This is a genomic window from Duganella sacchari (genome assembly GCF_900143065.1).
Lineage (GTDB): Bacteria > Pseudomonadota > Gammaproteobacteria > Burkholderiales > Burkholderiaceae_D > Rugamonas > Rugamonas sacchari.
On record NZ_FRCX01000003.1, the window covers coordinates 115344 to 230686 of the forward strand.

At 60.6% G+C, this 115343-nt stretch carries 103 protein-coding genes, 1 tRNA gene and 1 pseudogene (2 of these 105 cut by a window edge); 46 read left to right on the forward strand and 59 right to left on the reverse strand.

Annotated elements, in window-relative coordinates; translation table 11 throughout:
- Positions 1 to 905, forward strand: partial view of a LysR family transcriptional regulator gene (locus BUA36_RS06945; RefSeq protein WP_072782869.1) — the 3' portion only. The gene continues 4 nt to the left of window position 1, outside the view; only the last 905 of its 909 coding nucleotides appear in the window; its start codon lies off the left edge, out of view; it ends in the stop codon at positions 903 to 905.
- Here the strand turns inward: BUA36_RS06945 and BUA36_RS06950 are convergent.
- Complete coding sequence (locus BUA36_RS06950) at positions 877 to 2067, reverse strand: tetratricopeptide repeat protein (protein WP_084560042.1); 1191 nt, start codon at positions 2065 to 2067, stop codon at positions 877 to 879. The genes BUA36_RS06945 and BUA36_RS06950 overlap by 29 nt on opposite strands.
- A gap of 84 nt (positions 2068 to 2151) precedes the next feature.
- On the opposite strand from BUA36_RS06950, the gene BUA36_RS06955 reads away from it, so the two are divergent.
- Together BUA36_RS06955 and BUA36_RS06960 are read left to right on the forward strand one after the other, a co-directional pair.
- Entirely contained in the window at positions 2152 to 3243 is a 1092-nt protein-coding gene (locus BUA36_RS06955; protein WP_072782875.1) for a helix-turn-helix domain-containing protein, read from the forward strand.
- Positions 3244 to 3320: 77 nt separating this feature from the next.
- Entirely contained in the window at positions 3321 to 4790 is a 1470-nt protein-coding gene (locus BUA36_RS06960) for an amidohydrolase family protein (RefSeq protein WP_072782878.1), read from the forward strand.
- 1 nt (position 4791) lies between these two features.
- Here BUA36_RS06960 and BUA36_RS06965 read toward each other — a convergent pair whose 3' ends face one another.
- From BUA36_RS06965 to BUA36_RS06975, 3 genes are all read right to left on the reverse strand, one after another.
- Positions 4792 to 5745, reverse strand: coding sequence for an NAD(P)H-dependent flavin oxidoreductase (locus BUA36_RS06965; protein ID WP_072782883.1), 954 nt, complete (start codon positions 5743 to 5745; stop codon positions 4792 to 4794).
- A gap of 90 nt (positions 5746 to 5835) precedes the next feature.
- Positions 5836 to 6744: an MBL fold metallo-hydrolase gene (locus BUA36_RS06970; protein WP_072782886.1), complete on the reverse strand. Its 909-nt coding sequence runs from the start codon at positions 6742 to 6744 to the stop codon at positions 5836 to 5838.
- Complete coding sequence (locus tag BUA36_RS06975; RefSeq protein ID WP_072782889.1) at positions 6741 to 6953, reverse strand: DUF1289 domain-containing protein; 213 nt, start codon at positions 6951 to 6953, stop codon at positions 6741 to 6743. Before BUA36_RS06975 ends, BUA36_RS06970 begins: the two co-directional genes overlap by 4 nt.
- A gap of 90 nt (positions 6954 to 7043) precedes the next feature.
- Between BUA36_RS06975 and BUA36_RS06980 the strand changes: the two genes are divergently transcribed.
- Entirely contained in the window at positions 7044 to 7457 is a 414-nt protein-coding gene (locus BUA36_RS06980) for a ribbon-helix-helix domain-containing protein (protein ID WP_072782892.1), read from the forward strand.
- 8 nt (positions 7458 to 7465) lie between these two features.
- A complete protein-coding gene (locus tag BUA36_RS06985; protein WP_229255633.1) occupies positions 7466 to 8617 on the forward strand; it encodes an extracellular catalytic domain type 1 short-chain-length polyhydroxyalkanoate depolymerase in 1152 nt (383 codons plus the stop codon).
- Here BUA36_RS06985 and BUA36_RS06990 read toward each other — a convergent pair whose 3' ends face one another.
- On the reverse strand, positions 8618 to 8971 hold the full coding sequence (locus BUA36_RS06990) for a hypothetical protein (protein ID WP_139260400.1): 354 nt from the start codon (positions 8969 to 8971) through the stop codon (positions 8618 to 8620).
- 20 nt (positions 8972 to 8991) lie between these two features.
- The gene (locus BUA36_RS06995; RefSeq protein WP_072782898.1) at positions 8992 to 9210 is read right to left on the reverse strand and encodes a cysteine-rich CWC family protein; all 219 of its coding nucleotides are present in this window, start codon (positions 9208 to 9210) and stop codon (positions 8992 to 8994) included.
- 166 nt (positions 9211 to 9376) lie between these two features.
- Between BUA36_RS06995 and argB the strand changes: the two genes are divergently transcribed.
- Positions 9377 to 10270, forward strand: coding sequence for an acetylglutamate kinase (argB, locus tag BUA36_RS07000; protein ID WP_139260436.1), 894 nt, complete (start codon positions 9377 to 9379; stop codon positions 10268 to 10270).
- Positions 10271 to 10317: 47 nt separating this feature from the next.
- Positions 10318 to 10392: transfer RNA gene (locus BUA36_RS07005), tRNA-Thr, on the forward strand.
- 24 nt (positions 10393 to 10416) lie between these two features.
- On the opposite strand, the gene BUA36_RS07010 is transcribed toward BUA36_RS07005, so the two are convergent.
- Positions 10417 to 11232, reverse strand: coding sequence for a TraB/GumN family protein (locus tag BUA36_RS07010; protein WP_229255634.1), 816 nt, complete (start codon positions 11230 to 11232; stop codon positions 10417 to 10419).
- Between the two features lie 79 nt (positions 11233 to 11311).
- On the opposite strand from BUA36_RS07010, the gene BUA36_RS07015 reads away from it, so the two are divergent.
- The 3 genes from BUA36_RS07015 to pabB are packed head-to-tail and all read left to right on the forward strand — an operon-like array spanning position 11312 to position 14517.
- On the forward strand, positions 11312 to 12064 hold the full coding sequence (locus BUA36_RS07015; RefSeq protein WP_072782908.1) for an HAD-IA family hydrolase: 753 nt from the start codon (positions 11312 to 11314) through the stop codon (positions 12062 to 12064).
- Between the two features lie 27 nt (positions 12065 to 12091).
- Positions 12092 to 12667 (forward strand): nucleoid occlusion factor SlmA, encoded by a 576-nt coding sequence (slmA, locus tag BUA36_RS07020; RefSeq protein WP_072782911.1) that lies wholly within the window; start codon positions 12092 to 12094, stop codon positions 12665 to 12667.
- The gene (gene pabB / locus BUA36_RS07025; protein ID WP_072782913.1) at positions 12667 to 14517 is read left to right on the forward strand and encodes an aminodeoxychorismate synthase component I; all 1851 of its coding nucleotides are present in this window, start codon (positions 12667 to 12669) and stop codon (positions 14515 to 14517) included. Before slmA ends, pabB begins: the two co-directional genes overlap by 1 nt.
- On the opposite strand, the gene BUA36_RS07030 is transcribed toward pabB, so the two are convergent.
- The 9 genes from BUA36_RS07030 to ftrA form a co-directional block, all read right to left on the reverse strand.
- Positions 14508 to 16220: a ShlB/FhaC/HecB family hemolysin secretion/activation protein gene (locus BUA36_RS07030; RefSeq protein WP_072782915.1), complete on the reverse strand. Its 1713-nt coding sequence runs from the start codon at positions 16218 to 16220 to the stop codon at positions 14508 to 14510. The two genes, pabB and BUA36_RS07030, sit on opposite strands and share 10 nt — an antisense overlap.
- A 19-nt stretch (positions 16221 to 16239) precedes the next feature.
- Positions 16240 to 24708: a YDG domain-containing protein gene (locus BUA36_RS07035; protein ID WP_072782917.1), complete on the reverse strand. Its 8469-nt coding sequence runs from the start codon at positions 24706 to 24708 to the stop codon at positions 16240 to 16242.
- A 9-nt stretch (positions 24709 to 24717) separates the two neighbouring features.
- Complete coding sequence (locus tag BUA36_RS07040; RefSeq protein WP_072782919.1) at positions 24718 to 25221, reverse strand: DUF6916 family protein; 504 nt, start codon at positions 25219 to 25221, stop codon at positions 24718 to 24720.
- A complete protein-coding gene (locus BUA36_RS07045) occupies positions 25218 to 25703 on the reverse strand; it encodes a GNAT family N-acetyltransferase (protein ID WP_072782921.1) in 486 nt (161 codons plus the stop codon). Before BUA36_RS07045 ends, BUA36_RS07040 begins: the two co-directional genes overlap by 4 nt.
- A 1-nt stretch (position 25704) precedes the next feature.
- Positions 25705 to 26223: a phage tail protein gene (locus BUA36_RS07050; protein WP_072782923.1), complete on the reverse strand. Its 519-nt coding sequence runs from the start codon at positions 26221 to 26223 to the stop codon at positions 25705 to 25707.
- Positions 26224 to 26235: 12 nt separating this feature from the next.
- Positions 26236 to 26751: a phage tail protein gene (locus BUA36_RS07055; RefSeq protein WP_072782925.1), complete on the reverse strand. Its 516-nt coding sequence runs from the start codon at positions 26749 to 26751 to the stop codon at positions 26236 to 26238.
- A 20-nt stretch (positions 26752 to 26771) separates the two neighbouring features.
- Complete coding sequence (locus BUA36_RS07060) at positions 26772 to 27290, reverse strand: phage tail protein (RefSeq protein WP_072782928.1); 519 nt, start codon at positions 27288 to 27290, stop codon at positions 26772 to 26774.
- Positions 27291 to 27308: 18 nt separating this feature from the next.
- The gene (locus BUA36_RS07065; protein WP_139260402.1) at positions 27309 to 27578 is read right to left on the reverse strand and encodes a DUF6916 family protein; all 270 of its coding nucleotides are present in this window, start codon (positions 27576 to 27578) and stop codon (positions 27309 to 27311) included.
- Between the two features lie 135 nt (positions 27579 to 27713).
- The gene (gene ftrA, locus BUA36_RS07070; protein WP_072782933.1) at positions 27714 to 28670 is read right to left on the reverse strand and encodes a transcriptional regulator FtrA; all 957 of its coding nucleotides are present in this window, start codon (positions 28668 to 28670) and stop codon (positions 27714 to 27716) included.
- Positions 28671 to 28765: 95 nt separating this feature from the next.
- Between ftrA and BUA36_RS07075 the strand changes: the two genes are divergently transcribed.
- Complete coding sequence (locus BUA36_RS07075; protein WP_072783637.1) at positions 28766 to 29158, forward strand: rhodanese-like domain-containing protein; 393 nt, start codon at positions 28766 to 28768, stop codon at positions 29156 to 29158.
- Here the strand turns inward: BUA36_RS07075 and BUA36_RS07080 are convergent.
- Entirely contained in the window at positions 29155 to 29763 is a 609-nt protein-coding gene (locus BUA36_RS07080; RefSeq protein WP_072782935.1) for a glutathione peroxidase, read from the reverse strand. The genes BUA36_RS07075 and BUA36_RS07080 overlap by 4 nt on opposite strands.
- Positions 29764 to 29892: 129 nt before the next feature.
- Here BUA36_RS07080 and BUA36_RS07085 point away from each other — a divergent pair, with 129 nt between their 5' ends.
- Positions 29893 to 30921: an extracellular catalytic domain type 2 short-chain-length polyhydroxyalkanoate depolymerase gene (locus tag BUA36_RS07085; RefSeq protein ID WP_229255635.1), complete on the forward strand. Its 1029-nt coding sequence runs from the start codon at positions 29893 to 29895 to the stop codon at positions 30919 to 30921.
- Here BUA36_RS07085 and BUA36_RS07090 read toward each other — a convergent pair.
- From BUA36_RS07090 to BUA36_RS07105, 4 genes are read right to left on the reverse strand one after another with little or no spacing between them, the layout of a single operon-like run.
- Entirely contained in the window at positions 30893 to 32347 is a 1455-nt protein-coding gene (locus BUA36_RS07090) for an NAD-dependent succinate-semialdehyde dehydrogenase (RefSeq protein ID WP_072782941.1), read from the reverse strand. The genes BUA36_RS07085 and BUA36_RS07090 overlap by 29 nt on opposite strands.
- Before the next feature lie 10 nt (positions 32348 to 32357).
- Entirely contained in the window at positions 32358 to 33200 is an 843-nt protein-coding gene (locus BUA36_RS07095; protein WP_072782944.1) for a PPK2 family polyphosphate kinase, read from the reverse strand.
- Between the two features lie 12 nt (positions 33201 to 33212).
- Positions 33213 to 34835, reverse strand: coding sequence for an NAD(P)-binding protein (locus tag BUA36_RS07100; protein WP_072782946.1), 1623 nt, complete (start codon positions 34833 to 34835; stop codon positions 33213 to 33215).
- On the reverse strand, positions 34835 to 36346 hold the full coding sequence (locus BUA36_RS07105) for a polyamine aminopropyltransferase (RefSeq protein WP_072782948.1): 1512 nt from the start codon (positions 36344 to 36346) through the stop codon (positions 34835 to 34837). The genes BUA36_RS07100 and BUA36_RS07105 overlap by 1 nt, the downstream gene beginning before the upstream one ends.
- Before the next feature lie 52 nt (positions 36347 to 36398).
- On the opposite strand from BUA36_RS07105, the gene BUA36_RS07110 reads away from it, so the two are divergent.
- From BUA36_RS07110 to speD, 5 genes are read left to right on the forward strand one after another with little or no spacing between them, the layout of a single operon-like run.
- Positions 36399 to 36785 carry a DUF350 domain-containing protein gene (locus tag BUA36_RS07110; RefSeq protein WP_072782950.1) on the forward strand — a complete coding sequence of 129 codons (387 nt, stop codon included), beginning with the start codon at positions 36399 to 36401 and terminating at the stop codon, positions 36783 to 36785.
- A gap of 26 nt (positions 36786 to 36811) precedes the next feature.
- Positions 36812 to 37849, forward strand: coding sequence for an SPFH domain-containing protein (locus BUA36_RS07115; RefSeq protein ID WP_072782952.1), 1038 nt, complete (start codon positions 36812 to 36814; stop codon positions 37847 to 37849).
- A gap of 6 nt (positions 37850 to 37855) precedes the next feature.
- Positions 37856 to 39325 (forward strand): DUF4178 domain-containing protein, encoded by a 1470-nt coding sequence (locus BUA36_RS07120; RefSeq protein WP_072782954.1) that lies wholly within the window; start codon positions 37856 to 37858, stop codon positions 39323 to 39325.
- Positions 39322 to 39495 (forward strand): hypothetical protein, encoded by a 174-nt coding sequence (locus tag BUA36_RS30660; protein ID WP_167544266.1) that lies wholly within the window; start codon positions 39322 to 39324, stop codon positions 39493 to 39495. The genes BUA36_RS07120 and BUA36_RS30660 overlap by 4 nt, the downstream gene beginning before the upstream one ends.
- Positions 39492 to 39884, forward strand: coding sequence for an adenosylmethionine decarboxylase (gene speD, locus BUA36_RS07125; RefSeq protein WP_072782956.1), 393 nt, complete (start codon positions 39492 to 39494; stop codon positions 39882 to 39884). Before BUA36_RS30660 ends, speD begins: the two co-directional genes overlap by 4 nt.
- Here speD and BUA36_RS07130 read toward each other — a convergent pair.
- The gene (locus tag BUA36_RS07130) at positions 39877 to 40260 is read right to left on the reverse strand and encodes a hypothetical protein (protein WP_202413647.1); all 384 of its coding nucleotides are present in this window, start codon (positions 40258 to 40260) and stop codon (positions 39877 to 39879) included. The genes speD and BUA36_RS07130 overlap by 8 nt on opposite strands.
- Before the next feature lie 192 nt (positions 40261 to 40452).
- Between BUA36_RS07130 and BUA36_RS07135 the strand changes: the two genes are divergently transcribed.
- Positions 40453 to 40818 (forward strand): VOC family protein, encoded by a 366-nt coding sequence (locus tag BUA36_RS07135; protein WP_072782958.1) that lies wholly within the window; start codon positions 40453 to 40455, stop codon positions 40816 to 40818.
- 4 nt (positions 40819 to 40822) lie between these two features.
- Here the strand turns inward: BUA36_RS07135 and BUA36_RS07140 are convergent, their stop codons facing one another.
- Positions 40823 to 41449 (reverse strand): glutathione S-transferase family protein, encoded by a 627-nt coding sequence (locus tag BUA36_RS07140; RefSeq protein ID WP_072782960.1) that lies wholly within the window; start codon positions 41447 to 41449, stop codon positions 40823 to 40825.
- 76 nt (positions 41450 to 41525) lie between these two features.
- Between BUA36_RS07140 and BUA36_RS07145 the strand changes: the two genes are divergently transcribed.
- Complete coding sequence (locus tag BUA36_RS07145; protein ID WP_084560044.1) at positions 41526 to 42335, forward strand: AraC family transcriptional regulator; 810 nt, start codon at positions 41526 to 41528, stop codon at positions 42333 to 42335.
- A 261-nt stretch (positions 42336 to 42596) separates the two neighbouring features.
- Positions 42597 to 43634 (forward strand): ribosome small subunit-dependent GTPase A, encoded by a 1038-nt coding sequence (gene rsgA, locus BUA36_RS07150; RefSeq protein WP_072782962.1) that lies wholly within the window; start codon positions 42597 to 42599, stop codon positions 43632 to 43634.
- Here the strand turns inward: rsgA and tet are convergent.
- The 15 genes from tet to BUA36_RS07225 form a co-directional block, all read right to left on the reverse strand.
- Complete coding sequence (tet, locus tag BUA36_RS07155) at positions 43631 to 44815, reverse strand: Tet(A)/Tet(B)/Tet(C) family tetracycline efflux MFS transporter (RefSeq protein WP_072782964.1); 1185 nt, start codon at positions 44813 to 44815, stop codon at positions 43631 to 43633. The two genes, rsgA and tet, sit on opposite strands and share 4 nt — an antisense overlap.
- 138 nt (positions 44816 to 44953) lie before the next feature.
- Complete coding sequence (locus tag BUA36_RS07160; RefSeq protein WP_072782966.1) at positions 44954 to 45382, reverse strand: F0F1 ATP synthase subunit epsilon; 429 nt, start codon at positions 45380 to 45382, stop codon at positions 44954 to 44956.
- A 58-nt stretch (positions 45383 to 45440) separates the two neighbouring features.
- A complete protein-coding gene (gene atpD, locus BUA36_RS07165) occupies positions 45441 to 46841 on the reverse strand; it encodes a F0F1 ATP synthase subunit beta (RefSeq protein WP_072782968.1) in 1401 nt (466 codons plus the stop codon).
- A gap of 30 nt (positions 46842 to 46871) precedes the next feature.
- On the reverse strand, positions 46872 to 47747 hold the full coding sequence (gene atpG / locus BUA36_RS07170) for a F0F1 ATP synthase subunit gamma (RefSeq protein WP_072782970.1): 876 nt from the start codon (positions 47745 to 47747) through the stop codon (positions 46872 to 46874).
- Positions 47748 to 47808: 61 nt separating this feature from the next.
- Complete coding sequence (gene atpA / locus BUA36_RS07175) at positions 47809 to 49350, reverse strand: F0F1 ATP synthase subunit alpha (protein WP_072782972.1); 1542 nt, start codon at positions 49348 to 49350, stop codon at positions 47809 to 47811.
- A 75-nt stretch (positions 49351 to 49425) separates the two neighbouring features.
- Complete coding sequence (locus BUA36_RS07180) at positions 49426 to 49971, reverse strand: F0F1 ATP synthase subunit delta (protein ID WP_072782974.1); 546 nt, start codon at positions 49969 to 49971, stop codon at positions 49426 to 49428.
- Between the two features lie 2 nt (positions 49972 to 49973).
- Complete coding sequence (locus tag BUA36_RS07185; RefSeq protein WP_072782976.1) at positions 49974 to 50444, reverse strand: F0F1 ATP synthase subunit B; 471 nt, start codon at positions 50442 to 50444, stop codon at positions 49974 to 49976.
- 42 nt (positions 50445 to 50486) lie between these two features.
- Positions 50487 to 50765 (reverse strand): F0F1 ATP synthase subunit C, encoded by a 279-nt coding sequence (atpE, locus tag BUA36_RS07190; protein ID WP_072782978.1) that lies wholly within the window; start codon positions 50763 to 50765, stop codon positions 50487 to 50489.
- 61 nt (positions 50766 to 50826) lie between these two features.
- Positions 50827 to 51621: a F0F1 ATP synthase subunit A gene (gene atpB, locus BUA36_RS07195; protein WP_072782980.1), complete on the reverse strand. Its 795-nt coding sequence runs from the start codon at positions 51619 to 51621 to the stop codon at positions 50827 to 50829.
- Positions 51622 to 51642: 21 nt separating this feature from the next.
- Positions 51643 to 52008, reverse strand: coding sequence for an ATP synthase subunit I (locus tag BUA36_RS07200; protein ID WP_229255636.1), 366 nt, complete (start codon positions 52006 to 52008; stop codon positions 51643 to 51645).
- A gap of 278 nt (positions 52009 to 52286) precedes the next feature.
- Positions 52287 to 53156: a ParB/RepB/Spo0J family partition protein gene (locus tag BUA36_RS07205; RefSeq protein ID WP_072782982.1), complete on the reverse strand. Its 870-nt coding sequence runs from the start codon at positions 53154 to 53156 to the stop codon at positions 52287 to 52289.
- Between the two features lie 9 nt (positions 53157 to 53165).
- Positions 53166 to 53936: a ParA family protein gene (locus BUA36_RS07210; RefSeq protein ID WP_072782984.1), complete on the reverse strand. Its 771-nt coding sequence runs from the start codon at positions 53934 to 53936 to the stop codon at positions 53166 to 53168.
- A gap of 102 nt (positions 53937 to 54038) precedes the next feature.
- The gene (gene rsmG / locus BUA36_RS07215; protein WP_072782986.1) at positions 54039 to 54689 is read right to left on the reverse strand and encodes a 16S rRNA (guanine(527)-N(7))-methyltransferase RsmG; all 651 of its coding nucleotides are present in this window, start codon (positions 54687 to 54689) and stop codon (positions 54039 to 54041) included.
- A complete protein-coding gene (gene mnmG / locus BUA36_RS07220; protein WP_072782988.1) occupies positions 54686 to 56611 on the reverse strand; it encodes a tRNA uridine-5-carboxymethylaminomethyl(34) synthesis enzyme MnmG in 1926 nt (641 codons plus the stop codon). Before mnmG ends, rsmG begins: the two co-directional genes overlap by 4 nt.
- Before the next feature lie 176 nt (positions 56612 to 56787).
- Positions 56788 to 57552, reverse strand: coding sequence for a sulfite exporter TauE/SafE family protein (locus tag BUA36_RS07225; protein ID WP_072782990.1), 765 nt, complete (start codon positions 57550 to 57552; stop codon positions 56788 to 56790).
- Between the two features lie 123 nt (positions 57553 to 57675).
- On the opposite strand from BUA36_RS07225, the gene BUA36_RS07230 reads away from it, so the two are divergent.
- A complete protein-coding gene (locus BUA36_RS07230) occupies positions 57676 to 58842 on the forward strand; it encodes an iron-containing alcohol dehydrogenase (RefSeq protein WP_072782992.1) in 1167 nt (388 codons plus the stop codon).
- On the opposite strand, the gene BUA36_RS07235 is transcribed toward BUA36_RS07230, so the two are convergent.
- The 8 genes from BUA36_RS07235 to BUA36_RS07270 all read right to left on the reverse strand — a co-directional run bounded on the left by BUA36_RS07235 (position 58839) and on the right by BUA36_RS07270 (position 68312).
- A complete protein-coding gene (locus BUA36_RS07235) occupies positions 58839 to 60902 on the reverse strand; it encodes a 3-hydroxybutyrate oligomer hydrolase family protein (RefSeq protein ID WP_072782994.1) in 2064 nt (687 codons plus the stop codon). The genes BUA36_RS07230 and BUA36_RS07235 overlap by 4 nt on opposite strands.
- Before the next feature lie 7 nt (positions 60903 to 60909).
- Positions 60910 to 61884 carry a branched-chain amino acid ABC transporter permease gene (locus tag BUA36_RS07240; protein WP_072782996.1) on the reverse strand — a complete coding sequence of 325 codons (975 nt, stop codon included), beginning with the start codon at positions 61882 to 61884 and terminating at the stop codon, positions 60910 to 60912.
- Positions 61884 to 62768, reverse strand: coding sequence for a branched-chain amino acid ABC transporter permease (locus BUA36_RS07245; protein WP_072782998.1), 885 nt, complete (start codon positions 62766 to 62768; stop codon positions 61884 to 61886). The genes BUA36_RS07240 and BUA36_RS07245 overlap by 1 nt, the downstream gene beginning before the upstream one ends.
- A 67-nt stretch (positions 62769 to 62835) precedes the next feature.
- Positions 62836 to 64032, reverse strand: a complete 1197-nt coding sequence (locus BUA36_RS07250) for an ABC transporter substrate-binding protein (protein ID WP_072783000.1) — start codon at positions 64030 to 64032, stop codon at positions 62836 to 62838.
- Positions 64033 to 64061: 29 nt separating this feature from the next.
- Complete coding sequence (locus BUA36_RS07255; protein WP_072783002.1) at positions 64062 to 64769, reverse strand: ABC transporter ATP-binding protein; 708 nt, start codon at positions 64767 to 64769, stop codon at positions 64062 to 64064.
- Positions 64769 to 65539, reverse strand: a complete 771-nt coding sequence (locus tag BUA36_RS07260) for an ABC transporter ATP-binding protein (protein ID WP_072783004.1) — start codon at positions 65537 to 65539, stop codon at positions 64769 to 64771. Before BUA36_RS07260 ends, BUA36_RS07255 begins: the two co-directional genes overlap by 1 nt.
- A 106-nt stretch (positions 65540 to 65645) precedes the next feature.
- Positions 65646 to 67256, reverse strand: coding sequence for a GMC family oxidoreductase (locus BUA36_RS07265; protein WP_072783006.1), 1611 nt, complete (start codon positions 67254 to 67256; stop codon positions 65646 to 65648).
- 18 nt (positions 67257 to 67274) lie between these two features.
- Complete coding sequence (locus tag BUA36_RS07270; protein WP_072783008.1) at positions 67275 to 68312, reverse strand: NAD(P)H-dependent flavin oxidoreductase; 1038 nt, start codon at positions 68310 to 68312, stop codon at positions 67275 to 67277.
- A 347-nt stretch (positions 68313 to 68659) separates the two neighbouring features.
- On the opposite strand from BUA36_RS07270, the gene BUA36_RS07280 reads away from it, so the two are divergent.
- Positions 68660 to 71410: a bifunctional diguanylate cyclase/phosphodiesterase gene (locus tag BUA36_RS07280; protein WP_229255637.1), complete on the forward strand. Its 2751-nt coding sequence runs from the start codon at positions 68660 to 68662 to the stop codon at positions 71408 to 71410.
- A gap of 385 nt (positions 71411 to 71795) precedes the next feature.
- Entirely contained in the window at positions 71796 to 72482 is a 687-nt protein-coding gene (locus BUA36_RS07285; protein ID WP_072783013.1) for a 5'-methylthioadenosine/adenosylhomocysteine nucleosidase, read from the forward strand.
- 45 nt (positions 72483 to 72527) lie between these two features.
- Here the strand turns inward: BUA36_RS07285 and putA are convergent, their stop codons facing one another.
- On the reverse strand, positions 72528 to 76178 hold the full coding sequence (putA, locus tag BUA36_RS07290; RefSeq protein WP_072783015.1) for a trifunctional transcriptional regulator/proline dehydrogenase/L-glutamate gamma-semialdehyde dehydrogenase: 3651 nt from the start codon (positions 76176 to 76178) through the stop codon (positions 72528 to 72530).
- 213 nt (positions 76179 to 76391) lie between these two features.
- On the opposite strand from putA, the gene BUA36_RS07295 reads away from it, so the two are divergent.
- Together BUA36_RS07295 and BUA36_RS07300 are read left to right on the forward strand one after the other, a co-directional pair.
- Positions 76392 to 76847 carry an Lrp/AsnC ligand binding domain-containing protein gene (locus BUA36_RS07295; protein WP_008443393.1) on the forward strand — a complete coding sequence of 152 codons (456 nt, stop codon included), beginning with the start codon at positions 76392 to 76394 and terminating at the stop codon, positions 76845 to 76847.
- A gap of 58 nt (positions 76848 to 76905) precedes the next feature.
- Positions 76906 to 78465, forward strand: a complete 1560-nt coding sequence (locus tag BUA36_RS07300) for a methyl-accepting chemotaxis protein (RefSeq protein WP_072783017.1) — start codon at positions 76906 to 76908, stop codon at positions 78463 to 78465.
- On the opposite strand, the gene BUA36_RS07305 is transcribed toward BUA36_RS07300, so the two are convergent.
- On the reverse strand, positions 78466 to 79437 hold the full coding sequence (locus tag BUA36_RS07305; RefSeq protein ID WP_072783019.1) for a LysR family transcriptional regulator: 972 nt from the start codon (positions 79435 to 79437) through the stop codon (positions 78466 to 78468).
- Positions 79438 to 79578: 141 nt separating this feature from the next.
- Here BUA36_RS07305 and BUA36_RS07310 point away from each other — a divergent pair, with 141 nt between their 5' ends.
- Positions 79579 to 79860: a hypothetical protein gene (locus BUA36_RS07310; RefSeq protein ID WP_072783021.1), complete on the forward strand. Its 282-nt coding sequence runs from the start codon at positions 79579 to 79581 to the stop codon at positions 79858 to 79860.
- A 35-nt stretch (positions 79861 to 79895) separates the two neighbouring features.
- Here BUA36_RS07310 and BUA36_RS07315 read toward each other — a convergent pair whose 3' ends face one another.
- The 5 genes from BUA36_RS07315 to BUA36_RS07335 form a co-directional block, all read right to left on the reverse strand.
- Positions 79896 to 80480, reverse strand: a complete 585-nt coding sequence (locus BUA36_RS07315) for a chalcone isomerase family protein (protein WP_072783023.1) — start codon at positions 80478 to 80480, stop codon at positions 79896 to 79898.
- Between the two features lie 89 nt (positions 80481 to 80569).
- On the reverse strand, positions 80570 to 80824 hold the full coding sequence (locus tag BUA36_RS07320) for a YfhL family 4Fe-4S dicluster ferredoxin (RefSeq protein ID WP_072783025.1): 255 nt from the start codon (positions 80822 to 80824) through the stop codon (positions 80570 to 80572).
- Between the two features lie 12 nt (positions 80825 to 80836).
- A complete protein-coding gene (gene coaD / locus BUA36_RS07325; protein ID WP_072783027.1) occupies positions 80837 to 81328 on the reverse strand; it encodes a pantetheine-phosphate adenylyltransferase in 492 nt (163 codons plus the stop codon).
- 98 nt (positions 81329 to 81426) lie between these two features.
- A complete protein-coding gene (gene rsmD, locus BUA36_RS07330) occupies positions 81427 to 82074 on the reverse strand; it encodes a 16S rRNA (guanine(966)-N(2))-methyltransferase RsmD (RefSeq protein ID WP_072783029.1) in 648 nt (215 codons plus the stop codon).
- A gap of 52 nt (positions 82075 to 82126) precedes the next feature.
- Positions 82127 to 83023: a DUF6279 family lipoprotein gene (locus tag BUA36_RS07335; RefSeq protein ID WP_229255638.1), complete on the reverse strand. Its 897-nt coding sequence runs from the start codon at positions 83021 to 83023 to the stop codon at positions 82127 to 82129.
- A gap of 27 nt (positions 83024 to 83050) precedes the next feature.
- On the opposite strand from BUA36_RS07335, the gene glmU reads away from it, so the two are divergent.
- From glmU to BUA36_RS07350, 3 genes are all read left to right on the forward strand, one after another.
- Positions 83051 to 84415 (forward strand): bifunctional UDP-N-acetylglucosamine diphosphorylase/glucosamine-1-phosphate N-acetyltransferase GlmU, encoded by a 1365-nt coding sequence (glmU, locus tag BUA36_RS07340; RefSeq protein WP_072783031.1) that lies wholly within the window; start codon positions 83051 to 83053, stop codon positions 84413 to 84415.
- A gap of 394 nt (positions 84416 to 84809) precedes the next feature.
- Entirely contained in the window at positions 84810 to 85298 is a 489-nt protein-coding gene (locus BUA36_RS07345) for a sigma-70 family RNA polymerase sigma factor (RefSeq protein WP_072783649.1), read from the forward strand.
- A 67-nt stretch (positions 85299 to 85365) separates the two neighbouring features.
- The gene (locus tag BUA36_RS07350) at positions 85366 to 87531 is read left to right on the forward strand and encodes a TonB-dependent siderophore receptor (protein WP_072783032.1); all 2166 of its coding nucleotides are present in this window, start codon (positions 85366 to 85368) and stop codon (positions 87529 to 87531) included.
- 158 nt (positions 87532 to 87689) lie between these two features.
- Here the strand turns inward: BUA36_RS07350 and BUA36_RS07355 are convergent, their stop codons facing one another.
- A complete protein-coding gene (locus tag BUA36_RS07355; RefSeq protein ID WP_072783033.1) occupies positions 87690 to 88142 on the reverse strand; it encodes an Lrp/AsnC family transcriptional regulator in 453 nt (150 codons plus the stop codon).
- Positions 88143 to 88278: 136 nt separating this feature from the next.
- Between BUA36_RS07355 and glmS the strand changes: the two genes are divergently transcribed.
- The 10 genes from glmS (at position 88279) to BUA36_RS30665 (ending at position 101441) form a co-directional block, all read left to right on the forward strand.
- On the forward strand, positions 88279 to 90108 hold the full coding sequence (gene glmS / locus BUA36_RS07360) for a glutamine--fructose-6-phosphate transaminase (isomerizing) (RefSeq protein ID WP_072783034.1): 1830 nt from the start codon (positions 88279 to 88281) through the stop codon (positions 90106 to 90108).
- A 539-nt stretch (positions 90109 to 90647) separates the two neighbouring features.
- Positions 90648 to 93110: a hypothetical protein gene (locus BUA36_RS07365; protein ID WP_072783035.1), complete on the forward strand. Its 2463-nt coding sequence runs from the start codon at positions 90648 to 90650 to the stop codon at positions 93108 to 93110.
- A gap of 355 nt (positions 93111 to 93465) precedes the next feature.
- A complete protein-coding gene (locus BUA36_RS07370) occupies positions 93466 to 93699 on the forward strand; it encodes a hypothetical protein (protein ID WP_072783036.1) in 234 nt (77 codons plus the stop codon).
- Between the two features lie 66 nt (positions 93700 to 93765).
- Positions 93766 to 94896 carry a hypothetical protein gene (locus BUA36_RS07375; RefSeq protein WP_072783037.1) on the forward strand — a complete coding sequence of 377 codons (1131 nt, stop codon included), beginning with the start codon at positions 93766 to 93768 and terminating at the stop codon, positions 94894 to 94896.
- Positions 94897 to 95051: 155 nt separating this feature from the next.
- Complete coding sequence (locus BUA36_RS07380) at positions 95052 to 95858, forward strand: hypothetical protein (protein ID WP_072783038.1); 807 nt, start codon at positions 95052 to 95054, stop codon at positions 95856 to 95858.
- 349 nt (positions 95859 to 96207) lie between these two features.
- Positions 96208 to 96690 carry a hypothetical protein gene (locus tag BUA36_RS07385; protein ID WP_139260404.1) on the forward strand — a complete coding sequence of 161 codons (483 nt, stop codon included), beginning with the start codon at positions 96208 to 96210 and terminating at the stop codon, positions 96688 to 96690.
- 28 nt (positions 96691 to 96718) lie between these two features.
- Complete coding sequence (locus tag BUA36_RS07390; RefSeq protein WP_229255639.1) at positions 96719 to 97804, forward strand: AAA family ATPase; 1086 nt, start codon at positions 96719 to 96721, stop codon at positions 97802 to 97804.
- Positions 97788 to 100259, forward strand: coding sequence for a S8 family serine peptidase (locus BUA36_RS07395; protein WP_072783040.1), 2472 nt, complete (start codon positions 97788 to 97790; stop codon positions 100257 to 100259). Before BUA36_RS07390 ends, BUA36_RS07395 begins: the two co-directional genes overlap by 17 nt.
- Positions 100256 to 101155 (forward strand): hypothetical protein, encoded by a 900-nt coding sequence (locus BUA36_RS07400; RefSeq protein ID WP_072783042.1) that lies wholly within the window; start codon positions 100256 to 100258, stop codon positions 101153 to 101155. The genes BUA36_RS07395 and BUA36_RS07400 overlap by 4 nt, the downstream gene beginning before the upstream one ends.
- 13 nt (positions 101156 to 101168) lie before the next feature.
- A complete protein-coding gene (locus BUA36_RS30665; RefSeq protein ID WP_167544265.1) occupies positions 101169 to 101441 on the forward strand; it encodes a hypothetical protein in 273 nt (90 codons plus the stop codon).
- Positions 101442 to 101446: 5 nt separating this feature from the next.
- Here BUA36_RS30665 and BUA36_RS07405 read toward each other — a convergent pair.
- A pseudogene (locus BUA36_RS07405) lies at positions 101447 to 101773 on the reverse strand (helix-turn-helix domain-containing protein); the annotation flags it as partial.
- A gap of 237 nt (positions 101774 to 102010) precedes the next feature.
- On the opposite strand from BUA36_RS07405, the gene BUA36_RS07410 reads away from it, so the two are divergent.
- From BUA36_RS07410 to BUA36_RS07420, 3 genes are read left to right on the forward strand one after another with little or no spacing between them, the layout of a single operon-like run.
- Positions 102011 to 102397: a BlaI/MecI/CopY family transcriptional regulator gene (locus BUA36_RS07410; RefSeq protein WP_072783044.1), complete on the forward strand. Its 387-nt coding sequence runs from the start codon at positions 102011 to 102013 to the stop codon at positions 102395 to 102397.
- A complete protein-coding gene (blaOXA, locus tag BUA36_RS07415; protein ID WP_072783046.1) occupies positions 102394 to 104187 on the forward strand; it encodes a class D beta-lactamase in 1794 nt (597 codons plus the stop codon). The genes BUA36_RS07410 and blaOXA overlap by 4 nt, the downstream gene beginning before the upstream one ends.
- Positions 104187 to 106256, forward strand: a complete 2070-nt coding sequence (locus BUA36_RS07420; RefSeq protein WP_072783048.1) for a TonB-dependent receptor — start codon at positions 104187 to 104189, stop codon at positions 106254 to 106256. Before blaOXA ends, BUA36_RS07420 begins: the two co-directional genes overlap by 1 nt.
- Positions 106257 to 106267: 11 nt before the next feature.
- Here BUA36_RS07420 and BUA36_RS07425 read toward each other — a convergent pair whose 3' ends face one another.
- Positions 106268 to 107251 carry a hypothetical protein gene (locus BUA36_RS07425; protein ID WP_139260406.1) on the reverse strand — a complete coding sequence of 328 codons (984 nt, stop codon included), beginning with the start codon at positions 107249 to 107251 and terminating at the stop codon, positions 106268 to 106270.
- A gap of 223 nt (positions 107252 to 107474) precedes the next feature.
- Between BUA36_RS07425 and BUA36_RS07430 the strand changes: the two genes are divergently transcribed.
- The 4 genes from BUA36_RS07430 to BUA36_RS07445 are packed head-to-tail and all read left to right on the forward strand — an operon-like array spanning position 107475 to position 111304.
- Positions 107475 to 107891 carry a DUF2141 domain-containing protein gene (locus BUA36_RS07430; protein ID WP_072783052.1) on the forward strand — a complete coding sequence of 139 codons (417 nt, stop codon included), beginning with the start codon at positions 107475 to 107477 and terminating at the stop codon, positions 107889 to 107891.
- A gap of 6 nt (positions 107892 to 107897) precedes the next feature.
- Complete coding sequence (locus BUA36_RS07435; RefSeq protein WP_072783054.1) at positions 107898 to 109364, forward strand: carotenoid oxygenase family protein; 1467 nt, start codon at positions 107898 to 107900, stop codon at positions 109362 to 109364.
- A gap of 30 nt (positions 109365 to 109394) precedes the next feature.
- Entirely contained in the window at positions 109395 to 110546 is a 1152-nt protein-coding gene (locus BUA36_RS07440; protein ID WP_139260408.1) for a sensor histidine kinase, read from the forward strand.
- Entirely contained in the window at positions 110531 to 111304 is a 774-nt protein-coding gene (locus tag BUA36_RS07445; protein WP_072783058.1) for a LytR/AlgR family response regulator transcription factor, read from the forward strand. Before BUA36_RS07440 ends, BUA36_RS07445 begins: the two co-directional genes overlap by 16 nt.
- Before the next feature lie 44 nt (positions 111305 to 111348).
- Here BUA36_RS07445 and BUA36_RS07450 read toward each other — a convergent pair whose 3' ends face one another.
- From BUA36_RS07450 to BUA36_RS07460, 3 genes are all read right to left on the reverse strand, one after another.
- Positions 111349 to 114354, reverse strand: coding sequence for a chemotaxis protein CheB (locus BUA36_RS07450; protein WP_072783060.1), 3006 nt, complete (start codon positions 114352 to 114354; stop codon positions 111349 to 111351).
- A 90-nt stretch (positions 114355 to 114444) separates the two neighbouring features.
- The gene (locus tag BUA36_RS07455) at positions 114445 to 115191 is read right to left on the reverse strand and encodes a LytR/AlgR family response regulator transcription factor (RefSeq protein ID WP_072783062.1); all 747 of its coding nucleotides are present in this window, start codon (positions 115189 to 115191) and stop codon (positions 114445 to 114447) included.
- Positions 115188 to 115343 carry the 3' end of a sensor histidine kinase gene (locus BUA36_RS07460; RefSeq protein ID WP_072783064.1) on the reverse strand. Its footprint extends 897 nt past the window's final position, so the window shows 156 of its 1053 coding nt (coding positions 898-1053); its start codon lies off the right edge, out of view; its stop codon occupies positions 115188 to 115190. The genes BUA36_RS07455 and BUA36_RS07460 overlap by 4 nt, the downstream gene beginning before the upstream one ends.

Consider the following 115343-nt stretch of genomic DNA (forward strand, 5'->3'; position numbering starts at 1 on the left):
CAGTGGACATGCTGAAGGAAATGGCGATCTTTGCGCAGGTGGTGGACAGCGGCGGCTTTTCGGCGGCGGCCCGGCATTTGGACATCACCACCTCTGCGGTGAGCCGCCATGTGGCGCGGCTGGAGGCGCATCTCGGCGGACGCCTGCTGTTGCGCACCACGCGTGCCTTGTCATTGACGGAACTGGGTCAGCAGGTCCATGCGGCGTGCACGCGCATGCTGAGCACCGCACGCGAAGTGCACGCCATGGCCGGCAGCTACAGCGCGCGGCCAAATGGCGTGATCCGCGTCAGCGCGCCGATCGTGTTTGGCCAGACCTGGCTGGCGCCGCGCCTGCCCGGCTTTCTCGACCTGCATCCCGAAGTGGATGTGCGCCTTACCCTCATCGACCGTACCGTGGACCTGGCCGAAGACGGCGTCGATCTCGCCATCCGCATCGCACGTGAGCTGGCGCCCGGCCTCGCGGCGCGGCCTTTGTGTGCGATGCGTTATGTGCTGGTGGCGTCGCCTGCCTATATCCGGCAGCACGGCGAGCCTGCAATGCCAGGCGATCTGCCAGCGCATCGCTGCTGCTACCTCGGCTACGGCCGTTTTGGTCCTGACTGGACGCTGCGGCGTGGCCAGGAACGCGCTGCGGTGACGGTGGCGTCACGGCTCACCATCAACAACAGCGCTGCCATCGTGGCGCTGGCGGAAACTGGCGGCGCGATAGGCCTGGTGCCGGATTTTGCGGCCGCCACTGCGCTGGCGGCAGGCCGCTTGCAGCAGGTGCTGCCCGACTGGGAATTCGATGAACCCTACACCGGCAGCGTCCATGCGGTGTACACGCCGGGCCGCCATGTCGCCCTCAAGGTGCGGGCCTTGATCGACTATCTGCTTACGGCCGCACCTGATACGTATCGATGAAGCGGCGAATACCATCCGGATGCTCGGTCTTCCACGTCTCAAACTCGGTGCGCCACGATTCCTTGTACTGCAACAGCAGCAGCGCTGCTTCCAGCTGATCGGCCCTGGCCAGCATCTGCATGGTCTTGAGCGCCGGGTCTTGCAGCTCGCCGCCGCCCTTTGCCGACGCTTCCCCTGACGCCGCCAGCGCCGTGCGCCACGCAGCCGCCTCGGTGGCAAACGGTGTGGCGCTGGCCTTGCCTTCGCGTCCGGCCTTGTCTTCGATCGCCTGCTGGGTCGCCAGCGCCAGCCACAGTACGGCGTCCGGTTGCGTGTGCGGGTCCAGCGACTTGAGCGACGGATCGATCGAGAGGTTCAGCGTTTTCGTGTTCGTATCCAGTTCACCCTTCGCCTTGCGCACCAGGTTCAACGGCGCCAGCGGAAAACCGCTGCCCGTGCGCAGCTGGTTGAGCTTGACCCAGTTCGGCAACTGGCTCGGTTGCGCGGCAATGCCGCTCATCAGCGCGCCTTCCGCCGGGCCGATTTTTTCCTGCGCCACCAGCGCATCGGCCAGGAAGCGCCAGCCCTGGGAATTCAGCGGTTCCACTTCCACGCCTTTACGGAAACGGTTTTCCGCCTCGGCGTAGTTTTTCTGGAAGTAGAAGCAGTCGCCGGCATAAATCCATGCGGTGGAGTATCTGGGGTCCAGCGCAGCCGCGCGCTCGTACTGCACCCGCGCCTCGTCCAGTTTGCGCTGATTGAACAGCAGCTCTCCTTCGTGCAAGGCAGCGGCGGCTTCGGCATTCGGCTGGTGCAAAGGCAGGGGCTTGCCGTCCGTCAGGCCGCGCAGGACCTCCAGCGCGATCGGATCGTTGGGATGTTTTTGCAAGGCCTGCTGTGCCGCCGCCTCTGCCTGCTCGCGCACCTTGGCCACATCACCGCCCTTCATGAGCTCGGACATGCCCATCAACAGGGAGGCAAGGCTGGACAGTGGCAGCGATGACGATGGATCAGCCTTGGCGGCATCGGAAAATTTGTCGAACGCTTCTTTGTATTTGCCTTGCGTCTGAAACAGATGCCCTTGATCGATCAACGCTTTCGCTTCCGCAGTGATCGGGATATATCCTTGCGCGCTGCACACCGTGCATGCCAGCGCCAACATCAGCGCAACCATCTTTTTCATTTCTGCCCGTCCCGTGTTTTCAGATACCACATATTATCTGAAAGGCAATTGCCTTGGACAGGGGATGGTGGCAGGATTTGCACCATGCTGACTTCCATTCTCTCCTGGCTGTTTTTGGCCGCCATTGCCCAGGCACTCTGCCTCAGTGCAGCGCTGCTGACCCCGCGCCAGCCGGAAATGCGCAAGGCCAATCGGCTGCTGTCCGCGCTGCTGCTGATTTTTTCAGCAATCATCGGCCATGCGTGGCTGGGACTGAACCATCTGTACCGCGACTATCCGCATAGCGCGCTGGCGATTGTCACGCTGGGGCTGGCGGTGGGGCCGCTGCTGTATCTTTATCTGCATGCGATGCTGTCCGACCAGCCGCTGGGACGCCGCGCACTGCTGCATTTTGTTCCGTTTGGGGTCGCCACGCTGGCAATGGTGCCCTTCTATCTGCGTAGCGCGGAAGAAAAACTGGCCTGGATGCGCGCCTGGGATGGCTGGCCCTGGTATCTGGCGCTCGCTGCCGTGGCCAAGCTGCTGATACTGATGGTGTATTTACGCGCGAGTTACCAGCTGATCCAGCGTGTGCCGGCCGGCTCGGAACTGGTACACGACCTGCGCCGCCTGATGCGCGTCTGGCTGTTCAGCGCGGCGCTCAGCGTGGTTGCGGTGGCCATGGCAGCCATCAATGTCGAACGACCGGGCGCCATTGAAGCGGTCGATGGCGGCGCGCTGATCCTGTTCGTGTTTGCTACCGCCTATACCGCCATGCGGCTACCGCTGGGCTACCGTCCGCAAACGCTGCCGCCGCCAAAGCCTCGCTACGCTGACAAGCAGCTGCCCACGGCGGAGCGTGACGCCTTCCTCGCGCGCCTGACGACTTGCATGGAACAGGATCAGCCCTACCGTAATGGCGAACTGAAGCTCGAAGACCTGGCAGCTCAGGTGGCCATGACGCCGCACGAGCTGTCGCAGCTTATCAACCAGCACTGCGGTGCCAATTTCGCGGATTTCCTGAATCGCTACCGGATTGAAGCGCTCAAAACCGCCCTGCACGATCCTCAGCAAGCCAGCACCAGCATTCTAGACCTGGCGATGCTTGCAGGATTTAACAGCAAAAGCGCGATGAACCGGGCATTTAAAAAATCCACTGGCCTGACACCCGGAGAATTTCGCAACCAGGCCGCGTAGCGCGTGCCAGATCATCATTTGCGGCGCAAACCCGCAGCCGCGCCATCACACTGGGCCATCACAACAAGGAGCCCAGTATGAAATATGCAACGATCTTCACCAGCTTGTCCCTGTTCGCCATCCAGGCTGTCGCCGCGCCGCAAACCTGGCTCACCAACGTCCAGCTGGTCTCGCCGGAAAAGCTGGACCGCATTGAAACCGGCAGCGTGCTGATTGACGGCGAGCGCATCGTCCGCGTGGAACGCGGCGCCAACCGCAAGACGCCGTCCGGGGCGCGCCGCGTCGATGGCCATGGCTATTACCTCACACCCGGCCTGATCGACTCCCACGTTCATCTGATTTCCGTGCCCGGCATGAGCTTCCAGCAGTCAGACCGCATGCAAGCCATGGCTGATGCCTACTTCGCGCAAATGCCGCGGTCGTATCTCTACTACGGCTATACCACTGTGATCGACCTGGCCGCTGGCAGCCGGGAGTTCATTAACCGCGTCAAAGCCATGCCGCAGCACCCGGACATACAGGACTGCGGCGCCCCGCTGGTCTATGCCAACGGCTATCCGATGTCATTTGCGCCGCCGGCAATCCGCTTCAAGATGTTTGCCAACTTCATCTACGACCCGGCGCAGAAAGATCTCATTCCGGCCGAATACAAACCGGAGGACTACACGCCGGCCAAGGGCGTCGCACGCGCCAAGGCCGACGGCGCCATCTGCCTCAAAACCCACTTCGAGCGAGGCTTCGGCGGCCAGCGCAACCTGCCGGTCATGAGCGCCGCTACCTATGCCGAAGTGCGCGAACAGGCCAGCAAGGACCAGCTGGTGCTGGTCACCCACGGCAATTCACTGGAAGCGCAAACCTTTGCCGTCAACGGTGGCGTGGATGTCCTGGCGCACGGCATGTGGCACTGGGGCGAACTGGACCAGTCGGCCGAGTTGCCGGAACAGGTCAAACAGCTGCTGGACACAATTGTGGCGCGCAAAATCGGCTACCAGGCAACCATGCAGGTCCTGTACGGCCTACGTGCCTATGTCGATCCGGGGTATCTGAACACGCCGGCACTGGCCAAACTTTTGCCGCCTCCCATGCTGGCCTGGCTGAAGACGCCCGAAGGCAACTGGTTCAAAGAGGAAATCGCCGAGCCGGAAGAAAGCGATGAGGCCGTGCGCAAGGGACTGGAAGCGCCGCTGCGCCGCCAGCGCCAGGTGGTTGCCTATTTGGCGAGCAAAGACGCGAACTTCCTGTTCGGCACGGACACGCCATCCTCGCCGACCTACGGCAATGTACCGGGGCTGAACGGCTATCTGGAGATGCAAAACCTGCACAACGCCGGTCTGACGCTGGCGCAACTGTTCAAGGCGGCCACCATCAACAACGCCCGCGCCTTCCATCTGGAGGCCGACGTCGGCAGCATCGAGCCGGGCAAGCTGGCCAATCTGGTGCTGATGAAAAATTCACCGTTGCAGGACATCCGTGCCTACGACAGCGTCGACACGGTGTGGGTGCGGGGAAAACCGGCAGCGCGCGACAGCCTGGCCGCCGGCGATTGAATTACAGTGCCAGACGGGCGCGGGCAGCGTCGTACTCGCGCTTGAGGCGTTCGACCATTTCGCCAGCCGATGGAATGTCGTCCATCAGGCCAACGCCCTGGCCGGCGCCCCAGATGTCGCGCCACGCTTTGGCGCTGCTGGAACCGAAGTTCATCGCGGTCTTGTCTGCGGTTGGCAATGCATCCGGGTCCAGGCCAGCGGCAACAATCGACTTCTTCAGGTAATTTCCATGAACGCCGGTGAACAGGTTGGAGTAAATGATGTCCGCAGCGGTCGATTCGACAATTGCCTCGCGGTAGCCATCGCTCACATTGGATTCCTTGGTCGCCAGCCAGCGCGAGCCGATGTACGCAAAGTCCGCGCCCATGGCCTGGGCCGCCAGAATCGCATCACCGGTGGCGATGGAGCCGGACAGCGCAATCGGGCCTTTGAAGAACTTGCGTACCTCGCCGACCAGCGCAAATGGCGACAGCGTACCGGCGTGGCCGCCAGCACCGCTGGCCACCAAAATCAGGCCATCGACGCCCGCTTCCAGCGCTTTTTCAGCGTGACGAATCGAGACGATGTCATGCAGCACGATGCCGCCGTAGCTGTGGATCGCATCCAGCATCTCTTTCGGCGGCGCGCGCAGCGAGGAGATGATGATAGGAATTTGATGCTTCACGCACACTTCCACGTCATGGGCCAGGCGGTCATTGGACTGGTGCACGATCTGGTTGACGGCGATCGGGCCGACGCGCTTGTCCGGGTTCGCGGCCTGGAATTCGGCCAACTCTTTTTGCAGATCCGTCAGCCACACATCCAGCAACTCGGCCGGGCGCGCATTCAACGCCGGGAAAGAGCCGACGATGCCGGCCTTGCACTGTGCCGCCACCAGCGCAGGTCCGCTGGCAATGAACATCGGCGAAGCGATGACAGGAAGGGTGAGGTTTTGCAAGACTGCAGGCAGGGTCATGACGGGCTCGCTGACGTGAGTTAATCGGTGCGAACGATTATAGATCGAAAATAGTACGATCGTTCCTAAAACTGGAGAATATCCTCTAGTTTAGACGTTAAGTAAGTACTCACCCTCAACCTGTGCCGCACCAGCACGCACCAGTTGCCCAGCAGCCCACCTGCCCAAGTCATCTGGCGATTGCTTGAGGTAGTTGGCATTGGCGGCGGCAAACACCGGCATGGAGGTCAGCAGCACCGGCACCTCGGCCAGCGGAATACGCTGGCGTTCCAGCAGCAGGAATTTAAGCAGCACTTTCAAAGCGTTCTGCGCATTGCGTACCGGATTGGCCGCGAGGTAATCCACCCGCGAGCGGGCTCGCGCCAGCGCGCCGGCCACATCGGCGAACGGTGCGCCATGGCCGGGAATGACGATACGCACGTCCAGGCTCTCGATCAGGTCCAGCGTGGCGCGCTCCTCGGCAAAGCCGGACTTGCCGTCCAACTCGGGGAAGATGATGCCAAAGCCGTTTTCCCACAGCGCATCGGCCGACACCAGCACTTTTTCCTGTGGACAGTAGAAAATCAGGGAATGGGGATCATGGCCCGGCGCGGCCAGCGCCTGCCATTCCATATCCGCCAAGGTCAGCACGTCGCCCGGCGAGATGGTGGCATCAAACGTAAAACGGTCGCAGCGCTGGCCCGTGGCCTTGAAACTCAGGGCTTCCACGTCCCAGTGCCGCACTTTGTCGGCTTCCGCCACCGGAATCGAGGTCTTGCAGCCGTAATGGGCCTGCAAAATGGCATTGCCGCCGCAATGGTCGGAATGCAGATGGGTGTTGATGATCTGGTCCAGGTGGCGGCCATGCAGCGCATGGCGCACCAGCTCCAGCGTTTGTTGCGCATGGGTCAAATAACCGGTATCGATAATTGCGGTGTCGTGCTTGCCCAGAAGTAGGATGTTGTTGGATGACAGCCAACCCCGTTCAAACACCTGTATCGAATCCGGTAATGTACTCATTGATCCTCGTCGAAATGGACAGTGTCGCGCCGCTGTGCGATTTCCGCCCACACGGCGCGTTTGTAGTCGTCATCTGCCTTGCTCCACGCCACGATTTCGGGAATGGTGCGCAGGCAGCCCATGCAGTAGCGTCGCTCGGCGTCCATCTTGCACAGGCTGACGCAAGGGGACGGTACTGGCGACGGCAATATGTTGGTTACTTCACTCATAGCGTCATTATGCCGTGAAGCCGCTTGACTTGGGGGCTTTCCGGCGTAGACTACCATCCATATAGATGGCAAATAGATGGTAGGAGACCCATGGCCAAGCAAGAAATCAAGCTGAAGACCGCCGACTCAGAAAAAATCACCATCAATCTCGGCCCCGTCGATTTGGGGCAGATTGATCTGCTGGTGCAGGAAGGGTTTTATTCCAACCGCACCGATCTGATACGCACGGCGATCCGCAATCAGCTGAACCAGCACGCCGAGGTGGTCAAGCAGACCGTGGCGCGCAAAAGCCTGGTACTGGGCATGCAGCATTACTCGCGCGCCGATCTGGAAGCAATCCAGGCGGCGGGACAGCGGCTGCAAATTCAGGTACTGGGACTTGCCAGTATTGCCAGCGACGTTTCGGTCGAACTGGCATTGGCAACCATCGAATCCATTTTTGTACTCGGTTCGCTGCACGCCAGCGCTGTCCTCAAGACGGCACTGGCGCCACGCATCCATTAGGGAGTGCCATGAAGCTCAATTTTCTGACCCATATGCGTGAAACTGCGCAACAGTTACTCGGCAAGGGCGCCCCGCTGCAGCGCTGGAACCAACGGCCGCAGCCCGCCATGCGTGATATTAACCCGCCACCGGCGGACGCCGCGCCCCCCACGCCGCCGCAATCGCCGGCGTCCACACCGAACCCGGCCACGCATCCGGCCGAGTTCGCGCAGGACATGCTGGACCGCATGGGCATCAAGATCGACCTGCAGGCCAATCTGGACCGCGCCATCGACGTGGGGTCGCTACTGCACCCGACGCCCGCACAGCCGCTGCCGGAAGGCGCGCAGTTCATTAGCGGCAGTTACACCAATCACGCCGGCAGCCGCAACTACAAGCTGTACATCCCGGCCAGCTACCACGGCCAGGCGATGCCGCTGCTGGTCATGCTGCACGGCTGTACCCAGAATCCAGACGACTTTGCCGCAGGCACGCAAATGAATCAGCTGGCGGAAGAAATCGGCTGCTTTGTGGTGTATCCGGAACAAACCGCCGGCGCCAATCATTCCAAGTGCTGGAACTGGTTCAACGCCATCGACCAGCAGCGCGGACAAGGCGAGCCGTCCATCATTGCCGGCATTGCGCAGCAGATCATCGAGGAGTATCCGGTCAATGAGCGGCAAGTGTATGTCGCCGGCCTGTCGGCCGGCGGCGCGATGGCGGTGATTGCCGGTACCTTGTATCCGGAACTGTTTGCTGCGGTAGGCGTGCATTCCGGCCTGCCGTTTGCTTCGGCGCAGGATTTGCCGTCCGCGCTCACGGCAATGAAGCGCGGCGTCAATAAAGCGGACAAGGCCGGCAATGGCGCGCAGCGCATTATCGTCTTCCATGGCGACAGCGATACCACGGTCAATCCGCGCAATGGCGAGCAGGTGATGGCGCAGCGTCTGCATCATCACCGCGGCGCGCGGCCCAAGGTACGGTCAGGGGCGGTGCCGAATGGCTATCGCTACACGCAAACCACCCACGTCAAACCGGATGGCTCGCCTTGGGGAGAACACTGGGTAGTCCACGGGGCCGGCCACGCCTGGTCGGGCGGCAGCGCCTCGGGCAGCTACACGGATGCCAAGGGCCCGGACGCCAGCCGCGAAATGCTGCGCTTCTTCCGCACGGTGAATTGATCAGGTAACAGCCAGGCGGACGACAATACCAAGCACAGCGATCAGATTGCTCACAGTGAATCCGATCATCCAGAATGTCAGCTTGTCGATCCGTTCGGTGGTGCGGGCATCGAGCCGATCCAGCCGGTCCATCGTGTACTGCTGAACGGCATCGATCCTGTCCCTCAGCGCGACAAACTGCGCCATCATGGCTTGCTGGTTTTGCTCCTGCGTACGCTGCAGGGCTTGCTGTCCATGCTGCAAGGAAGAAAGAACGCTGGTGACATTTTCCATTTGCGTCTCCAGCCGCACGATGCGGGCGATGTGGCCATCGTCCGCCGCGCCACTTTGCTTGTCAAGCGAGGTCGGGTTCATCTGCGCACTCCCAATGAGGGTCATGCGCCATTGTCAGACGGAGTAATGGTGGACGTTTGAGACTGCTCAATGATGTGCTGCCTGAGGCATGCCGGGCACCAGCAGCTCGAGCCTGGCGCGGACGGCACCGGCACTGCGGGCGGCAGGTAGGTACACCAGCAAGGCTGCGCCGGCGCTGCGGGATCGGCGTCCTTCATGGCGCAGGAAAACTGCGCGCCGCAGCGGGAACAGGTACTCATGTTATTTCCAAAACAGTCATCAAAAACCAGCGTACAGGAGCTTCCAGGAAAATACCACCAGATGGCCCTATAATGCGTACTTGATTGCGCCAACTGGCTGTAAAATTGCGCCCAAAATCTTTCTACCGGACTTGCCATGACCCAACTGACCAACCTGAACCTAGGCATGAATGACGATTTGACTGCGGTCTCTCCGCAGATCAAGGCGCAGATTTTGGCCGAGGCTCTCCCTTACATCCGTAATTATCACGGCAAAACCATCGTCATCAAATACGGCGGCAACGCCATGACGGACGAGCGCCTGAAACATGGCTTCGCCCGTGATGTCATTTTGCTCAAACTGGTCGGCATGAACCCGGTGGTGGTGCACGGCGGCGGTCCGCAAATCGACAACGCCCTGAAAAAAATCGGCAAGCAAGGCACCTTCGTGCAGGGCATGCGTATCACCGACGAAGAAACCATGGAAGTGGTGGAGTGGGTGCTGGGCGGCGAAGTGCAGCAGGACATCGTGATGTTGATTAATCACTACGGTGGCCAGGCAGTCGGCCTGACCGGCAAGGACGGCGGCCTGATCCGCGCCCGTAAAATGGCCATGCCGGACAAGGAAAATCCAGGCCAGACCCTGGACATCGGCTTCGTCGGCGAAATCGAAGCGATCAACCCGGCCGTGGTCAAAGCGCTGCAGGATGACGCCTTCATTCCGATCATCTCGCCAATCGGCTTCGGCCAGGATGGCCAGGCATACAACATCAACGCTGACGTTGTCGCCGGCAAGATCGCTGAAATCCTGAAAGCCGAAAAGCTCATCATGATGACCAACATCGCCGGCGTGCAGGACAAGCAGGGCAATCTGGTGACCGACCTGTCGGCGCGCGAGATCGACGAGATGTTCGCTGACGGCACGATTTCGGGCGGCATGCTGCCTAAAATTTCATCAGCCCTGGACGCTGCCAAGTCCGGCGTGAACACGGTTCACATCATCGACGGACGAATTGAGCATTCTTTGTTGCTCGAAGTCTTGACCGAACAGGCTTTTGGCACTATGATCCGGTCTCACTGAAAAAAAGGCGGTCTCGCCTGACATCGGTGAAACCGCCACATTTGTATGCCCTTTTAGCTCAGTGGTAGAGCACTCCCTTGGTAAGGGAGAGGCCACGTGTTCAATCCACGTAAAGGGCACCACTCTTCTGCAGTACCCTCCCCCGCTTAATAAATTCGTTCTACGGTCAGCCCGCGTTTGCGCAGCAGCTCCGGCACGCTCATTTTGCCGAACAGGTGCAGGATGCCAATAGCCGCCACACTGTTGTTTTCGCGCGCCATCAGCTTGACCATACCATCGGCCAGCGCCGGATTGCGGCCCTCCAGCAGCACGTTCTGCACGAAGCGGCCGGAATAGGTATCGTCCATCTCCGCTTTCAGCGCCAGCGCCTCCAGCGCTTTGGTATCGGCATGACGCCACGCATCGGCGATCTCGCGCGCCTGGTTGGCCTGTTCCTTGTCCTCGATGCCCGCGATCGCCTCCTGCAGGAACAGCAGCTGCTCGGCCGCCGTCATCGTGTCGAATAGCGCCATCTGGCTTTCCGCCGATTCCAGCTCAACGATTTTTTTGCCACTGGCGTGCGCCTGTTTCGACAAATGCGCGTCCACCGCCAGCGACGCTTCATAACCCTGTGCGGCAAACTCGCTCACCGTCAGCAGGCTGGCCAGCAGCCAGGGCTTCATGGTGGCCACGGTTTCAGGTTCAATCCGGTACTGCTGCAGCAGACGGTCCAGCCGCTGGCGCCAGTCCGGCGTCAGCGTGATGCCCTTGGGGTTGAGGCCATGCTGCTGCACGGCGCGCGCCAGTTTTTGCGGATCACCGAGCGGATCGATTTCCAGCGCCAGCACCGGCGCCTTCTTGAGCAGACCGCTCAGGCGCGGCTCCAGCGGATAGAAATTCCGGGCGCCCACGTGAATGGTGCCAAACAGGTAAAGCGTATGCCCGCCCTGCTGTACCTTGAACAGCGCGCCGCGATTCGGCATCGCGTCCTGCTCTGCCGCCCCGCTGGAACCAAGGGCAAAAAAGAACAAACTGCAGAACAACACTATAATCTGGCGGCGCATGGTTTCCTTTATTGATAGAGCTGATGTGAATATTACCCGCTCCTCGCCTGTATGGCTGTTTGATCTCGATAACACGCTGCACAATGCCTCGCACGCCATCTTCCCCGCGATCATGGCCGGCATGAACAGCTACCTCGCCCATCTGCTGGGAGACGGCGTCACGCCCGCCAGCGATGCCGTGGTGAACGCCACCCGCACCCTGTACTGGCAGCGCTATGGCGCCACCACGCTCGGCGTGGTCAAGCACCACGGCGTCAAGGCCGAGCACTTTCTCGATGCAACCCATCACTTCGATGACCTGCAGACGATGATCCGTCACGAGCGCGGCTTGCGCCACCTGCTGCGCCGCCTGCCCGGCCGCAAAATTTTGCTGACCAATGCACCGCACCGTTATTCAGCGCAGGTGCTGCGCCATCTGGGTCTGCACCGCCAGTTCAGCCAGCACATCGCGGTGGAAGCCATGACGGTGCACCGGCAGATGCGGCCCAAGCCCTCCAAGCTCCTGCTGCGCAAGCTGATGCGCCATCACAAACTGACACCGCGCCGCTGCATCCTGGTGGAAGACACGCTGGCCAATCTGCGCAGTGCGCGCGAGCTGGGCATGCGTACCGCCTGGGTCACGCAGTACCTGACCATCAACGACTCGGCCGGTCTGGCGCATCCGCAGAAAAGGTTAATTCGCCCCGCTTATGTCGATGTCAAAGTAAAATCTGTCAGGAACCTGCCGGCGCGTCTGCATCGCCTGCGCTGAACAACCTTCACCAACCCACGAGACCATATGGCAAGCACACCGCCAGGCCAGCGCCGTTTGCAAATCCTGCAGGCGCTGGCGGAGATGCTGGAACAGCCCAAGGGCGACAAGATCACCACCGCTGCGCTGGCGCGCAAGCTGGCGTTTTCTGAAGCCGCGCTGTACCGGCACTTCGCAAGCAAGGCCCAGATGTTCGAGGGACTGATCGAGTTCATCGAGCAGACCGTGTTTGGCCTCATCAACCAGATCGCCGAGCGCCAGAGCGACGGCCTGGCGCAGGCGCGCGATATCGTCGCCATGCTGCTCAATTTCGCCGCGCAGAATCCCGGCATGACACGCGTGCTGATCGGCGATGCGCTGCTCAACGAAGACGAACGCCTGCAGGCGCGCATGAACCAGTTTTACGACCGCGTGGAGCTGGCGCTGAAACAGGCGCTGCGCCTTGCCGCCAGCGAAGGCCAGGCGCACGAAGCCGATGTGCCGGCGCGCGCCGGCATGCTGGCCAGTTTTGTCATCGGCCGCTGGCACCGTTATGCCAAGAGCGGCTTCAAACATAATCCGTCGCAGGACGCGGCGGTACAAATCACCCTGCTTTTATCCTGATGAACTCTGAAGTATTCGCCCTGCTGGACGACGCCAGCCCGGAAGGCAGTCAGGCCGGCAGCCGTTCGCGCCTCTACACCGGCCACACCGGCACGCTGCGCTGCGACGATATCGCGCAATGGCCGCAACTGCTGGAACAGATGCAGGCAGCGCTCGCGCGCGGCGCCTACGCCGTCACCGTGTGCGCCTATGAGCTGGGCGAAGCCCTACTGGCGCTGGACGGCGCCGACGCCGGCGCCAATGCCGATAAGGCGCCGCTGGCGCAGATCCTGCTGTTCCGCGACTGCACGCTGCTGTCCGCGTCCGAAGTCGGCGAATGGCTGGCCGCCCGCTCCTTCCCCATCGAGTGTCCGGCCGGCATCGCCAACATCCGCCCGAACATCGGCCAGGACGCGTTTAGCGGGGCGCTGGCGCGCATACACGACTACATCGCTGCCGGCGACACCTACCAGGTCAATTACACCTACAGGCTGCGTTTTGACGCGTTTGGCGGCATCCATGCCTTGTACGCCCGCCTGCGCGGCCGCCAGCCCGTCCCGTATGGCGCGCTGATCGCGCTGGACGATGGCACGGCGGTGCTGTCGCTGTCGCCGGAACTGTTTGTGCGCCACACTGGCGGCACGCTCACCGCGCGCCCCATGAAAGGCACGGCGCCAGCCGCACCGCCACAGCAGCAAGCCGAAAACACCCTGCGCGCCACCAACCTCGCCGCCGACCCTAAAAACCGCGCCGAAAACCTGATGATCGTCGACCTGCTGCGCAACGACATCGCCCGCGTCGCCACCACCGGCAGCGTGGAAGTCCCGGCACTGTTCGAGGTGCACCGCTACGCCAGCGTGCTGCAAATGACCTCGACCATCACCGCCCAGCTGCGCGATGACGTCACACTGGCCGACATCTTCGACGCGCTCTACCCCTGCGGCTCCATCACCGGCGCACCGAAACGCCGCACCATGGAAATCATCCGCGAGCTGGAACCGGATGCACGTGGCATCTACACCGGCGCCATCGGCTGGTTCGATCCGCGCGACGATGGCAAGGTCGGTGACTTCTGCATGTCGGTTCCCATCCGCACGCTGACCTTGCAGCCGCAAGGCGCGGATGGCGTGCGTCATGGTGAAATGGGCGTCGGCGCCGGCATTGTGTTTGACAGCAACGCGCAGGAGGAATACGCCGAGTGCAAGCTCAAGGCGCGCTTCCTCACCGGCCTGCAAAATGACTTCGATATTTTCGAGACCATGTACGCCACACCAGCGCAAGGCATACGCCACCGTGAACGCCATCTGGCGCGGCTGCAGGCATCAGCGCTCTATTTCGGCTTCCCGTGGGATGTGAACGCAGCCAATGCCTACCTGGACACGGCCAGCAAAATGCTGGAACCGGAACACGCTGCCTATCGCCTGCGGCTGGCGATCAACGCTGCCGGCGCCTTCGCCGTGCAGCACGCGCCATTGGCGCCGTTGACTGAACCGGTGCGCGTGCTGCTGGCCGCAGACAGCACCAGCACCAGCGACCTGTTCCTGCGTCACAAAACCAGCATCCGCTCACGTTACGACGCGGCCTGGCGCGACGCCGAAGCGCAAGGCGCTTTCGATACGCTGTTCTTCAATGAGCGCGGCGAGTTGACGGAAGGTGGACGCAGCAGCGTGTTTGTGCGCGTCGATGGCCGCTGGCTTACGCCGCCGCTCAGCAGCGGCCTGCTGCCCGGCGTGATGCGCGGCGTACTACTGGACGACCCGCAATGGAACGCCAGCGAGGCCGTCATCACGCGCGCCATGCTGGAGGCTGCGGACGACATCGTCATCTGCAACGCCCTGCGCGGCGCGCTCAGGGCCGTGCTTCAGAAGTAGGTCGACACGTTAAACCAGGCACGCTTGCGTGCCGAACTGCCATCTGCATCATTGCCCTTGAGGTTGCGGCCCGGGTTGTCGCCCAGCTTGGCCGCCACCTGCAACTGCACCACAGTGCGCTCCAGCGCGCGCCAGCTCCAGCCGATGCCCACGCCTTTCAGGCTATAGCTGTTGCCCGGACCAGCGGCCGTCAGCGCGCCCGGATAGACAGTGTGATTCAGCGTGATGTGACCATAGTCGAAGAACACCGACACGTCCGACTTCATTGCCCGCAGGTCGTAATGGCTTTCCAGCGTCAGCACGTAACCTTCATCGCCACTGGCTTCACCAGCAGGATAGGCACGCACACGTCCCGGACCGCCAAGCGACATCTTTTCACCCGATTCCAGATTCGCCGTGGCCAGCTGACCGCTCAGGCTCACCAGGCCAGTCACACTGGCGCCGAGACGCTGATAACGATTCAGCTGATAATTCGTGTGGGCGAAATGGCCCTGCGTGCCCGCGACATCGGCCGCCAGCGAAGCGGCGTTGGCCGACAAGTCCACCTTGCCCGGCGTGACATCCAGCGAGGCGCTGGTAAAGCCGCCGCCCAGCCACTGGTCCTGACGGGTGTAGCTGATCCCCACCGGCACCGTCTCCACGCGCTTGTCGCTGGTGCGGATGCCGTTGGCGTCATTGGTGTAATGCTTGTTGTCGTAACCGGCGCGCAGCTGGATATTGACATCGCCGGAGCGCAGCAACGGGTGCGTCACCAGCAGCTGCGCCACCTGCGCGCCGCCAAAGCCGTTCAACGATTCAAACTCCGCGCCCAGGTGATAGCGCAGCGCCGAATACGCCGCGCCGACACGGGTGCCATGGCTCCCCACCGGCATCACATAGCCTGCGCGGGCGTAGTTGAAATCGGACCCCGTGGTCGATCCCAGCAGCGAGGCTTGCCCACCCATGCCGGCGATATCATTGAAATTCAGGCCGCCTTGCACCCGCACACGTCCCGTGTAGCGGTTGGAGGAATTGTCGATACCCAGTGTGCCGTTCACCAGCGGCGCTTCGCTCAGGCCGATATCCAGTTCCGTTTCGCCCTGTCTGGCGCCAGGCGCCAGCTCGGCACGCGCCGTCACGCCAGGGAAGTCATCGGTCAACAGCAGCGCGCGCTCCAGCGCTGTATCGCGCAGCGGCTGGCCTGCCGGCGTCAGTGCGTCGAAATAGCGGCGCGCCTGCTCCGGCTTGAGCCGCACGCTGGCATCCGGCACCAGTTTGATCTCGCCCACGCGGCCTTCCAGCACCGTGATGCGTACCTCGCCCTGCCCCAGCTCCTGCGGCTGCAAGGTCGCATATGCCACCAGGTAGCCTTGCTGACGGTAGTAAGCGGTGACGGCGTTGGTCGCCGCGCTCAGTTCTTCGAAGCTCAGTTCACGGCCCGCGTAAGGCTTGAGCAGATCCTGCAACGCCGCTTCCGGCACCACGCTGACGCCGTCGAACACAAAGCGGCGCACCATCACGCGCTGTGCGCCCGACAGCTGCACACCTTTGACGGCACGGGTATCCGGCAGCACCGGTCCATTGGCTTTCGGCGTCTGGATCAGCGCCGGTGCGCGATTGGTTTCCAGCAGACGGCCAGCGTCCGGCGTGGCTTGCGCATAGACCAGCGCGGGAGTGAGCAGGATAACGAGCGCCAGTGCGCCTGCGGTTCGGGTTTGATGCACAAAATTCCTTCGTATCAGGTTATTCCGCAGTGCGGATGCCGCCGTTACGCGATGCGATCTGCGTACCGCCGGGCAGCGAGGTAGTCGTCACCTCGTCCTGCTGCCCACCGTTGGCGCCAGCGCTACCGCCATTGTTGTTTGCACTGAAGGCCGGACCGCCATTGCGGCTAGCGGTGTTATTCGTGTTACCGCCAGCTGTGCTGCCATTGCCACTGCCACCGCCACTGCCGGTGCTACCGGCGCCGGCAAAGGTCTGCTGCAGCGGCGTATCCGGTGCGGATGGCACGCCGAGACTGCCGCCCTGCGCCACCGGCAGTACCGGCTTGACGATCGAGCCGATCGTATCGTTGACCGGAGCGGCTGGCGCCAGCACCGTCAGCGAACCGTTGACGTAGTTGACTTTGTAGTTCGGCAGATCCGTGCCCGCCAGCGTGATGGCGTAATCGCCGGCCGCCGATTGCGCATTCGCGCTGGTGGCCACCGTCATCTGGCCCACAGTGTCGCCAGCCACCAGGCCACTGGTGCGATAGCTCAGCGCCGGATTAACTGCACCAAATGCGCGCGTCTGGTTATCCGCAGTGACGACCAGATCTTTCTGCGCGATGTTGGCGGTGGTAGTAGCAGCGGACGAAGCCAGCGTGTAGTTGCGCGCATCAGCGCCTCCCAGCGAGATGCCGCTGACCGTCACCGTCTTGCCGCTGCCCGCATTCTTGTCGCTGAATGCGGCACTGCCGCCAATCTCCAGCGCATCGCCAGCCAGACGGTTGTCGGCCACAGTGAACTGCACCGCCGTCGTACCGTCGTAGACTTTGTCGCTGGCCGTCACGCTGGCGGTCAGGCTGCGGGGCGTAATGGAAGCGTGTGCCTGCAGACTGCCGGTATTCATGGTGTAGTTACGCGCATCCGCGCCGGTCAGCTGGACGCCGCTGACATTCACGACCTTGCCGCTGCCGGCATTTTTGTCAGCAAAGACGCCGCTGCCGCTGATCTGCACAGCGTCGCCGCTCAACGCATTGATGCTGAGCGCAATACTGGCGGCGGTGCTGCCATCGTAAACCTTGTCTGCCGCCGTGGCATTGGCCGTCAGTGCGCGCGGCGTAATGGTGGCCGTACCGGAGCTGCTGACCGACAGCGTGTAGTTGCCGGCATCACCGCCAGACAGGCTCACATCGCTGAGGATCAGCTTTTGCACGCCAGCGTTTTTGCTGGCGAAGCTGCCGCCGCCGCTGATCTCCAGTGCATCGCCGCCGATGCGGTCATCGCTCAGATTGACGACAGCAGCAGTCGTACCATCATAAACCTTGTCCGCACCAGTCACCGTGACGTTCAGCGCACGTGGCGAAATCGATCCCGTGGTGGTCGCGCTGTTCGACGTCAAATGGTAGTTGCCCGCATCCTCGCCGCTCAACGTCACGCCGCTGACGCTGACCGCCTTGCCGCTACCGGCGTTTTTATCCGAATAATTGGCCGCTGCGGACAGGCTGAAGCGGTCACCGGCCACGCGGTTGTCACTGAAGCTGACGCTCGCACTGGCGCTACCGTCATAGGTCTTGTCCTGGCCGGTGGCCGTAAAGGACAGGTCGCGCGGCGTGATATCCGCGCTGCCAGCCGCACTACCCGATGCCAGCATGTAGTTGCCCGCATCCGCGCCAGCCAGACGAATATCGCTCACCGTCAGCGCCTTCTGGCTGCCTGCATTTTTATTGACGAAGGCCGCAGCGCCCCCTGTCACCGTCAGCACATCGCCCTGGATGCGGTCATCGCCCAGCGTTGCAACGGCGTTGACGCTGCCATCGTAGACTTTGTTGCTACCGGCAGCTGTCACCACCAGTGCACGCGGCGTAATGCTGGCCTGCGTGGTGGCGCTATTGGCGAACAACACGTAGTTGCCGCCATCCGCGCCGCCCAGTGTCACCCCGCTCACGCTGACGCTCTTGTTGGCGGCGGCATTCTTGTCGCCGAAGACAGCGTTGGCCGTGTAGCTCAGCACATCGCCGGCCACACGGTTGTCGCTGTAGTTGATGCCGGCATTGACCGTGCCGTCATAGACCTTATCGATACCCGTGACGCTGACGTTCAGCATGCGCGCCGTGATGGCGCCGGTACCGCTGTTACTGCTCAGGTCCAGCGTATAGTTGGCGGCATCGGCGCCGGACAAGCTGGCGTTGCTGAAGACCAGTGCCTTGTTGGCGCCGACATTCTTGTCCGCATAGCTGGCACTGCCGACACCCACCGTCAGCGCATCGCCATTCACGCGGTTATCGGTAAACGTGACCTGGGCACTGGTAGTGCCGTCATACACTTTGCTGACGCCAGTACCCGTGACCACCAGCGCGCGCTGCGCGATGGTGGCGGTGGTCGTCGCACTGCTATTGGACAGCACATAGTTGCGGGCATCCGGGCCGCTTAGCGTAATGCCGCTGACGCTGACGGTCTTGCCGACACCAGCATTCTTGTCCGCATAGCTTGCGGCATTGCTGTTGTAGTTCAGCATATCGCCGCTGACGCGGTCATCGCCAAAAGTCACCACCGCGCCGGTATTGCCGTCATAGACCTTGCCCGCACTGGCGATGGTGGCCGTCAGCGCGCGTTGCGCAATGCTGGCCGTGGTGCTGGCGGAAGTCGATGCCACGGCATAATTGCCCGCATCGGCACCGCCCAGCGCGATGTCGCGCACAGTGATGCTCTTGCCAGTGCCGGCGTTCTTGTCGGCGAAACTGGCGTTGCCGCTGATGGTCAGCACGTCACCTGCAATGTGATCGTTCTCGCTATAGCTGACCGTTGCTGCCGTGCTGCCGTCGTACACCTTGTCACCACCGGCGACGCTGACATTCAGCGTCTTCTGCGTGATCGTACCGGTGCCGTGCGCTGTCGTGGAAGCCAGCACATAATTACGCGCATCCGCGCCGCTCAACGCGACGCCATCCACCGAGATAGCCTTGCCGGCGCCCGCGTTCCTGTCGGCGTAGACGGCGCTGCCGGTCGCGCTCAGCGTCAGCTGGTCGCCGTGGATACGGTCATCACCGAGCGTGGCGCTGCCATTGGCCGAACCGTCATAGACCTTGCTGAGGCCATTCGCGGTGGCAGTCAGCGTGCGCTGGCCGATATTGGCGCTGGCGGTCACGCGGGCGCTATCCAGGATGTAGTTGCCTGCATCCGCGCCATTCAGCACCACATTGCCGATGTCGATGCCCTTGTTGCTGCCGGCATCCTTGCTGCCGAAAGCGGCGCTGGCGCTAAAGCCCACGCTATCGCCGCTCAAATGGTTGTCGGTATAGTTGACGGTAGCGGCAGTGGTGCCGTCATAGACTTTGTCCACACCGGTGGCGCTGATCACCAGCGAGCGTGGCGTGATGTTGCCGCTGCCGGTCGCGACAGCGGACGCCAGCGTATAGTTGCCCGCATCCGCGCCCGACAGGGACAGGCCTCCCACCGTAATCGTCTTGCCGTTGCCGACGTTCTTGTCGCCATAGCTGGCGCCGGCCGATGCCAAAGCCAGGTGGTCGCCCGCGACCCGATTGTCGGCCAGCGTCACGCTGGCCGTCGCCAGGCCGTCATACACCTTGCTGCCACCGGAAACGCTGACATCCAGCGTACGCACCGTGATGTTGCCACTGGTGTGCGCAGCCGTCGATGCCAGCACGTAGTTGCCGGCCGATGCGCCACTCAGGCTGATGCCGCTGATGGCGATGTCCTTGCCCACACCGACATTCTTGTCTGCGTAAACGGCGTTGCCGGCATAGGACAGCATATCGCCGGCGATGCGGTCATCCTGCCAGCTGACCACCGCGTTGCTGCTGCCGTCATACACCTTGCCATTGCTGCTGGCAGTCGCGGTCAGCAGACGTGGCGTGATGGCGCCGGTCGTGGTTGCAGCCACCGGCTGCAACGCATAGTTCGCCGCGTCGGCGCCGCTCAGCGTCACGCCGCCGATGGTGATGGTCTTGTTGCTGCCAACATTCCTGTCCGCGTAGTAGGCGCTGCCAGCCGCCACCACCAGGTTGTCGCCGCTGACGCGGTTGTCACTCCAGGTCACACTGGCATCCGTCTGGCCGTCGTACACCTTGCTGGCGCCGGTCGCGCTGGCCGTCAGGGTACGCGTGTTGATGCTGCCGGTAGTCATCGCGGTCGCCGATGTCAGCTTGTAGTTGCCGGCATCCGCGCCGGACAGGGACAAGCCGCTCACCGTGATATTTTTGCCGGTACCGGCATTCTTGTCGGCATAGCTGGCGCCGCTGCTGCTCAAGGTCACCGCGTCGCCACTCAGGTGATCGTCACTCAGGGTCACTGCAGCAGTGGTGCGGCCATCGTAGGTCTTGTCGCTGCCCGCCGCGCTCACAGCCAGCGTGCGCTGCGTGATGTTGGCCGTGGTGCTGACCGTGTTGGACGACAACGTGTAGTTGGACGCATCGGCACCGGTCAACGTCATGCCGGTCACGCTGATCTGCTTGCCGCTGCCGACGTTCTTGTCCGCATAGCTGGCGGTGCCGCTCAGGTTCAATGCATCGCCGGCGACCGCGTTGCTGAGGTAGTTGACCACCGCGCTCGCATTGCCGTCGTAAACCTTGCCGCTGCTGCTGACACTCACGGTCAGCGCGGCCGGGGTCACGGTCTGCTTGGCATTGTTGGCATTGAAGACCAGGTTATAGCCCATGCCGTCAGCCAGCGTGCCCTGGTTGATGTTGTACACCCCGACGTTCTTTGAACCGTTGACCAGGCCCAGTGCCCCAGTCAGGGCATTGCCCGCCGTGTCGCCATCGATGTAGCCTGTGGCATTGTAGTTGATGCCGCCGATCACACCGTCATACACCTTGCTCGAGCTGCTGGCAGTGACCGTCAAGGTTGGTGCGGCCGAATACAGGAACCAGTTGCCGCTGGCCGCATATTGCGGCGTGGCGCCGGTGTAGGACTGTGCATAGTGCTTGCTGTAGCCAAGCAGGTTTTCCGTGGTCTGGCCGGGCGTACTGGAATACACCAGATAGCGGCCGCTACCCGCCAGCACCAGCCCCTGCAAGGAGTTATTGGTGAAGGTGCCATTGCCTTTGGTGACAGCCACAATCGCATCGCCGCTGCCGCCCGCAATGAGCTGGCCAGCGGCGCCGATCACCACATCATTGCCGCTGTTTCCACCCAGGTTTTGTACCTTGATCGCATCGGCGCGCACCACGCTGTTGACGGTCAGCGCACCGGATGCGCTATTGGTTTTGTAAGCGCCTGCGGCATCGAGTTTCAGGTTCAGCGTTCTGGCGTTGATGCCACCGTTAATCGTCAACACCGCGCTGCCCGGATCGCGGTCCTTGTCGACCGGACCGGTACTGGCGTCAGGTTTGGCGGCGTTCGCCGTGATCGTCACCGTGCCGAGAGGAAGTCCGATATCGCCGTTAATCACGATGCTGCGGCCAGCGGACAGTGTCAGCGAGCCCAGGCCGGAAAGGCTGCTACCGGCATCCATCGTGATGTCATTACTGGCCTGCAGCGTGACCGTGGTCTGCGCATCGATGAGCAGATTATTCAGCGCGGCGGTGGAGAACATGGTGGTGCCGCCGCTGGCGCCAGTCGCGCTGTAGCCGAGGTCTTTCACCGCGTTGCTGCCGTTTTGAATCGAGAATGCATACACGCCGCCACTGGCTGGCGCATTGCCTGCCTGATCGGCGTAGGGCGCGCCGACCACCAGGCGATCACCGCTACCATTCATCGCCACCGCGAAGCCAAAGTTGTCATACTCGTTGGAGCTGACCTTGCCGTCCGGTGCGTAGGTATAGCCGTTGCCTACCGTGCTGACCAGCTTGGGCGCACCATAGCTGCTGTCGGCAAAATCATAGATGCGTACGGATCCCGAACCCAGCGTGGTGCCGCCGTATTTGGGCGCATTGGGCGCGCCCACCGCCAGACGGGTACCCGACGCATTGAAGGCGAGCGCGGAACCAAAGTATTCTCCATCCAGCAAGCTCACCTGGGTATTGCTGCCACCGGTGACGGCGCTGCTCAGCGTAGCAGCCTGGCTGGCGGTGCTGTAGCCGGCCGTGTACAGATACACCTTGCCGCGTCCATTGTCAGCATTGATGGCGCCCACCGCCAGGCGGTCGCCCGTGCCGTTCAGGGCAACCGCTGTGCCAAACAGGCTGTCAGCAGCGCCGCCGATGCGATAGGCAAAGGCGGGCACAAAGGACTGCGCACCCTGGGTATCGTTGTTGAACATGTACACCGCACCGGCGCTACCGCCTTCGTACAATGCCCCGATGGCCAGGCGGCTACCACTGCTGTTCAGTGCCAGCGATGAACCGAAGCCAATCGCACCGCCGTTCACGCCCTGCGTGGCGTAGCTGCTGCCCAGGTTCACCGTATCATTGGCGAGCAGATTCTGGAAGCCGCTCGTGGCAAAGCGGAATGCGTGAACCGCGCCGGCGCCGCCAGCCTGTCCCGGCGCGCCAATCGCCAGCGTCCTGCCGTCGCCGCTGAGCGCCACGGCGGAGCCGAACAGCGCGTCCGCGTTCAGGCTGAGATTGACGTTGCCGTTGCCGGTATAACCAGAGCCGATGGTGCCCTTGAGCGCCGCGCCGGCAAAGGTATTGTTGACAAAGGTGTACAGGCGGACCGCGCCCGCATTCTGCGTCGCATTGGTGGCGCCACGGTCAAATGGCGCGCCGACGGCCAGCTGCGTGCTGTCCGCGCTGAGCGCCACGCCAAAGCCCGAGCCGTCGCCGGCTTCCAGCGCGCTGTCGCCCTTGAGTATTTCGGAATACGTCCACTGGCTCGCGCTATTGCTGATGATGATGTTCTTCGGGTCCAGCAGCAGGCTGCCGCCGTGGCCCAGTGTCAGCTTGTCCAGGTTCACATAGCGCAGTGCGTCGGCCGAAGAGACTTCCACCGCGCCGCCGCGCGCGGCGCCATCGGCCTTGATCCCGCCCAGCAGCGTGGTCTGCTGCTGCGACCAGACGACGGCCGTGCCGCCCTGGCCCGTCTGGCCGCGTGCCGAGACGTCGATATTGCTGCTGTCATTGAGGAACACGCTGTCGGCATTGCCAATCGCGGCGGTCTGTCCCCAGCGCGCAAGGAAGCGCTCCGTGTCGGGCGGACTGCCATGCGGCGTACCGCCCTGGAAGGCGCCGCCTACGCGCACCAGGCCACCTTGGGTGGCGCCGCTGGCGTCCAGCGTGCCGCTGAACAGCGACACTTGCTGGCCGCTCACGTCGATGCGTCCGCCCACGCCGCTGCCGCCCCGCGCGCTGTGCGTGCCGGACGAGGTCAGGCCGGCGCCCGCGCCCAGCGTGGTGCTGCCGCCATCGGTGGCGCCATCGGCGCTGCTGACGGAAGACGTATTTTCAACCAGCGCATTGCCCGCTACATAGCTGACCGCACCACCGGCAGCGCTGCGGCCATTGGCGCTGACCACCGCGGCGGCAGACAGGTTGCCGCTGGCGTGGATGGCAATGCTGCCGCCGCTGGCGCCATCGGCATGCAGCGCGCCATCCACCGCCACGATCTGGCCCTCAACGACTATGGCGCCGCCCTTGCCGGCGCTGCTGGAGACATCCAGCGCGCCCGTGTGCACCTCGTCCGCCACCAGGCGGATGCTGCCGCCATCGCTGACGATGCCGCGCGCCTGCACGATGCCGGTGTTGTTGACGGTGGCCCGGGTCAGCGCATCCGCCGCCGCGGCGCTGAGCAGCACCTGGCCGCCGTCGGCGCTGATCGCGCCACTGTTGTGTGCCAGCGCCTGCAAGGCGCCGCGCGTGGTCCGCACGCCGATCAAGCCGTCGCCGCGCAAATCGACGCTGACCTGTTCACCCGCCGCCAACGCCACGCTGCCTTGCGGCGCGCTGATGCTGCCGCTATTGCTGACCGATGGCGCAACCAGCGCCACATAACCGCCGCTGGCGGTGCGGATACGGCCGGCATTGCTGACGGCGCCCGCGCTGCTGCTGCCGGTAAAGTCGTACTGCGCGTTGAGGAAGGCACGGTCGGAAATATTCAGCGACGACGCGGTCAGCGCACCCACATCCACCTGCGCGCTGGCGCCAAACAGCACGCCTTGCGGATTAATCAGGAACACGCTGCCGTTGGACGACAGCTTGCCGTAGATCTGCGAAGCATCGCTGCCGATTACGCGGTTCAGCGCCACCGCCGATGCCGATGGCTGGTCGAAGCGCACCGCCGCATCCGCGCCGATGTCGAAACGCTGCCAGTTGACGATGGCCTGGCTGGAACTCTGGGTGACCGTCATCTGGTTGCCGCTGGTGGCAATGCTGGCCTGGCCTGCGGCCAGTTGCGCGCCGCTCGGCAACGCATTGACGGCAGGCGGTGGCGCCGCCAGCGCGCTACCCGCCAGCGCGGCCCCGGCCAGCACCGCGCCAAGGCGGCGTGCTGCACGTACCGTGGAGTTGCTCTTGCCACGGCCGCGCGCAGTTTCAGCGACGACGATCCAGCAGGCATGGACATGACTCCAGACGAGACGATAAAAGCGGTTGGCAGAGGCGTGTTTGTGCATGGTAGTTCCTTAAACCAGCAGGCTGAATTCAGCGCGATAAGTCGTGGCACCGTTGCGCTTGGCGTCCGGCGCGAGATACAGGGCGAAATGGCCGATCACCTCGTTATCCATTTCGTAGGTGCCGGCCGCAACGCTGGCGCCGGCCGGGCCGGTGAACCGCAGCGTGAACTGCTCCAGCTTGGGCGTGTGTGCGGCAGCGGCGGCCAGCTTCAATGCGGCAGCACTGGTGGCATCCGCAGCACTGGCGGCCGGCGCAGCAGACGGCTCGGCCGTGACCGCGTCCAGCGTCAGGCCTATTGCGCCCTGCTCCGGGTGATTCAGCCAGAACTGCTGCCCCTGCAGCCCGCGTGCGCCCTCCAGCGACCAGCGATAGGCGTTGCCAGACGCCGCTTCCACTCCGGCCTGCGCGTCCGCTGCGCGCGCCGGTGTACCCAGCCCCAAGCCCAGACCCAGGCCCACTCCGGCCAGGGAGCCGCCGCCCATTTTTTTCAAAAGATCGCGCCGATTCATCATGCTGGTTCTCCGTAGTGTTGAGCGGTGGCGCTGGCGCGCCATTCCATCAGCCGGTACAGGCCGGACGTGCTGATTTCTTTAAAGCCCAGGCGCTGGTACAGGGACTGGGCCGGGTTGTTGACTTCGACATGGATGCTCACAGCAGGCCCCTGCTGCTGCAAGGCTTGCAGCAGCAGCGTGCCTAGCCCGCGGCCGCGCCACGCCGGCAGAAGCGCGATGTCGATGACGTGGATACGCTGCGCACCGCGCTGCACATACAGGCGCCCCACCGGTTCGCCATCGACCTCGATCACGTCGAAGTCGGCCTCCGGGTTGTGCTGGTGATAGTGCTGGTGCTGGGCGTCGAACTGCATGCGCAGAAAAGCGTCGGCCTGTTCCGCACTCCATGCGATCATCGCCATTTCCTCCGCGCGCACGGCGGCATACACGCGCCGTAAAAAGGCCTCGTCCTGCGGCTGGCAAGCACGTAGCGTGTAATGCATATCAGCTGCGTGCCGGATACACGCCTTGCAGCGCGATGCAGAAATTGAGCGTCAGGTAAGGCGGCATATTGTTGTGCGGCTGGTTGTTGCCAGACGGCGCAAGCTGCGCGCGCGCCACCGGCGTACCGGCCGTGTTGCTGTAGACCGGCACGCTGCCGCTATTCCCTTGCAGCACGCTGACGCCCGGCGTGCTGGCCGTCGCCGCGGCGTTGCTGGCCGACAGCTTGTGGGTGTGACCCGGTATCTGGGCCGGCGTCAGCGTCACGCTGGCTTCGCCGCCCTGGTCGCCAAGGTAATGCATGCTCAGGCCCGGTCCTTGGCCAGGATGCATGGGCGCGCGCGAACTCAGGTCGGGCAAGGCGAAGGTGGATCGGCCATCACCGCCATAGTTCGTGCCCAGCAGCGAGAACAGCGCCGTATTCTGCGATATCGGCATCAATCTGCCATTGCACATCGCCCAGCCTTTGGGCGCGAAGTTCCACGGCAACATGCGGATTTCCGCGACAAATGGATCGCTCATCGATGGGACTCCTTAGGTTTGCGACGGATAGACGCCGAACAGGCTGATGATGAAATTGACGCACAGATACGGCGCCATATTGTTGTGGGGCTGGTTCTGGCCGTTGCTGTAAGCAATCGCCTCCGACGCCATATCGACCGTGCCGCCGCCGCTCAGCGTATAGACCGCGGTGCCGCCGGTATTGGCCAGCGCGCCACTGCCGCTGACACCGGAAGCCGGGTCGCCGCGCTGGGCGGTCGCCTGCACGCCGTGGGTGTGGGCCGGGATTTGCTGCACGGTCAGGGTTACCTGCTCCACCCCGCCGGATTGGGCCAGTGTATAACTGCTGCCCATGTGCACTGGCACGCGGCCGCGCAGGTCAGGCAGGCAGAAGGTCGTCACGCCATCGCCACCGTAGCTGGTGCCCAGCAGCGTGAACAGCGTTTCGTTTTCAGAAATCGGCAACAACTGGCCCTCGCAAAACATCCAGCCCGCAGGCGCGAAGTTACCGGCAAATAGGCGTATCTCGCCTACATAGGGATTACTCATGGTTCATCCTGCGAAGTGAGTTAGTTTTGGCTAGGGAAAATGCCGGCCAGGGCAATGACGAAATTCAGCGCCAGGAAGGGTTGGCGGTTTTCATGCGACTGTGAACCGCCGACGGTGCTCACCGAATTCGGCGCCAGTGTCTTGCCGTCCGCCACGCCCAGCATGTCGCGGCCAAAGCGGCCTTTGGCGCCCAGCAGGGCGCCGGTCGGATCGCCGGTGTTGGCAAGCGACGCGCGGCCATACAGCGTGTGGCTGTGCTGCGGCATCTCATTGGCAGACACAGTGTGCGCCGCCTCGCCGCCCACCTGCCCCAGTACCAGGCTACCGGCACTGCCGTTGCCCATGCTGAACGGCACGCGGTCGCGCAGGTCCGGCAGCGCAAACGTGGTGCGGCCATCGCCGCCATAGGTGGTGCCCAGCAGCGCGAACAGCGCCTGGTTTTGATTGATCGGCAGCAGCCGGCCATTGCAGAACGCCCAGTTCTTGGGTGCAAAGTTAAACGCAAAAATGCGGATTTCACCTAAAAAAGGATCGCTCATGTCCGTGGCCTGTGGGTATCAGTTGAAGATTGCCTGGTAGTGGATGGCATCGCCTTCGCGGGCAACCGGAACCAGAAACAGGTCCAGCTCGCCATGGGCGGGGGCGTCGAGGGTGTAGATGTCTTGTGGCAATGCCGGCAGCGGGCCACTGAACAGCAGCGTGAATGCCTGGTGTCCGGGCAGGCTGGCGGCGACTTGCTCAGCTTCCAGCAGTTGCAGCTCGACACCGGCATGGGCCGTCACGCGGAAACGCTGCTGTATGCGGTCAGCAAAAAAGGAATAGGACAATGGCGACGCCATAATATTTTGATAACAAAAAAATTATGACGTATTATATATTAGATATTCTTGTTAAGAAATATCACTTTGTAGCACGAATATGCTACAAGCCGCACCAATACTGGTTTCAGCGCAGGCTTACATTTAGTCTGCGCGCGCAAAACGCCGCCGGTAAGCTCCCGGCGTGGTCGCCGCGAGACGGCGGAAATGGTGGCGCAGCGATTCCTCGGAGCCAAAGCCGGCGCGCTCGGCAATCTGCGTCAGCGGCACATCGGGCTCTTCCAGCATCTCCTTGACGATGGCCACGCGTTCGCGGATCAGCCACTCCACCGGTCCAAAGCCGGTGGCCTGTTGAAACTGGCGCTGCAAGGTGCGGGGACTCATGGCCGCGCGCTCGGCCATGCTGTTGACCGTCTGCGGCTGCGCCGGATGGCTGCGCAGCCAGTCCATCAGCCTGGACAACCTGCCCTGCTCGCCGTGCGCCATGGGACGCGGCAGGAACTGGGCCTGCCCGCCCTCGCGGTGCGGCGCCACCACCAGCCGCTGCGCCACCAGATTGCCGACCTTGGCGCCATGGTCGCGCCGCACCACGTGCAGCAGCATGTCCAGCCCCGCAGCCGAACCAGCGGCGGTGATCACCTGGCCATTATCCACATACAGATCGTCGGGCTGCACCGCGATTTGCGGGTAGCGCCGCGCCAGCCTTTCCGCATAACGCCAGTGCGTGGTGGCGCGCTGCCCATCCAGCACGCCGGCCGCTGCCAGCACAAACACGCCCGAGCAGATCGAGCACAGCCGCGCGCCGCGTGCGTGGGCGGCGCGTATCCAGGCCAGCAACTGCGGCGGCGGCGATTCATCGGCATCGCGCCAGCCGGGAATGATGATGGTGTCGGCGCGCTCCAGCAGCTCGGGCGCATAAGGCGCCTGCACGGTGATGCCGCCGGCGGCGCGGATCGGCCCCTGCTCCACTGCGCACACGGCAAAGTCGTACCAGTCCACGCCCAGTTCCGGACGCTCCAGTGCAAACAGTTCGACCGTGCAGCCGAACTCGAAAGTACACAGCCGGTCGTACGCCAGCGCCACCACGAGATGTTTTTTCATGGCGCAATCTTACCGTAGATTGGCCTGCGCGCCACTTCTGACCGTAACGAAGGCAACGCACAATGACGTCACTGCCAACCCATCAGGAGAAAACCATGTCCTACGTTACCGAAGTAACCGCCGCCGACAGCGCCGCCGCCCTGGCGCACTTTGAAGCCAGCTTCCGCTACGAGACCGATTGCTGGGACGTGCATAACGCCATCAGCACTGGCCAGCAGGATTTTGTATTGCTGGACGTGCGCGGCAGCGAGAAATACCAGGCCGGCCACGTGCCAGGCGCGCTGGATCTGGCGCACCGCAAGATCATCGGCTCCAAACTGGCCGAGTTCCCGGCCGATACGCTGTTTGTGGTGTATTGCGCCGGACCGCACTGCAATGGCGCGGCCCGTGCCGCGATCCGGCTGGCCAAACTGGGCCGCCCGGTCAAGGTGATGCCGGGCGGAATAACGGGCTGGGTAGATGAAGGGTTTGAACTGGCGAGGTCTTAAGAACCCAGCGCCTTTTCAACCGCGCTCACCAGCTGCTTGTCGCTCGGCGTGATCTTGCTGCCGAAGTTGTTGACCACGTTGCCGTGGCGGTCGATCAGGTATTTGTGGAAGTTCCAGGCCGGCGCCTTGCCGGTCGCCTTGATCAGATTGGCGAACAGCGGATTCGGTTCTTTGCCCGAGACCACCGACTTGGCAAACATCGGGAACTTCACGCCATAGGTGTTGTAGCAGAAATCGGCGATTTCCTTGCTGCTGCCTGGCTCTTGCTGGCCGAAGTCGTTCGACGGGAAGCCCAGCACCACCAGGCCTTTGCTGCCATATTTGGCATACAGGCCTTCCAGCCCCTCGTACTGGTTGGTGAAGCCGCAGTAGCTGGCGGTGTTCACCACCAGGATCACCTTGCCGGCGTACTGGCACAGGTCCTGCGGCGAATCGTCCTGCAGGCGCTTGAAGGTCTGCTTGAGGATGACCGGGCAGCTGCCCACCGGCACCGTTGCCGCAGCGGGAGCGGCCGGCGCTGCGGCCGGGGCTTGCGCCAACGCGGCGGCGCTGGCCGCCACGGTCAGCGAGGAAACAAGGCATAGCTGGGCGAGTGTCTTGGACATAATGGTCGGCAGGAGAGAATGAGGAACGGATCATTCTAGTCCAAATTAGTGCCCCTCGCACGATTGACCCAGATTAAGCAATGACTGCTTTCATGACGTTAATGTCATTCCATATGACACGGAGGCGGTATGCGTATTTTGCTCCTCATGCTGCTATGGATCAGTACTGCGCACGCGCAGCTGGTGTCCTTGCCTGCCATGCGCGCCGGCCAGGTCAGCGTCTCCGGCCTGTCGTCCGGCGCCTATATGGCGGTGCAGTTCGAGGTAGCGTTCTCGCGCAGTGTGATCGGCGCCGGCATCATCGCAGGCGGTCCGTATTTCTGCGCGCAAGGCAGCGTGCTCACCGCCACCACCAGCTGCAGCTGCAGCAACGACCTGCTCCCCTGCCGCGTGCGCGCGGGCGGCACGCGCGTGCCGGACCTGATCGCCATGACCGACTGGTTCGCTGCCGCGCAAACCATCGATCCCACCAGCGCCATGGCCAGCCACCGCGTCTGGCTGTTTTCCGGCAGCGCCGATTCCATCGTGCCGCCGACGGTGATGAACGACCTGCACACCTACTACCGCCATTACATCAGTGCCGGCCACATCAGCTACAAGCGCAACCTCAACGCAGAACACGCGATGCCCACCAATAGCTACGGCAATAGTTGCCTGACGCTGGGCACGCCCTACATCAACAACTGCAACTACGATGCTGCGGGCGAGCTGCTGAGCTGGATCTACGGGCCGCTCAACGCGCGCAATGAGGGCGCGCTCAGCGGCCAGTTCATCGCCTTCGACCAATCGGAATTCATCGCCGTGCCCAGCTGGCACGGCATGGCGGATTTCGGCTACCTGTATGTGCCCGCCGCCTGCAACAGCGACAGCGCAGGCTGCAAATTGCACATCGTCTTCCACGGCTGCCTGCAAGACCCGGACACCATCGGCGCCACCTTTGTACGCTATGCCGGCTACAACGCCTGGGCGGACAGCAACCGCATGCTGGTGCTGTATCCCCAGGCCACCGCCACCTATGCCAATCCCAACGCATGCTGGGACTGGTTCGCCTACGACGACACGCGCTACGCGCAGAAAAGCGGCCGCCAGATGGCCGCCGTCAAACGCATGGTGGACCGTCTGACCGGACTTATATGCCGCCCAGGCAGATGTACTTAATCACCAGGAATTCATCGATGCCGAGGTGCGAACCTTCGCGTCCCAGGCCGGATTGCTTGACGCCGCCAAACGGCGCCACCTCGTTTGAAATCAGGCCCGTATTCACGCCGACCATGCCGCTTTCCAGCCCTTCCGCCACGCGCCAGATACGGCCGACGTCGCGCGAATAAAAATAGCTGGCCAGGCCAAACTCGGTATTGTTCGCCAGCGCCAGCGCTTCCTGATCGGTGGAGAAACTGAACAGCGGCGCCAGTGGCCCGAAGGTTTCTTCTTTGGCGACCAGCATCTCGGCGTTGACATCGGCAATCACGGTCGGCTGGAAGAAGCTGTGCCCCAGCGCGTGACGCTGGCCGCCCAGCAGCAGACGGCCGCCCTTGGCCAGGGCGTCAGCCACGTGCTGTTCGATCTTCTGCACGGCCTTCTCATCGATGAGCGGGCCTTGCGTCACACCTTCCTCCACACCGTTGCCAACCTTGAGCTTATTCACAGCCGCCACCAGCTTCTGCGCAAACGCTTCGTACACGCCATCCTGCACATAGATGCGGTTGGCGCACACGCAGGTCTGGCCCGAGTTGCGGTACTTGGAGGCGATGGCGCCCTCCACTGCCGCATCCAGGTCGGCATCGTCAAACACGATGAACGGCGCATTGCCGCCCAGTTCCAGCGACAGCTTCTTGATGCTGGCGGCGCTCTGTTCCATGAGCAGCTTGCCGATCGCCGTCGAGCCGGTGAAGGTCAGCTTGCGCACAATAGGATTGGCGGTCATCTCGCCGCCGATTTCCTTGGCCGCACCCGTCACCACGCTGAATACGCCAGCCGGCACGCCGGCACGCTCCGCCAATACCGCCAGCGCCAGCGCGCAGTACGGCGTGGCTTCGGCCGGCTTGAGCACCATGGGGCAGCCCGCCGCCAGCGCGGGGCCGGCCTTGCGGGTAATCATCGCAATCGGGAAGTTCCACGGCGTGATGGCGGCGCACACGCCGATCGGCTCCCGGGTCACCAGGATGCGGCGGTCCGGCCATGGCGACGCCAGCGTCTCGCCCGCCACACGCTTGGCTTCCTCGCCAAACCACTCGATGAACGAGGCGCCATACGCCACTTCGCCGCGCGACTCGGCCAAGGGCTTGCCCTGCTCGGCGGTCATGAGCAGTGCCAGGTCGTCGGTGTTTTCCAGGATCAGGTCATTCCACTTGCGCAGGATGGCGGCGCGTTCCTTGGCCGTCATTTTGCGCCACGCCGGCCAGGCAGCGTTGGCGGCATCGATCGCGCGTCTGGTTTCGGCAGCGCCCATCAAGGGAACGGTGCCGATCTGTGCGCCGGTGGCGGGGTTGGTGACGGCCAGCGTGGCGCCGTTGTCGGCATCCACCCACTCGCCATTCAGGTAAGCCTGCTGACGCAGCAGGCCGGGGTCTTTCAGTTGCAGCATAAGGAGCTCCTTATTCCACGGTGAAGGACGACAGGTCGGGATGCGGTGGCGGATACTGCAGGTCCATGCCTTCCAGCGTCTCCAGCAGCAGACTGGCAATCACCAGATTGCGGTGGGTCTTGGAGTTGGCCGGCACGATGTACCACGGCGCATGCGGCGCATCCGTTTCGCGGATCGCCTTTTCATAAGCGCGCTGGTAGTCGTCCCATTTGGCGCGCTGCTTGATGTCTTCCGGATTGAACTTCCACTGCTTGTCCGGATCGTCGAGACGCTCTTGCAGGCGCTCGCGCTGCTCTTCCTTCGAGATGTGCAGGAATACCTTGACGATCACCGTACCCGTCTCCGCCAGCATGCGTTCGAAATCGCGGATCTGCGCGTAACGGCGCTTGCACTCCTCGTCATCGATCATGCCCTGCACCCTGGTGATGAGCACATCCTCGTAATGACTGCGGTTGAAAATCGCAATCTCGCCCTGGACCGGCACATGCTGATGCACGCGCCACAGGTAGTCGTGCGCCAGTTCGCTGTCGGTCGGCGCCTTGAACGCCACGGCACGCAAGCCCATGGGACTGATGCGGCTAAACAAGGCGCGCACCGTGCCATCCTTGCCTGCGGTGTCGGTCCCCTGCAGCACCAGCAGCACCTTCTGCCCGCGCTGGGCGTACAGCTTGTCCTGCAGGGCGGCGATGCGGTCGATCAGCGCGGCGGTGCGTTCGAGGTCCAGCGCCTTGGCGCGCGACTTGCCAAGTTTGGGATTGGCGGCGCGCGTCGAGAACGTGCGGTCGTCCGCGTCCTTGTCACGCAGCTTGAATTTGGGTGGCGCGCGGAAGCGCTGGCGGGCATTGTGTGTCATCGGATGAGCATATCACTTCGCTGCCAGCTCTGCCGCGCGGTATCCCCACCATGCGGCTTCCTCGAATACCGAAAAGCCCGACAGGTCGGCGTGGGCAAACAGGATCGGCCCGTCCACCTCGCGCAACGCCTTCATGCCGGCATTGCTGCGGAAGTGAGGCCACGGCACGGCCATCGCATGGCCGCGCAAGGTGATGTCAACGCGTTCGACGCAGGATGCAAACTGCGCGCCATACGCGGTCTTCAGGTCGGCGCTGGCCAGCGCCAGCAGTTCTTCCGGCCTGGCCGACGCCATCCAGTGCCGCGCCGTGGAGGCCTTGCGATCCGATAGCGCCACGTAAGCACTGAACACGGTTTTCTGCGGCGGCTGCTGGCGAATATCCTGATGCGTGGAGACCACAAAGCCCAGTCCCGGCTCGCTGTACACCACGTTGTCCCAGCACAGCGGCGGCGGATTGGCGCCACCTTGCAGCTCTTCCGGAAAACGCTTGAGCAGGAAATTCGCCACCATCCACGGTGCATATTCCGGCGCATGCTTGCTGGCGTCAAAACCGTAATCGCCGATGTTTTCCACCACGCGCGCCGCCACATAGGTCGGCATGGCGCAGATGGCTTTGCGCGCACGCACCAGATAGCTGGTGGCTTTGCCGTTTTCCAGCTTGAAGCACAGCGCTTCCACGCCATCGGCGGTTTTTTTAAGCGACACCACCGTCCCGGCCATGCGCTGGATCGCCGCCGCACGCTCCATGCCGGCCACCAGCGGCTGCAAGCCGCCCGGCCATGTCAGCCAGGCGCCGTTGCCGGCATTGGCGGCCTGGCCCCAGCGGCTGCAGTAGTAATGGAGCCCGGCCCATGCCGATACCTGGTCATAGCGCGTGCCGTAATCGTCACGGCAGCAGTAGTTGAGATACCAGTGCAGCGTCGGCGACTTGTAGCCATTCCGCTCCATCCACTGCTTGAGCGAGATGTCGTCCAGCGCCTGCCACTGCGGGTCTTCCGACGACATCACGGTCGGGAACACAAACACGCGGCGCCCATCCGCACCGCGCAGCTGGCGCAGGCGCTGGACTTCGTCGAAGAAACGCTTGTGCTCATCCAGTTCCCATTGCGGCACGCCCTCGGTGGGAATGAAGCCGTCCTGCCAGTGGCCGTTGAACAGCAGCCGCTCTTCCGGCGCGTGCAGGATGAAGCGTTCGTCGTAATAAGGCTTCTCGGCAAAGGCATCTTTCTGGATGATGCCCAGGTCCGCCAGGATTTCGCGCACATGCACGGACTCCGGCGACGGCAGCGGCAAGTAATGCGCGCCGGTCGGATATGCATATTCGCCAAACGCACCGCCTGCCGCATTACCGTAAGGCTGCGGGCCATCGATCATCAGCACATCCCTCTTGCCCAGCTTTTTCAGCTTCCATGCGGCGGTGAGGCCGGCAACGCCGGAGCCGAGAATCGCAATATCGGTGTGGATAACTTGCGATGGCGGCGGCAGCGCATGGCGGTCGCGCAGGAAGTGGCCTTCGTCGCGGCCGACGTAATGCACGGTCGGCGTAATCTCCTGCCAGCGCTGGAAGGCCAGGCCGCTGCCAGCGGCGGTCAGCCCGGAGGCGCCCGCCCAGACCAGAAAGGAACGGCGCAGCATCAGCGTATCACCCGGCGCCAGTCCTGCTCGAATTCATGCACGAGCGACTGGGTGTTGAGTCGGTTGGGCTCCATCGCCATCGGCTTCATGTCCGGCGGGAAGTTGAACATTTCGCGCGTGGTGTCGGCGTTCAGGTAGCGCATCGGCAAGCGATAGCTGGTTGGCGGCGTGTAGCTGGCCTGCGGCGTCGCCAGGATAAAGCCCCACTCGCCAAACGACGGCACATAGGCGTGATATGGATAGGTCTTCATGCCCACCTCGCGCAGCGTGGCGTCGATGGTCCAGTAAGCATGCGGCGCAAAGAACGGCGACGTGGACTGCACCACCATCAGGCCATTGGCCGCCAGGTGCTTGCGCACCATGCCGTAGAACGGCACCGAATACAGCTTGCCCAGCGCGAAACTGGACGGATCGGGAAAGTCCACAATCGCGGCGTCAAACATATCGTCATTGTGCTGCAGCCAGATCGCCGCATCGGCATTCACCACGCGCACGCGCTTGTCGCTGAAAGAGTTGTGATTCAGCCTGGTCAGCTCCTCGCGCCGGGTAAAAGCGCCCGTCATTGCCGGGTCCAGGTCCACCAGCGTGACGTGTTCGATATTTGGATAACGCAGGATTTCACGCAGCGCCAGGCCATCGCCGCCGCCCAGCACCAGCACGCGCCTGGCCCAGGGCATGGGCTGCAGCACCGGATGCACCAGCGCTTCGTGATAGCGGTACTCGTCGCGCGAGGAGAACTGCAGATTGCCATTGATGTACAGGCGCAGATCGTCCTTCCACTTGGTAATCACCAGGCGCTGGTAGGGCGTGGTGGTGGCAAACACGATCTCGTCGCCGAACAGGCCATGCTCGCCCCAGTAGGTCAGCTTGTCGGCAAACGCAAAACCGAACACCAGCGCGCACAGCACCGTGCAGGCGCGCAGCAAACGGCCCGTGACATTTTTGAGCTCTGTGGAAAAAGCCTTGATTGTCCACAGGGCCACGCCGACATTGAGCATCCCGAACAGGAAGCCGGTGCGCACCAGCCCCAGATGCGGCGCCAGCACCAGCGGGAACAGCAGCGACACGGCCAGCGCACCCAGATAATCAAACGTCAGCACCTTGCTGACCAGTTCATTGAACGCCGTCTGCCGCGCATTCAGCGCGCGCATCACGAGCGGCACCTCCATGCCGACAAAGGCGCCGATCAGGAACACCATCACATACAGCAGGGTGCGGAATGGCGCCGCCATCCACGAGAAGGTCAGGAACAGCACCGCCGCCGACACGCCGCCCACCAGGCCGACCGCCAGTTCGATATCCACAAAGCGCGCCAGCACATCCTCGTCCTTCACGTACTTGGAGAAGTGCGCGCCAACCCCCATCGCAAACAAGTAGCATCCAATAATCGTGGAGAACTGCAGCACCGAGTCGCCCAGCAGATAGCTGGACAGCGCCCCGGCGATCAGCTCATACGCCAGCCCGCAGGAGGCGACGACGAAGACGGACAGTATGAGAATCTTTTTGGTCATTTACACTCGTTTGCATTATTATCAAGTTAACTACTTTACCTGAAGGTACACCGTGCCTGCCATCCTAAATTATCTGATTCACCTCGCGCTAGCGGCTTTGCTGCTGGCCGCGTTCTTCAAAGCCTACACCTGGATGACGCCGTTCGACGAGGTGCTGCTGATCCGCCAGGGCAACCAGGCCGCAGCGCTATCGCTGGGCGGGGCGTTGATAGGTTTTTCCATCACCATCGGTTCAGCGCTCATGCATACTGCCGATTACCGCGAATTTTTCGCCTGGGCCTTCGGCGCCATGGTGGTGCAGATGCTGGCCTATGCGATCGCCACCAGTGCGCTGAAGATGTCCAAGGACCAGATTGAAGCCAACAACACGGCATTTGGCGGCCTGCTGGGCGCGATCTCCATTTCCATCGGCGTCATCAACGGCGCCTGCATTTCCTAACGAATTAACGCAAAGCGAGGACCATCATGGGTATCGGCAGCTTTATCAAGAAGCAGTTTATCGACGTACTGCAGTGGAACGAGGATACCGACGGCGTACTGGCCTGGCGCTATCCGATGGCGGACCAGGAGATCCAGAACGGCGGCGTGCTGGTAGTGCGCGAATCGCAGGTCGCGGTGTTCGTCAACGAAGGCCAGGTGGCCGACGTGTTCGGCCCCGGCACCCACAAGCTCACCACGCAAACCCTGCCGGTGCTGACCAACCTGAAAAACTGGGACAAGCTGTTCGCATCGCCGTTCAAATCGGATGTGTACTTCTTCAGCACCCGCGTGCAGACCGGCCGCAAATGGGGCACGCCGCAGCCCATCACCATCCGCGACAAGGACTTCGACATGGTGCGCGTGCGCGCCTTCGGCATGTACTCGTACCGTGTGACCAATGCCCAGGCGTTCTTCACGGAGATCAGCGGCACCCGCGAGATGTACACCCGCGACGAGGTGGAAGAACAGCTGCGCGGCATCCTGCTGGCCACCATGGCCAACTCGCTGGGTGCGTCGCAGGTGCCGTTCCTCGACATGGCGGCCAACCAGGCGCTGATGGCGCAGCAGGTCAAGGGCGACCTGACCACCGCGTTCGCGCGCTACGGCATCGCGCTGGATGAATTCAACGTGGCCAGCGTGAGCCTGCCGGAAGAACTGCAGGCGGCGCTGGACGAACGTATCTCGGCCGGCATGAAAGGCGGCATGAGCGCCGACAAGCTGGCCGGCTTCACCAAATACCAGGTGGCCAGCGCGATTCCGCTGGCAGCGCAGAATGAAGGCGGCATGGCCGGCATCGGCGCCGGACTGGGTGCCGGACTGACGGTAGGCCAGACTATCGGCCAGACCCTGGGCGCGACGCTGGCGCCGCAAGCCGCACCCGCTGCGGCAGCACCGGCCGCACCGGCGGAAGACGCCATCGAAGCGCGCCTGGAAAAACTCAAGGGCCTGCTGGACAAGGGTCTGATCTCGGCCACCGACTACGACAGCAGCAAGGCTGAACTACTGAAAAAACTGATCGGCTAACACTGCATGCAAATCGTTTCCTGTCCCAGCTGCGGTGCGGAAGTCACCTTCCGCTCGCATGCCTCGGTCATGGCTGTCTGTGAATATTGCAGCACGCGTGTGCTCAAGGATGCAGACTCGGTCAAGGACCTGGGCAAGATGTCGTCCGTGCTGGAGGACTATTCGCCGATCCAGATAGGCACCGCCGGTGTGCTTGGCGGGCGGCCATTTACGGTGGTCGGCCGCATCCAGCTGCGCTATGCGGCCGGCATGTGGAACGAGTGGTATTTGCTGTTCGATGACGGCAAAACCTCGTGGCTGGGCGACTCGTCCGGCCTGTACACCATCACTGCCGAATACCAGGGCAATGTGCAGCTGCCCGCGTTCGAAGCGCTGGTGCCGGGCCAGAGCTACCCGATCAACGGCTCTCCTTACATCGCCGCAGAAATCCGCACCGCCGATTGCATCGGTGGCCAGGGCGAGCTGCCGTTCAAGGTCGGCGATGGCTACCAGGCGCGCGTGGCGGACTTCCGCCGTGGTACGGAATTCATTACGCTCGATTATTCGGATGGCCCGCAGCCGGTGATCTATACCGGCCTGTCGGTCACGCTGGACAGCCTGCAATGCCAGCTGCTGCGCGACGATGACACCATCCAGCGCGCCGCCGGCCGTTATCGCGGCAAACTCTCCGCGCTGGACTGCCCTGCGTGCGGCAGCCCGATCAAGTACCTGCCCGGCGTGACGGCCAACCTGGTGTGCCCGTCCTGCGCCACCCAGATCGACGCCGCCAGCCCGAAAGCGGAAGTGATCGCCGCCGGCGAGCGCGTGGCCGCCGTGCCGCTGGCGCTGGAACTGGGCGCCACCGCCAAAATCAACAATCAGGAATTCACCATCATGGGCATGATGCGCCGCTCCGACGAGGAAGGCACAGAGTGGAACGAATACCTGATGTACGGCCCGCGCTCCGGCTTCTCGTGGCTGGTGGAGACGGATGACGGCTGGTCCGGCGCCAATGTGCTGTCGGCGTGGCCCATGCAGTACCAGCCGGGCGCGCCCACAGTGACGGTGGATAAGGTGCAGTTTTCCCGCCTCTACGACTACGAGGCGGCAGTGACGTACGCGGTTGGCGCCTTCAACTGGCGCGTGTCCGTGGGCGATGTCACGCAGGTGGAGGAGTTCCAGGCCGGCCAGCTGCGGCTGGCGTCCGAAGCGACGCAACAGGAGCTGACCTGGTCGCGCTCCTCGCCGGTATCGGCCGACCAGCTCAAGGCATGGTTTGGCGACGCCTTCAAAGGCCGGGCAAAGGGGCCGTCCAACAGCCAGCCATTTGCCCACAACAGCCACCGCAAAACCGCCAAGTACATCATCTGGTTCATGCTGGCCGTGAACGCGGTTCCGCTGCTGGCCAACTTCTCCGGCACCTGGTACCTGAGCGCGATTGGCGCACTGGCGATCTACCTGCCGGCGATCTTCCTGGATAACAACGATCAGACATGAGTAAATTTTTTATCTACGCGATCATCGTCGTGCTGTTCAGCTCCGGCAGCAGCTGGCTGCGCCTGGGTGGCGGCAGCACCAGTAGCGGTCGCGGCAGTGGCTGGAGTTCGCACACGGGCGGTGGCGGCGGCAGCTGGGGCGGCGGCTCGGGCGGCGGAGGCCATAAATGAAGCGCGAAGCACTACCCGCGCATGCGGCGCCGGCCATACATGCGCCGACCGGCACCCATGTGCTGGCCGACCTGAGCGGCATCGCTGCTGAAAAATTGTGCGACTGCGCGGCGCTGGAAAACCTGCTGCGCAACGCCGCCGACGCCGCGCAGGCCCGCGTGCTGTTCAGTCACTTCCACGCATTCGGCGAAGGCCAGGGCGTGACCGGCGTGGTACTGCTGGCCGAATCCCACATCACCATCCACACCTGGCCAGAATACGGCTTTGCCGCCGCCGACATCTTCATGTGCGGCAGCGCTCAGCCGAAGTTAGCGCTCGCTCTCATCGAACAGGCCTTGCGCCCTGGTGGTACCAGGATCACCAGGACACAACGGGCGCCTGTCAGTTAGCTTTCGGGACGCTGTCCCCGGCTGCCGGTTTCAACGGCGCATTGGCAGGAATGCCGGCGGTATCGACCTGGCGCAGGGCCACCACAATCGTCGGCGGGTAGTCGAAACCCGCACCGGTATTACGGTCAACGATATAGCCGATACCGCCGCCCAGCAGGATATTGCCCCACACCGCGCCATTCGATTTCGACTCGGCAGTGGCGTTGCCGGCATACGCGTCCCGCTTGCAGTCGATCGCCAGATTACCCGTGCTCTTATGCACCGTCACGCTGCCCGGGCTGGTCAGGAACCAGCTGCCAGCGTCGTTCGTCAACGTGCAGCCCAGGCCGGCAACTTCCTTGTTATCGAAAACCGTGGTGACCGAGATCGGCTGCATCTTCTCACCTGCGATCGATGCGCAGCCGGTTAACGCTACCGCCCCCAATAAAGCGAGTATTCTTTTCATATCCATCCCTGTATTTTTGTTTTTAAAATGCCTATACAAAAAGGCGCGGGCACAATACCCGGTTACTGCCTCAACAAAACTATCAGATAGTTTCACTCAAGAAAATAAATCGCGAGGATCTGCATGACGCTCTCCATCCTGGGCCAAATCGCTCTACCCGTGACCAGCACCGACCGTGCCGAGCAGTTTTACGGCGACACGCTGGGCCTGCCCAAACTGTTCCGCTACGGCGACCTGGCCTTCTTCAACTGCGGCGGTGTGCGGCTGATGCTGGACGGCGGCCGGGACAAGGTCGATGCCGGCACGGGCGTCTGCCACTACTTCAAGGTGGAACACATCGACACCGTGGCGGCCACACTGCAAGCCCGGGGCGTGGCTTTCGAGCGTGAACCGCACCTGGTCGCGAAAATGCCCGACCACGCATTGTGGATGGCCTTCTTCCGCGACCCGGACGGCCATCTGCTGGCGCTGATGGAAGAAAAACGCTGATCGATCAGGCGGCCTGCTGCGCGGCAATCGCCGCATCTTTTTCGCGGGCAGCGACGGCAGACGGACGGCCGTTGACGCGCGCGACGTAGCGTTCGATGACGGACAGCTTGGGCAGCAGCTCGAAATACCCCATCCACTCGAACGCGGTTGCCCACAGCACGTCAAGCGCCGTGAACTGCTCGCCCAGCAGGTAGGGGCCTGGCGAGAGCTGCGCGATCAGCGTGTTGAACATGGTGTCGAAATCGCCGTAGTGGCAGGCGGTTTTATCGGCCGGCTTGTTCTGCATCCACTGGTCGACAACCGCCGGCTCGAAACAGCTGCCATAGAACGCCATCCAGCGCAGGTAAGGACCACGCAAGGGATCGCCGAGCGGCGGCGCCAGTTTCGCGTTCGGGAACAGGTCAGCCAGGTAGAGGTAGATCGCCACCTGCTCGGTCACCACCGCGTCGCCATGGCGGATGGCCGGCACTTTGCCCATCGGGTTGACGGCCAGGTAGGCGGCTTCACGGTTCTCGCCCTGCTTCATGTTCATCACCTGCAGCTCGTAGGGCGCGTGCAGCTCTTCCAGCAGCGTCAATACGCCGGTCGAGCGGGAATGCGGGCAGTGGTACAAGGTCAGTTGCTGGTTCATGTGTTTCTCCGGTCAGGTGGTGAAACGCACGATAACTCTTGCTAACATGATGGTCTTGTAAAAACGCGAATACATCATGGCGATGCTGCAAAGTGTACCTCGTCCGACACGCGGGGTAGTCAATCCCGGTGCTGCGGAGAAGATCTTCCGGCTGGAGCGCTATCTGCCGGAGGCGGACCTGGCGCCGTTTGTCGAACACTTCTGGCTGGTGGCGTGGTCGCTGCCGGAGGGTGTGACGCACACCCAGCGCACTCTGCCCCGCCCGTCCGTCCACGTGGTGTTTGAAACCGGCCACACGGCAGTGTTCGGCGTGATGACAGGCTCGTTTGAATACACGCAGCGCGGCAGCGGCCGGGTGCTGGGCGTGAGCTTCCGGCCCGGTGCGTTCCGCGCCTTCCTGAAGGCCGAGGTGCAGTCGATTACCGACCGCGAACTGCCGCTGTCCGCGGTGTTTGACTGCGATGACGCAGAAGCCGAGCGCAGCGTGCTGGATGCGCCGGACGATGCCGGCATGGTGGCCGCCGCCAGCGCCCTGCTGCGCCGTGCGCTGCCCACGCCGGATCCCATGGTGGAGCGCATCGCCGACATCCTGCACACGATCGCCAGCAATGCCGACATCACGCAAGTGGCGCAACTGGCCGACCGTGCCGGCCTCGGCGTGCGCAAGCTGCAGATGCTGTTCAAGGACTATATCGGCGCCAGCCCCAAATGGGTGATCCGCCGCAACCGCCTGCTGGACGCCGCCGATGTGCTGGCCAAGGGCAGCGACATCGACCTGGCCGAACTGGCGCAGCAACTGGGCTATTACGACCAGTCCCATTTCACCACCGACTTCGAAAAACTCATCGGCAAACCACCAGCTGACTATCGCCGCAACTGCAGGTAAGGAATTGGTTCGCCGCGATTCGTCACTATCACCGCCATGGTTGACGGCCGTCCCGTACAGTGACACACTGCGCACTCCACTCAACCACAGGAGACCAAAAAATGCGCCACGTAGATATTGCCCTCCTGTCGGCTGCCTGATTACGCCAGGACTTTCCTGCTCTCGTTGTTGATCCGCGCGTTCTCGCGCAGCTGACTTCCCGTATTCGTCGCCCATCGCTTTACTGCGGAGGGTATCGCTCGTCTTACCGGAATCCATATCATGATCGACATCGATTTTGCATCGCTGCGCCTTATCGGCTTGAACCAGACCATCATCAGCCAGCTGGACCAACCACCACCAGGCGCCCGCCTGGTCCGCATTACTGAAATTCACCGCGCGTGGCTGACCGTGCACGACGGTCACTGCGAATTGCGCGCCCGCGTTTTGCCAGCACTGCACAGCCAGGACCTGGCCGTCGGCGACTGGGTGCTCAGCACCACGCTTGCTCACGATGAGCACTGGCTGTGCGCTTTGCTGCCACCAGTCACGCACATCGGCCGGCGTGGCCATCATGGCCAACATCACAGCCTGGTCAGCAACGTCGATACGGCGCTGCTGGTGATGGGCCTGGACCATGACTTCAATCCGCGCCGCCTGGAACGCTATCTCACCATCGTCAAGACAGCGCAGGTCGATCCAGTGGTGGTCCTGAGCAAGGCTGACGTCGCTCAGGATGTGGCGCAGCGCATGGCATTGCTGCGGCAACGCCTGCCAGCCGGCATTCCTGTGCTGGCCGTCAATACTCTCAGTGCAGACGCTACTCTGCAGCTGGCGCCGTGGCTGGGCGCAGGGCAGACACTGGTGCTGCTGGGTTCTTCCGGCGCCGGAAAATCATCGCTGACCAATACGCTGACGCAAGCGCATCAGCCCACTGGCGGCGTACGCCATGGGGACCACCGTGGCCGGCATACGACCACCTCACGCTCGCTGCACCAGTGTGCAAGCGGCGCCTGCATCATCGACACGCCCGGACTGCGTAGCTGGCAAGCCGATGCGGACGAGAGCAGCATTGCCGCGAGTTTCGAAGACATTGATGCGCTGGCAGCACAGTGCCAGTTCCGCGATTGCCGCCATGCCAGCGAACCCGGCTGCGCAGTGCGCGGCGTGATCGATGGCGACCGTCTGCAGAACTACCACAAGCTGCTGCGCGATGCGCGCCGCAGCGGGCAAAGCCCGCTGGAACGCATCGCTGAGGTGGCCAAGTGGAAGGTCTTGCAGCGGGCCGCCAGCGCCCGCAACAAACAGAAGATGCGTTAAACCGCAGCCGGTGCTGGCTTGCGTACCAGCACCGGCAGGCACAGCAGATAGAGGCTGGCGCCGATCAGCCACACCAGGCCAGGGAAGGTGCCGCGCGAGGCAAAGTAGATGGTGCTGATGCCCACCGGCCCAATCACAGATGCCAGGCTGGCCGAGCTGGCCAGCACGCCTTGCAGTTTGCCTTGCTGGTCCGGACCGACACTGCCGGATACCAGCGACTGCAACGCCGGTGCGCCAATACCGCCCAGGCAGAACAGCGGCATCAACGCGAATGCTATCCAGCCGTGGCTGGCCAGTGCCAGCACCACATAGGCCGTGCCGTCAGACACCATGCCAATCAGCAGCGCGGCACGCTCGCCCCAGCGTTCAGCAATCGGGCCGGCAATGAAGGCTTGCGCCACCGCGTGGAAGGCGCCAAAGCCGGCCAGCGACAAGCCGATGGTCCACGAGTCCCAGGCGAACTTGTCTTCACCGTACAGCACCCAGATGGTGCCGCCAATTTCGCCCACCAACACCAGCACCACATACGCGCCGATCAGCGGCAGCAGGGCCTTGAAGCTGGCGGCCCAGCGTAAATTGCTCAGCGGATTAAAGCTGATGCGCTCGGCAGGTGCCGTGTTGTCCTGGCGGGTGTGCGACTCCTTCACCAGCCACAGGGTCAGCAGCAGGTTGAGCGCATTCATGGCCGCTGCAGCCAGGAACGGCGCGCGCACCCAGTAGGCGCCGAGCAAGCCGCCAATGATGGGGCCGATGATGAAGCCGATACCGAAGCACGCGCCCAGCTGGCCATAGCGGCGCGAGCGCTGGTCTTCCGGCGTCACGTCAGCAATGTAGGCCGACGTCACCGCCATGCTGGCGCCCGTGATACCGGCAATCGCCCGGCCCACAAACAGCAGCGACAGCGACGGCGCAATCGCCATGAACAGGTAGTCGACTACCGCGCCGGCCAGCGACAGCAGCAGGATGGGCCGGCGGCCATAGCGGTCGCTCAGTACGCCGAGGATCGGCGAGAAAATGAACTGCATCAGCGCGTACAGGCCGGTAAACGCGCCAAAGCGCCAACCCAGCTCCGAGGTGTGGCCGACATCACGCATCAGCTGCGGAATGATCGGCATGGTCAGGCCGATGCCGATGGCACTCAGGACAACCGTGGAAAAAATAGTGGCAAGTGCGCGATTCATTGTTGTTATTTTTTGGAGGAGAGGACGGCGATTATAAAAATGCCAGCATCGCGCGGATGTGCTTGCCGTCACAAGCGGCAGCAGAAATAAAAAAAGACAGCCGAAGCTGTCTTTTTGGGGATGCTGCTTGTGCGTTGCTTAGTGCTTGGCGACCGAGCGCAGTTTGGCGATCGCGGCCAGTTGGCCGATTGCCGCTGCCAGCTCGGCTTGCGCTTTCGCGTAGTCGATGCCGGAGCTGTTGTTGGCCAGCGCTTCTTCGGCACGTTTCTTGGCCGCGGCCGCTTTGGCCTCGTCCAGATCCTTGCCGCGAATCGCGGTATCCGCCAGCACCGTCACGGCGTTCGGTTGCACTTCCAGCAGACCGCCGGCGACGAAGACGAACTCTTCTTCAGCCTGGCCTGGAACCTGGATGCGCACCGCGCCCGGACGGATGCGGGTAATCAGCGGCGTGTGCTTCGGGTAGATACCCAGCTCGCCCTGCTCACCCGGCAACGCGACGAATTCGGCTTCGCCAGAGTAGATCAACTCCTCGGCGGAAACCACGTCAACGTGAATAGTGTTTGCCATGTGTGTCCTATCGGGTAGAACGGTCCCGCCTCACAGCGGGACCGGACAACTCAACTGATTAGTTGAGCTTTTTGGCTTTTTCGATGGCTTCTTCGATCGTGCCAACCATGTAGAACGCTTGCTCTGGCAGGTGATCCAGTTCGCCCGAGGCGATCATCTTGAAGCCCTTGATGGTGTCTTTCAGCGACACGTATTTACCAGGCGCGCCGGTGAACACTTCAGCAACGTGGAACGGCTGCGACAGGAAACGCTGCATCTTACGTGCGCGTGCTACCAGCAGTTTGTCTTCCGGTGCCAGCTCGTCCATACCCAGAATCGCGATGATGTCACGCAGTTCTTTGTAGCGCTGCAGGGTGCCCTGTACGGCACGTGCGGTGTCGTAGTGGTCCTGGCCAACAACCAGCGGATCCAGCTGACGCGAGGTCGAATCCAGTGGGTCCACCGCAGGGTAGATACCCAGCGAGGCGATGTCACGCGACAGAACCACGGTCGAATCCAGGTGACCGAAGGTGGTCGCTGGCGACGGGTCGGTCAAGTCATCCGCTGGAACGTACACGGCCTGGATCGAGGTGATCGAACCGGTCTTGGTCGAGGTGATACGCTCTTGCAGACGGCCCATTTCTTCGGCCAGGGTAGGCTGGTAACCCACTGCGGAAGGCATACGGCCCAGCAGTGCGGAAACTTCGGTACCGGCCAGCGTGAAGCGGTAGATGTTGTCCACGAAGAACAGAACATCTTTACCTTCGTCACGGAATGCTTCCGCCATGGTCAGACCGGTCAGCGCCACGCGCAGACGGTTACCTGGTGGTTCATTCATCTGGCCGTAGACCATCGCGACTTTCGAGTTGGCCGGGTTTTCCAGGTCAACTACTTTAGCGTCAGCCATTTCGTGGTAGAAGTCGTTACCTTCACGGGTACGCTCACCCACACCAGCAAACACGGACAGACCCGAGTGTGCTTTAGCGATGTTGTTGATCAGTTCCATCATGTTGACGGTCTTGCCCACACCTGCACCGCCGAACAGACCCACTTTACCGCCTTTGGCGAATGGGCAAACCAGGTCAATCACCTTGATGCCGGTTTCCAGCAGATCCTGCGATGGCGACAGTTCGTCGTAGGCAGGAGGCGCGCGGTGGATCGACGCGATCTGGTCGTGAGCGACCGGGCCGCATTCGTCGATCGGGTTACCCAGCACGTCCATGATACGGCCCAGGGTGGCTTTACCCACTGGTACCATGATCGGCTTGCCGGTGTTCTGGATTTGCATGCCGCGACGCAGACCGTCCGACGAACCCAGAGCAATGGTACGGACAATGCCGTCACCCAATTGTTGTTGTACTTCCAGCGTCAGCTCGGAGCCTTCCATCTTCAAGGCATCAAATACCTTAGGCATTGCGTTGCGTGGAAACTCAACGTCAACCACCGCGCCGATACACTGAACGATTTTGCCATCAGCCATGTTCGTTCCTTCAAATATAGTTAAATTCGTTTAAACCGCTGCCGCACCGGCGACGATTTCGGAGAGTTCTTTGGTAATCGCAGCTTGGCGGGTTTTGTTGTAGATCAGTTTCAGTTCGCCGATCACACTACCTGCGTTGTCGCTTGCCGCCTTCATCGCCACCATCCGCGCCGATTGCTCGGACGCCAGGTTTTCCGCTACCGACTGGTACACCAGCGCTTCTACATAGCGCTCCAGCAGTTCATCGATCACGGTGGCTGCGTCTGGCTCGTAAATGTAATCCCAGTTGTGATTACCTTCGTCAGCCTGCTTCTTCGCAGCTGGCAGTGGCAGCAGTTGTTCAACCACTGGCTCCTGCTTCATCGTGTTAATGAACTTGGTGTAGCACAGGTAAACCGCATCGACTTCGCCGTTCTGGAACTTTTCCAGCATCACTTTGACGGGGCCAATCAGTTTTTCCAGGTGCGGGGTGTCGCCGATCTGGGTTACTTGCGCAACCACCGGCACGCCAACGCGATTCAGGAAACCCAAACCTTTATTACCAATCGCCACTGCAGCAATCTTGTTGCCAGCGGCTTCCAGCTCACGCGTTTTATTCGTCACCAGACGCAGCACGTTGGTGTTCATACCGCCGCACAGACCCTTGTCGGTCGTGACCACGATAAAACCAACTGCTTTTGCCGATTCCTTGGCTTCATCAGCCAGGAAGGCGTGCGTATATTCTGGATTTGCGTTAGCCAGATTAGCAGCGATATTACGAATCTTCTCACTGTAGGGACGGGCGGCGCGCATGCGATCTTGCGCTTTGCGCATTTTCGATGCGGCGACCATTTCCATCGCCTTGGTGATCTTTTTCGTATTTTCTACGCTTTTGATCTTGCCACGTATCTCTTTGCCTACTGCCATGAGTCCTTACTCCTTCTGCGCTGAAGGCGACCCAGGGTAATCCCCGGGTCGCCAAGCTAACTTAAAATGCGCCGGATTTCTTGAAGTCGGCGATGGCAGCGGACAGGGCGGCTTCGCCGTCTTTGTCCAGTTGCTTCGACGATTCAATCTTCGACAGCAGGTCAGCTTGTTTGGTCTTCAGGTACGCATGCAGGCCGGCTTCGAACGACAGTACTTTCTTGACTTCGACGTCGTCCAGGTAGCCCTTGTTCACTGCGAACAGCGAAGCGGCCATCAGGGAAATCGACAGTGGCGAGTACTGCTTCTGTTTCAGCAGTTCGGTCACGCGGGCACCGCGGTCCAGCTGCTTACGGGTCGATTCGTCCAGGTCCGAAGCGAACTGCGCGAACGCAGCCAGTTCACGGTACTGGGCCAAGTCGGTACGGATACCGCCCGACAGGTTTTTGATGACCTTGGTCTGCGCTGCACCACCCACGCGCGATACCGAGATACCCGCGTTAATTGCAGGACGTACGCCGGCGTTGAACAGCGAGGTTTCCAGGAAGATCTGGCCGTCGGTAATCGAAATCACGTTGGTTGGTACGAACGCCGAAACGTCGCCAGCCTGGGTTTCAATGATCGGCAGCGCGGTCAGCGAACCGGTCTTGCCGGTCACAGCGCCGTTGGTGAAGGCCGACACGTAGTCAGCGTTCACGCGCGCTGCACGTTCCAGCAGACGCGAGTGCAGGTAGAACACGTCGCCTGGGTAAGCTTCGCGGCCTGGTGGACGGCGCAGCAGCAGCGAGATCTGACGGTAAGCAACAGCTTGCTTCGACAGGTCATCGTAGACGATCAGCGCATCTTCACCGCGGTCACGGAAGTATTCGCCCATGGTGCAGCCCGAGTAGGCCGAAATGTACTGCATGGCAGCCGATTCCGATGCCGAGGCGGCCACCACAATGGTGTACTCCAGCGCGCCGTGCTCTTCCAGCGAGCGCACGATGTTCTTGATGGTCGAGGCTTTTTGGCCGATGGCAACGTAGATACACGTCATGCCTTGGCCTTTTTGGTTGATGATCGCATCAACCGCAACTGCCGACTTACCGGTTTGACGGTCGCCAATGATCAGCTCACGCTGGCCACGGCCAATGGGTACCATCGCATCGATCGATTTCAGGCCGGTCTGCATTGGCTGCGAGACGGACTCACGGGCGATCACGCCTGGCGCGATCTTTTCGATCGGCGAGGTCAGCTTGGCGTCAATCGCGCCTTTGCCGTCGATCGGCTGGCCCAGTGCGTTGACCACACGGCCACGCAGTTCCGGACCGACTGGCACTTCCAGAATACGGCCGGTGGTTTTCACCGTGTCGCCTTCGGAGATGTGCTCGTAAGCACCCAGAATCACGGCGCCAACGGAGTCACGCTCCAGGTTCATCGCCAGACCAAAGGTGTTACCTGGGAATTCCAACATCTCGCCCTGCATCACGTCCGACAGACCGTGAATGCGGACGATACCGTCAGCAACGGAAATCACCGTGCCTTGGTTACGTACTTCAGCGCCACCATCAAGGCCTTCGATACGGCTCTTGATCAGCTCGCTGATTTCAGATGGGTTGAGTTGCATACTAACTCCTAAAAGTGTTTCTCTCAGCTTGCGCGAGATGAAGAATCTGTTCTAAGCCGGTGGCCGAGTGGGAACTCAGGCTACCAGTGCAACACGCATTTGCTGCAGCTTGGCGCGCACCGAAGTGTCCAGCACTTCGTCGCCGACCACCACGCGCACACCACCGATCAGGGCTGGGTCCACGGTTACGACCGGGTTCAGCTTGCGGCTGAATTTCTTTTCCAGCGTAGCGATCAGCGTGCTCACTTGCGCAGCGTCGAGCTCAAAGGCGCTGGTGATTTCCGCGTCTGCCGCACCTTCCGCAGCGTTTTTCAACGCCAGGAACTGCGCGCCGATTTCCGGCAGCAGACTGATACGGCCATTTTCCACCAGCATGGTCAGGAAGTTATTGGCTTCCGTGCTGACCGGGGTTTTCACCAGGGCCTTGAAGGCGGCGACGATATCGCTGGCCGACGCTTTCGGGTTGCGGGCAAATGCTTGCACCTCGGGGTGGGCACCGATCTGGACCAGTTCGGCCACCAGTTCGGACCACGCCGCGAGGTTGAACGATTCCTTACCTGCTTGGGCTACGCGGAACAAAGCTTCCGCGTAGGGACGGGCGACGGTTGCGTTTTCTGCCATGATTACAGCTCGACAGCCAGGCGCGACAACAGATCGGCGTGGGCCGAGGCGTTGACTTCGCGCTTGAGGATTTGCTCGGCGCCCTTCACAGCCAGGTCAGCCACCTGAGCGCGCAGCGCTTCACGCGCCTTGGCCAGTTGCTGCTCGGCTTCGGCTTTAGCTTGCGCAATGATGCGGTCCGCTTCAGCTTGTGCATTCGCTTTGATTTCTTCGGCGACCAGTTGCGCGCGCTTTTCAGCGTCAGCAACACGTTGCGAAGCTTCTTCGCGTGCACCGGCCAGTGCTTCGCTGGCGCGCTTTTCAGCGACAACCATTGCTTGCTGGCCCTGGTCGGCCGCAGCCAGACCATCAGCGATACGCTTGGCACGCTCATCCAACGCTGCGTTCAGCGATGGAAATACGAACTTCATCGACACCCAGACCAGCACCGCGAAGGTGATCATCTGACCGATGAGAGACATATTGATGTCCATACCTTTGCTCCTAACTAAAAGTTTCTCCTAGGGTGGAGCAAATTACTGAGCGACGGTTTGCAGAGCAGCCAGGAATGGGTTGCTGAAGGTGTACAGCAGAGCAACACCAACGCCGATCATCGAGATTGCATCCAGCAGACCAGCGATCACGAACAGTTTGGTTTGCAGTTGTGGCATCAGTTCTGGTTGACGAGCCGAAGCTTCCAGGAATTTACCGCCCAGAATGGCGAAACCCAGAGCGGTACCGATAGCGGCCAGGCCGATGATGATAGCGGCTGCCAGAACGGTCATGCTTTGTACTTGTGCGATCAGAGCTTGCATTGAAATTTCTCCTAAGATTTAAAAAAGACTACAGATACTAAAAAGTTAAAACGAAAGTTGCTTAGTGCTTCTCAACCGCAATGGCCAGATACACCACCGTCAACGCCATAAACACAAACGCTTGCAGAGTCACCACCAGGATGTGGAAGATAACCCATGGGCCACCGAGCAGCCACTGCGCCCACCATGGCAGCAGAGCGATCAGAATGAACAGCAGTTCGCCGGCGTACATATTGCCGAACAAACGCAGCGACAGCGACAGTGGCTTAGCCAGCAACTCGATCAGTTGGAAAGCCAGGTTGATCGGCGCCAGGATGATGGCCATGAAGCCATGCGCATGGAACGGCGCGGTCAGCAGCTCTTTACCCCAGCCGCCGAGACCTTTGGCTTTGATCGAGAAACCAATAATGCACAGCATGACGCCAAACGACATGCCGAAAGTGTGGTTGACGTCGGCGGTCGGCACGACACGCAGCTTGTGGACGCCAGCAAAGCTCAGGAGTTTAGGCAGCAGGTCGACTGGCAGGAAGTCCATGGCGTTCATCAGCCAGACCCAGCAGAAGATGGTGATGGCCAGTGGCGCAATCACCTTGCTCTTGGCGTGGAAAGCCGAATTGACCACGTCGTTGACCAGTTCCATCACGGCTTCAACGAAGTTTTGCAGCTTGCCTGGCACACCTGCGGTGGCGCGGCGGCTGGCCATATAGAAAACACCGAGGAAAATCAGGCCCAGAATGGCCGAAACCCAGAACGTGTCCAGGTTAAACATGCCGTCCGCCGATTTCAGGTGGCTTAAGTGGTGCTGAATGTACTCAATATTAGTGGGCGCTTCATGCCCTACGTGTTCAGTGGTCATAAAAATATAAGATTTTGGTGATTAAATTGCGAGCAATGCCAACCAATACGCCATAGTTGCCACCGCGAAACCCAAGATCAGCCATAACCATGAGGCCGACTGAAACAACGCTAGTGCCAACGCAAACAGCACTACCGTGATAAATATCTTTGTCACTTCTGCCCGCACATGCGCGCGAAAAGCTTGTTTGGCGTCATTTGTTCCGCGCGCAACAATCATCGCGTACATCAGGCTCCCGATGACTGCGATTGCTCCGCCATAAGCGGCCGACCAAGCTTTGAGTACTCCACCCAAGTTCCAGGTGAGCAAGGCGAATCCAGTAGCGATGGCGAACTGGAGGGCGACAATGCGGAACACCGGTTGCGAGATGCTCGTGGAATTACTCACTACCGAGCTCCTTAAAAACCGATTAAACCCCAAAAGACGCGTGATTATATGTGTCTTTCATGTATCACGTCAAACATGCTGCACCGCAGCAGAGCATTTAGTGCACGAATGAGACGCTTTTAGAAACATTTCCTGCGTGGTTGCACCAAGTTGGAACCAGTTAGACGTTTACCCCAATCCGGGGTCAGGTCCGTCATTTCTACACAAGCTCGACCGTAGCGGACATAACAGCTCAGTTCGTGTAGAAATGACGGACCTGACCCCGGAGGGGGGAAAAATTAGGTGCGCAGGCGGGCGAGCACGCCTTCGAGGATGTCGAGGTCGGCGAAGTCGATAATCATTTGACCACGGCCTTTGCTGCTCATCTTGAACACCACTGGCGTGGCCAGGGTGTCGGACAGCTCTTCTTCCAGCCGGACGATGTCGCCGGACTTTTCTTTGGCGCGCGCTTCTTTCGGCGACGCTTTCAGTTCTTCCAGCGTTTTAGTCACCAGTTTCTCGGTTTCGCGTACCGATAGCCTTTTGGCAATCACCATATTGGCGAGGTTGATCTGGGTTGCCGCGTCTACCGCCAGCAGCGCGCGCGCGTGGCCCATGTCGATATCACCCGCCATCAACATGGTTTGTACCGGACTGGCCAGATTCATCAGGCGCAACAGGTTCGACACGGCGCTGCGCGAACGGCCGACCGCCGTGGCCGCCTGCTCGTGCGTAAAGCTGAAGTCGGTAATCAGGCGATGGATGCCCTGCGCTTCTTCCAGCGGATTCAGGTCCTCGCGCTGCATGTTCTCGATCAGCGCCATCGCGGCGGCGGCCTGGTCGTCGACATCGCGCACCAAAACAGGGAGCATTTCCAGGCCAGCCAGTTGCGCAGCGCGGAAGCGGCGTTCACCTGCAATGATTTCATACTTGTCCTTGCCGATCGGACGCACCAGGATCGGCTGCATGATCCCCTGGGTCTTGATCGACGCGGCCAGTTCCTGCAGACCGCCCTCGTCCATGCGCGTCCGCGGCTGGTACTTGCCGGCCTGCATTTGCGTCACGTTGAGTTCGGACGGCGTGTTGGCGTCCGCCGTGGTGATGTCGCCGTCGCCGCCCAGCAGCGCGTCCAGGCCGCGACCCAGGCCTTTGAGTTTTTTGGTTGCCATGTGCTTGCCTTACATTTTCTTGATGCGCTTGACCATCTCGGCGCCGAAGGCGATGTACGCCTGCGCGCCCTTGGAGCTCGGATCAAACGTGACGCCCGGCACGCCATACGACGGCGCTTCCGCCAGACGCACGTTGCGCGGGATGATGGTCTTGAAGACTTTGTCGCCGAAGTGCTGCTCCAGCTGGGCCGATACCTGTTGCGACAGCGTCATGCGCGGATCGAACATCACGCGCAGCAGGCCGATGATCTTCAGGTCCGGGTTCAGATTGGCGTGCACCTTCTTGATGGTGTTGACCAGATCGGACAGCCCTTCCAGCGCGTAGTACTCGCACTGCATTGGAATGATCACGCCGTGCGCGGCGCACAGGCCGTTCAGCGTCAGCATCGACAGTGCCGGCGGGCAGTCGATCAGGATGAAGTCGTACTCTTTGTCCACCAGCGCCAGTGCATCCTTCAGACGGCGCTCGCGGTTGTCCAGTTCCACCATCTCGACTTCGGCGCCAGCCAGCTCGCGGTTGGATGGCAGCACATCGAAGTGGCCTGGCTCGGAACGCTGGCGCGCCGTTGCCACATCCGCCGTGCCCAGCATGACCTCATAGGTCGATGCTTTCAGTCCTGCCTTGTTGATGCCAGCGCCCATGGTGGCATTGCCCTGCGGGTCCAGGTCGACCAGCAGTACGCGCTGGTCCAGTTTTGCCAGACCGGCAGCCAGGTTAACTGTGGTGGTAGTTTTACCTACGCCGCCTTTTTGATTTGCTACGCAAAAAATTTTTGCCATGTAATTCTTATGAGTGTTGTTGCTTTTGATTTATACGGTATAAACGATATAAACGATTTATACTATTTATATGATATAAACCATTTATACCGTATAAACCGTTTATACTGTTTCTGCCTGAATGAAAACCAGATGACGTTCCGCGTCCAGCCCCGGTACTGCCAAAGGCTCTAATTTCTGTACTTTCCATGGTGCTGGCAGCCGCTCCCGCTCCTCTGCTGGCGCCGTGCCTTTCAAGGCGATGTATTGTCCGCCCTCTGCCAGCAGGTGCCCTGACCAGTTGACGAAGTCCGACAGGTCCGCGAATGCCCTGGAGGTGATGACATCGAATTTCGTCTTCACTTCCAGCTCCTGCACCTTCTTGGTGTACACCGTGACGTTGCTCAGCCCCAGCTCTGCCTTCACCTGGTTGAGGAAGGCAGTCTTCTTATGCACCGTGTCGATCATCGACACTTTCATGTCCGGACGGCTGATAGCCAGCACCATACCCGGCAGCCCGCCCCCTGCCCCCACGTCCAGCACGTTTGTCGCATCCTTGAATGCGGACACGGCTGTCAGCGAGTCCAGCAGATGCAGCTTCACCATTTCCATGGGATCGCGCACCGAGGTCAGGTTGTACACCGCATTCCATTTGTTCAGCAGGGCCAGGTAGTCCAGCAGCTGTTCTACCTGCATCTCGTTCAATGCCAATTGCAGCTGATTGATACCTTGCTTCAAAACTTCCGCGACTGCGTTGCGGTCAAACACCTTCATGCTGCCTCATCTTTCTGTACGAATCCACCGAAACCGGCCTTTTTCAGGTGCACCAGCAGCAGCGAAATCGCCGCTGGCGTGACGCCCGAAATACGCGATGCCTGGCCCAGCGTTTCAGGACGCTGCGCGTGCAACTTCTGACGCACTTCCACCGACAGCGCGGTGATGTCCAGATAGTTGTAGTTCTCCGGCAGTTTCAGGTTTTCGTAGTGCTCGTGGCGCTCCACTTCGCGCGTCTGGCGGTCGATATAGCCCGAATATTTGAGCTGGATTTCGATTTGTTCCTTCACCGCTGGGTCAGTCTCGCCAGGGCCGGCCAGCTCGCGGCCATCTGCACCTTTCAGCGTCATGAGCTTGTCGTACTCGACACCTGGACGGCGCAGCAGATCGGCCAGCGAATACTCGCGCTCAATCGCCTGGCCAATCACACGCTCGGATTCAGCCGCTTCCAGGATGCGTGGATGCACCCACGTGGAACGCAGGCGCTCCAGCTCCTTCGCCACGGACTCGCGCTTGCGGTCGAAGGCTTCCCACTGCGCGTCGCCAATCACGCCCAGCTTGCGGCCGATTTCGGTCAGACGCATATCGGCATTGTCTTCGCGCAGGCTCAGACGGTACTCGGCGCGGCTGGTGAACATGCGGTATGGCTCCATCACGCCCTGCGTGACGAGGTCATCCACCATCACGCCCAGATACGCTTCCGAACGCGCTGGCGTCCAGGCTTCCTTACCCTGGGTTTGCAGCGCGGCGTTGACGCCGGCCAGCAGACCTTGTGCCGCCGCTTCTTCGTAACCGGTGGTGCCATTGATCTGGCCAGCAAAGAACAGACCGTTGATGGCCTTGGTTTCGAGCGAGGCCTTGAGGCCGCGCGGGTCGAAATAATCGTATTCAATGGCGTAGCCAGGACGCAGGATGTGGGCGTTTTCCAGGCCTTTCATCGACCGCACCAGCGCGATCTGGACGTCGAATGGCAGGCTGGTGGAGATGCCGTTTGGATAGAATTCGTGGGTCGTCAGGCCCTCCGGCTCCAGGAAAATCTGGTGCGATTCCTTGGACGAGAAGCGGTGAATCTTGTCCTCGATCGATGGGCAATAGCGCGGGCCGACGCCTTCGATCACGCCGGTGTACATCGGGCTACGGTCGAGGCCACCTCGGATAATGTCGTGGGTTTGCTGGTTGGTGTGGGTGATCCAGCATGGCATCTGCTCAGGGTGCATGGCCGTATTGCCCATCACCGAGAACACTGGCACCGGCTCCAGATCGCCCGGTTGCTCGGTCATTTGCGTGAAGTCAATGCTGCGGCCATCGATGCGTGGCGGCGTGCCGGTCTTGAGGCGGCCTTGCGGCAGCTTCAGTTCTTTCAGGCGCGCGGACAGCGAGACAGCTGGCGGATCACCGGCACGGCCACCCGAGTAGTTGTTCAGACCGACGTGGATTTTCCCGTCAAGGAAAGTACCGGCGGTCAGCACCACCGCAGGCGCCAGGAACTTCAGGCCGATCTGGGTGACTGCGCCAACCACGCGGTCGCCCTCCACCATCAGGTCATCCACAGCCTGCTGGAACAGCCACAGGTTGGGCTGGTTTTCCAGGCGCGAACGGATCGCGGCCTTGTACAGGATACGGTCGGCCTGGGCGCGGGTCGCGCGCACGGCAGGGCCTTTGGAGGAATTCAGGATGCGGAACTGAATGCCGGATTCGTCGGTGGCGATCGCCATGGCGCCGCCCAGCGCATCGACTTCCTTGACCAGATGGCCTTTGCCGATACCGCCGATGGAGGGATTGCACGACATCTGCCCCAGCGTCTCAATGTTGTGAGTGAGCAGCAGGGTCTTCTGTCCCATGCGGGCAGAAGCGAGGGCAGCTTCGGTGCCGGCGTGACCACCGCCGACAACGATGACGTCGAATTTCGTAGGGAATAGCATGTGTGGAATAGTTAAAGCGAAGGGATCAAGGTCAAATTATAGAGTTTTTTTGGTGCTGCGACTTTTTTAGGCAAAAATATTCTTGTTTTGTTCCACGTGAAACAATGCAAAAGGGACACCGAAGTGTCCCTTTAAAGTGCTTTTCGCTAGTCAATTTTGTTCCACGTGAAACAGTATCACCATCGCAACCATGCATCGTAGCCGGTCTTGACGATGAGCACGGACACCACCACCAGGAACAATTTCCGCACGAAGCCGCTGCCATGCTTCATCGCCATGCGCGAGCCGATCAGCGAACCGGCGATCTGGCACACGGCCATGGTCAGGCCCAGCTGCCAGATCAGGTGGCCGCTGTAGCCGAACCACACCAGTGCGGCAAAGTTGCACGCCACGTTGACCACCTTGGCTACCGCCGACGCGCCGAGGAAATCAAAGCCAAAGATGCGGACGAACAGGAACACCAGGAAGCTGCCCGTGCCTGGGCCGAAGAAGCCGTCATAGAAACCAATGCTGGCACCGGTCACCAGCGCCAGCGACTGCTCCCTGGCGCCCGAGTGGATGGGCGCATGCACGCTGCCGAAATCCTTCCTGGCAAAGGTGTAGATCGCCACCACCAACAGCACCAGCGGCAGGACGATCCGCATGAAGTCGGCCGATACCTTGGTCACGGTGTACGCACCAAGGAAGGCAAACACCAGCGCCGCCATGGCGGCCGGCGTGGCCACGGACCAGGCGATTGCCACACGGCGTGCATAGCTGACCGCCGCCACACTGGTGCCAAAGATGCTGGCCAGTTTGTTGGTGCCGATCAGCGTGGCCGGCGCCATGTTGGGGAAGACCGTGAACATGGTCGGCAGCTGTATCAGCCCGCCTCCCCCAACCACCGCGTCGACCAGACCCGCGCCAAACGCGGCGACACCTAACACCAGAAAATCCACCATGACCGCGACATCCCTTACGTGCAAAGGCTCTATTGTACGGAAGAAATCTCTGCGGCTTGATGCGTATGCGGCATGGCTTGGGGTAAGCTAAGCGCTGAAATCCACCACTGAACGGATGCCGTCATGACCGATTTCCCTGCCTTTAGTTTCAGCACCGTGCCCCATATCGTCTCCGAATCTGGTGCCGCCGGGCGGTTGGGCGAGCACATCGCCCAGCGCTTTCCGGACGCCCGGCGCGCCCTGCTCGTCACCGATCCTGGCTTCCTGCGCACGGGACTGGTAGATGCTCCCGCAGCGAGCTTGCGTAGTGCAGGATTGATGGTGGAAGTTTATGCACAGGTAATGGCTGACCCGCCCGAGGCCGTGGTGCTGGAAGCGGTGACGGCGGCCCGAAAATTTCGTTGCGACATCGTGATCGGTCTCGGTGGTGGCAGTTCGATGGATGTGGCCAAGCTGATCGCGGTGCTGGCAAACAGCGAGCAGCCCATCAGCACCATTTACGGCATCGGCAATGTGAGGGGGAGCCGGCTGCCGCTGGTGCAGATTCCCACCACCGCGGGCACCGGCTCTGAAGTGACCAACATCGCCATCGTGACGACCGGCGCTACCACAAAGATGGGCGTGGTCGCGCCACAACTCTATGCCGATTTGGCATTGCTGGACGCGGAACTCACACTGGGCCTGCCGTCCGCCGTCACCGCCGCCACCGGGATCGATGCCATGGTGCATGCGATCGAAGCCTATACCAGCAAGCATAAAAAGAATCCGCTGTCCGACCAGTTGGCGCGCCAGGCGCTGGCCCTGCTGTCCGCCAACTTGATTCCGGTGTGTGAGAATGGCCGCAATCTGGCTGCGCGCCAGAGCATGCTGCTGGGCGCGCTACTTGCCGGGCAGGCGTTTTCGAATGCGCCGGTGGCAGCCGTGCATGCGCTGGCCTATCCGATCGGCGGAATATTTCACGTGCCACACGGACTGTCAAATTCGCTGGTATTGCCGCACGTGCTGCGCTTCAACGCCACCGAGGCGGCGCCGCTATATGCCGAGTTGGCGGAGATTGTCGTGCCAGCGGCCAGCGGCAGCCTCGAAGCCAGGGCAGAGGCGCTGGCTGTTGCGATGCAACAAATCGCTACGGTCACGGGAATAGAGCGGACGCTACAACAGGTGGGCATCCAGGCAAGCGATCTGGACCGGTTGGCCGACGAGGCCATGCTGCAAACCCGCTTGCTGGGGAATAACCCCCGCACCGTCACCCGGACAGATGCGAGGGCGATTTACGCGGCAGCGCTTTAGTCCGGTACGGAAACCGTGGTGCCGCTGATGGTGATGGCGTTGCCGCCGGTCGGCATGGTGGCGATAGGCGGCACATTGGCCACCGTGATCGGCGTCGAGTTGTCGGCCCGCGTCACCGTCCGCACCACTTGCGATGGCGGCATCGGCGTGGCTGACGCCCGCAGATTGGCCAGCATCGCATCCAGCGCGCGGAACAGATACACATGCAATGGCACCACATTGGCCGGCAGTACATTGGTGAAGGAATCAAAGTGATTGGCATTGGTCACCTCGATATAGCGCAGTTTGCTGTTGCTGCCCTCCGCCATCGCATTCAGCCCCAGGTACGCACGTGAAGCAAAGTTGACCGGAATCAGGGTATCGCTACGACCCTGCACGATGATGGCCGGCTTGCCCTTCAGGTTGCCGGTTGCCGCCACCTCCGCCATGCCCGAACGCACGCGGGTGCTTTGCGCCGCCAGCGTGCCGGACAATGCTGCCCCGGTCACCGCATCCACACCCGTCGCCAGTGAACGCAGGCACAGGAAACCATCGAGCGACTGGTCCTGCGCCGCCGTGCTCGGCGAGACGCCAAAGTTATAGGCCTTGGCGCCACCCATCGAATTCTCATACACCACGCTGCCGATAATGCCGTTCTGTGCAGCAAAGCTCGACACTTTCTGTGCGCCTGTCAAAGCCAGCGGTACGCCATTCACATCGGTCTGGGCAAATGTGAAACCGCATACCTTGTCCGTCACAGAAAATTTGCCGTACGCGTAGGCATAGGTGACCGCGACCAGGATGTTGGTGCCGGCGTGGGCCGCCTGCAGCACGTCCGAATCGGCCAGCCAGCCGTAGGATTTCAGGCGCGCCTTGGCGTCGTTCTGCTGCGACGCCAGATCGCCGCCATTCAGCAGGCCTTTGGCCACCAGCGATGCGCAACGTCCCGGCGCGGCAGCGGTGGCGGCGATGCAGGGTTGATACAGCGCGGCATAGGTCGAGTAATCAAACAGTGCCTTGCCCTGCCCCGTTGCCACGCCCGCGCCCTGCCGGATGGTGTAGCCGGTGGCGGTCTTGGGCTGGATCTGCGGCTCGGTCGCGGCCACGCCGGAGATCAGGCCCTTGGTATCCTGCTCCGCCGCCAGCAAGGCCGAACCGGCGCCGTTGGAAATGCTGGAAGCAATCGTAATCGTGTTCTTGGGTGTGAACATCACCACGTGGCTCTTGTTGTCCTTGGCCAGCGTGCCGTACTTTTCGTTGAGCACGTAGTAGGCAAACTCGACTGCCTGCAGCGTGAACTTGCCCCAGTCTTTTTCCGGGTTCTGCTGCGAGTGCGCGTGCTTGAAGGCGACGCGTGCGGGCGATGAAGACGCAAATGCAGCGCGGTCCGCATCGCTCAGCACCGGCGCAAAGATGGCGTTCTTGCCGGCGGCCGAACGCCCCGCGCGCAAGCCGGTTTGCAGATTCACGCTGTCATCGTCAAACGTGTACAGGCCGGTGCCGCTGCCCTTGTCGCTATAGGCCACCGCGCAATTGTTCTTCAAGCCCCATTCGCCAGCGCTGCCGATGGCGCCGTAGATGCCGCGCGAGCCGCTCGACGTGCCCGTGACGATGCAGGGATTTTTCACGTCGAATCCAACCGGAACCTGGACCATCAGCGTAACGTTCTGGTTGCCGCTGCCGTCGTCGCTGTAGGCGATGTATTCCGTGCCGCCTATCCTACCCTCGCCCGTGCCCACGCCACCTTTGGCGTCGACGTTGGGGCCATACAGCGTACCGTAACCGCTGTTGGCGGAGATATCCAGCACCGCGCGGTAGTTGGCGTAGATCGCGTTACGGCGCAGTTCCGCCGCCGTCGGATTGTTGGCATCGACATAGGTCGGCGTGGCGCCGGCCAGGCCGCTCCTGCCCAGGCCAGCCGTCAGCAGGTCGTCAATCACGCCGTCATAGGTCTTATTGCTGATATCGCCGAGGTAGCTCGGCTTGACGTTTAAAATTTCAGCGTCATCCTTATGCTCGTTTGAGCCACAGGCGGTGACGATGATGCTGGCCAGCGCCAGCACAATGGTTTTGATTTGCATACACTCCTCACACTGTTTTCTTTTTTCCGGACAAGGCAATGAACTCGCCGATGATGCCGCGCCGGAACAACAGCACACAAATAATGAAGATCAGGCCAACCACCATGTTGACCGCTTCGCCGATGGTGTTAAACCACTCAATGCCGGTGATCCGGGCCAGCAAGCTGCCCCAGTCGCCCAGCTTGTTTTCCAGTGCGATGATGATGATGGCGCCCAACATCGGCCCCGCCAGCGTGCCCATGCCGCCTACCAGCGTCATCAGGATGACCAGGCCGGACATGGTCCAGTGCACGTCGGTCAGCGTTTCAAAGCCCAGCACCAGCGTCTTGCTGGCGCCTGCCAATCCCGCCAGCGCGGCCGACAGCACAAAGGCCAGCAGCTTGTATTTGTCGACGTCGTAGCCCAGCGATATAGCGCGCGGCTCGTTTTCCTTGATCGCTTTGAGCACCTGGCCAAACGGCGAATGCACGGTACGCACAATCAGCGCGAAAGCCAGCGCGCAGATGCCGAGGATGACGAAGTACAGCGTGGTGTCATTGGCCAGATCGACCATGCCCAGGAATTTTCCACGTGGAACGCCTTGCAGCCCATCCTCGCCGCCGGTGAACTCCCCTGCCCGCAGCGCGCCGAAGTACACCATCTGCGCCAGCGCCAGCGTAATCATCGAAAAATAAATGCCCTGGCGGCGTATCGCCAGCGCGCCCATCACCAGGCCGATCGCGGCGCCGGCCGCCACGCCGGCCAGCAGACCCAGCTCCATCGGCCAGCCCCAGTTCTTGATTGCATTGCCGGCGACGTAACCAGCCATGCCAAAGAACGCCGCATGGCCAAACGACAGCAAGCCGGTAAATCCGATCAGCAGATTGAACGCGCATGCAAACAGCGCAAAGCACAGCAGCTTGGACAGGAACACCGGATAGCCGACAAACGGCGCCGCCACAGCGATGGCAAAGGCAATGAGATAGCCGATTTTCTTGTCCATTATTTTTCCTTGCCAAACAGGCCGGCCGGACGCAGCAGCAGCACCACGACCATCACCAGAAACACCACCGTCGATGAAAACTCCGGGTAGAACACCTTGGTCAATCCTTCGATCACGCCCAGTCCGAGGCCGGTCAGGATGGAGCCCATGATCGACCCCATGCCGCCTATCACCACAACGGCGAATACGACGATAATCAGGTTCTGCCCCATCAGGGGCTGCACCTGGATGATGGGGGCCGCCAGAACGCCTGCAAAGCCCGCCAAAGCGACGCCGAAGCCATAGGTCAGCGTCACCATCAGCGGCACGTTGATGCCGAAGGCTTCCACCAGCTTGGGATTCTCGGTACCGGCGCGCAGGTAGGCGCCCAGTTTGGTCTTCTCGATCACGAACCAGGTGGACAGGCAGACCACCAGCGACGCCACCACCACCCAGGCGCGGTAATTCGGCATCACCATGAAGCCGAGGTCGGTCGCGCCAGCCAGTGCCTCGGGCACCTGGAACGGCTGGCCGGAGACGCCGTAGAACGAGCGGAACACGCCTTCCACCAGCAACGTGATGCCAAACGTCAGCAGCAGGCCGTACAGGTGGTCCAGCTTGTACAGATGGCGCAGCATGGTCTTCTCGATGAGGACGCCAAACACGCCGACCAGCAGCGGCGCCAGAACCAGCATGAGCCAGTAGCTGAGGCCGAGGTACTCAATGCCCATCCACGCCAGGAACGCGCCCATCATGTACAGCGCGCCGTGGGAAAAGTTGATCACATTGAGCAGGCCGAAGATCACCGCCAGGCCGAGCGACAGCATTGCGTAGAACGAGCCGTTGACCAAACCCAGCAGCAGCTGGCTCAGCATCGCGGGCAAAGGAACGCCGAAGATTTCCATGGGAATCCACAATCTTTCGTATCAGGGATAGGCAGACGCGGTCGCGTCTGCCTGTGCGCAACTCAGCTTATTTCCACAAGCTGCACTTGGTCTCTGCCTTGGTGGCGTAGGCCTGGTCGCCCGGGATGGTGGCGACTACTTTGTAGTAATCCCATGGGTACTTCGATTCCGATGGCTTCTTCACTTCCATCAGGTACATATCGTGCACCATGCGGCCGTCCGGACGGATCACGCCATTCTTGGCGAAGATATCGTTGATCTTGTTGGCCTTCAGGTAAGCCATGACCTTGTCGAAATCGTCGGTGCCCACGGCCTTGACCGCTTTCAGGTAATTGCCGGCCGCAGAGAAATCGGCCGCCTGCAGCATCGATGGCTCCTTCTTCATTTTTTCAAAGTAGCGCTTCGACCAGGCCCGGGTTTCCGGATTGGCGTCCCAGTACCAGCCATCGGTCAGATACATGCCCTGGGTCAGGTTCAAGCCCAGCGAGTGCACATCGTTGATGAAGATCAGCAGCCCGGCCAGCTTCATCTTCTTGGTGATGCCAAACTCGTTGGCCGCCTTGATCGAGTTGATCGCATCGCCGCCCGCATTGGCCAGGCCCAGGATCTGCGCGCCCGACGACTGCGCCTGCAGCAGGAAGGACGAGAAATCGGACGCCGACAGCGGGTGCTTGACCGAGCCCAACACCTTGCCGCCGGCCGATTTCACCAGCTCGGCCGTATCCTTTTCCAACGACTGGCCGAAGGCGTAGTCGGCGGTCATGAAATACCAGCTCTTGCCGCCCTGCTTCACGATGGCGCCGCCGGTGCCACGGGCCAGCGCGATGGTGTCGTAACCGTAGTGCACGGTGTAGGGCGTGCACTCTTCATTGGTCAGGCGGGCCGAGCCGGCGCCAATCGAAATGAAGATTTTTTTCTTCTCGGCCGCCACCTTGGCCATGGCCAGATTGGCGCCCGAGTTGGTGCCGCCGATCAGCATGTCAACGCCCTGCTGGTCGAACCATTCGCGCGCCTTGGAGGCGGCGATATCGGCCTTGTTCTGGTGGTCGGCGGAAATGAATTCGATCTTCTTGCCGTTGATGTTGCCGCCGGCATCAGCGATCGCCATTTTCACGGCCTCGGCGCCGCCAGCGCCATCGATGTCTGTGTACAAGCCGGACATGTCGGTAATCATGCCGATCTTGATGGTGTCTCCGGAAAACTGCGCTTGAGCGGAGAAGGATGCGCAAGCAGCTACTGCAAGGGTGATGGCTTTGATTTTCATTGTTCGTCTCCCTACCAAGGTTATCGTTCTCAAACTCCCAATAGCTCGGTCAATACCGGCATCTTGGCGCTCAACTCAGATGCAACAAAAGTCTCTACGATCTGACCGTGTTCCATCACATAAAACCGGTCCGCCAGCGGCGCGGCAAACCGGAAATTCTGTTCCACCATGACGATGGTGTAGCCCTTGGATTTGAGCGTGGTAATCATGCGCGCCAGACCCTGCACAATCACCGGCGCCAGACCTTCCGAAATTTCATCCAGCAACAGCAGGCGCGCGCCCGTGCGCAGGATGCGGGCGACAGCCAGCATCTGCTGCTCGCCGCCGGACAGGCGTGTGCCCTGGCTGTGTTTACGCTCCTCCAGATTCGGGAACATCGCGTAGATTTCCGCCACCGACATGCCCTGGTCCGCGCCATTCAGATGCGGCGGCAGCATCAGGTTTTCTTCGGTCGACAGCGACGAAAAAATGCCGCGCTCTTCCGGGCAGTAACCGATGCCGAGGTGAGCGATGCGGTGCGTCGGCAAGCCGATTGCCTCTTCACCGTTGACCTTGATCGAGCCTTTGCGTGCGCCGGTCAGACCCATGATGGCGCGCAGCGTGGTGGTGCGGCCGGCGCCATTGCGGCCCAGCAGCGTCACCACTTCGCCCGGCTGCACCGTCATGTTGACGTTGTGCAGAATGTGCGACTCGCCGTACCACGCTTGCAGATTCGAGATTTCCAGAGCGGCCGCCATCAATGGGCTCCTTCCAGCACGCTGGCTTCCGTGCCCATATAGGCTTCCATCACCTGGGAATTGGTCGAGACCTCGGCGTACGAGCCTTCGGCCAGCATGGCGCCGCGCTGCAGCACGGAGATCTTGTCGCAGATGCCGGACACCACTTTCATATTGTGTTCGACCATCAGGATGGTGCGGCCGGCCGAGACTTTTTTGATGAGTTCAGTGACACGGTGAACATCCTCGTGGCCCATGCCCTGGGTCGGCTCATCGAGCAGCATCAGCTCCGGCTCCATCGCCAGGGTGGTGGCGATTTCCAGCGCGCGCTTGCGGCCGTAAGGCATATCGACGGTGATGGTGTCGGCAAACTCGGTCAGATCGACTTCGGCCAGCAGTTGCATGGCGCGGTCGTTGAGCTGGTTCAGCGCGCGTTCGCTTTGCCAGAAAAAGAAACTGGTGCCGAGCTGGCGCTGCAAGCCTATGCGGACATTCTGCAGCACCGTCAGGTGCGGAAAGACGGCAGAAATCTGAAAGGAACGGATCACGCCCATGCGCGCGATCTGCGCCGGGCGGGCGGGGGTGATGTCTTTGCCGTTGAACAGAATCTGGCCCGAGGTCGGCACCAGAAACTTCGTGAGCAAATTAAAACATGTGGTTTTACCGGCGCCGTTCGGGCCGATCAGCGCGTGGATGTGGCCGCGCTGTACTCTGAGATTGACGTCGTTGACCGCGGTGAAGCCCTTAAATTCCTTGGTCAAGTGCTTTGTTTCCAAGATAACGTCGGACATCCTGTCTCCTTGTTATTCTTTTCAAAGTATAAATTTTTTTTAGATCATACACAGTAACAAATTCGCTAACAATACAGTATAACTACGGTTAAATTTTGATCTATGCCTATACGGAACGGATTAATTGCGCAGCCTTTTCGGCAATCATGATGGTCGGCGAATTGGTGTTTCCCGAGGTGATGAAGGGCATGACGGAGGCGTCCACCACGCGTAATCCAGCCACGCCTTTCACGCGCAACTGCGCGTCAACCACGGCGCTGGCGTCCTCCACACGCCCCATTTTGCAGGTGCCGACAGGATGGAAAATTGTGGTGCCGATGCTACCGGCCGCCGCCGCCAGTTCTTCCTCGGTACGGTAATGCGCGCCAGGCTTGTATTCTTCAGGACTGTATTTTTGCAGCGCCGGCGCCGCCACGATTTTGCGCGTCAGCGTCAGCGCTTCGGCAGCCACTTTGCGGTCTGCGGGCGTGCTTAAGTACATTGGTGAAATTTTTGGCGGCGCATAAGGATCGGCGCTGGCAATCCGCACGTGGCCGCGCGAGGTCGGACGCAGATTGCACACGCTGGCCGTAAACGCAGGAAAGGCGTGCAAAGGATCGCCAAACTTTTCCAGCGACAGCGGCTGTACGTGATATTGCAGATTCGGCATCTGTTCGCCCGGATTGGAACGCGCAAACGCGCCCAGCTGCGAAGGCGCCATCGACATCGGCCCGCTCTGGAACATCGCATACTCGAGGCCGATGCGTAATTTGCCGAACCAGTTGGACGCCATCGTATTCAAGGTACGCGCGCTTGGATGCAGCTTGTAGACCATGCGCAATTGCAAATGGTCTTGCAGGTTTTCGCCGACGCCAGGCAGGTCGACGACAGGCGTGATGCCAAGCTCGTACAACCGCGCCGCATGGCCAATACCGGAGCATTGCAAAATGTGCGGACTGCCAACCGCACCTGCTGCCAGCAGGGTTTCTTTGCGCGCGGTGGCGATAAATTGCGTGCCGCCGCCAGTGAAAATCACGCCTTTGCAAACGCCCTCTTCAATCTGCAAACGTTCCACGTGACACCCGGTCATGATGGTCAGATTAGGCCGGCGCGCAGCCGGTTTTAAAAATGCCTTGGCCGTATTCCAGCGGATGCCGCGCTTTTGATTCACCTCGAAATAACCACAGCCGGCATTATCGCCGCAGTTGAAATCATCCACTTTTTGGATGCCGGTCTGCTCAGCGGCATCGCGGAAGGCGTCCAGTATCTGCCAGGACAAGCGCTGTTTTTCAACCCGCCATAAACCATCAGCGCCGTGAAATTCGGAAGCGCCACCGTGATAGTCCTCGCTCTTTTTGAACAACGGCAGCACCGACTCCCAGCGCCAGCTATCGTCGCCGGTGAGTTCGGCCCAACGGTCGTAGTCGCCGGACTGTCCACGCATGTAAATCATGCCGTTGATGGAGGAGCTGCCGCCCAGCACCTTGCCGCGCGGATAAAGCAGGCTGCGGCCGCCGAGGCCAGGATCCGCTTCGGTACGGAACTTCCAGTCGGTTCGGGGATTGTCGATGCAATGCAGATAGCCGACGGGAATGTGTATCCACACGTAGTCGTCACGTCCGCCTGCTTCGATGAGCAGGACTTCCTTGTCCTGGTCGGCACTGAGCCGGTTTGCCAACACGCAGCCAGCCGAGCCTGCGCCTATGATGATGTAATCGTAGCTGCCTGCTGATTCCAACAATGGTCTCCTTCAAGTCTACGCTGCGCTGATCTCCGCCAGCAAAGTCTCCACCAGTTTCGCCGCCGCCATGGGCCGCGCGCGCGCCACGCCTGTGCCACACCAAAGCGACATCAGTTCCGTCTCGCCACGCTTGATGGCTTCCGCACGAATAGATGACGTTAATGCATTTTGAATAGGATATAACGGCAGTTGGCGTTCTTTTGACGACATTTCCTGCATAAAGCGATTTTCCAGACCGCGTGCATAACGGCCAGAAAAAGTACGGGTCAACCGGGTCGGATGGTTGCCGGCGGTCAGCAGCCGCTGCTTGTACGGGGCATTGATAGACGATTCGTCGGTGACCAAAAATGCCGTACCCATCTGCACTGCTTGCGCGCCGCCGTTCAAAGCGCGCTTGATATCCGCGCCATCCATGATGCCGCCAGCGGCAATCACAGAAATATCCACCGCCGCCACGACAGCTGGCAGTAATTCAAACGTGGTCAGTTTGGCGTCTTTCTGTGCGCCGATGAAGGTACCGCGGTGTCCGCCCGCCTCCGTGCCGGAAGCAATCACTGCATCAGCCCCTCGGCTTTCCCAGGCCAGCGCTTCATCGGCATGCGTAATCGTGCCAATCACAAAAATGCCGGCCTCGTGCAAACGGCGGATCTGTTCCACGCTGAGGATGCCAAAAGTAAAACTGGCCACGGCCGGACGCAGCTCGATCAGCGTTTCAAACTGCGCGGAGAAATCTTCGCACCACTTGGCTGGCGTCGGCAATTCCGTCCAGCCCAGCGAAGACCAGACCGGTTTCAGCCATTCCTTGGCCTGCTCCACTTCAGCGGCGGACGGTTTTGGCGTGTCCTGAACGAAAAAATTCAGGCAAAACGGCTTGTCGGTAAGGGCACGAATCTGGCTGGTTTGCTCACGTATGACATCCGGCGACAACAAAGAACACGCCAGGCAACCCAGCGCACCAGTATTGGACACCGCAGCAACTTGCGCCGGCGTATTAAAACCCCCGGCCGTCGGTCCCTGGATGATGGGATGCGGAAAAACAGACGCTAAAGTCATCGATTCTCCCTTGTTTGAGCTGTGGATAACGCTATGGATATCCACAGGTGCCAAATGTGAGTAAACAAAAAACTTTTGGGGAGGTCATTTTTTATCCCAAAACAGTTCTTCGTTCATACAGGGTTTACGCGCCGTCTTATGCAGCCCGTAAACGCCTGATTCTAATTCAAAATGCCCACTTATCCACAGAAAAGTGTCGATGTTAACAACTATCACTATTCTTATATCTACATCTTTAGAGTAAACCATAAACCCAAAAACCACAGGCTCCAGCGCCTGGAAGCTCGTTCCTCGCTGAAACCACGATATACTGCATTGCCAAACAAACAGCCTCAGCCGGAGCCGTTTTGTCTTCATCAAACAAAAAACCCCGGTCGCCTGCATATCTGCGGTTTCGGCGACGTTTGATCACCGGCCTTTTTTTGATGGCATCCCTCGCCATTGCCGTCGTTGTCAGTCAATTCCATGCTTCCTACGTAGAACGCAAACTTGCCGTCCGGTCTCAGACCGAGCACTACGTCAAGGCCATGGAAGCGCATGTGATTTACTCGATTCAATCCGTGGACTTGTCGTTGATTGGTTTTGCCAACGCCATCAAAGTGCTGCCGGCCAGGCAAAGCCGGTCACCGGACACCATGTCGGACCTGCTGTCTTCACGCGGTTCGAATTTCAACGGCGATTACTGGATTTCCTTCATCGATCCAAAAGGCAATGCCGTCGCCTCTTCCACTGGCGCCAACATTCTTGGTACCTCGTATGCCGATCGCGATTACTTCCAGGCCCACGTCAACAATTCCATCAAAGGCAAACTCTTCATTGGAGAGCCTGCCATGGGAAAAAACAGCAAAAAACGGCTGTTTTTTCTGAGTCGCCGTGTGGAGACGGCCAAAGGCGAGTTTCTGGGGGTTGTGGTTGCCCCCATCAATGTCGACCGCTACGTCAAGGTGTTTGAAAATTCGCGTTTTACTTCGGATGTCTCGATCACGCTGGTTCATGGTGGCGGCAAAGTCATCGCCCGCGTACCCAACTTTGAACAGGCATTTGCGCGCGATCTCGGTCCCACTGCCTTATTCGACAATGTCCGCAATGCCAGTTCCGGCACCTACAAAACCGTCAGCATCATCGACGGGTTGACGCGGATTTTCAGCTACCGTGTCATCGATGAGCTGCCGCTTATCATCGTGGTTGGCAGCAATGACAGCGAATCGACACGTTTATTGCAGCAAAATTACCTGACCGCCGGTGGCGGATTGGCGGTGTTGCTGCTGTTGATGGCTGGCGCCGGTCATTTTTTCCTTCGCACCTACAGCAAACAGGAAGAGCGCGAACATCGCTACCGCACCTTGTACAACGCCAGCCGTGAAATGGAACAGCAGTTGCTGGCCAACGAAGAAGAGCGCAAGAAAAACGAAGAATCCATGAAGCTGGCCACGCTGCTGTTCCAGAATAGCGGCGAGTGCATGATGGTGACCGACGCTGCCGGGCAAATCCTGACTGTGAATCCGGCGTTTTCCGTACTCAGTGGCTACACGGAAAAAGAACTGGTGGGCCATCGCGCCTACGAACTTGCTTCCGGTCGCAACGATCAGGAATTTTTCGACCGCATCTTCGAATGCGTCACCCGCAGCGGCCACTGGAAGGGCGAATTGTGGCAACGAAGCAAGCATGGCGAGGAATACCTGGTCTCGATGGTGATCAACACCGTCTACGATGAGCAGGCCAATCCGTTCCGCTATGTCGCTTTGCTCAGCGATATCACCAAAAAGAAGGCATCCGAAGAGCTGATCTGGCGCCAGGCCAACTTCGATGCGCTCACCGGACTGCCTAACCGGCGCATGTTCCACGAGCATTTACGCCAGGAGATGAAAAAAACTGACCGTTCGCACCTGCCGATGGCGCTGGTGTTTGTCGATCTGGACTACTTCAAGGAAATCAATGACACGCTTGGCCACGACAAGGGCGATTTATTGCTCAAAGAAGTGGCAGCCCGGCTATCCAGTTGCGTGCGCAGCACCGATACCGTGGCCCGTTTAGGCGGCGATGAATTTACCGTCATCCTCAGCGAGCTACGCAATGCCAGCGACGTGGTGAGAACAGCGCAGGAAATCCTCAAGAAAATGAGCACGCCGTTCGATCTGGGCGAGAACGTTGCCCAAATTTCGAGCAGCATTGGCATCACCCTGTATCCCGAAGACGCTGCGGATGCGGAAACTTTAATCAAAAACGCCGACCAGGCCATGTACGCGGCCAAGCAGCAGGGCCGCAACCGCTTCAATTATTTCGCCCCCTTCATGCAGGAAGCCACCCATGTGCGGATGAACCTGGTCAGTGAATTACGCGAAGCCGTCGCCCGCGACCAGTTGCGCATCCTGTACCAGCCGATTATCGCGCTGGCCAGTGGCGCCATTGTGAAAGCGGAGGCACTGGTGCGCTGGCAACATCCGGTGCGCGGACTGCTGAATCCGGCCGAATTCATTACCGTGGCGGAAAGCAGCGGCATGATAATCGGCATCGGCGACTGGGTTTTCCGCCAGGCGGCGCGGGAAGCGCAGAAATTACAGGCGATCAGCACGCCGGCATTCCAGGTCAGCGTGAACAAATCGGCCTGGCAATTCCGCGATGACGGCAGCAACTATCAGGAATGGCTGGATTTTCTGCAGGAACTCCAGCTCAACCCCAACAGCATCATCATCGAGGTCACTGAAAACCTGCTGTTGGAGACGGCCAGCAACAATTCCGACCGCACACTGGCCTTCCAGCATGCCCACATGCAGATTTCGCTCGATGATTTTGGTTCCGGTCATTGCTCGATCGCGTTTTTAAAGCGATTTGATGTGGACTATCTCAAAATCGACCCGGTTTTTGTCTCCAATCTCATCGAAGGTGGCGATGGACTGCTGATTTGTGAGGCAATTATTGCGATGGCACACAAGTTAGGCATCAAAGTGATCGCCGAAGGCATCGAAACACCGCAACAGCTGGCCATTCTGACGGCTGCCGGCTGCGATTTCGGCCAGGGATACCTGCTTTCAAAGCCCATTTCAGGCGAAGAATTGGAAAAACAACTACAAAAACAGTGTGCCCCTGTGTATAAGTGACTGGATATCCACAGGATGAGATGTGACCAAGCATTACTTTGATCACAGGCACTTATTTTATCCAGAAATTGTTCCTGAACTGATACAGCGTTTATGCAGCAGGTTGTTTACGCTGTAAACAAATGATTTGTAAACGTATACATGACTTATCCACAGCTCTTTGCACGTTTACTATTACCACTATGTTTATATAGAACTCTTGTAAACAACTAAAAGCGCGAATTCTGTGGAATCCTGCGAAGCGCAGGTGGAATAGGACGTCTGTTCGTCATCTGAAAGCCATCCACACAACAAAAAACGCCTTAAAATTCACTTTTTTTCGCTACGCGTTGTGGAAAAGGCGTTGCTTAACCACAGGCTGCATCACCAAAATTGAAGGAAAAGTATGCGTTTAGGCATCATCAGCGCGTTGGCTGAAGAACAGCAGGGGCTGATAGAGGCCCTTCAGAGCCCCGCCAGGCACTTTCACGGCATGCGTGAGTACACGGCCGGGAAACTCTGGGAAATCGACGCTGTGTGCGTTTTATCGCGTATAGGTAAGGTTGCCGCTGCCATGACAGCGACCACCCTTGTGGAAAAATTCGGAGTTACCCACATCATTTTTACCGGCGTCGCCGGAAGTGGGGATAAAAACGTCCAGGTTGGGGACATGGTGGTCGCGGAATCGCTGATACAGCACGACTTTGATGCCAGTCCGCTGTTTCCGCAGTTTGAAATCCCGCTGACCGGCCTTTCAAGCTTCGCGACAGACGTGGCGCTGACCGACAGACTGGCTGCCGCAGCGGCGCCCATTGCGCGTGTACACCGTGGACTGATCGCCAGTGGTGATCAATTTATCGGCAAACTGACGCAGATTCTGGCCCTGAAAACCGCTTTGCCCGATGTTTTGGCCGTGGAAATGGAAGGCGCAGCGGTGGCGCAAGTGTGTTTTGAGCTGGGAATACCGTTTGCGGTCATCAGAACCATTTCGGACAACGCCAACGACGATGCTGCCGTCGATTTCATGCATTTCATCAAAACCGTGGCCTCGCGCTACGCTTTTGCTGTGATCGAGAACTTCTGCAAAGCATAAAAAAAGGCCGGGACTAGCCCGGCCTAAGGTGCAACAGGTATTTTTTTACGCTTGCAGCGTCATCAGGCTGGCATTGCCGCCGGCTGCGGTCGTATTCACGCACAGGGCGCGCTCAGCGAGCAAACGCCACAGTGGGATGGCCCCATCCTCATTGGTGCCGATCAGGCCCACCAGCGCGCCGCTACGGGCTGCCAGAGAGGCATGCAGGCTTCCCGCCAGCATCGATTCCACCAAGGCGATCTGGAATTCGCAGTTTTCCAGGCTGGAAACGGTCCGAATGCGGTCTTTTACCGCTGCCGGCAGGTCGTTTGGCAGCAATGTCGCCGTTGCGCCGGTCACGATGACGAGGTTGCCAGTCGCCAGCGTGGCGGCGATCTGGTTCAGCAGGCCATCCAGCGTGCCGGCCGCACACACAATCGCCCCACGGGATACCAGCGCCAGCGTGTTGCGCTCGCCGGTCGGGCCTGGCAAGGTGGTCAGGCTGCCCAGCAGCGTCGAACGGCTGTATTGCTCGGCCAGGCCGGCGACACGCTCGTGGCCATGCATTTTCGACCAGACCACCAGTGCATCCAGTGCCGGCGTCGCCTGACGTTGGTGCGCTGGTGCAGTGACGGCGCCGCGTTGCAGACGTTTCAGGTACAGCGGACCACCGGCTTTCGGGCCAGTGCCGGATTTGCCTTCGCCGCCGAACGGCTGCACGCCAACCACCGCGCCAACGATGTTGCGGTTGACGTAGATGTTGCCGACATGCGCGCGTTCGGTGATGAAATCGATGGTTTCATCGATGCGCGAGTGCACGCCCAGGGTCAGGCCAAAGCCGCTGGCGTTGATTTGCTCCACCACTTTCGGCAGTTCGGCACGCTTGTAGCGGATCACGTGCATGACCGGGCCAAACACTTCCTGCGTCAGCTCGGCCAGCGAGCGGATTTCCAGCACCGTCGGCGGCACGAAGGTGCCGGCGCTGGTCACGCTGGCCGGCAGATCCAGCGAGAAGTAGTCCACCGCCGTGGCTTTCAGCTTGTTGATGTGGCCCAGCAGGTTTTGCTGCGCTTCAGCATCGATCACCGGGCCGATATCGGTGACCAGGCGGTCTGGCGAGCCCACGTTCAGCTCCAGCATTGCGCCTTTCAGCATTTTGATGGTCTTGTCGGCGATATCTTCCTGCAGGAACAGCACGCGCAGCGCCGAACAGCGCTGGCCGGCGCTGTCGAAGGCCGACGAAATTGCATCCTGCACCACTTGTTCCGGCAGCGCCGACGAATCGACGATCATGGCGTTCTGACCGCCGGTTTCAGCGATCAGCGGAATGTCGGCGTTTTCCGCCACGGCGCGCTTGGCCAGCGTACGGTTGATGAGCTGCGCGACTTCGGTCGAACCAGTGAAGATCACGCCTTTGACGCGGCTGTCCGAGGTCAGCGCAGCGCCCACCACTTCGCCGCGGCCCGGCAGGAATTGCAGCGCGGCGCGCGGAACGCCCGCTTCATGCAGCAGCTCGACCGCGCGGTGGGCGATCAGCGGGGTTTGCTCGGCCGGCTTGGCCAGCACCACGTTGCCGGCGGCCAGCGACGCCGCCACCTGGCCGGTAAAGATCGCCAGCGGGAAGTTCCAAGGGCTGATGCAGGTCACGGGACCCAGCGCCAGCGTGTTGGTGGCGCCGCCCACTTCCGCGGCGTAGTAGCGCAGGAAGTCGACTGCTTCGCGCAGTTCGGCAATGGCGTTCGGCAGCGATTTGCCCGCTTCGCGGATCGCCAGCGTCATCAGTTCCATGGCGTTGCTTTCGAACAGATCGGCGGCCTTGGTCAGTGCGGCTGCGCGCACCGACGGTTCGGTGGTTTGCCAGTCCATGGCGAAGCTGCTGGCGCTGGTCAGCGCGGTTTCGACGTCGGTGGCGCTGGCTTCCACCAGTTTGCCGACAACGTCGCTGCGTTGCGCCGGATTGGTGACGTCCAACACTGGCTGACCGGCGCTCAGGCCGCCCGCCAGCAGTGGCGCTGCATGCCAGGTGCGCGGCGTGGCCAGCGCGGCCGCAATCTCGCGCAGCACGTTTTCATTAGCCAAATCGAAACCGGCCGAGTTCTTGCGCTCGGCGCCAAACATGTCCAGCGGCAGCGCGATGCCGCCATGTGGTTTGCCGCCGAGCTCGCGCGCGGTGGCAACCGGATCTTTCAGCAGCGATTCGATCGGAATGGCTTCATCGACGATCTGGTTCACGAACGATGAGTTGGCGCCGTTTTCCAGCAGGCGGCGCACCAGGTAGGCCAGCAGCGTTTCGTGGGTACCGACCGGCGCATAAATACGGCAGGCCTTGCCCAGATTGTCCTTGCCGACGACCTGGTCGTACAGCGATTCGCCCATGCCGTGCAGGCACTGGAATTCGTAGTCGCTGACGCCGTCGCGCTTGGCCCAGGTGTAAATCGTCGACAGGGTTTGCGCGTTGTGGGTGGCAAATTGTGGATAGATCAGGCCTTGTGCACCGAGCAGTTTTTGCGCGCACACCAGGTAGGACACATCGGTGTAGACCTTGCGCGTGTAGACCGGGTAGCCGCTCATGCCGTCCACCTGGGCGCGCTTGATTTCCGCATCCCAGTAAGCGCCCTTGACCAGACGCACCATGAATTTGCGGCCGCTGCGCTTGGCCAGGTCGATCAGATAATCGATCACGAACGGGCAGCGTTTCTGGTAAGCCTGCACCACGAAGCCGATGCCCTCGAAACCGGCCAGCTCAGGATCGGCGGCCAGCGCCTCCATCAGATCCAGCGACAGTTCCAGCCGGTCGGCCTCTTCCGCATCGATATTCAGGCCGATATTGTATTGCTTGGCCAGCAGCACCAGCGAGCGCACGCGCGGCAGCAGCTCCTGCATCACGCGCGCGTGCTGGGCACGGCTGTAGCGTGGGTGCAGCGCCGACAGTTTCACCGAAATACCCGGGCCGTCCTTGATGCCGCGGCCATTCGAGGCCTTGCCGATCGCATGGATCGCGGTTTCGTAGGAAGCGTAGTAGTTTTTGGCATCCGCTTCAGTCAGCGCTGCTTCGCCCAGCATGTCGTAGGAATAGCGGTAGCCGCGCGCCTCGTTGGCCTGGCCGTTTTTGATCGCTTCATCGATGGTCTGGCCGGTCACGAACTGGTTGCCCAGCATACGCATCGCCAGGTCCACGCCTTTGCGGATCAGCGGCTCGCCGCCTTTGGAAATCAGCTTGGTCAGCGCCGAGCCCAGGCCCGCCTCGCTGTTGGTCGATACCAGCTTGCCGGTGATCAGCAGGCCCCAGGTGGCGGCGTTCACAAACAGCGATGGCGATTCGCCCAGGTGCTTGCGCCAGTCGCCTTTGCTGATTTTGTCGGCAATCAGGCGATCGGCCGTGGCATTGTCGGGAATACGCAACAGTGCTTCCGCCAGACACATCAATGCCACACCCTCATCCGACGACAGCGAAAACTCGTGCATCAGGGCATCCACACCGGATGCGCGGGTACGCTGCGCGCGCACCTGGCTGACCAGTTTATAGGCCAGTTGCCCGGCCTGATCGATGCTGCTGTCGTCATGGTTTTTCAGCTGGTCGAGCAGCCACAGCACGGCGCTGACTTCGTTCTTGCGGTAGGCCGCCGTCACTGCTGCGCGCAGGGGAATCGGGTCACGCAGGACTTCCGCCTGGAGCGCGGCGAACGGGGTAAAACCGGTGATGGTTGCTGCTTGCATTGAGAACTTTCAGAGAGAAATTTTGGAGCCGGCCCACCTACAAAAACACGCCCGGTCAGCATGGCTGGCGAGGCGTGGAATGAGGTGAACTGCTAATGATTCGATTGTAGTGGGATTTCTTCTGGATTAATTCTGGTAATGCGAGGGGCTAGCAATAGATAGTTTTTGATGAGACAATTTAACCAAATAATATTTATTTGGGAGTTCCAGGAAATGTTAGACAAGATCAGCAAAAAAATCTTGATGGAATTGCAGAGCGATGGCCGTATCTCCAATGTGGAGCTGGCCGCGCGGGTGAATCTGTCGCCCGCCGCTTGCCTGGAACGTGTGCGCAAGTTGCACGAGTCCGGGTATATCATGGGTTACACGGCGCAACTGAATCCGCAACTGCTGGACGTGTCCCTGCTCGTCTTTATCGAGGTTGTGCTGGATCGCACCACGCCCGAAGTCTTCGACGCCTTCAAACACAGCGTCCAGGTGATCCCGGAAGTGCTGGAGTGCCACATGGTTGCCGGCGGTTTTGACTATCTCGTCAAAGCCCGCGTCAAGGACATGGCTGCCTACCGCGAATTCCTGGGTAAAACCCTGTTGCAGAAAGGCGTGCGTGAGACGCACACCTACGCCGTGATGGAAGAAGTGAAGAATACCACCAAGTTGCCCATAAAATAGCATCAAAGAAATAAATTAGTGGAGCCGCCCTAGGCGCCTGTTGTCAGACGGGGGACAGATGAAGCTTTTGCAGCACAAGATGGTGCAACGTGGATTGTGGATTTTGGCGGCGACAGCAGGCGGCACGGGCCTCGCCTATTTATGCGGGCTGATGGGCGCCGGGCCGGTCACGGCCGCGGTGCCGGCCGCGCTGGGCGGGGCGGCGCTGGCCTGGTGGGCGGCGCGGCAGGACCATGACGAAGGCGGCGTGCGCCACTTTGCCCACACCGTCGGCGAGGAAATTGACGCCATCATGATCGGCGCGGCGGAAACCTCGTATTTCGTCGATTCCGTAAAGAAGAAAATCGAGCTCGACGTCAGCACCGCTGGCAATATTGTCCACAGCTCCAGCCAGAACGCCGATACCACCGAACGCATTGCCGCCAACGCCGAGCGCGCCGCCAGAATTGCGGCCCAGGTGCGGGGCGAAACCGAGGCCGGCCGCAGCGAGGCCGACAGTGGTCTGCAACGCATCCGCACCGCGCGCCAGGACGCGCAAACGGCCGCCGACGTGATGGCGGCGCTGCAAATCAACTCCCGCAAAATCTACGGCTTTACCGAGGCCATCAGCGAAATTTCCGCGCGCACCAACCTGCTGGCGCTGAATGCCGCGATTGAGGCGGCACGCGCTGGCGAACAAGGCCGCGGCTTTGCCGTGGTGGCCAGCGAGGTGCGCCAGCTGGCACTGCGCACCAAGGAAGCGACCGACGAAATCAGTACCATGGTGCGTGAAATCAACCAGCAGGCGGAGCAAGCCGCCAGCGGCATGACCTCGCTCGCGGCCAAGGTCAGCGAGGCGGCCGGCAATGTGGAAACCGTGCACGGTCTGTTGGGCAATATCGAGCGCTCCTCGGGCGTGTCGGAAGAAGAGATCGGCGAGATTGCGCGCGCCTCGCGCGAGCATGTGACGACCACCGAAGACATCGCTGACGCCATCGCCCGCATCCGCGACAGCCTGTTATCCACCGAGAAGGAGTTGCCGCGCGCCGCCAGCTCGGCCATGGCGCTGGCGGAACGGGCGGAAATCATCACCGGTGCGCTGGGCGAGTCGGCGATTGCCACCTCGCACGACGAGATCCGCGAGGCGGCGCAGCGCGCGGCAGCGGAGGTGGGCCGGATCTTTGAGCAGGCCATCGCCAGCGGCAAGATTTCAGGCGAAGCGCTATGGGACCGCACGTACACGCCGATTCCGAACACCGATCCGCCCAAGCACAAAACCCGGTTTGACGATTTCACCGACCGCGTGCTGCCGCCACTGCAGGAAGGCTTGCTGGCGACCATGCCGCAGCTGGCCTATGCTGGCGCGGTGGATAACAACGGCTATTTCCCCACCCACAACAAGAAATTTTCCCAGCCGTTGACGGGCAACTACGATATCGACATCGTCAACAACCGCACCAAGCGGATTTTCAGCGACCGTACGGGCAAGCGCTGCGGCGCGAATACCAAACCGTTCCTGCTGCAGACGTACAAGCGCGATACCGGCGAGGTCATGCATGACCTGTCGGCGCCGATTTATGTGCATGGCAAGCACTGGGGCGGTTTCCGTATCGGCTACCGCTCCAGCAGCAGGCATTGATCAGCGGGTAGACGCCGGCGGCGTTGGCGGATTGCTGACGCGGTTCTGGGTGACCGTGTTCATCTTTTCCAGATGCACGCGCAGCCATTTGTGGGCCGGGCTGCGGGCATCGCGTTCGTGCCACAGCATGTCCAGGTGGACCGCCGGCAGCTGGAATGGCAATTCTTTATGGATCAGCGCGTCGGTCATGCCGGTGGCGGCAATCAGGTGGCGCGGCAGCACGGTAATCAGGTCCGAGTTGGCCACCACACGGCCGGCGGTAAAGAACTGGTTCACCGTCAGCAAGATGCGGCGTTCGCGTTGCAGCTGGGCCAGCGCCTCGTCAACCAGGCCGTGGGCGCGGCCGGAAAAGCTCACCAGCAGATGGTTGGCGGCGCAGTAATTCTCCAGGTTCAGCTCGACCTTGGACAGCGGATGGTCGCGGCGCATCACGCACACATACTTGCCCGAATACAGGCGTTCATGGCGGATCGGCGAACCGGTTTCGTACGACAGCTGGGCCGCCACCCCCGGGAAGAAACCGACCGCCAGGTCGATATCGCCGCGCAGCAGCATCGGCCGCGGCTCACGCGTGGTCAGCGGCACCATGCGGACATTCACGCCGGGCGCTTCACTTTCAATCGAGCGCATCAGCGACGGCAGCCACATGGCGGCGGTGGCGTCGGCCATCGCCATGCGGAAGGTGGCGTGGGCGGCGGAAACGTCAAAGGTTTCCGGCGCCACCGCCGCTTCCAGGCTGGCCAGCGCGCTGCGCACCGACGGCCACAGCGCTTCGGCGCGCGGCGTCGGCTTGACGCCGTAAGCGGTGCGAATCAGCAGTTCGTCACCGAGGCTCTCGCGCAGCCGCTTGATGGCGTTGGACACTGCCGGCTGGGTCATGGCCAGATGGCCGGCGGCCCGGGTCAGATTTTGCTCTGTCATCACAGCGTCAAACACGCGCAGCAAGTTCAGGTCCAGCGTCAGAAAGCTCATAGCGGCTCAAGGTTAGGTGTCAGAGAAATAACGATAGCACAGACCATTCACCAAACGAATAATTGTTATCGAGAAAGTAAATTGGTAACTTATGTTGCGCCGCACTATAGTTACGTCAGATTCTAAAGCTACGGCTACACCATGTCCATCATCATTTCCGCAGTACAAGATTTTTCATTGATCGCCGCGATCAAGCTGGCGCTGCTGATCGCTGTGAGCGGCGGCATGCTGGTGCTGTTCAAACCCCTGCTGGTGGGCTGCGTGCGCGCCGCCGTGCTGGTGGTGAAGCCGAAGATGAGCAAGGAGCAGCGTTTGCAGCGTCGCCAGATGCGCGACGCCATGCTGCTCAAGCGCATGATGAACCGCAGTGAATGCGATCCGAGCCATGCTGCAGAACTGCGCGCACTGGCTGCGCGCGCTTAAAAAATCAGGCGCGACAGGTCTGCCGCGCCGCAACATCACTTCTCGCCCAGCAGCGCCGGTTTCAAGGAACTGTCGACCGGCTTATCACCCAGCCAGATACGCAGCACCGCGTTGTAGAACGCCTGATCCGGCATCAGCTCGCCTAACTTCTTGCCATTCAAATAGCACTGGGTGCCCTCGTTCGGGGTCCAGTCCAGCGACAGCTGGTCGCCTTTCTTGAGCGCCGGCGTCTGCGCAAATACTTCACCGAACTTTTTGATTTGCGGCAGGATCTTGCTGAGTTCTTCCTTGCTGGTGTTGGCGTTGAGGCCGTCCATAAAGGCTTTGCCAAAGTCGTCCGAGCTGACTTCGCGCAGCATGGTGATGGCAACGCGGCGCGGGCCAGGCACGGCCAGCACTTCCGGCACCGTGGTTTTCTTGTCGGTCAGGTACAGGCCGGCGGCATACACCTTGAAAATGACCTTGGTACGCAGGCCGGCGCCGTTCAGCTTGAGCTGCTGGCCCGCCAGCGTGATGGTGTCGTCGAATTTGGCGCCGGCCACCTCAACAGCGGCAAACGCAGGCAGGCAGGCCAGAAGGGCGCCGGCCATCAGGGTGTGCAGGATAGTTCTACGGTTCATGGGTGTCTCCGGGGTGGTATGTGATCGGACTATACCATCGTGGAGACGCGGCGGCGTGTTTTGCCGCACGGTCATGCTTTTTTGGCCTCTCAGGCCTTGGCGGCCTGCAGGCGCTCGAACTTGGCGAACAGCTGGTCTTTGGTTTCGCGGTGCTCGGGATGGAAGGGAATGCAGCTCACCGGGCACACTTGCTGGCACTGCGGCTCATCGAAGTGGCCGACGCACTCGGTGCATTTGTCCGGATTGATTTCGTAAATTTCCGCGCCCATGTAGATGGCATCGTTCGGGCACTCGGGCTCGCAAACGTCGCAATTGATACAGTCGTCGGTAATGATTAAGGCCATGGCAGAACTCGCTTACTCGGTCTGGGTGGCAGCAATCTTCTTTTGCAGCCAGCGGTCGACCGATGGGAACACAAACTTGGACACATCCCCGCCCAGCATGGCGATTTCGCGCACGATGGTGCCGGAGATAAATTGATACTGGTCGGACGGCGTCAGGAACATGGTTTCGACGTCCGGCAGCAAATAGCGGTTCATGCCCGCCATCTGGAACTCGTACTCAAAGTCGGACACGGCGCGCAGGCCGCGCACGATCACGCGCGCATCATTGTCGCGCACAAAATCCTTGAGCAGGCCGGAGAAACTCTCCACGCGCACATTGGGATAGTGGCCCAGGACTTCATTGGCAATTTCCAGCCGTTCATCGAGCGAGAAGAACGGCTTTTTGTTCTTGCTGTCTGCGACGCCGACCACCAGCGTGTCGAACAGACCCGATGCGCGGCGCACCAGATCTTCGTGACCACGGGTCAGCGGATCGAAAGTTCCCGGATAAACAGCTACTACCATTGCGGCTCCCTGCAGTGCACCAATATAGAACGCGCATTATGCCTGAAAAACGGGTTTTGGCTTAAAGTTGCCTTAAATTGGTGATGTTTTAACGGCAATTAGGCTTTGCGTTTTAATAAATGGTAGAACACCATTCCGGCCTTGTCGGCCCGGATGATTTCCCAGTCCGCCAGCCATTCTGGCGCCTCGTCCTCGGCGAACTCCAGCGTCAGCCCGGACTCGGCGTACACCAGGCCGCCCTCCTTGAGCAGTGTTGTGCACAGCGGCAGAGTGCGTTCCAAAAAGCTTTGCTGATAAGGCGGATCGAGGAAAATCAGGTCGTAGCGCTGGCCGCGCGTCACGGCGGACTGAAGCACCGCCAGCGCGTCGCCGCGCATGATGTTGACGTTGTCGGCCTTCAGCTTGGTCTTGATGTCGCCGAGCTGGCGCGTGACCTGGGTATTGCTGTCGATCATGGTGACCGATTGCGCACCGCGGCTGGCCGCTTCAAAGCCCAGCGCGCCGCTGCCGGCAAACAGGTCCAGTACCTGGGCATTGGCCCAGTCGCCGTCGCGCTGGTGATTGATCCAGTTGAACGCGGTCTCGCGCACGCGGTCCGGCGTTGGCCGCAGGCCCAGCGCGGTCAGCACCGGCAGCGGCGTGCGCTTCCATTGGCCGCCAATGATACGCACCTGGTTGGCGTGCTGGGGACCGTGAACCGGAACTTTGGCGGGTTTGGCAGGCTTGCTGGCGGGCTTCTTTGGCATGAGGGCGTGTTCTAAGTCATTGATTCAACAGGCCATCATACCATACGGCAGCTTATTTCTGGTCGGTCGCCAGGGTCCGGAAGTCGTCGATCCAGCCCTGCATGCGCTTTTGCGCGTGGGCTTTCTGGGCTGGCGTGGCTAGCTTGATGACGGTCAGCACCAGTTGCAGATTGGCTTGCTCGTAACTGTCAAAGAAGGCTTTGCGTTCGGAGTTTTCCAGGCGTTCGAAGCCGTCCTTGATGAGCTCCTGAATCGCTGCCACGGTCGCTTCCTTGCCCAGCTTTTCACTCTGCACCCGGCGTGCCAGCGCCAGGATATTTTTCTGGCGGCGCACGCGTTCATCGAGCCAGATCTCGTTATTCAGCGGCCGCGCATCGGAGGCCTGGCGGATCGCGGCTTCCTGCTCGGAGGTAAAGCTGCCGAACCACAGCTCAAACTGCTCCATGGATTTTTTATAGCGGAACTTTTGCTGCGCCTCGCGGTCGCCGCGCATATTCTTTTTACGGAAATCAGCATTGTTGGCGGCAAACTTGCGTTCCAGCGTGGCGATCTGGTCTGCTTGCAGCGAGCGCGTCAGGTCGGCCAGTTCCGGCGCTGCTTTCAACAGCAGCGACTCGGTGCGCTGTTTGATGTCGTCGACATCGGTTTGCAGGTCGGCCTGGGTCGGGCCGGCAGTCAGCTGGCGCTGCGCGGTTTGCAGGATCTGCACATAATCCTGCAGCTGGGTCTTGCGGTGCCAGTGGAACAGCTTGTCGATATCTTCCCGCACCCATTCTTTCTGGTCGGAATTCAGGTCCACATAGCCATCGATCCACCAGTACAGCAGCGTATCGCCATGGTTATAGGCCAGGCGCAGCGAGCTGCATGCTGCAAGCAGCACCATCAGTGTGACCAGAAACAGCTGATACAGGGTCCGGGCACCGGACAGGGGCATGTTAGACTTGTGCATTTATACACTCTCTCTGATTTGGCACCTATGAACGTCGTTATCCTTGCTGCTGGCATGGGCAAGCGCATGCAATCCGCGCTGCCGAAAGTGTTACACCCACTGGCCGGCAAGCCGCTGCTGCAGCATGTGCTCGATACCGCGCGCAGCCTGTCCGCCGGCCGATTATGCGTGATTTACGGGCACGGAAGCGCAGCCGTGCAGGCGTTGCTTGCCAAACAGCCTGAGCAGGTCGCCACCGCGCTGCAGGAAAAGCAGCTGGGCACCGGCCATGCCGTGATGCAAGGTTTGTCTGAGCTCGACGACCAGGTCCCGACCCTGATCCTGTACGGCGACGTGCCGCTCACCACCACCGCCTCGCTGCAGGCGCTGATCGCCGCGGCCGGTAACGACAAGCTGGGCATTCTGACGGTCGAACAGGATGATCCTACCGGTTTGGGCCGGATCGTGCGTGAGAATGGCCACATAGTGCGTATTGTCGAGCAAAAAGATGCCACCGAGGCCGAGCGCGCCATCAAGGAAATCAACAGCGGCATCATGGTGGTGCCGACCCTGCGCCTGAAACAGTGGCTGGGCGCGATCAGGAACGACAACGCCCAGGGCGAGTACTACCTCACCGATATCGTCGCGCTGGCCGTGGCGGACGATGTGCCGGTGGTGTCGGCCCAGCCGTCGGCGCAGTGGGAAGTCGCCGGCGTCAACAGCAAGGTGCAGCTGGCCGAGCTGGAGCGCATTCACCAGCGCAATATCGCCAACCAGCTGCTGGAACGCGGCGTTACGCTGCTGGACCCGGCCCGCATCGATGTGCGTGGCGAGCTGATCTGCGGTCGCGACGTCACCATTGACGTCGGCTGCGTGTTTGAAGGCAAGGTCGAACTGGCGGATGGCGTGCATATCGGCGCCCACAGCGTGATCGTCAATGCCCGCATCCTGGCGGGCGCGCAGATCAAACCGTTCTGCCATATCGAAGAAGCGGTGGTGGGCGATGCGTCCATCATCGGCCCGTACGCCCGTCTGCGTCCCGGCACCGTGCTGGCGGAGGATGTGCATGTGGGTAACTTCGTTGAAATCAAAAACGGCCAGGTGGCCGCGCACAGCAAGGCCAACCACCTGGCCTACATCGGCGACGCCACCATCGGTTCGCGCGTCAATATCGGCGCTGGCACCATCACCTGCAATTACGACGGCGCCAACAAGTTCCGTACCGTGATCGAAGACGATGCCTTCATCGGCAGCGACAGCCAGCTGGTGGCGCCGGTTACCGTGGGCAAGGGTGCGACGCTGGGCGCGGGCACCACGCTGACCAAGAATGCGCCGGCCGGCAAGCTGACGGTGTCGCGGCCACGCCAGGTGACCATCGAAAACTGGACCCGTCCGGTCAAGATCAAAAAATAAGCTCGGACTCTGCAGCAAACACCACGGCGCCTGCGGGCGCCGTTTTTTATGTGTGGATAAATCTGTGGGTAAGCCCTGAGCAAGCGCGGGAAAACAGGTGGGCAAGCAGGTCCTGTCAGGCAAGCAGCGGTTTACAGTGCTGGCGTTGTGCCGGCAAGCCCAAAACCGCCCATATTTTCAGCAAATGTGCATAACTCTGTGCGTAAGCGCGTGGGTAAGTGCTGAATAATGCCCTGATAACCCAGGAATAACTTTAAATGCCTGTGCATAAAGCTGTGGACAGGCCCGGGAAAGTGCGGGGATAAGCAATTGCCTCGCCGAGGTCATTGCATATTTGATACAATGAGAATAATTCTCATTCCGAATTTGCTGACCTGTGCATCAAACCGTGCCTATTTCCGACGTTGGACAGTTGTACGTCGCCCACCACCGCTGGCTACTCGGCTGGCTGCGCCGCAAAGCCAACGGCGCCGACCATGCCGCCGACGTTGCCCAGGAGACTTTTGTACGCATCCTGTGCCAGCCGGAGCGCTGCTGCCGCGAAATGCGCGAGCCGCGCGCCTACCTGGCGACGGTGGCGCATCGCCTGCTCATCAATTACGCCGAGCGGCAGTCGCTGGAGCGCGCCTATCTGGAAGTGCTGGCGCAACTGCCACCCTGCCATGTGCCGTCGCCGGAAGAGCGCCTCATCATTCTGGAATCCCTGCACGACATCGACCGCATGCTGGATGGCCTGCCGCCCAAGGCGCGTGAAGCCTTCCTGCTGTCGCAGCTGGAAGGCCTGGGCTACAGCGATATCGGGGTACGCCTGGGTGTCACCGTACGCACGGTCAAGCGCTATATGGCTTCGGCATTTACCCAATGTCTGATGGCCTTGGCATAAACCGCTGTCCCCTTTTCCGCAGTCGCCGGTCTTACTTAGTACCAATCACAACACAGGGAAAAGTAAGATGGTTCACAAGTTGCACATCACGGCACTGGCGCTGGCGCTGAGCGCCGCCTACCCGGCCTGCGCCGCCGACGAAGAACAGATCACCAAGGTGGAAGTCAAAGGCCAGAACCAGAGCGACGACAGCTATCTGGCCGGTTCGGCCCACACCTCGACTCGCATGGAAATGTCGATCCGCGACACCCCGCAATCGGTCAGCGTGGTCACGCGCGCGCTCATGGACGACCTCGGCCTGCACCGTCTGGACGAAGCGCTGGCGCTCAGCACCGGCATCATGATCGGCCAGCAGGATAGCGAACGCACCAGCTTTTATGCGCGCGGCTTCAGCATCAGCAATATCCAGGTGGATGGCATGCCGCAGGGCTCCAATTCGCCCTTATCGGACACCATCCTGTACGACCGCATCGAAATCGTGCGCGGCGCCAGCGGCCTGATGGGCGGTACCGGCGATCCGTCGGCTGCCGTCAACATGGTGCGCAAACGCCCGGGCCGGACATTGCAGGGGAGTGCCAGCCTCATCTTCAGCCGCTGGAATGACCGCCGCCAGGAACTGGACCTGAGCGTGCCGCTGAGCGCTGACGGCAAGATCCGCGGCCGCGTCGCGCTGGCGCACCAGACACGCGATTCCTACATGGACATGTATCACGAGCGCAAAACCGTGGGCATGGCCATCGTTGAAGCCGATCTGACGCCCGCCACGCTGCTGACCGCCGGCATCGACTTCCAGCGCAACAAACCGACCGGCTCGACCTGGGGCGCGGTGCCGTACTGGAGTGCCGACGGCTCGCTGGCCAATCTGCCGCGCAACTTCTCGCTGAGCGCGCCATGGAGCACCTGGGCCAACAAGCAGCAAACCGTGTTCACGTCGATCGACCAGCGCCTGGGCAGCGGCTGGAAACTGCATCTGGGCTACGCCCGCACGGACAGCCGCAACAACACCACCGTGGTCAACGGCGGCGCCGGCTATCCGGATCCCGCCACCGGCAAAGGCATGAGCTTGTGGACCGGCGCCTGGGGCGAAGGCAAGGGCATCAACGACAACTACGATCTGTACGCAACCGGCCCGTTCACCCTGTTTGGCCGCCAGCACACGCTGATCGCAGGCTGGAATGGCGGCAAGCTGGTCAGCAGCAGCCAGGGCGGCGAAGCGCATCACGACTATCCTGATGCGATTCCAGACTACCGCAACTGGACCGGCAATATTCCGCGCCCGGTATTCGTGCCGGACGGCTCGCACACCGAAACCGAAACCAAGCTGGGCGGCGCCTACCTGGCCGGCCGGTTCAACCTGGCGGAACCGCTGACGCTGGTGCTGGGCGCACGCGTGAGCAACCACCGCACGGAGGATTCGGCGTTTGACACCAGCGGCAAATTCACTGGCAGCAGCAACCTGCAGGAGACCAAAAACGAAGTCACGCCGTATGCGGGCGTGGTCTACGACCTTAACCATCAGCTGTCGGCATATGCCAGTTACACCACGCTGTTCAATCCGCAAACTTCCAAGGACAAGGACAACCACCTGCTGTCGCCGGAAACCGGCACCAATGCCGAGCTGGGCATCAAGGGCGAGTTCCTGGACAAGCGCCTCAATGCCTCGGCCGCTGTGTTCCGCACGCTGAAAAAGAATCTGGCCGTGCTGGACCGCTCCGTCCCGGCTGGCTTCAAACTGCCGGACGGCAGCCTGGCCTACGTGGCGGATGGCAACGGATTGACCGCGCGCGGCATCGAGTTTGACGTTTCCGGCCAGATCACGCGCGACTGGAACGTCAGCGGCGGCTACACCATCCTTGACATCGCCACTGCCGATGGCAAGCGCGGCGAGCCGACCCAGCCGCGCCAGCTGCTGCGCCTGTCCAGCTCCTACCGCCTGAACCATGTGCTGCCAGGCCTGAAAGTAGGCGGCAGCCTGACCGCGCAAAGCGCCACCTATGGCGAATCCTGGTACGGCCGGCCCAAGGCCCCGGCCGGCGAGGAATCACGCCTGACGCAAGGCAGCTATGCTTTGCTGGGTGTGATGGCGGGGTACGAGATCAACCGCAACCTGAGTGCCCAATTAAACGTCAGCAACCTGCTGGACAAGCGGTACTACCGCAACGTTGGCTTCTACGACAGCGTCTTTTGGGGCGAGCCACGCAATATCAGCCTCACTATGACGGCCAGGTTTTAACGCCGGCTGTGGATATCCCTGTGGTTAAGCAGGTGAAAACCGCAGGGATAAGCACCGGGATAAGCTGAGGAAAAGCCCTGTATAAGCCAGTGCATAGCCTGTGCTTATGCAGGGGTTAAGTCTGTATAACGTTGCTCAAGAGTTGCCAACAGCTTTATTCACAGGCTGATGCGGGTCTCGAATTTGCTGCGGAACGTAGAGAAGTAAGCCTTCACATTCCGCACGTTGGCGTGGCTGGTGAACAGGCGGTGTGCCAGCGCGTTATAGGCCGGCATGTCGGCAACCTGCACCACCAGCACAAAGTCCGGCCCGGGCGCCACGCGGTAGCATTGCAGCACCGCCGCCTCGTTGGCGACCAGCGCTTCAAACGCCGTCATGCGTTCGGCAGCCTGGATATCGAGCGAGATTTCCACCAGCGCCGTCAGGCTGGGGCCGACTTTTTCGGGCGCCACGATGGCCACCTCACGCTGAATCACGCCGCTTTCGCGCAACTGCTTGACCCGCCGCAGGCAGGTTGGCGGCGAAATGTGCACCGCAGCAGCCAATTCCGCATTGGTTTGAGATGCATCAACTTGTAGCGCATTGAGAATGCGACGATCTATTTCATCCATGGGTCTATATTGAAATAATATTTCATGTGGTCAGTGTGATGAAATTTTATGTCATTTTCAATAGGAATTAGAAAGCATATTTCATCATCACTACTCTACGATTGCGGCTAACTTAATCCACTCACCGAGGTATTCTATGTGCGGCATCGTCGGCGCAGTAGCGCAACGCAATATCACTCCCATTTTGCTGGAAGGTCTGAAACGCCTGGAATACCGCGGTTACGACTCCTGCGGCGTGGCCCTGCACGTGGACGGCCAGCTGCAGCGCTCACGCAGCACCTCGCGTGTGGCTGATCTGGAACAGCAAATCAAGGAAGCCCGGCTGGAAGGCTACACCGGCATCGCCCACACCCGCTGGGCCACGCACGGCGCGCCGGCTTCGCATAACGCCCACCCGCACTTCTCGCCCTCGACCGAGCAGGCGCGGATAGCGCTGGTCCACAACGGCATCATTGAAAACCACGACGAACTGCGCGCCGAACTGACCGCGCTCGGCTATGTGTTCCAGAGCCAGACCGACACCGAGGTGATCGCCCACCTGGTCGAGCATATGTACAACGGCGACCTGTTCGACACCGTGCAGCAAGCCGTCAAACGCCTCGATGGTGCGTACGCGATTGCCGTGTTCTGCCGCGAAGAACCGCACCGCGTGGTTGCCGCCCGCCAGGGCTCGCCGCTGATCGTCGGCCTGGGCCAGGGCGAAAACTTCGTGGCCTCGGACGCCATGGCGCTGGCCGGCACCACCGACCAGATCATCTACCTCGAAGAAGGCGACGTGGTCGACCTGCAACTGGGCCGCGTGTGGATCGTCGACAGCCACGGCAAGCAAGTCGAGCGCGACGTAAAAACCGTGCAGGCCCACACCGGCGCCGCCGAACTGGGGCCGTACCGCCACTACATGCAAAAAGAAATCTTCGAACAGCCCCGCGTGATCGGCGATACGCTGGAAGGCGTCACCGGCATCATGCCCGAGCTGTTTGGCGATGGCGCCTACAACGTCTTCAAGCAGATCGACCGCGTGCTGATCCTCGCCTGCGGCACCAGCTACTACTCCGGCCTGACCGCCAAGTACTGGATCGAATCGGTGGCCAAGATTCCCGTCAACGTCGAAATCGCCTCCGAATACCGCTACCGCGACAGCGTGCCGCATCCGAACACGCTGGTGGTCACCATCTCGCAAAGCGGCGAAACCGCCGACACCCTGGCCGCGCTGAAACACGCACGCAGCCTGGGCATGGAACACACGCTGACCATCTGCAACGTCGGCCACAGCGCCATGGTGCGCGAATGCCAACTGGCCTACATCACCCGCGCCGGCGTGGAAGTGGGCGTGGCATCGACCAAAGCCTTCACCACCCAGCTGGCGGCGCTGTTCCTGCTGACGCTGGCGCTGGCGCAAGTCAACGGCCGCCTGACGGAAGCAGAGGAAGTCGAGCACCTGAAAGCCATGCGCCACCTGCCCGTCGCGATTTCGGCCGTGCTGGCGCTGGAGCCCCAGATCATTGCCTGGGCCGAAGATTTCGCGCGCAAGGAAAACGCCCTGTTCCTGGGCCGCGGCATGCACTACCCGATCGCGCTCGAAGGCGCGCTGAAACTCAAGGAAATCTCGTACATCCACGCGGAAGCCTATCCGGCGGGCGAGCTGAAGCACGGCCCGCTGGCGCTGGTGACCGAAGAAATGCCGGTGGTCACAGTCGCGCCTAACGACGCGCTGATCGAGAAGCTCAAGTCGAACATGCAGGAAGTGCGCGCGCGCGGCGGCCAGCTGTACGTGTTTGCCGACGTCGACTCGCGCATTACCTCGGGCGAAGGCGTGCACGTGATCCGTCTGCCGGAACACTACGGTCTGCTGTCGCCGATCCTGCACGTGGTTTCCCTGCAGCTGCTGGCCTACCACGCCGCCGTCGCCCGCGGCACCGATGTGGACAAGCCGCGCAACCTGGCCAAGTCGGTCACGGTGGAATAACCATCCTGGATGTCCAGCCAGATGTCCTAAAGTAACAATTAATGCGGATAATTCTATCTAGTGCGGGTTCGAGAAATGACAAATAATTGTATATGTGGATAATTGTTTCAATTAGGTTAAAAATGACTAATTTGACCCATGAAATTATCTGCTTGAAAACAATTATGGAGAGTTTTCTGGGTTAAGGAAAGAATTGACGCATAGTCAAGCTAGCGGATCTCAAGCTTTATCAAAAGGCTTTTCTGGTTATGCTTGGGTGGCGGAAAGAGGGTGTCGGACGTGTAGGCGTTACTCAAGCTGCGGAGCGGCTATTTCGACAGCGTGGCCGCCAAGGTCGTGCTGGTGCAGCGAAACGGGTTGTAAGATAGCACGCCTGGCGCGCATTTGATGCCGCCGGCGGTAGATATCGCAGGCGGCATTTTTTGCATCAGTTCGGGAACGGAAGGATTTCTCGCTGCCGGGGTATTGCGTATACTTCTAGCTAAGCAGACCGCGAGAAACGGCATGCCCCTTCCCGAATCATTAACAACATGGCAAGCATGTCCCACATTACCGCCGACGTAAGGCTGAGGCCCATCCGTTTCGCGTTCCTGGTCCGTCCGGACGACCGGAGGCGCACGCTTGAAATCTTCAGGGTCAACACCTGTCTTTGGGGAGGGAAATTCAATCCCATCGTCCCGTGCTTCAGGCAGGTACCAGGCTGGTGGGACAGGCGCGGCCACAAGTTCGAGACAGCGATCCAGATCACTAACGGTTATCTCGACATGTTTGAGCCGGACTTTCTCGTTGAGGCGGAACCAGGCTTGGCGGATGGCCTCGAGTTCGATCCCGAGCGCGTCCTTCAACTCGGGGACGTGCTCGTCCGCGATGGGCAGGACCGTTCGGGCGGTTGCGGCCTGAGCGTCCTCGATCTATACAGGCACCTATATGAGGCCGAGTTCCAGTTCGTCCGCCGCCACAAGCACGACATAGTCGATGTGGTCCCGCGCCAGTCCGCCTTCAGGAACTTCGCCGCCGCCGTATTCGGCGCGTTCCCTTCCGACGAGGACCTGCTGTACTTCGGCCGCGCATACGGGGACGCGTTCGCACCGGAACGGATATCCTTGGATGGCCCAGCGCTCGCCAGCCTTTACGGCAAGAGCCTCACTTCCGCGCTGCGGATCGGGCATTCCAAGATCGAAGTCGATTACCACAACCGGGACGATCCGACGCTTTTCGTGCTGGACGCGACGCAGCCGCGAGACCTCGTGGACTTCTGGAACCTACGCGCGGTAAGGCCGCACGTCCTTCCGATCCCGATCCAGTGGGCCGAGGAGCTATCCGGCTTCTGCAAGGAGTTCGTGGCGAGAAGCTTCAGGCCGCTCCCCGGCAACCCGAACGGGGTCATGATGCACGCGAACGTGATGTTCGCTAGGTCGATTCCGACGGCGGAAATAGAGCCGCTTTACGCGCGACATTTCCGGACAGGCGTGCCGGGAGCCGACGTGCGGCAGGACTGGTATCCCTCGATCTGGCGTCCGGCGCCGGGATTCACCGTTAGGGAGACCCGGCCGACCCTGACGGCCGGAAGCAGGACCGTGGACTCCGAGTTCTCGCAAGAGAGTCCGTATGTCCGAATCGACTGCGTGGATCCCGATTTCGCCGAAAAATACGGCAATTCTAACCGCTGGGCGAACGTGGTCAGGCTGCGGGACTGGACGTTCAAGGACCAGCTAGCCACCGTCTTCCCGTGCGACTACAGAGCTCCGAAGTTTCCCAAGTTCGAGCCGCTGGCGGCCACGCTGCCTACGACGGAAGGCCTCGTTTCGTTTGCGAAATACAAGGAGTCCCGCCACTCCTGGAGGATGGTGACGGGGACGGCAGCCATAAACGAGTGGCTGAAAACGCACGGGATAACCGCCACCCTATCCGACGCTGGGCGCGCCACCGGCCAGATAATCCAGGCGCTCGGGGGATTCGGGGGCGTCAGGAGCCTCGCCCATCCGGCAATCGTGAAGCTGCTCAACAGCGTTACCCGGCGGCCGATATCGCCGTCGATACAGCACCAGGAGTTTAGAAACAAGCTGGAGGCGCCGCTCAAGGGCGACCACTGGCGTGCGCGGAACTTTGAGACTCTGGTCGAGCGTGGCGCCGTCGAGCTCGGTATGAAGCTGAAGTGCTCCAAATGCTCCAGCTGGAGCTGGTACGCCATCGACCGGATGGGTTACAGGGTGAGCTGCGCCCTGTGCCTGCAGGAGTTCGGCTTCCCGATAGTCGAGCCGGCCAAGGGAGCGGAATGGGCCTATCGCCTTGTCGGGCCGTTCGCGCTGCCGAACTACGCCACCGGCGGCTACGCCGCCTCCTTGTCGATCCGCTTTTTCGCAGACGTGGTCGACCAGGGGCACGACAGCAACGTCGCATGGTCGGCGGGCCAGGAACTCGCGTTCAGCCCGAGCGACCGGATCGAGGCAGATTTCATCCTGTGGTACCAGCGGAAGGTCACTTTTGGGAATGACTACCCGACGCAGCTGGTCTTCGGCGAGGCCAAGAGTTTCCGGGGCGAGAATGCGGAGGAGCGGCGCGAGATAGAAGACGCGTTCGACCAGCGGGACGTCGACAGGATGAAAAGGCTCGCGACCGAGTTCCCAGGATCGATCCTAGTGTTCTCGACAATGAAAAAGCCGGAAGAGTTGTCCGACGACGAAATCGCGCGCATTTCCAAGCTTGCTCAATGGGGCCGCGAGTACGTGCGGGAGCGGCGTAAGTCGCGCGCGCCTGTAATCGTGCTAACCGCGAACGAGCTGTTCGCGCCGTATTCGCTTCGCGACGCGTGGGGCAAGCTGGGCGGAAGGCACGAGGAGTTCGCCAACGCGGGGATGATCCGGACGGAAAACCTTCGTGTGCTTGCGGACCTTACTCAGCAACTCTACCTGAATCTTCCCTCTTACGGCGAGTGGCTCCGGGGGAAGTGGGAAAAGCGCGCCGAGCGCCGTAGGGCGCGTTCCGGAGCGCTGGCCAAGTAGCGGCACCTAAAGTGGACCCGCTAGTCAAGACACTCAACCGGCTAAATTAAGCTGTGCCCATTACCCCTTCCGCAGCCGCTCGGCGCTGCCCCATTTCATTCACATTCTCCTGCTTCTGGTCTGCGTCGCCGAATTTGTCGACGATCAGCGCGCCGCCGCCGCTGCCTTTACAGTAGACGCGGTTTGGCGCCTCGTAGACTCTGCGCACCCTATTAAGAAAGTGGCTTAAAAAGATTCATATTAGTGCGCCTAACAATCCTTACAGCAATCAAAAAAATTCCTTACGTAATCCTTAGGATTGCCTTAGAATATTCTTACAAAATCCCTAAACCCCAAAACATGGAAGGCAAAGAAGATGGCGAAATCGGTAGATAGTGTGGTATCCGATCTGCGTGAGCTGCTTAACAAGTCTGGCAAGGATGCTGCAACTTTGACTTGGAAAAAATTCTACGTCGTCGCTGGACGGGAACGAATAAAGGATGCATTCATGGAGGACCTGGCCAAGCAGGCCAAGGCTGCAAGCCTGTTCGTCTCCTATGGGAACGCCGTGGTCTTGGTCGCCAAGGATTACGACTTTTCTCCGGTCTGAAGCCAGACTGTCGTACCGTAAGCCCCTTGATCCTCATGATCCAACCGAACAGACAGGAAGAATAAAATGGAAGTCGAACGCATCGCCGATGCAAGTGGCCGAGTCGCCATGTGGGCGTACGAATGGGATATCACCCAGTCACCCGCAGCCAAGGTCAACCGCCAGTTCCTGGGATATGAGCAGCCGATCCGGCCAGACCAGACCGCCGCGCACGAGGTTCGCGAGGCGATCTGCTGGTCTTACGGTCGCACGCTGGGTAATATCGCGGTCTTCAGCGAAGAGTTGCTTGGCTCGTTCCCTGCGCAAAAGGGGGATGACGCCATTTTGGCTTGCGACATCGTTGAGGCGGGCAAAATGCGAAATGGCGCGAAGCGTTGGTGGTGCCGTACGCATCAGAAGCACTGGGGCACGAAGGGGGACATCGCAGCCGCAAGGCGGAGCGGCGTGGCCCGATGCTCCAACCATTTGCAGCCGATGTCATACGTAATCAATCCTCCCCATATCCGTATGGAGGAGCATGCCGAAGTGGGCATCTGGTGTTCGCTGCCGCCTGCATTGACGAGCATGGGCTTGCCTGCGAGACGCAGGCCAAAGATCCATGTCCATGTACGCCAGCAAGCCGGCGGTGACAAGGTGATAGATCAGGATTTCGAAGCCCTATCCCTGCACTACAACCCGGCTGGTGACCTTTTCGCCAACAACGAAATCAACAAGGTGCACGTGACTCCGCCGGCGGCCCTTGAGTTCGTGCTTGCCTTGGAATCCGGCTTGGAGATGGGTTGCATCAATTGCAGAGACTGCGGATACCCGCATCTGGATCTCGGAGATTTCGCGCGTACGGCTCATAGCAAGCACCTGTGCGGCAATTGCGGTAGGGACAATACGTGGAGTAAGGTTGCGATGGCATCTACACCACTGAAGCCGCTGCACGACCAGTTCAGCAAGGCGTCGCAGTATGATGACGTGGACAAGGTGCTCAATATTGATGAATATCCAGGCGCCAGCTTCGCACTGTGGGCCTCTACTCCGGCGGTACTGTGGACAGCAAACCGTGCTCAAGAACGCGGTATTCACGTTCATTTGAGAGCAGATAGTCATCCCCCTATCGACGACACCTTCGGCACCGTAATTTACCAAGGTAATGAGCTGGATCGTTCTCAACTACTGGAGTCGATGATAGCAAACACCATCATCTGACTCTCCGTACCGTGACGTGCTACAAATAGCACATCACGGGGCACACAACGGCGTTGGCCTGATAGTCGTTGCGATTAGATACTGCTCTGGGCATAGTGAAGGAAACCTATCATCTAGCCCGAGTTACTTGACCGTTACAATTTGACAGGAAAACCATGTTCGCCTGGTTAAAAACTTTGGTGTCCGGGTTCGGTGCGACAACGGCGCCATCGCCAGTTAATCCTGAGCCCGCAGCGGCGTCGATGCAGGTCGCAGTACCGCCTTTGTATTTTCTGGACGTGGACGACGCAGACAGGCTGTTTTTGCGTTTTGTGCATGCCACGTCGTCGGAAAACGCGCCAAGTATCCGTGCGTTGGGGTTGCGGCCGTTGCACGATGTTCGCGCTCGCCTGCTGGCGTACCTCGCGCTAGTATTCCCTGAACAGGATGCCGAGGGTCTGCTTAGCATGATTACCAAGGACACCAATCAGCAAAGAAATTCTCTGGTCATTCGGCGCCTGCAAGCAGAGGCCGAAGGACGGGCGACATTGTCGCTACTGCCCCTGGGTAGTCACGGCTATCTGGGCTCGGCAGCGTCGAACGCGGTATTCGATGGCGGCGAGGTGTTCCGAGCGGCGCGGGAAGCCGTCAACAGTCTGTGTTCGATCACCGTGCCGCCACCTTACCCCGACGCAGTGCCAACGGTCTTCGTCGTGCGCCATTACCTGACGGGAGATCCACCCGATTTACAGCTGGAGGGCACGGGCGATCATGGCGTGTCGTTGCGCGAAGCCGTCGCCAGCGACTTCACTAGCGACTACTGGTGCACTTATGGCACCGAGATGGAACTGGCTGTGAGTACAGCGTATCAGCCGGCACACATCGAAGGTGAATTCCGGTTGGTGGATTTCAAGCGTCGGCGCATGGCGAAAGCCAGTCCATCCGCCATCACAGTGGCAACAGCCATGCTTGCCGCCGCGTAGACGCAACTTACGATATTGGCTTAGCTTCAAACTAAACCATACCTACCGGGCAAGTCTAGTTGGGCATTTACCCAAATATCGTGTGCTAATGCAAGCTAGACTTCACAACCCCCAAGCATGCCTCCGGATGCATTGATCCGTTTGACGCAGATATATTAGGAACCACACAGAATATTTATAGTTTATATTGCAATAATTATGGTTGTGATATGAGTTGGCTTGGGCTTTCAAAATCATAGCTTCGCTAAGAAGCTAAATTGCAAGGGGTAAGAGATCAGTAGTACTCTACTCGTGTACAATTAAAGGTTTTTTTGTCATTATGATATACCGATTGCAACATGGTGCAATCGTGACCGTGATGTCGGCAAAAAAAATTAAAGTGAAACGAAATACGTTTGTTTTTGATGCTTTTTGTTGCGTTATTGGGGGTGAAGTGATACGATCGTTTCATATTTATTTGGTCCTGATTATGCCTAAAGTTCAAAAAGACGACGCTCTTCACACAGAGATACAGGCCATCGTTGCTTTGTGTGGTGGCCTTGGTAAAGCCGAGAAAGCCCTTCAAATCAACCGTGCCACACTGTGGCGGTTCTGCAAGTCTGGCTGTGCAATTGATCGAACTCGACAGCAATTGGAAGTAGCGGCAAAACGATATAGAAGTGAAACGAATAATTTTGTTTCCCGGCAAGAGAAAAAAATGCCTGCTTCTGACGAATTGCGCATTGATCAGCTGCGTAAGATCCGGGCCTTCTGCCAATCCATGATCACTTTCGTTGATGCATTTGAGAGCACGCTCGGCCTCGCGGTGGATACGCACGCCGCCGCACAGTAAGGCGCAGTTGAACTAAGAGGTATTTGATATGTCGACAAGTGTAAAAGGCGATCGCCAGGCGTTAAAACGGACGATGGAGGCTATTCTTGCTGCGTCCCAAAAGAAGGCAGCGAAGCAGCCGGAGCTTCCTGGCTTGGATGTGCTCCCTCAGAGCGCAGGAAATAGCACGACTAAAGTGTTGCCTGAACGTATTGCCGAGATGGTTTATAACGTACCTGCTAAGCGCAGGCTGGCAGATTTGTTCCTGCAGAGCGATATCGTTGAAGAGGTTAATGAATTTATTTATGAGTATTCGCATTCTGCCCTTTTAAGAGCGAATTCTCTTGAGCCCCGACATACTCTCTTATTAGTTGGTCCTCCTGGTAATGGTAAGACCAGTCTGGCTGAAGCATTGGCTACTGAGTTGTCACTTCCACTGCTTTCCATTCGCTATGATGCAATCGTTGACAGTTTCCTTGGCGAGACGTCGAATCGGTTGCGAAAGCTGATCGATTACGCCACGTTAAATCCTTGCGTCTTATTCTTTGATGAGTTTGACGCGGTGGGGAAAGAGCGTAGTGATGCTCAGGAAACCGGGGAAATAAAGCGTGTGGTTAGCTCGTTGCTTGTGCAAATGGATCATTTACCTAGCCATACACTCATCGTGTGTGCAACCAATCATCCTGAACTACTGGACCGTGCCGTTTGGCGCCGCTTTGAAGTAAAGCTTGAAATTACTCGCCCTGATCGTTCGCAATTAAAACAATGGTTCACTCGATTCGGCAAATCGTTAAATGATGTCGAGCTCGGTGTAACACCCGATGAGTTTGCTGAGTGCATGGACGGCGAGAATATGTCTGAGGTTGAAGCCTTTACCTTAGACGTTAAACGGAAGATAATATTATCCAAAGGGCGTATCACACCAGCCGAGGCTGTTGGCCATGTCTTAACTCGGTTAAAAAAACGCCCATCGAATAATGTTACTCTTCTCAGGGATCATGGCGACCAATTATCCGATCATACGGCTAAACCGAGTGCAAAAAGACGCGCCTCGAATAACGGGGCGAAAACCTCCGCCACCCCCAAGCAAAATCCCGTACGTAAAGCAGCTGCAGCGCTTGGGAAAAAAGTTTGATTCAGTTTTTCAAAACCTGGCGAAATTTGATAGTGGCGTTGAAGTTGCCTACGATCCCAGGAATGTCGTTCCTGAGCGTGCCGCAGTATTTGAATTAATCGGTAAAGTTGCTGATTTTGAGGTGGCGGCTCAAGCGCTTGGCTTCGAATGGATGGGAAGCCGCAGCCTCGACTCTGACGCTGAAGATGAGGAACGAGACGATGATGAGGACGGCGCCGGCGGCCAGGGCAACAATGTTCTATACCTTACCATTCCAAGCCCGAAAGGCCTGAAAAATCTCCTGGCGCAGTGGAACCGATATAGCCGCGGTGAGGAGCCTCCTACGCGTGCCGATAAACCGCTATGGCTCCTCTTTGGCTACTTATCTGACTTAAGGGGCTGGTCTGAGAAAGATCGCATCGACCCCGCCCTGACGAAATACATCGATCTTCTGGTTGCCGCCTACCCCGATCGTCACGTACAGGTGGAGTTGGACTTCTGGTACCGAAGTGAGAAAGAGCGTAGGGACAACTCGATTGAGGTCTTAAAGCGCTTGCTTGTCGAGGTCGGCGGACAGCTGCTCGATCTGGTTGATATCAACGAGATTCGCTATCAGGGCGCCCTGGTAAGCTTGCCGGCAGCCGTTGCTAAGAAGCTTGCTGCCGGAAACACGATAACGCAGTTCGACGACATCATGACGATCCGGCCGCAGTCGATTTACTCGACTGAGTTGTCGCCGGAGGTGCCAGTGACCGGCGCCAGCTTCTCGCAATCCTTACCTACCCGCCGATGCATTACCGCACTTCTGGATGGTTACCCGGTGAGCGGACATGCGGCTCTTTCTCAACGCCTTACAATTCACGAAGTCGATGTCAAAGGCGAGGATGTTCCCGCCGCAGCACGCAATCATGGTACTGCGATGGCCTCCTTGATTGTGCACGGTGACCTGCAGGCAACCGATGGCGCTATCACGCGCCCTATCGCCCTTTTCCCTGTCCTGAGCTGCACCAGTAATCCAGGAAGTCAAGAAACAACGCCGAAAGGAAAGCTGCCAATTGGCGTGATTTACCGGGCGCTTAAAGAGTTGGTGTCTAACCGGACAAAGCCAGAATTTGCCGGGATCACCGTCGTGAATCATTCCATCTGCGACACCTATGCCCCATATGTACGTAGACCATCTCCATGGGCCACCCTCCTCGATTACTTTAGCCATCACCACCATCTGTTGTTTGTGATAAGCGCGGGCAATATCACGGAGTCCTTCCCCGTTGACCTTTTTGCGAACTTGAATGCATTTAACGGCGCAAACCCGGCGCTGCGGGAGGCTGCGTTGCTCAATGCCATCAACGCCGCAAAAGGCACGCGAGGAATTCTCAGCCCAGCAGAATCGATTAATGGTGTGACCGTTGGGGCGCTGCACATTGATGGCGCGGGAAAACCAACGAACGTGATTGATCCTTACCCTGAAGCCGAAGTTCCTAATTTGGCCTCGGCTTTTGGCTTTGGTGTGAACCGGAGTTTGAAGCCTGATCTTGTCGAACAGGGTGGCAGATTTACCGCAGGGTGCTCAAACGTACCAGGGGGTGGTGTGAAGGTGCATGCACTGGCCGCTGCTGGAATGGGCCACCAGGTCGCCAGCCCATCAGTGACGGGTGACCTGACATACGTGACGCGCACAGCCGGCACCAGCAATGCCGCTGCATTGCTCTCCAGGGCCTGCAACAAAATTGCCGATGCGGTAGAGGACTCATTGGCAGAAGAAGGAACAGATTGGCTAAGTCTTCGCACGCGGGCAGTTATTCTGAAAACCTTGCTTGCACATGGTAGTGCGTGGGGAGAGTCCGCTGAGCATTTATATGGGGCGTTTCCGCCGATCGATGGGCGCAAGCATGTGATGCGAAAGGACAACCTCTCCAAGTTTTTCGGCTATGGTCGACCTGATCTACGCAGGATCGTCAGTGGTTCTGAGGATCGAATCACGCTGTTGGCCGAAGACTTCATCGCTACGGGCAAGTTGCACGAATACCGTCTTCCCATTCCAACGGCAATGATTAACAATAAAGAGGTTCGCTCGATCACCGTGACCTTGAGTTGGACAACGCCAGTTGTGACGCACTCGGTTGACTATCGGGGAGTTGGGCTCAAGCTTGTTAACGCACAGGGCAAGACCGCATTATGGGAAGGCGTTGAACGTCAGTTGCAGCCTAATCGCACCACTTGCGACCGAGGAACGCTTCTGCACATTAAGTTTGAGGGAGCCAAGCTCGTCAAGGCCGCAGATCCCGCAGGCATCTTCATTGGGATTCAGGCTCTACAGCGACACCCCTCCCTGATAGGTGCTTCCGTTCCATACGCGTTGGCCGTGACGCTTGAAATGGCGCAAAGCCAACAGACGGGCATTTTTGAAGAGATCCAGGAAATTATGAAACAGCGCGCTGCGGTGCGTTCACAAACTCGAATTGGAACCAGAACATGAGTGTATTTAGTAGCGGCGATTCCTTGGGGGCTCGTAGCCAGTCTGAGATTGGTGAGTATCTTGCGGCCATCGGCGACAATCAGGCAGCCGCCGAATTTCTCGGCGGCCAGGTCGCAGGCCAGGGGCTGTTCGGATCGAAGAAGGCGTATAAGCATATCGACTCCATTCTCGGTTTTGTGCCAGTGACGACAGGCGATCAGGTCAAGGTCCCTGTGCAGGGCGCCAGCAAGCTTACTGCCGATGCCGCCATTATCGGCAAACGGGTGAAGATTTCACTCGATAAGTTTTATGTCGCGGAATATCCAGGCCGCGGCCAGCACCTCATCTTGTGTGAATTCACCGGGAAGAACCAGATGGCCGGCGAGACGGAGGAACTTCGCTTCGCACTGCGATTTAATGCCAATGACGGCTCTGGCGCCGGCATGGCCGGCGTGCCGATCTTTATGGGCGTGACGGTTGGCAAGAACGGCATTTCATTCGAAGGACGTTCGATCAACGTCAACAGTTCCGGAGATGAAACCGTGCTCGACACACTGGGCACCCCCGCCTTTCAAAATGGCTTAGGTCTTCTGCTGTCTGCACAGCCAGCCTTAAAACCCTTCACCAGCCTGGCCACGGCCGTGGTGAAAACTATTGCAAGCAAATCGAAGAACACCCAGGTGCATAACTTTGCGCTGGGCCTTGATTTCGCTGCAAGCGGCACTTCTGCCAAGCTTCAATATGGCTCATATGTAGTTGTCCAGTGTGATGAAACAACTGACTGGGAATGGGATCAATACGAGTGGAATCGAGACACGAACATGATCGAGCTCAAGGATAAATCACGGGTCTTCCCATACAACTTCATGGTGTTTAGGGTTGTGCCCTTTGACGAAGAGGACAGCGCGGCCGGTTGAATCCGCACTTCATATGTATATTCTCAAAGAAGGCCGAGCGGCGTACTTGGAGTTCTTACGCAATCTTACGCCCCAAATTTTGATGCTGTCACTTGCATTTTTTGTGGGGCGCAAAATCGATTTTACTCAGTTGGACTGGGCATACGCGACACCTACTTTTATCTTTTATTCGTTCATGCTGATTGCCATTTTTGCTGCCTACGCAAATGCAACACTGTTCATGGAAAAGTATTCACCGAGTCTGCAGGTTGTTCGTTTGCTCGCAGAATTGACCCATTCCAATTGACCCGCCTTCCACTGCCTGGCAAACGCTGCCACGCGGTCGTATGACCCTTCATAGCCGAGTTCTTTCAGTTCCAGGTGGAGCTGCTTCAAACTGCGCCGCTGCTTACGAGGCTTTGTAGTCTCGGCCTTTAGCCAGCCTGATAGCTGCACCGAGTATTTATCCAGTCCACTAGATGATCGCCGCTCCGCATAGGAGGGCTCTGTAGTTTCCGATCGCAGGTAGCGTCGGACGGTGTTGCGCGAGATGCCGAGTCGTCGGGCAATCTCTCGTATGGGGATCTGGTCACGAAGGTGCCAGCGTCGAATTATTCCTAGCAATGCCACGTCGATCACTCCGATCTCCTGCCGAAAGGACAGGGGGAATTGTGCTACTAACGTGGGTCAGATTCCGTTGCAAATTCGTGGGGAAGGTGGGTCAGATTTCAGTGCAACTTAACAATCTGCGCTCTCTTGGTGAAGCTGTTGGGGGCGCTGGAGAAACCGGCGGCTTCAACTTATTTTCTCCCGCCATATTGACTCCATGTGACTAATGTCGCATCATTGCTAGTATAGTCACATACCGAGTCATCCATGTCCGTCCCTTCCATTACCGAACTGAGCCTGTTGAAGGCTTTATGGCGCCAGCAGCCGCTGAGCGCGCGCGAAATCCACCAGCAAGTCGAGGCTGAACTCGGCTGGTCGTACTCATCGACGCGCAAGACGCTGGAACGCATGCTGGAAAAAGGCATGGTGAACCAGCACCTGGTGCATGGCGTCCAGGTCTACCAGGCCGTGCTGGAAAAGGTCGACACGCTGGCCGCGTTTGCGCGCGACTTTGGCAAGCGCGTGATGGAGATGGACACGCCGCTGCCAGTCACCATGTTCACCGGCAGCAAGCTGGTGGACGAGCAGGAACTGACCCAGCTCGAGCAATTGCTGCAGAACTGGCCCGACGACGCGGACGAATCTCAGCAATGACCGGCTTCGATATCGCCCTGGTCCGCCTGCTGCTCGCTGCCGCAGGTTCGCTGGCGGCCGGCGGCGCGGTCTGGGGTGTGGCCCTGCTGTGCCGCAGATATCTGCCGGCGCTGGCCCAGCATCGTTCGCTGTGGCTGCTGGGCCAGATCGCGGTGGCGGTGGTGTTTGCCGCCATGCTGCTGCCGACCACGCAACGGTTGCGGGTAGTGCCCGTGATCGAGATGAACGAGGAGGCGCCGTCGCCCATGCCGGCGGCGTCCGCATCGCCGCAGGCCAGTGCTACCGTTACGCCGGCAGCGGACTTGACGCCCGCCGCGCCGGCCCTCTCCTGGCATACCTGGCTGCGCGATGCCGCCCGTGCCTGGCTGCTGCTTTACCTGCTCGGCCTTGGTCATGCCGTGTGGCGCTGGCGCCGTGCCCAGCGCTGGCTGGAGGCGCTGGCTGCCAGCGGAAGTCCGTTGGATGCCGCGGCACACGTGCCGCTGCCTGATGTGATTGAAGTCGCCGCGCCGATTTCTCCCATGCTGCAAGGCTTGCGCAAACCGCGCCTGCTGCTGCCGCGCCATCTGCGCACGTTTGATCCCCTGCAACAGCAGTTAATCGTCGAACACGAGCTGACCCACTGGCGCCGTCACGACCTGTGCTGGAGCGTGGCCGCATTCGCCTTGCAAAGCCTGTTCTGGTTCAATCCCTTCATGCGCCTGCTGCGCGCGCGCCTGGGCTGGGCGCAGGAATTTGGTTGTGACCGCGATGTACTGCGCGGCCGTCCGCCCGCCGAGCGCAAGGCCTATGCGGCGGCCCTGGTGGCGCAATTCAAACTGCAACTGCGCCCCGCCGATATGGCGCTGGCCTTTGGCGCCAGCGATGCAGGCGCCCACGCGCCGACGCTGGCGGCACGCATCAGCCTGATTCGCACGCCAACCACGGAGCGTCGTCGCTGGCCGCGCTGGCTGGCGTTGGCCAGCCTGACGGCGGTGGCCGTGGTCAGCGTGGCGTTGCAACCGGCGCTGGGCTGGCGCAGCGCCGAGGTGCAGGACGCGTCTGCCGGCGCGGCGCTGGCGCTGGATTGCACGGTGATGGTGGACGCCGCCAACGGCGCCTCGCTGGTGCGCGAGGGAACGTGCGGCGAGCGCGTCACGCCGGCCTCGACCTTCAAAATTGCCATCAGCCTCATGGGCTTCGACAGCGGTGTGCTGCGCGATGAACATGCGCCCTACCTGCCCTACCAGGAAAGCTATGCGTCCAGCAATCCATCCTGGCGCCATGGCACCGATCCGGCCGGCTGGTTGCGCGAATCCATCGTCTGGTACTCGCAGCAGGTGACGTCGCAGCTGGGCGCCGGCAGCGTGCGCAACTATGTGCAGTCGTTTGAATACGGCAACCGCGACATCGCCAGCGTGGCGGGCGTGGACGACGCGGTGGCGTTCTCCGAACTCAGCCCGACGCTGCGGATTTCCGCGCTGGAACAGGCAGCCTTCCTGCGCAAGGTGGTGAACCGCAGTCTGCCCCTGTCGGCGCACGCATACGACATGACGGCGCGCCTGCTCAAGCTCGATCAGCCGGTGAATGGCTGGGAGGTCTACGGTAAAACCGGCACGGCCGCCGTGCGCCTGCCGGATGGCAGTGAGGATCAGGCACAGGATATCGGCTGGTTCGTCGGCTGGGCCGTCAAAGATGGCCGCACGGTGGTGTTTGCCCGGCTGTTGCAGCATCCGGTCGAGGCTGACCTCTATGCCGGCCGGCAGACGCGTGACGCCTTCCTGCGCGAACTGGCGCAACGCGTATTGTGATGCGCGCGCGGCTGGCGTTGTGCGGCCTGGCCGCGCTGCCAGCGGCGGTGCATGCCGGAGACGATCCGGTAACGACCAGCGTGACGGTCGTGGCAAAAAAACCGCTGGTCGTCAAACTGCCGGATAAAACGGTGTATGACGTCTCCAATATGCCACGCGCGGAAAACGGCAACGCCCAGGACGTTCTGCAATCCACGCCGGACGTATCGGTGACTGCCGATGGCAGCATTGCCGTCAAAGGCAATTCCCAGGTCACGGTGCTGGTGAACGGGAAGCCAACCGCCGTCACGTCCGGCACGGGCGACGAGCGGGCGCTGGCGCTACAGACCATGAGCGGCGCCGACATCGCCAGCATTGAAGTCATCACCAATCCTTCCGCCGCCTACAACGCCAATGGCGGTGCGATTTTGAATATCGTCATGAAGCGCAACCGCAAGCCTGGCGCGCATGCCCGGTGGCGGGCAAGCACAAGCAGCCAGGGACTGTGGAATGTGGGCGCGGACGGCGATCTGACCCGGGACCGGCTGAGCGTGCATGGCAGCGCCGCCCTGCACCACGACGGCACGCTGAAAATCCGCCAGTCCGAGGTGGACTGGCATAACCCTGTCAGCGGTCAATCCGGACAAACGCGGCAGGCATCGGAAGTGTTTGTCCATCGTGTCGTCGCCAGCGCCGCATTGGGCGCCGACTATGTGTTGAGTGAGACTGACGGCCTCAGCCTGTCGGCACGGCGCAATACACGCCGCTCACGTCCGGTTTTCGACGTGCTCAACAACAATCGCACGGAAGCGGCTGAAACCGTTTATCACCGCATCTCCAATGGCCCCAACGAGCAAAGCGATCACAGCGCCAGCGTCAGCTACAACCACCAGGACAGTGGCGCCGCGCTCAAGGCCATGCTTCAGCACAGCGGTACCACGGGCCTCATCGACAAGTCCTACCGTGACGCCTTTATCGCACCGCTGCGCGCCACCGACTACAGCCGTGGCACGACCAGGTCGGCGCGCCGTCTCAATCAGGCCACGCTTGACTGGAGCCGCGCCGGCGCGCATGGCCAGTCGGGCCTGGGGCTGGATATCCAGGACAAGGTTGATGATCTGTCCAACTATCAGGCTGCAGTCGATCCGCTCACCGGCGCCGAAACACCCGATCCCAATACCACCAACGGCTACACGGTGAACACGCGCCTCGGCGCGGCGTATCTGACGCAACAGATCCGTCAGGGAAAATGGGAAGTGCTGCTCGGCGGGCGTGCCGAGTTGATGCGGCTGCAAGTCCGTCCGGCGCAGCGCCAGATGCTGACGCAGCACTGGCAGGCATTCAATCCCAGCTTGCATGTGCAATATGCGTACAGCGAAAAAACCGACGTAACGCTGAGCTACCGCCGCAGCCTGCAAATGCCGGATGCGCTGGATCTCAGTCCCGACACGACCTATGTCGATGCGCAAAATCTGAGCCGTGGCAATCCTCTGCTGAGGCCGCAGCGCCTGTCGTCACTGGAGATAAGTGCGGATACCGCAGGGCCGCAAGTCAGCAGCAACCTCGGCGCCTTCTACCGCGCCAGCAGCGATACCGTGACGGACGCCTGCAGCTTTGCCGACAACGTGCTGATGACCACCCGGCAGAATGGCGGCCGGGCGCGCTCTGCGGGTGTCACCGGTTCGCTTGACTGGAAGCCCGGCGGGGCGCTGAGTGCGGGTGTGGACGGCGGCGTCTACCGCGTGATGTTGTCCACACCCGACCTGGCCGGCATGGTGCGGCAGAGCGGCCTTGCCGCGTACGGCAATGTCCGGGCCGGCTATCAGCTTGGTTCGGATAAGCTGGCGCTCGATGCCCATGTGCAGTCGGCCGGCATCACGCCGCTGGGCCGGTATGGCGCCAGCAGCAGCGTGAACCTGAGCTGGCAACGCCAGCTGAGCAAGACGCTGAGTCTGACCGTCAACGCCAACGATCTTTTCGACGGCAGCAAACGCAGCTATCGCACCAATGCCAGCACCTTCCGCCAGGCTGGCTACGACCATTTCGTCGCACGGCGCCTCTACGTGGGTGTCACCCAAAAGCTGGAGTGACGCGCGCTGGATTACTGAGGCACAGCGAAGAAAGAGATGTTGGTCGTTGGCGTGCCCATGACCGCTACCGCTTGCACCAGATTGCTGCTGTTATTCAGCTGACTGGCGTTATCCAGTACAAACGCAGTTGCGCCAGAGCCGGTATACAAGCGGTCATTGGCGGTGTCGATCGTGAGGACAGGGATGCCCCTCGCCGTCGGCAGGGCCAGCGATGTGACAGCTGGGCTGCCGACGGCAGTGCTTGCGCTGTTCAGGATATGGACTTTGCCATCGCCAACCAGATAAAGACGATCGCGGCTGCTATCCAGCGCAAGGTTGTTGACATAGGTTGGGACCGCGAAACTACGCGTGATCGGAGTTTCCCCCCTGGCGGTATCAATGTGCTCCATCACGCCGATCTCGGTGGGGCTGCTGCAGCATAAAGGCAGGGCATACAGCACATTGCGTTTAAAATCCAGCGTAATGCTGTTGCCAAAGATGGGGCCGGAAATGATGCGCGACGGCGTGACGGTGCCGTTGATTTTGCTGGCTTGCTCAAACACGGCAACGGCGCCATTGAGTCTGGCCTTCATGCCGATGTAGAGACGGTCGTTGGCCTTGTCCAGGAATACACGCTGCACAAAAATCAGGCCGCTGACATCGGGATTGATGGTGCGTGCAGGTTTGATGGTTCCATCCAGTTTGCTTGCATTGGCGTACACGTCGATTTTGTTCAGCGCGGCCACATATAACTCATCACGGGCGCCGTCAAACGCGCCGTCCAGCCACTGGGTGGTATCACTGGTGAAAATTTTGGCGCTCAACGCGCCTGGCTTGGGCGTCAGCGTATCGATGGCGGCCAGTTTGTAATTGCCGGTATCGCCGATGAACAGCATATTGCCGGAGACAGGCCCCGGCCCCACACCGGCATTGTTGCCGCCAGTGCTACCACCACCACCGCCGCAGGCGGACAAAGCGAGAAGACCAAGAGAAAGCAGAGCAGATTTCAGACGCATAAAAATTAAAGTATCAGGAATAATAATTATTATATATTAAGTTTCCTTGTGGAATTAATTTTGAGCTCAGCACCCTAAGCGGCCACCGTCTCAGCGCCGTTCGCGTACGCAAACTGTCATTCGCGCGCTGTGAACGTCGATTCGTCTCATACCCAAGCGGACGTAAAGTGCACGAGGCAAGATGCGCTCATCGCAATTTGCCATGCCATCCAAAGGAGTCGCTGTGAAGCCGTTTATCCAATGTATCGTTGTCGCTGTGCTGGTCACTGCCGGTCTGGTCCAGGCTGCGGATTTGACTGTGCAGGTTGCTGGTCTGAAAAATGCCAACGGCAAAGTCATGCTTGCGGTGTACGGCCGTGCCGAGGAGTTTCTCAAACAACCCATGCGCGTGACCGCAGTCGATGCGCAACCGGGCAAGGTGCAGCTGATCCTGCGTGATTTGCCGGTCGGCGATTATGCCGTCAGCATTTTCCACGATGAGAATGGCAATGGCGAGCTGGATACCAATGCGGCCGGCATGCCAATCGAACCTTACGGCTTCAGTAACGATGCGGCCGGCAACTATGGACCGCCGAGCTTCAAACAGTCAGTACTGCACCTGCCGGCGGCGGGCAGTACGGTCACCATCAATTTGCGCTGACCGCTCATGCTGCGACGCGATTTCCTGCACGGCCTGGCCGCCAGTGGCGCCTTGCTGGCGCTGCCGGCCCGGGCTGCAGTGGACGAGACCAGGGCGCGCTATCTGGCGAACCTGTCGGTCCAGCCGCGCCTGGCTGCGCTGCGCGGCTGTACGGCTGAACGCCTGAGCGGCGTGGCCACGATCACCGGCCGCTGGCCGGCGGAACTCAGCGGCACCTTCTACCGCAACGGCCCGGCGCGTTTTGAACTCGGTGGCGAACGCTACCATCACTGGTTTGATGGCGACGGCATGGTGCACGCCTGGCGCATCGAGGCCGGCCGCATCGGCCATGCAGCGCGTTTTGTGGGCACGCCCAAATATGTGGAGGAATCCGCTGCCGGACAGTTTCTGTATCCCGCTTTCGGCACGGATATCGCGCGCCGCCCGGTGCGCAACAACGATACGCTCAACACCGCCAACACCAATGTGGTGCCGCACGCGGGCCGGCTGTACGCGCTGTGGGAAGGCGGCTCGGCGACCGAACTGGACGCGGCCAGCCTGGCATCACGCGGCCCCTGTGCATGGCGTACCGATCTTGCCGCCATGCCGTTTTCTGCCCACCCCAGGATCACACCGGACGGTGTGCTGTGGAATTTTGGCGTGGTCCCCGGCGCCAATAAATTGCTGTTGTGGCGCATTGATGCTGATGGCACCCTGGGCAGGTTCGGCATGGTCAAGGTAGCGCACCTGCCCATGGTGCATGATTTTGTCGTCACGGCGCGCTACCTGGTGTTCCTGGTGCCGCCCTTCGACATGGAAAGCGACGCGCGCACCTATCTGGACGCGCATGTGTGGAACAGCAAGCGGCCGCTGCGCGCCCTGGTGATCAACCGTGCGGACTTCAGCCTACAGCGCGTCATCGAGATGCCGGCCGGCGTGGCTTTCCATTTGGGGAATGGTTGGGATGACGGCGATACGGTGCGCTTTGATGCGTGCCTCACAGCCGACGATAGTGGTCTGCGTGCGCTGGCCGGTGTCATGCGTGGTGAAAATTGGCACGAAGCAGTCACCGATAGCATGCTCATCACGCTGAACCTGCGCAACGGTACCGCGCGCAGCGAAACCCTGTTGCGTGGCACCGAGTTCCCGCGCGTAGCGGCAGCGGAAGTGGGCGCGCGCTACCGCCAGCTCTTCATGACGACCACGGTCAACACGGACCAATTCGGCATGACGGGCGTGGCCAGCGTCGATCTCGACAGCGGCCGCGTGGACCGTTTTGAATATGGGCCGGACTGGATCGTTGAAGAACATATACCGCTGCCCAAGGCTGGCGGAGCCGGGCAGTGGCTGCTGGGTGTGGCTTGCGATATGCGGCAGCAGCAATCCGTGTTGACAGTGCTGGACGGGGCGCAGCTGTCGCAGGGGCCGGTGGCGCAGGCGCATCTGCCATACGCGGCGCCGTTATGCTTCCACGGTAATTTTCTGGCAGTGTGAGCCGTCCTGCCGCATAATCGGATTTTCATTGTGACCCGACACCGCAACGTGGCCAGCGACCACCCTCTTGAACTGCTCCCATATTTCCGCCGCTGGCAGCCCGGGCTGACGCGCGACCTGGTCTACACTGGAGTGCTGGGGACTGGTTTTGGCCTGCTGTTTTTTGGCTTGTATGCCTACGACTTGCCGCGCCAGCGCTTGCTGCCGCAGTTGGTCAACGACTTCGTCATTGCGATCGCGATTGCCTACGCCATCCACGCTTTGTTTGCGGCCGGCCAGGTCCTGCTGGGGCCGTGGCTGCGCAAATGCCCGGGCTGGCTGCGCACGGCGTATTACCTGGCGGTGCCGACGGCCGGTGTGTTTGCCGGTTACTTCATCGGCCTCATACTGCTGAACCCGGCTGCTGCACGCCATACCATCTTCACGCCGGGAATCGTGGTGAGCTTTGCCATGGTATCGGTGCTGGTGTCCTGCGTACTGTTACTTCTGTCGCTGATGCGCGCGCGTGAAATGCGAGGGCAGGAGCTGTTGGCGGCGGAACAGCATCGCGTGCTGGAGGCCGACCACCGGGCCTTGCAAGCGCAGCTGCGGATGCTGCAAGCCCAGATCGAGCCGCACTTTCTCTATAACACCCTGGCTAACGCCGTTGGCCTGATTGACCCTGCCCCAGCGCGTGCGCGCCTGCTGCTGGAGCGTTTGATCGACTACCTGCGCATGACGCTGGCCGCCAGCCGCGATACCGATGCGCCACTGCAGAGGCAAGTCGATGCCATCACAGCTTATCTGGAACTGATGAAGCTGCGCATGGGCGAACGCCTGCGCTACCGCATCGCGGTAACGGACGAGGCTGCCGGTATATCACTGCCGCCCATGCTGCTCCAGCCGGTGATTGAAAATGCGATCAGCCACGGGCTGGAACCCAATATTGCCGGTGGCGAGATCATGCTGACGGCAGCCATCGAACAGCACCAGCTGTGCATCGTCATCAGCGACACCGGCGTCGGCTTGCGCGCCAATGGAGCGGGCAAGGTGGGTGGCGGCGTCGGCCTGTCCAACCTGCGTGAACGGATTGTGGCGCTGTATGGCAAGGACGGTAGCCTGAACATCACCACCAATGCGTCCGGCGGCGTCAGCGTCAGCTTGCGCATTCCCCACATCGAGAGCACATGTACACCGCACTGATCGCTGACGACGAACCGGTACTCGTCGATTTTTTGCAGGCAGAACTGGCCGCGCTATGGCCGGAGCTCACGGTGGTTGCTGCCGCCAGCAATGGCGTCGATGCATTGCGGCTGATCGGCGAGCTGGCGCCGTCCGTGGTGTTTCTCGATATCCGCATGCCGGGACTGACGGGTCTGGAAGTGGCCCAGCGGCTGCAGGCTTTCAACGCGGTGCCGCACGTGGTCTTCGTCACCGCGCACGATCAGTACGCGGTGGACGCTTTCGAGCGCGAGGCGGTGGATTATCTGCTCAAGCCACCGACGCGCGAGCGCCTGCGCCGTGCTGTGGACAGGCTCAAGCGGCAACTGGCGGCGACGGACCGTGCGCGTCCCACCGCCGCGCTACTGGCCAGGCTGGAAGCCGCGCTCGCACCGCCAGTGGCCACTCGTTCGCTGGCGTGGATCCTGGCTGCGCACGGCAACGAAACGCGCTTGATCGCGCTGGACGAGGTGATCTACTTCGAGGCCAATGACAAGTACGTGTCAGTGTTTACCGAAGAAGGCGAATCATTGATACGCACGCCGCTGGCGGAGTTAATCGCCGGCCTGGATGCCAGCCTGTTCTGGCAGGTACATCGCAGCACGGTGGTGGCGGTCAGGCACGTGGCAGGCACACGGCGCGACTTCCGCGGCCGCATGCTGGTCAAGCTGAAAAAGCGCCCCGAGGAACTGCCTGTCAGCCGTGCCTATCTGCACCTGTTCAGGCAGATTGAGTTCTGAAACCATGCTGTCCGAGGTGCCGGACCAGGACCTGCCGCTGCCGATCAGGTCAGTTGCTGGTCCTTGTGTCCGCGCACCGCGTCCCACAGGGCGTTTTCGGCGCGGGCGCGCTGGGCCGCCTCCCAGGTGCGTTCGACGGTCTCGCGCTGGAGCGCGGTTTCGCGTGCGCTCCAGATGCGCGGCGTTGCCGACGCCACCACCAGCGACCAGTACGATTCGTCATCTTTCTGCAGCGGGATCGCGATGACCGAGGCAATGTCCATCGCCGCAAAGGCGGCCTTGCTGCGCGCGCACAGCAGCTCCGACAGCGGCACGTCGGCTACGCTATAGGTCAGGCCCGCTTCCAGCACCAGGATGGCCTCGTTGAAATCGGCGTAGCTGTACGTACCGGCATTGCTGTGGCCGCCACTGCGGATGTATTCGGAACGGATGATGCCAATGCCTTCCTGGCGGCGCAGCTCGTCAAAATACACCCTGTCCGCGCCCAGCTGTTCACCCAGGATGCGGGCGGCGGCGACCTGGATTTCCACCGCATCGCTGAGTGGCCGCAGGCCGTCCGCCAGCTTGAGCAGAAAGGTTTGCCGTTCCGCACTTTCCAGCAAGTCATCCACCGCGCGGCGCTGTACGGTGATGTCGCTGGCGGCGCCGAACCATTTGACGATTTCGCCCTGGTCGTCGCACAGCGGAATGGCGCGCGTGAATACCCAGCCGCTGGTGCCGTCAAGACGGACGATGCGGTGCTTCAGTTCAAACGGCGCACGCGTGGCAATCGCTGCATGGATCGCGTTCCACAACTGCGCCTGTTCGTCCTGGGGAATATAGGCTTCCATCCAGTCGCTGCGCGGGGTGTCCGTGCTGACGATAAAATCCTTGCCTTTGAGCGAACGCATGACCAGCCAGTCGGCGCTCATTTCATACACCATCTCGGAAGTGGCGCTGATGAAGGTGCGCAGTTTTTCTTCCGACGCCAGCAGCGCCGCTTCCGAACGCTTGCGTTCCGTGATGTCAAAGAAGGTCAGCACCACGCCTACCAGCTGCTGCTGCTGGGTGTGATACGGCAGGACACGTGCCACCAGCCACAGGCCTGATTGGGTGCGGATTTCCCGTTCGATCGCGTCACCGCCGTTCAACAGCCGTTGGACGTCTTCCTGCAGCGCGGGATACACCAGATCATTGCGCAGATCGCTCAGCGCGCGTCCGACGTCGGCTGGAATCAGCCGGAACAGGTCCAGCGCGCGCGGCGTGTAGCGCATGATTCTCAGCTCGCGGTTCAGAACCACCATCGGAATCGCGGCCGCATTCATCAGGTTGCTGAGGTCGGTATTGCTCTGCTCCAGCTCGTCGATTTTCCCGCTCAGCTCCAGATTGACGGCCGACAGTTCCGCGTTCATCGAGCGCAGCTCCTGGCGGTTGATTTCCAGCTCTTCCAGCGTGGCATGCAGTTCCTGGGTGATGCGCTGCAATGGCTGCTGCGGCTCCGTACCGTGCAGGCGCTGCTGCAGCAGTGCCAGCTGTGCCTGCAGCTGATGCAGCCGGGCTTCCTCTTTCACGCGCAAGGTCTGGCCGTGCACGTTCTGCTCCATGAGCAGCGAACGCTGGATATGGTTGGTTCTTGACGGCTGTGGTTGCTGTGGCGCGTTGCGGCGGTAGATGCGGTATTTGCGGTCCAGCGGCTGGAAGGTGCTGCTGACGCCTAGCAGACCTTCGGCCAGTCCGAGGAACAGCAGGCCGTGCTGTTCCAGCGAAAAATCAAACACCTCGATCATGTGCCGTTGCACATCGCGGTTGAGATAGATGAACAGATTGCGGCAGCAGATCAGGTCAATGTGGCTGAACGGTGGATCGCGCACCACGTCATGTTCGGCAAACAGCACGATCTGGCGCAGCTCACGCTGCACGCGGTAGCCGTTGACTTCCTGGTGAAAGAAGTGGTGCAGGCGCTGCAAGCCCACGGTCTCGGCGACGCTGGCCCGGTAGCATCCGCTGCGCGCTGTTTCAATCGCGGCAGTGTCCAGATCGCTGCCAAACACCTGAATACCGGGCGGGTGCGGCAAGGTCTGCGCGTATTCCAGCAGCAGGATGGCGATGGAATACGCTTCTTCGCCGGTGGCGCAGGCGGGCACCCAGACGCGCAGAAAATCCATTTCGCCCTTGCCCTCGAACAGCTGCGGCAGATGGCTGGCCAGTGCCGCAAAGGCGTCGGCGTCGCGGAAAAATCCGGTCACCGACACCAGCAGTTCGCGCACCAGCGCCGCCGGTTCGGCCGCGTCCGCCGCCATCAGGGCCAGGTAGCTGGCCTCGTTTTTCATGTCGGTCAGCGCGATCCGCCGGCGCAGGTGCCGCAGCACGATGTTCTGTCGGAAACAGGAAAAATCATGGCCGGTACGCTGGTGCAGGCACTGGACCACGTCGCGCACCAGTTCTGCCTCCCTGGTGGTCAGCCTGGCGGTGTGGTTACCTTCCAGCGCGGGCGGCGGCGATGGCTGGCGCAGTACCGCGCTGAGCTGGAAGTGGGCGAACAGCCGTGCCGGCATCTCTGCCACGCGCAACACGGCGTGCACACAACCGGTGGCGATGGCCGCGCACGGCATGGTGCTTTGCGTGGCTTCTTCCGGGTCTTGCACCAGCACCAGGCCGCCGGCATCGCTGATCTGCTGCAGGCCGGCAGCGCCGTCGGCATCCGCACCGGACAGCAAAATACCGGCGATGGGGCCTTGCGCCGACGCTGCGATTGAAGCAAACAGCATGTCAATCACGGCCACGCGGTCATGCTGCGAGGTGACCTGCAGCCGGCTGCCGCGCTGGGTCAGCTTGCGTCCAGGTGTAATCACATACACATGGTTGGGTTCGATAAGCTGGCGGTTCTTTGCGCGCATCACGGGCAAGCCGCAGCGCCGTTGCAGCAACTCCGGCAGCAGGCTTTCCTCCTTGGCAGCCAGATGCACCACCACAATGAACGCCAGGCCGCTATCGTGCGGCAGCAGTTCGAAGAATTGCATGAGCGCGTCCAGACTTCCGGCGGAGCCGCCGAGCGCAACCAGTGGAGGCATAGCGGGCTTCCGTGAAGGGGTAAGCTATCCATCATGCGCGCTAAATGGGCAACTGGCAAATTTGATTTGCCGCCTCCCACCGGGATGAGCTTACATCTGGCGGAAATGGTGCAGGTAGTTGCGGCTGACGGGCAAGGTTTCCGGCCGCCCACGCAGATGCAGCTCGGCGGTTTCGTTGAGGCCGCGTACCACCTCGCGCACGCAGGCCAGGTTGACGATGACCGCGCGGTGGGTTTGCACAAAGCGCGCCGGGTCGAGTTCCTCGCTGAGTTCGCGGATGGTTTTGCGTATCAGCGCTTCACCCTCCTCCCAGGCGACCAGCGTGTATTTTTCCTCGGCGCGCAGGAAGTGCACCTGATCGACGGGAATCAGGCGCACGCTGTTGCCGACCGAGGCCTTGATCCATTGCAGCCAGGCGCGGGGCGGCACGTGCTGCGCCAGCTGCTGCAGCACCGCATCTAATGCGCCGCTGGCCTGGTTGCGGGTGCGCAGGCGCTGCACCGTGTCGGCCAGGCGCGCGCTGTCGATGGGCTTGATGAGGTAGTCGATCGCGCCCTGCTCGAACGCCTGCACGGCGTACTGTTCGTAGGCTGTGACGAACACGATGTGCGCACGCCGCCCCATGGCGCGCGCGGCATCGATGCCGTTCATGCCCGGCATGTGGATGTCGAGGAAGACGATGTCGGGCTGGTGCTGGTCGAACAGTTCCAGGGTTTCCGGGCCGTTGCGCGCATCGGCGACCAGCTGTAGTTCCGGCCACAATTGTGCAAGGTGGCTGCGCAGGCGTTCGCGCAGCAGCGGCTCGTCGTCGGCGATCAGTGCGGTGACAGGTTTCATGCAGTTTTTTCCGGAGTAAAGTGCAGTTCGACGCGCACCCCATGGGGCGTTTGTTCATGCAGATCGAGGTGAGCGTCGGCGCCGTAAAACGCCTGCAGCCGCAGGCGCAGATTGGACAGTCCGGTGCCGGGCTGCGCGGTTTCCGCCATGCC

What these genes read in the sequence shown, in the direction of transcription:
- BUA36_RS06950 (WP_084560042.1), bottom strand. Translation starts at nt 2,067, where the DNA reads ATGAAAAAGATGGTTGCGCTGATGTTGGCGCTGGCATGCACGGTGTGC.
- BUA36_RS06955 (WP_072782875.1), top strand. Translation starts at nt 2,152, where the DNA reads ATGCTGACTTCCATTCTCTCCTGGCTGTTTTTGGCCGCCATTGCCCAG.
- BUA36_RS06960 (WP_072782878.1), top strand. Translation starts at nt 3,321, where the DNA reads ATGAAATATGCAACGATCTTCACCAGCTTGTCCCTGTTCGCCATCCAG.
- BUA36_RS06965 (WP_072782883.1), bottom strand. Translation starts at nt 5,745, where the DNA reads ATGACCCTGCCTGCAGTCTTGCAAAACCTCACCCTTCCTGTCATCGCT.
- BUA36_RS06970 (WP_072782886.1), bottom strand. Translation starts at nt 6,744, where the DNA reads ATGAGTACATTACCGGATTCGATACAGGTGTTTGAACGGGGTTGGCTG.
- BUA36_RS06975 (WP_072782889.1), bottom strand. Translation starts at nt 6,953, where the DNA reads ATGAGTGAAGTAACCAACATATTGCCGTCGCCAGTACCGTCCCCTTGC.
- BUA36_RS06980 (WP_072782892.1), top strand. Translation starts at nt 7,044, where the DNA reads ATGGCCAAGCAAGAAATCAAGCTGAAGACCGCCGACTCAGAAAAAATC.
- BUA36_RS06985 (WP_229255633.1), top strand. Translation starts at nt 7,466, where the DNA reads ATGAAGCTCAATTTTCTGACCCATATGCGTGAAACTGCGCAACAGTTA.
- BUA36_RS06990 (WP_139260400.1), bottom strand. Translation starts at nt 8,971, where the DNA reads ATGAACCCGACCTCGCTTGACAAGCAAAGTGGCGCGGCGGACGATGGC.
- BUA36_RS06995 (WP_072782898.1), bottom strand. Translation starts at nt 9,210, where the DNA reads ATGAGTACCTGTTCCCGCTGCGGCGCGCAGTTTTCCTGCGCCATGAAG.
- argB (WP_139260436.1), top strand. Translation starts at nt 9,377, where the DNA reads ATGAATGACGATTTGACTGCGGTCTCTCCGCAGATCAAGGCGCAGATT.
- BUA36_RS07010 (WP_229255634.1), bottom strand. Translation starts at nt 11,232, where the DNA reads ATGCCGAATCGCGGCGCGCTGTTCAAGGTACAGCAGGGCGGGCATACG.
- BUA36_RS07015 (WP_072782908.1), top strand. Translation starts at nt 11,312, where the DNA reads ATGGTTTCCTTTATTGATAGAGCTGATGTGAATATTACCCGCTCCTCG.
- slmA (WP_072782911.1), top strand. Translation starts at nt 12,092, where the DNA reads ATGGCAAGCACACCGCCAGGCCAGCGCCGTTTGCAAATCCTGCAGGCG.
- pabB (WP_072782913.1), top strand. Translation starts at nt 12,667, where the DNA reads ATGAACTCTGAAGTATTCGCCCTGCTGGACGACGCCAGCCCGGAAGGC.
- BUA36_RS07035 (WP_072782917.1), bottom strand. Translation starts at nt 24,708, where the DNA reads ATGCACAAACACGCCTCTGCCAACCGCTTTTATCGTCTCGTCTGGAGT.
- BUA36_RS07040 (WP_072782919.1), bottom strand. Translation starts at nt 25,221, where the DNA reads ATGATGAATCGGCGCGATCTTTTGAAAAAAATGGGCGGCGGCTCCCTG.
- BUA36_RS07045 (WP_072782921.1), bottom strand. Translation starts at nt 25,703, where the DNA reads ATGCATTACACGCTACGTGCTTGCCAGCCGCAGGACGAGGCCTTTTTA.
- BUA36_RS07050 (WP_072782923.1), bottom strand. Translation starts at nt 26,223, where the DNA reads ATGAGCGATCCATTTGTCGCGGAAATCCGCATGTTGCCGTGGAACTTC.
- BUA36_RS07055 (WP_072782925.1), bottom strand. Translation starts at nt 26,751, where the DNA reads ATGAGTAATCCCTATGTAGGCGAGATACGCCTATTTGCCGGTAACTTC.
- BUA36_RS07060 (WP_072782928.1), bottom strand. Translation starts at nt 27,290, where the DNA reads ATGAGCGATCCTTTTTTAGGTGAAATCCGCATTTTTGCGTTTAACTTT.
- ftrA (WP_072782933.1), bottom strand. Translation starts at nt 28,670, where the DNA reads ATGAAAAAACATCTCGTGGTGGCGCTGGCGTACGACCGGCTGTGTACT.
- BUA36_RS07075 (WP_072783637.1), top strand. Translation starts at nt 28,766, where the DNA reads ATGTCCTACGTTACCGAAGTAACCGCCGCCGACAGCGCCGCCGCCCTG.
- BUA36_RS07080 (WP_072782935.1), bottom strand. Translation starts at nt 29,763, where the DNA reads ATGTCCAAGACACTCGCCCAGCTATGCCTTGTTTCCTCGCTGACCGTG.
- BUA36_RS07085 (WP_229255635.1), top strand. Translation starts at nt 29,893, where the DNA reads ATGCGTATTTTGCTCCTCATGCTGCTATGGATCAGTACTGCGCACGCG.
- BUA36_RS07090 (WP_072782941.1), bottom strand. Translation starts at nt 32,347, where the DNA reads ATGCTGCAACTGAAAGACCCCGGCCTGCTGCGTCAGCAGGCTTACCTG.
- BUA36_RS07095 (WP_072782944.1), bottom strand. Translation starts at nt 33,200, where the DNA reads ATGACACACAATGCCCGCCAGCGCTTCCGCGCGCCACCCAAATTCAAG.
- BUA36_RS07100 (WP_072782946.1), bottom strand. Translation starts at nt 34,835, where the DNA reads ATGCTGCGCCGTTCCTTTCTGGTCTGGGCGGGCGCCTCCGGGCTGACC.
- BUA36_RS07105 (WP_072782948.1), bottom strand. Translation starts at nt 36,346, where the DNA reads ATGACCAAAAAGATTCTCATACTGTCCGTCTTCGTCGTCGCCTCCTGC.
- BUA36_RS07115 (WP_072782952.1), top strand. Translation starts at nt 36,812, where the DNA reads ATGGGTATCGGCAGCTTTATCAAGAAGCAGTTTATCGACGTACTGCAG.
- BUA36_RS07120 (WP_072782954.1), top strand. Translation starts at nt 37,856, where the DNA reads ATGCAAATCGTTTCCTGTCCCAGCTGCGGTGCGGAAGTCACCTTCCGC.
- BUA36_RS30660 (WP_167544266.1), top strand. Translation starts at nt 39,322, where the DNA reads ATGAGTAAATTTTTTATCTACGCGATCATCGTCGTGCTGTTCAGCTCC.
- speD (WP_072782956.1), top strand. Translation starts at nt 39,492, where the DNA reads ATGAAGCGCGAAGCACTACCCGCGCATGCGGCGCCGGCCATACATGCG.
- BUA36_RS07130 (WP_202413647.1), bottom strand. Translation starts at nt 40,260, where the DNA reads ATGCAGCCGATCTCGGTCACCACGGTTTTCGATAACAAGGAAGTTGCC.
- BUA36_RS07135 (WP_072782958.1), top strand. Translation starts at nt 40,453, where the DNA reads ATGACGCTCTCCATCCTGGGCCAAATCGCTCTACCCGTGACCAGCACC.
- BUA36_RS07140 (WP_072782960.1), bottom strand. Translation starts at nt 41,449, where the DNA reads ATGAACCAGCAACTGACCTTGTACCACTGCCCGCATTCCCGCTCGACC.
- BUA36_RS07145 (WP_084560044.1), top strand. Translation starts at nt 41,526, where the DNA reads ATGGCGATGCTGCAAAGTGTACCTCGTCCGACACGCGGGGTAGTCAAT.
- rsgA (WP_072782962.1), top strand. Translation starts at nt 42,597, where the DNA reads ATGATCGACATCGATTTTGCATCGCTGCGCCTTATCGGCTTGAACCAG.
- tet (WP_072782964.1), bottom strand. Translation starts at nt 44,815, where the DNA reads ATGAATCGCGCACTTGCCACTATTTTTTCCACGGTTGTCCTGAGTGCC.
- BUA36_RS07160 (WP_072782966.1), bottom strand. Translation starts at nt 45,382, where the DNA reads ATGGCAAACACTATTCACGTTGACGTGGTTTCCGCCGAGGAGTTGATC.
- atpD (WP_072782968.1), bottom strand. Translation starts at nt 46,841, where the DNA reads ATGGCTGATGGCAAAATCGTTCAGTGTATCGGCGCGGTGGTTGACGTT.
- atpG (WP_072782970.1), bottom strand. Translation starts at nt 47,747, where the DNA reads ATGGCAGTAGGCAAAGAGATACGTGGCAAGATCAAAAGCGTAGAAAAT.
- atpA (WP_072782972.1), bottom strand. Translation starts at nt 49,350, where the DNA reads ATGCAACTCAACCCATCTGAAATCAGCGAGCTGATCAAGAGCCGTATC.
- BUA36_RS07180 (WP_072782974.1), bottom strand. Translation starts at nt 49,971, where the DNA reads ATGGCAGAAAACGCAACCGTCGCCCGTCCCTACGCGGAAGCTTTGTTC.
- BUA36_RS07185 (WP_072782976.1), bottom strand. Translation starts at nt 50,444, where the DNA reads ATGGACATCAATATGTCTCTCATCGGTCAGATGATCACCTTCGCGGTG.
- atpE (WP_072782978.1), bottom strand. Translation starts at nt 50,765, where the DNA reads ATGCAAGCTCTGATCGCACAAGTACAAAGCATGACCGTTCTGGCAGCC.
- atpB (WP_072782980.1), bottom strand. Translation starts at nt 51,621, where the DNA reads ATGACCACTGAACACGTAGGGCATGAAGCGCCCACTAATATTGAGTAC.
- BUA36_RS07205 (WP_072782982.1), bottom strand. Translation starts at nt 53,156, where the DNA reads ATGGCAACCAAAAAACTCAAAGGCCTGGGTCGCGGCCTGGACGCGCTG.
- BUA36_RS07210 (WP_072782984.1), bottom strand. Translation starts at nt 53,936, where the DNA reads ATGGCAAAAATTTTTTGCGTAGCAAATCAAAAAGGCGGCGTAGGTAAA.
- rsmG (WP_072782986.1), bottom strand. Translation starts at nt 54,689, where the DNA reads ATGAAGGTGTTTGACCGCAACGCAGTCGCGGAAGTTTTGAAGCAAGGT.
- mnmG (WP_072782988.1), bottom strand. Translation starts at nt 56,611, where the DNA reads ATGCTATTCCCTACGAAATTCGACGTCATCGTTGTCGGCGGTGGTCAC.
- BUA36_RS07225 (WP_072782990.1), bottom strand. Translation starts at nt 57,552, where the DNA reads ATGGTGGATTTTCTGGTGTTAGGTGTCGCCGCGTTTGGCGCGGGTCTG.
- BUA36_RS07230 (WP_072782992.1), top strand. Translation starts at nt 57,676, where the DNA reads ATGACCGATTTCCCTGCCTTTAGTTTCAGCACCGTGCCCCATATCGTC.
- BUA36_RS07235 (WP_072782994.1), bottom strand. Translation starts at nt 60,902, where the DNA reads ATGCAAATCAAAACCATTGTGCTGGCGCTGGCCAGCATCATCGTCACC.
- BUA36_RS07240 (WP_072782996.1), bottom strand. Translation starts at nt 61,884, where the DNA reads ATGGACAAGAAAATCGGCTATCTCATTGCCTTTGCCATCGCTGTGGCG.
- BUA36_RS07245 (WP_072782998.1), bottom strand. Translation starts at nt 62,768, where the DNA reads ATGGAAATCTTCGGCGTTCCTTTGCCCGCGATGCTGAGCCAGCTGCTG.
- BUA36_RS07250 (WP_072783000.1), bottom strand. Translation starts at nt 64,032, where the DNA reads ATGAAAATCAAAGCCATCACCCTTGCAGTAGCTGCTTGCGCATCCTTC.
- BUA36_RS07255 (WP_072783002.1), bottom strand. Translation starts at nt 64,769, where the DNA reads ATGGCGGCCGCTCTGGAAATCTCGAATCTGCAAGCGTGGTACGGCGAG.
- BUA36_RS07260 (WP_072783004.1), bottom strand. Translation starts at nt 65,539, where the DNA reads ATGTCCGACGTTATCTTGGAAACAAAGCACTTGACCAAGGAATTTAAG.
- BUA36_RS07270 (WP_072783008.1), bottom strand. Translation starts at nt 68,312, where the DNA reads ATGACTTTAGCGTCTGTTTTTCCGCATCCCATCATCCAGGGACCGACG.
- BUA36_RS07285 (WP_072783013.1), top strand. Translation starts at nt 71,796, where the DNA reads ATGCGTTTAGGCATCATCAGCGCGTTGGCTGAAGAACAGCAGGGGCTG.
- putA (WP_072783015.1), bottom strand. Translation starts at nt 76,178, where the DNA reads ATGCAAGCAGCAACCATCACCGGTTTTACCCCGTTCGCCGCGCTCCAG.
- BUA36_RS07295 (WP_008443393.1), top strand. Translation starts at nt 76,392, where the DNA reads ATGTTAGACAAGATCAGCAAAAAAATCTTGATGGAATTGCAGAGCGAT.
- BUA36_RS07300 (WP_072783017.1), top strand. Translation starts at nt 76,906, where the DNA reads ATGAAGCTTTTGCAGCACAAGATGGTGCAACGTGGATTGTGGATTTTG.
- BUA36_RS07305 (WP_072783019.1), bottom strand. Translation starts at nt 79,437, where the DNA reads ATGAGCTTTCTGACGCTGGACCTGAACTTGCTGCGCGTGTTTGACGCT.
- BUA36_RS07310 (WP_072783021.1), top strand. Translation starts at nt 79,579, where the DNA reads ATGTCCATCATCATTTCCGCAGTACAAGATTTTTCATTGATCGCCGCG.
- BUA36_RS07315 (WP_072783023.1), bottom strand. Translation starts at nt 80,480, where the DNA reads ATGAACCGTAGAACTATCCTGCACACCCTGATGGCCGGCGCCCTTCTG.
- BUA36_RS07320 (WP_072783025.1), bottom strand. Translation starts at nt 80,824, where the DNA reads ATGGCCTTAATCATTACCGACGACTGTATCAATTGCGACGTTTGCGAG.
- coaD (WP_072783027.1), bottom strand. Translation starts at nt 81,328, where the DNA reads ATGGTAGTAGCTGTTTATCCGGGAACTTTCGATCCGCTGACCCGTGGT.
- rsmD (WP_072783029.1), bottom strand. Translation starts at nt 82,074, where the DNA reads ATGCCAAAGAAGCCCGCCAGCAAGCCTGCCAAACCCGCCAAAGTTCCG.
- BUA36_RS07335 (WP_229255638.1), bottom strand. Translation starts at nt 83,023, where the DNA reads ATGCACAAGTCTAACATGCCCCTGTCCGGTGCCCGGACCCTGTATCAG.
- glmU (WP_072783031.1), top strand. Translation starts at nt 83,051, where the DNA reads ATGAACGTCGTTATCCTTGCTGCTGGCATGGGCAAGCGCATGCAATCC.
- BUA36_RS07350 (WP_072783032.1), top strand. Translation starts at nt 85,366, where the DNA reads ATGGTTCACAAGTTGCACATCACGGCACTGGCGCTGGCGCTGAGCGCC.
- BUA36_RS07355 (WP_072783033.1), bottom strand. Translation starts at nt 88,142, where the DNA reads ATGGATGAAATAGATCGTCGCATTCTCAATGCGCTACAAGTTGATGCA.
- glmS (WP_072783034.1), top strand. Translation starts at nt 88,279, where the DNA reads ATGTGCGGCATCGTCGGCGCAGTAGCGCAACGCAATATCACTCCCATT.
- BUA36_RS07365 (WP_072783035.1), top strand. Translation starts at nt 90,648, where the DNA reads ATGTCCCACATTACCGCCGACGTAAGGCTGAGGCCCATCCGTTTCGCG.
- BUA36_RS07370 (WP_072783036.1), top strand. Translation starts at nt 93,466, where the DNA reads ATGGCGAAATCGGTAGATAGTGTGGTATCCGATCTGCGTGAGCTGCTT.
- BUA36_RS07375 (WP_072783037.1), top strand. Translation starts at nt 93,766, where the DNA reads ATGGAAGTCGAACGCATCGCCGATGCAAGTGGCCGAGTCGCCATGTGG.
- BUA36_RS07380 (WP_072783038.1), top strand. Translation starts at nt 95,052, where the DNA reads ATGTTCGCCTGGTTAAAAACTTTGGTGTCCGGGTTCGGTGCGACAACG.
- BUA36_RS07390 (WP_229255639.1), top strand. Translation starts at nt 96,719, where the DNA reads ATGTCGACAAGTGTAAAAGGCGATCGCCAGGCGTTAAAACGGACGATG.
- BUA36_RS07400 (WP_072783042.1), top strand. Translation starts at nt 100,256, where the DNA reads ATGAGTGTATTTAGTAGCGGCGATTCCTTGGGGGCTCGTAGCCAGTCT.
- BUA36_RS30665 (WP_167544265.1), top strand. Translation starts at nt 101,169, where the DNA reads ATGTATATTCTCAAAGAAGGCCGAGCGGCGTACTTGGAGTTCTTACGC.
- BUA36_RS07410 (WP_072783044.1), top strand. Translation starts at nt 102,011, where the DNA reads ATGTCCGTCCCTTCCATTACCGAACTGAGCCTGTTGAAGGCTTTATGG.
- blaOXA (WP_072783046.1), top strand. Translation starts at nt 102,394, where the DNA reads ATGACCGGCTTCGATATCGCCCTGGTCCGCCTGCTGCTCGCTGCCGCA.
- BUA36_RS07420 (WP_072783048.1), top strand. Translation starts at nt 104,187, where the DNA reads ATGCGCGCGCGGCTGGCGTTGTGCGGCCTGGCCGCGCTGCCAGCGGCG.
- BUA36_RS07425 (WP_139260406.1), bottom strand. Translation starts at nt 107,251, where the DNA reads ATGCGTCTGAAATCTGCTCTGCTTTCTCTTGGTCTTCTCGCTTTGTCC.
- BUA36_RS07435 (WP_072783054.1), top strand. Translation starts at nt 107,898, where the DNA reads ATGCTGCGACGCGATTTCCTGCACGGCCTGGCCGCCAGTGGCGCCTTG.
- BUA36_RS07445 (WP_072783058.1), top strand. Translation starts at nt 110,531, where the DNA reads ATGTACACCGCACTGATCGCTGACGACGAACCGGTACTCGTCGATTTT.
- BUA36_RS07450 (WP_072783060.1), bottom strand. Translation starts at nt 114,354, where the DNA reads ATGCCTCCACTGGTTGCGCTCGGCGGCTCCGCCGGAAGTCTGGACGCG.
- BUA36_RS07455 (WP_072783062.1), bottom strand. Translation starts at nt 115,191, where the DNA reads ATGAAACCTGTCACCGCACTGATCGCCGACGACGAGCCGCTGCTGCGC.